The 111,920-nt window shown below is 68.4% G+C and carries 106 protein-coding genes (1 of these 106 running past the window's edge); 78 read left to right on the top strand and 28 right to left on the bottom strand.

Annotated features, from left to right (window positions below):
* From ACWV14_RS09870 to ACWV14_RS09840, 7 genes are all read left to right on the top strand, one after another.
* Positions 1 to 744, top strand: the 3' portion of a protein-coding gene (locus ACWV14_RS09870) for an S-(hydroxymethyl)glutathione dehydrogenase/class III alcohol dehydrogenase (protein ID WP_454907064.1). 363 nt of this gene lie to the left of the window's left edge; the window shows 744 of its 1,107 coding nt (coding positions 364-1,107); its start codon lies off the left edge, out of view; its stop codon occupies positions 742 to 744.
* 19 nt (positions 745 to 763) lie between these two features.
* Positions 764 to 1,684 (top strand): alpha/beta fold hydrolase, encoded by a 921-nt coding sequence (locus ACWV14_RS09865; RefSeq protein ID WP_454907066.1) that lies wholly within the window; start codon positions 764 to 766, stop codon positions 1,682 to 1,684.
* On the top strand, positions 1,681 to 2,559 hold the full coding sequence (gene fghA, locus ACWV14_RS09860; protein WP_454907067.1) for an S-formylglutathione hydrolase: 879 nt from the start codon (positions 1,681 to 1,683) through the stop codon (positions 2,557 to 2,559). Before ACWV14_RS09865 ends, fghA begins: the two co-directional genes overlap by 4 nt.
* Before the next feature lie 49 nt (positions 2,560 to 2,608).
* A complete protein-coding gene (locus ACWV14_RS09855; protein ID WP_454907069.1) occupies positions 2,609 to 3,103 on the top strand; it encodes a GNAT family N-acetyltransferase in 495 nt (164 codons plus the stop codon).
* Entirely contained in the window at positions 3,067 to 3,516 is a 450-nt protein-coding gene (locus ACWV14_RS09850) for a VOC family protein (RefSeq protein ID WP_454912710.1), read from the top strand. The genes ACWV14_RS09855 and ACWV14_RS09850 overlap by 37 nt, the downstream gene beginning before the upstream one ends.
* A 61-nt stretch (positions 3,517 to 3,577) precedes the next feature.
* Positions 3,578 to 4,006 carry a TfoX/Sxy family protein gene (locus tag ACWV14_RS09845; RefSeq protein WP_454907073.1) on the top strand — a complete coding sequence of 143 codons (429 nt, stop codon included), beginning with the start codon at positions 3,578 to 3,580 and terminating at the stop codon, positions 4,004 to 4,006.
* Positions 4,003 to 4,617, top strand: coding sequence for a 3'-5' exonuclease (locus tag ACWV14_RS09840; RefSeq protein ID WP_454907075.1), 615 nt, complete (start codon positions 4,003 to 4,005; stop codon positions 4,615 to 4,617). Before ACWV14_RS09845 ends, ACWV14_RS09840 begins: the two co-directional genes overlap by 4 nt.
* Positions 4,618 to 4,626: 9 nt before the next feature.
* Here the strand turns inward: ACWV14_RS09840 and ACWV14_RS09835 are convergent, their stop codons facing one another.
* Entirely contained in the window at positions 4,627 to 5,355 is a 729-nt protein-coding gene (locus tag ACWV14_RS09835; RefSeq protein WP_454907076.1) for an alpha/beta fold hydrolase, read from the bottom strand.
* Positions 5,356 to 5,500: 145 nt separating this feature from the next.
* On the opposite strand from ACWV14_RS09835, the gene ACWV14_RS09830 reads away from it, so the two are divergent.
* From ACWV14_RS09830 to arsH, 4 genes are read left to right on the top strand one after another with little or no spacing between them, the layout of a single operon-like run.
* Entirely contained in the window at positions 5,501 to 5,824 is a 324-nt protein-coding gene (locus ACWV14_RS09830; protein WP_454907078.1) for an ArsR/SmtB family transcription factor, read from the top strand.
* A 7-nt stretch (positions 5,825 to 5,831) separates the two neighbouring features.
* Positions 5,832 to 7,124 carry an arsenic transporter gene (locus tag ACWV14_RS09825; protein WP_454907080.1) on the top strand — a complete coding sequence of 431 codons (1,293 nt, stop codon included), beginning with the start codon at positions 5,832 to 5,834 and terminating at the stop codon, positions 7,122 to 7,124.
* Positions 7,121 to 7,552, top strand: coding sequence for an arsenate reductase (glutaredoxin) (gene arsC, locus ACWV14_RS09820; protein WP_454907082.1), 432 nt, complete (start codon positions 7,121 to 7,123; stop codon positions 7,550 to 7,552). Before ACWV14_RS09825 ends, arsC begins: the two co-directional genes overlap by 4 nt.
* Entirely contained in the window at positions 7,521 to 8,255 is a 735-nt protein-coding gene (gene arsH, locus ACWV14_RS09815) for an arsenical resistance protein ArsH (RefSeq protein ID WP_454907084.1), read from the top strand. Before arsC ends, arsH begins: the two co-directional genes overlap by 32 nt.
* A gap of 19 nt (positions 8,256 to 8,274) precedes the next feature.
* On the opposite strand, the gene ACWV14_RS09810 is transcribed toward arsH, so the two are convergent.
* Entirely contained in the window at positions 8,275 to 9,240 is a 966-nt protein-coding gene (locus tag ACWV14_RS09810; RefSeq protein WP_454907086.1) for an AraC-like ligand-binding domain-containing protein, read from the bottom strand.
* 149 nt (positions 9,241 to 9,389) lie between these two features.
* Here ACWV14_RS09810 and gnd point away from each other — a divergent pair, with 149 nt between their 5' ends.
* From gnd to ACWV14_RS09760, 10 genes are all read left to right on the top strand, one after another.
* Positions 9,390 to 10,811, top strand: a complete 1,422-nt coding sequence (gene gnd / locus ACWV14_RS09805; protein WP_454907088.1) for a decarboxylating NADP(+)-dependent phosphogluconate dehydrogenase — start codon at positions 9,390 to 9,392, stop codon at positions 10,809 to 10,811.
* Positions 10,812 to 10,943: 132 nt separating this feature from the next.
* Positions 10,944 to 12,641 (top strand): DUF2138 family protein, encoded by a 1,698-nt coding sequence (locus ACWV14_RS09800; protein WP_454907090.1) that lies wholly within the window; start codon positions 10,944 to 10,946, stop codon positions 12,639 to 12,641.
* Between the two features lie 77 nt (positions 12,642 to 12,718).
* Positions 12,719 to 13,336 carry a DUF1175 family protein gene (locus ACWV14_RS09795; protein WP_454907836.1) on the top strand — a complete coding sequence of 206 codons (618 nt, stop codon included), beginning with the start codon at positions 12,719 to 12,721 and terminating at the stop codon, positions 13,334 to 13,336.
* The gene (locus tag ACWV14_RS09790; RefSeq protein ID WP_454912709.1) at positions 13,333 to 18,048 is read left to right on the top strand and encodes an MG2 domain-containing protein; all 4,716 of its coding nucleotides are present in this window, start codon (positions 13,333 to 13,335) and stop codon (positions 18,046 to 18,048) included. Before ACWV14_RS09795 ends, ACWV14_RS09790 begins: the two co-directional genes overlap by 4 nt.
* A gap of 4 nt (positions 18,049 to 18,052) precedes the next feature.
* The gene (locus ACWV14_RS09785; RefSeq protein WP_454907092.1) at positions 18,053 to 19,792 is read left to right on the top strand and encodes a DUF2300 domain-containing protein; all 1,740 of its coding nucleotides are present in this window, start codon (positions 18,053 to 18,055) and stop codon (positions 19,790 to 19,792) included.
* Positions 19,789 to 20,595, top strand: coding sequence for a YfaP family protein (locus ACWV14_RS09780; protein WP_454907094.1), 807 nt, complete (start codon positions 19,789 to 19,791; stop codon positions 20,593 to 20,595). Before ACWV14_RS09785 ends, ACWV14_RS09780 begins: the two co-directional genes overlap by 4 nt.
* Before the next feature lie 77 nt (positions 20,596 to 20,672).
* Complete coding sequence (locus ACWV14_RS09775) at positions 20,673 to 21,041, top strand: hypothetical protein (protein WP_454907096.1); 369 nt, start codon at positions 20,673 to 20,675, stop codon at positions 21,039 to 21,041.
* A 92-nt stretch (positions 21,042 to 21,133) separates the two neighbouring features.
* Entirely contained in the window at positions 21,134 to 24,346 is a 3,213-nt protein-coding gene (locus ACWV14_RS09770) for an efflux RND transporter permease subunit (RefSeq protein WP_454907098.1), read from the top strand.
* A 93-nt stretch (positions 24,347 to 24,439) separates the two neighbouring features.
* Positions 24,440 to 25,681, top strand: a complete 1,242-nt coding sequence (locus ACWV14_RS09765; protein ID WP_454907100.1) for an efflux RND transporter periplasmic adaptor subunit — start codon at positions 24,440 to 24,442, stop codon at positions 25,679 to 25,681.
* 41 nt (positions 25,682 to 25,722) lie between these two features.
* A complete protein-coding gene (locus ACWV14_RS09760) occupies positions 25,723 to 27,171 on the top strand; it encodes an efflux transporter outer membrane subunit (RefSeq protein WP_454907837.1) in 1,449 nt (482 codons plus the stop codon).
* An 18-nt stretch (positions 27,172 to 27,189) separates the two neighbouring features.
* On the opposite strand, the gene ACWV14_RS09755 is transcribed toward ACWV14_RS09760, so the two are convergent.
* The 6 genes from ACWV14_RS09755 to ACWV14_RS09730 all read right to left on the bottom strand — a co-directional run bounded on the left by ACWV14_RS09755 (position 27,190) and on the right by ACWV14_RS09730 (position 30,900).
* Positions 27,190 to 27,549 (bottom strand): hypothetical protein, encoded by a 360-nt coding sequence (locus tag ACWV14_RS09755; protein WP_454907102.1) that lies wholly within the window; start codon positions 27,547 to 27,549, stop codon positions 27,190 to 27,192.
* 94 nt (positions 27,550 to 27,643) lie between these two features.
* Positions 27,644 to 28,039 (bottom strand): roadblock/LC7 domain-containing protein, encoded by a 396-nt coding sequence (locus ACWV14_RS09750; RefSeq protein WP_454907104.1) that lies wholly within the window; start codon positions 28,037 to 28,039, stop codon positions 27,644 to 27,646.
* The gene (locus ACWV14_RS09745; RefSeq protein ID WP_454907106.1) at positions 28,036 to 28,578 is read right to left on the bottom strand and encodes a GTP-binding protein; all 543 of its coding nucleotides are present in this window, start codon (positions 28,576 to 28,578) and stop codon (positions 28,036 to 28,038) included. Before ACWV14_RS09745 ends, ACWV14_RS09750 begins: the two co-directional genes overlap by 4 nt.
* Before the next feature lie 5 nt (positions 28,579 to 28,583).
* Entirely contained in the window at positions 28,584 to 29,249 is a 666-nt protein-coding gene (locus ACWV14_RS09740) for a hypothetical protein (protein ID WP_454907108.1), read from the bottom strand.
* 27 nt (positions 29,250 to 29,276) lie between these two features.
* Positions 29,277 to 29,564 carry a type IV pilin protein gene (locus ACWV14_RS09735; RefSeq protein ID WP_454907110.1) on the bottom strand — a complete coding sequence of 96 codons (288 nt, stop codon included), beginning with the start codon at positions 29,562 to 29,564 and terminating at the stop codon, positions 29,277 to 29,279.
* A 403-nt stretch (positions 29,565 to 29,967) separates the two neighbouring features.
* Entirely contained in the window at positions 29,968 to 30,900 is a 933-nt protein-coding gene (locus ACWV14_RS09730; RefSeq protein ID WP_454907112.1) for a LysR substrate-binding domain-containing protein, read from the bottom strand.
* Between the two features lie 335 nt (positions 30,901 to 31,235).
* On the opposite strand from ACWV14_RS09730, the gene ACWV14_RS09725 reads away from it, so the two are divergent.
* Positions 31,236 to 31,769, top strand: a complete 534-nt coding sequence (locus ACWV14_RS09725) for a MarR family winged helix-turn-helix transcriptional regulator (RefSeq protein WP_454907114.1) — start codon at positions 31,236 to 31,238, stop codon at positions 31,767 to 31,769.
* 5 nt (positions 31,770 to 31,774) lie between these two features.
* On the opposite strand, the gene ACWV14_RS09720 is transcribed toward ACWV14_RS09725, so the two are convergent.
* A complete protein-coding gene (locus ACWV14_RS09720; protein ID WP_454907116.1) occupies positions 31,775 to 34,036 on the bottom strand; it encodes an aminotransferase class V-fold PLP-dependent enzyme in 2,262 nt (753 codons plus the stop codon).
* Between the two features lie 151 nt (positions 34,037 to 34,187).
* Here ACWV14_RS09720 and ACWV14_RS09715 point away from each other — a divergent pair, with 151 nt between their 5' ends.
* Positions 34,188 to 34,652, top strand: a complete 465-nt coding sequence (locus ACWV14_RS09715) for an Lrp/AsnC family transcriptional regulator (protein WP_454907118.1) — start codon at positions 34,188 to 34,190, stop codon at positions 34,650 to 34,652.
* A 28-nt stretch (positions 34,653 to 34,680) separates the two neighbouring features.
* On the opposite strand, the gene ACWV14_RS09710 is transcribed toward ACWV14_RS09715, so the two are convergent.
* Complete coding sequence (locus tag ACWV14_RS09710) at positions 34,681 to 35,775, bottom strand: PA0069 family radical SAM protein (protein ID WP_454907120.1); 1,095 nt, start codon at positions 35,773 to 35,775, stop codon at positions 34,681 to 34,683.
* 118 nt (positions 35,776 to 35,893) lie between these two features.
* Between ACWV14_RS09710 and ACWV14_RS09705 the strand changes: the two genes are divergently transcribed.
* The 6 genes from ACWV14_RS09705 to ACWV14_RS09680 all read left to right on the top strand — a co-directional run bounded on the left by ACWV14_RS09705 (position 35,894) and on the right by ACWV14_RS09680 (position 40,004).
* Positions 35,894 to 36,472, top strand: a complete 579-nt coding sequence (locus ACWV14_RS09705) for a GbsR/MarR family transcriptional regulator (protein ID WP_454907122.1) — start codon at positions 35,894 to 35,896, stop codon at positions 36,470 to 36,472.
* 62 nt (positions 36,473 to 36,534) lie between these two features.
* Positions 36,535 to 36,957, top strand: coding sequence for a thiol-disulfide oxidoreductase DCC family protein (locus tag ACWV14_RS09700; protein ID WP_454907124.1), 423 nt, complete (start codon positions 36,535 to 36,537; stop codon positions 36,955 to 36,957).
* 28 nt (positions 36,958 to 36,985) lie between these two features.
* The gene (locus ACWV14_RS09695; protein ID WP_454907126.1) at positions 36,986 to 37,933 is read left to right on the top strand and encodes an SAM-dependent methyltransferase; all 948 of its coding nucleotides are present in this window, start codon (positions 36,986 to 36,988) and stop codon (positions 37,931 to 37,933) included.
* A 37-nt stretch (positions 37,934 to 37,970) separates the two neighbouring features.
* The gene (locus ACWV14_RS09690; protein WP_454907128.1) at positions 37,971 to 39,011 is read left to right on the top strand and encodes an SRPBCC domain-containing protein; all 1,041 of its coding nucleotides are present in this window, start codon (positions 37,971 to 37,973) and stop codon (positions 39,009 to 39,011) included.
* Positions 39,012 to 39,016: 5 nt separating this feature from the next.
* Complete coding sequence (locus ACWV14_RS09685) at positions 39,017 to 39,649, top strand: DUF4166 domain-containing protein (RefSeq protein WP_454907130.1); 633 nt, start codon at positions 39,017 to 39,019, stop codon at positions 39,647 to 39,649.
* Positions 39,650 to 39,656: 7 nt separating this feature from the next.
* Entirely contained in the window at positions 39,657 to 40,004 is a 348-nt protein-coding gene (locus ACWV14_RS09680; RefSeq protein ID WP_454907132.1) for a DOPA 4,5-dioxygenase family protein, read from the top strand.
* A gap of 16 nt (positions 40,005 to 40,020) precedes the next feature.
* Here the strand turns inward: ACWV14_RS09680 and ACWV14_RS09675 are convergent, their stop codons facing one another.
* Positions 40,021 to 40,677 (bottom strand): glutathione S-transferase family protein, encoded by a 657-nt coding sequence (locus tag ACWV14_RS09675; RefSeq protein WP_081270274.1) that lies wholly within the window; start codon positions 40,675 to 40,677, stop codon positions 40,021 to 40,023.
* A gap of 81 nt (positions 40,678 to 40,758) precedes the next feature.
* On the opposite strand from ACWV14_RS09675, the gene ACWV14_RS09670 reads away from it, so the two are divergent.
* The 3 genes from ACWV14_RS09670 to ACWV14_RS09660 all read left to right on the top strand — a co-directional run bounded on the left by ACWV14_RS09670 (position 40,759) and on the right by ACWV14_RS09660 (position 43,858).
* Positions 40,759 to 41,979 carry a polyhydroxyalkanoate depolymerase gene (locus tag ACWV14_RS09670; RefSeq protein WP_454907134.1) on the top strand — a complete coding sequence of 407 codons (1,221 nt, stop codon included), beginning with the start codon at positions 40,759 to 40,761 and terminating at the stop codon, positions 41,977 to 41,979.
* 352 nt (positions 41,980 to 42,331) lie between these two features.
* Positions 42,332 to 43,225: a universal stress protein gene (locus tag ACWV14_RS09665; RefSeq protein ID WP_454907136.1), complete on the top strand. Its 894-nt coding sequence runs from the start codon at positions 42,332 to 42,334 to the stop codon at positions 43,223 to 43,225.
* Between the two features lie 417 nt (positions 43,226 to 43,642).
* Positions 43,643 to 43,858, top strand: a complete 216-nt coding sequence (locus tag ACWV14_RS09660; RefSeq protein WP_454907138.1) for a hypothetical protein — start codon at positions 43,643 to 43,645, stop codon at positions 43,856 to 43,858.
* A 5-nt stretch (positions 43,859 to 43,863) separates the two neighbouring features.
* Here ACWV14_RS09660 and ACWV14_RS09655 read toward each other — a convergent pair whose 3' ends face one another.
* On the bottom strand, positions 43,864 to 44,817 hold the full coding sequence (locus tag ACWV14_RS09655; RefSeq protein ID WP_454907140.1) for a LysR family transcriptional regulator: 954 nt from the start codon (positions 44,815 to 44,817) through the stop codon (positions 43,864 to 43,866).
* An 88-nt stretch (positions 44,818 to 44,905) separates the two neighbouring features.
* Between ACWV14_RS09655 and add the strand changes: the two genes are divergently transcribed.
* Positions 44,906 to 46,003 carry an adenosine deaminase gene (gene add, locus ACWV14_RS09650; RefSeq protein WP_454907142.1) on the top strand — a complete coding sequence of 366 codons (1,098 nt, stop codon included), beginning with the start codon at positions 44,906 to 44,908 and terminating at the stop codon, positions 46,001 to 46,003.
* Positions 46,004 to 46,011: 8 nt separating this feature from the next.
* On the top strand, positions 46,012 to 46,989 hold the full coding sequence (locus ACWV14_RS09645) for a Bug family tripartite tricarboxylate transporter substrate binding protein (protein ID WP_454907144.1): 978 nt from the start codon (positions 46,012 to 46,014) through the stop codon (positions 46,987 to 46,989).
* A gap of 136 nt (positions 46,990 to 47,125) precedes the next feature.
* On the opposite strand, the gene ACWV14_RS09640 is transcribed toward ACWV14_RS09645, so the two are convergent.
* Positions 47,126 to 47,578, bottom strand: coding sequence for a CBS domain-containing protein (locus ACWV14_RS09640; protein ID WP_454907146.1), 453 nt, complete (start codon positions 47,576 to 47,578; stop codon positions 47,126 to 47,128).
* Positions 47,579 to 47,753: 175 nt separating this feature from the next.
* Here ACWV14_RS09640 and ACWV14_RS09635 point away from each other — a divergent pair, with 175 nt between their 5' ends.
* On the top strand, positions 47,754 to 49,091 hold the full coding sequence (locus ACWV14_RS09635) for an O-acetylhomoserine aminocarboxypropyltransferase (RefSeq protein WP_454907148.1): 1,338 nt from the start codon (positions 47,754 to 47,756) through the stop codon (positions 49,089 to 49,091).
* Position 49,092: 1 nt separating this feature from the next.
* Positions 49,093 to 49,911: an alpha/beta fold hydrolase gene (locus ACWV14_RS09630; RefSeq protein WP_454907150.1), complete on the top strand. Its 819-nt coding sequence runs from the start codon at positions 49,093 to 49,095 to the stop codon at positions 49,909 to 49,911.
* A 26-nt stretch (positions 49,912 to 49,937) separates the two neighbouring features.
* On the opposite strand, the gene ACWV14_RS09625 is transcribed toward ACWV14_RS09630, so the two are convergent.
* The 3 genes from ACWV14_RS09625 to ACWV14_RS09615 form a co-directional block, all read right to left on the bottom strand.
* Positions 49,938 to 50,966 carry a Bug family tripartite tricarboxylate transporter substrate binding protein gene (locus ACWV14_RS09625; RefSeq protein ID WP_454907152.1) on the bottom strand — a complete coding sequence of 343 codons (1,029 nt, stop codon included), beginning with the start codon at positions 50,964 to 50,966 and terminating at the stop codon, positions 49,938 to 49,940.
* 124 nt (positions 50,967 to 51,090) lie between these two features.
* Positions 51,091 to 52,080: a Bug family tripartite tricarboxylate transporter substrate binding protein gene (locus ACWV14_RS09620; RefSeq protein WP_454907154.1), complete on the bottom strand. Its 990-nt coding sequence runs from the start codon at positions 52,078 to 52,080 to the stop codon at positions 51,091 to 51,093.
* An 8-nt stretch (positions 52,081 to 52,088) separates the two neighbouring features.
* Positions 52,089 to 53,516, bottom strand: coding sequence for a M20 family metallopeptidase (locus ACWV14_RS09615; RefSeq protein WP_454907156.1), 1,428 nt, complete (start codon positions 53,514 to 53,516; stop codon positions 52,089 to 52,091).
* A 116-nt stretch (positions 53,517 to 53,632) separates the two neighbouring features.
* Between ACWV14_RS09615 and ACWV14_RS09610 the strand changes: the two genes are divergently transcribed.
* Positions 53,633 to 54,583 carry a LysR family transcriptional regulator gene (locus tag ACWV14_RS09610; protein ID WP_422085693.1) on the top strand — a complete coding sequence of 317 codons (951 nt, stop codon included), beginning with the start codon at positions 53,633 to 53,635 and terminating at the stop codon, positions 54,581 to 54,583.
* A gap of 6 nt (positions 54,584 to 54,589) precedes the next feature.
* Here the strand turns inward: ACWV14_RS09610 and ACWV14_RS09605 are convergent, their stop codons facing one another.
* Positions 54,590 to 55,252 (bottom strand): NAD-dependent epimerase/dehydratase family protein, encoded by a 663-nt coding sequence (locus ACWV14_RS09605; RefSeq protein WP_454907158.1) that lies wholly within the window; start codon positions 55,250 to 55,252, stop codon positions 54,590 to 54,592.
* A gap of 14 nt (positions 55,253 to 55,266) precedes the next feature.
* Positions 55,267 to 55,650 (bottom strand): thioredoxin family protein, encoded by a 384-nt coding sequence (locus tag ACWV14_RS09600; protein WP_454907160.1) that lies wholly within the window; start codon positions 55,648 to 55,650, stop codon positions 55,267 to 55,269.
* A gap of 114 nt (positions 55,651 to 55,764) precedes the next feature.
* Here ACWV14_RS09600 and ACWV14_RS09595 point away from each other — a divergent pair, with 114 nt between their 5' ends.
* Positions 55,765 to 56,103, top strand: a complete 339-nt coding sequence (locus ACWV14_RS09595; protein ID WP_081270259.1) for an Mpo1-like protein — start codon at positions 55,765 to 55,767, stop codon at positions 56,101 to 56,103.
* Positions 56,104 to 56,108: 5 nt separating this feature from the next.
* Here ACWV14_RS09595 and ACWV14_RS09590 read toward each other — a convergent pair whose 3' ends face one another.
* Positions 56,109 to 57,320: a YihY family inner membrane protein gene (locus tag ACWV14_RS09590; protein ID WP_422085690.1), complete on the bottom strand. Its 1,212-nt coding sequence runs from the start codon at positions 57,318 to 57,320 to the stop codon at positions 56,109 to 56,111.
* A gap of 110 nt (positions 57,321 to 57,430) precedes the next feature.
* Between ACWV14_RS09590 and ACWV14_RS09585 the strand changes: the two genes are divergently transcribed.
* Positions 57,431 to 57,850: a DUF2069 domain-containing protein gene (locus ACWV14_RS09585; protein ID WP_409195953.1), complete on the top strand. Its 420-nt coding sequence runs from the start codon at positions 57,431 to 57,433 to the stop codon at positions 57,848 to 57,850.
* Positions 57,847 to 59,274 (top strand): FAD-binding oxidoreductase, encoded by a 1,428-nt coding sequence (locus ACWV14_RS09580; RefSeq protein WP_454907163.1) that lies wholly within the window; start codon positions 57,847 to 57,849, stop codon positions 59,272 to 59,274. The genes ACWV14_RS09585 and ACWV14_RS09580 overlap by 4 nt, the downstream gene beginning before the upstream one ends.
* Here the strand turns inward: ACWV14_RS09580 and ACWV14_RS09575 are convergent, their stop codons facing one another.
* From ACWV14_RS09575 to nthA, 3 genes are read right to left on the bottom strand one after another with little or no spacing between them, the layout of a single operon-like run.
* Positions 59,275 to 59,625, bottom strand: coding sequence for a nitrile hydratase accessory protein (locus ACWV14_RS09575; protein WP_422089155.1), 351 nt, complete (start codon positions 59,623 to 59,625; stop codon positions 59,275 to 59,277).
* 11 nt (positions 59,626 to 59,636) lie between these two features.
* Entirely contained in the window at positions 59,637 to 60,302 is a 666-nt protein-coding gene (gene nthB / locus ACWV14_RS09570; RefSeq protein ID WP_454907165.1) for a nitrile hydratase subunit beta, read from the bottom strand.
* Complete coding sequence (gene nthA, locus ACWV14_RS09565; RefSeq protein WP_454907167.1) at positions 60,299 to 60,928, bottom strand: nitrile hydratase subunit alpha; 630 nt, start codon at positions 60,926 to 60,928, stop codon at positions 60,299 to 60,301. Before nthA ends, nthB begins: the two co-directional genes overlap by 4 nt.
* A 36-nt stretch (positions 60,929 to 60,964) precedes the next feature.
* On the opposite strand from nthA, the gene ACWV14_RS09560 reads away from it, so the two are divergent.
* The 4 genes from ACWV14_RS09560 to ACWV14_RS09545 all read left to right on the top strand — a co-directional run bounded on the left by ACWV14_RS09560 (position 60,965) and on the right by ACWV14_RS09545 (position 63,857).
* The gene (locus ACWV14_RS09560) at positions 60,965 to 61,804 is read left to right on the top strand and encodes a thymidylate synthase (protein ID WP_454907169.1); all 840 of its coding nucleotides are present in this window, start codon (positions 60,965 to 60,967) and stop codon (positions 61,802 to 61,804) included.
* Between the two features lie 5 nt (positions 61,805 to 61,809).
* Positions 61,810 to 62,331, top strand: coding sequence for a dihydrofolate reductase (locus ACWV14_RS09555; protein WP_454907171.1), 522 nt, complete (start codon positions 61,810 to 61,812; stop codon positions 62,329 to 62,331).
* A complete protein-coding gene (locus ACWV14_RS09550) occupies positions 62,328 to 63,449 on the top strand; it encodes a phosphatidate phosphatase App1 family protein (RefSeq protein WP_454907173.1) in 1,122 nt (373 codons plus the stop codon). The genes ACWV14_RS09555 and ACWV14_RS09550 overlap by 4 nt, the downstream gene beginning before the upstream one ends.
* A gap of 168 nt (positions 63,450 to 63,617) precedes the next feature.
* Positions 63,618 to 63,857, top strand: a complete 240-nt coding sequence (locus ACWV14_RS09545; protein ID WP_007829428.1) for a hypothetical protein — start codon at positions 63,618 to 63,620, stop codon at positions 63,855 to 63,857.
* Here the strand turns inward: ACWV14_RS09545 and ACWV14_RS09540 are convergent.
* Both ACWV14_RS09540 and gdhA read right to left on the bottom strand, forming a co-directional pair.
* Entirely contained in the window at positions 63,844 to 64,197 is a 354-nt protein-coding gene (locus tag ACWV14_RS09540; RefSeq protein ID WP_454907175.1) for a hypothetical protein, read from the bottom strand. The two genes, ACWV14_RS09545 and ACWV14_RS09540, sit on opposite strands and share 14 nt — an antisense overlap.
* 16 nt (positions 64,198 to 64,213) lie before the next feature.
* Positions 64,214 to 65,557, bottom strand: coding sequence for an NADP-specific glutamate dehydrogenase (gene gdhA, locus ACWV14_RS09535; RefSeq protein ID WP_454907177.1), 1,344 nt, complete (start codon positions 65,555 to 65,557; stop codon positions 64,214 to 64,216).
* 515 nt (positions 65,558 to 66,072) lie between these two features.
* Here gdhA and tssB point away from each other — a divergent pair.
* From tssB to ACWV14_RS09405, 26 genes are all read left to right on the top strand, one after another.
* Entirely contained in the window at positions 66,073 to 66,645 is a 573-nt protein-coding gene (gene tssB / locus ACWV14_RS09530) for a type VI secretion system contractile sheath small subunit (protein ID WP_081270796.1), read from the top strand.
* A gap of 60 nt (positions 66,646 to 66,705) precedes the next feature.
* Positions 66,706 to 68,205, top strand: coding sequence for a type VI secretion system contractile sheath large subunit (gene tssC, locus ACWV14_RS09525; protein WP_422085680.1), 1,500 nt, complete (start codon positions 66,706 to 66,708; stop codon positions 68,203 to 68,205).
* 49 nt (positions 68,206 to 68,254) lie between these two features.
* On the top strand, positions 68,255 to 68,737 hold the full coding sequence (locus tag ACWV14_RS09520; protein ID WP_081270798.1) for an Hcp family type VI secretion system effector: 483 nt from the start codon (positions 68,255 to 68,257) through the stop codon (positions 68,735 to 68,737).
* Between the two features lie 29 nt (positions 68,738 to 68,766).
* On the top strand, positions 68,767 to 69,225 hold the full coding sequence (tssE, locus tag ACWV14_RS09515; protein WP_422085679.1) for a type VI secretion system baseplate subunit TssE: 459 nt from the start codon (positions 68,767 to 68,769) through the stop codon (positions 69,223 to 69,225).
* A 10-nt stretch (positions 69,226 to 69,235) separates the two neighbouring features.
* Positions 69,236 to 71,026: a type VI secretion system baseplate subunit TssF gene (gene tssF, locus ACWV14_RS09510; RefSeq protein ID WP_454907838.1), complete on the top strand. Its 1,791-nt coding sequence runs from the start codon at positions 69,236 to 69,238 to the stop codon at positions 71,024 to 71,026.
* Positions 70,990 to 72,027 (top strand): type VI secretion system baseplate subunit TssG, encoded by a 1,038-nt coding sequence (gene tssG / locus ACWV14_RS09505; RefSeq protein WP_454907180.1) that lies wholly within the window; start codon positions 70,990 to 70,992, stop codon positions 72,025 to 72,027. Before tssF ends, tssG begins: the two co-directional genes overlap by 37 nt.
* Before the next feature lie 14 nt (positions 72,028 to 72,041).
* Positions 72,042 to 74,774 carry a type VI secretion system ATPase TssH gene (gene tssH, locus ACWV14_RS09500; RefSeq protein WP_454907182.1) on the top strand — a complete coding sequence of 911 codons (2,733 nt, stop codon included), beginning with the start codon at positions 72,042 to 72,044 and terminating at the stop codon, positions 74,772 to 74,774.
* A gap of 3 nt (positions 74,775 to 74,777) precedes the next feature.
* Positions 74,778 to 76,724: a type VI secretion system Vgr family protein gene (locus tag ACWV14_RS09495; RefSeq protein WP_454907184.1), complete on the top strand. Its 1,947-nt coding sequence runs from the start codon at positions 74,778 to 74,780 to the stop codon at positions 76,722 to 76,724.
* A gap of 5 nt (positions 76,725 to 76,729) precedes the next feature.
* Positions 76,730 to 77,449 (top strand): toxin-antitoxin system YwqK family antitoxin, encoded by a 720-nt coding sequence (locus ACWV14_RS09490; RefSeq protein WP_454907186.1) that lies wholly within the window; start codon positions 76,730 to 76,732, stop codon positions 77,447 to 77,449.
* Between the two features lie 3 nt (positions 77,450 to 77,452).
* Positions 77,453 to 77,842 (top strand): DUF4280 domain-containing protein, encoded by a 390-nt coding sequence (locus ACWV14_RS09485; protein WP_454907188.1) that lies wholly within the window; start codon positions 77,453 to 77,455, stop codon positions 77,840 to 77,842.
* Positions 77,843 to 77,893: 51 nt separating this feature from the next.
* Positions 77,894 to 78,094 (top strand): hypothetical protein, encoded by a 201-nt coding sequence (locus ACWV14_RS09480; protein ID WP_454907190.1) that lies wholly within the window; start codon positions 77,894 to 77,896, stop codon positions 78,092 to 78,094.
* A 17-nt stretch (positions 78,095 to 78,111) separates the two neighbouring features.
* Positions 78,112 to 79,125, top strand: a complete 1,014-nt coding sequence (locus ACWV14_RS09475) for an ABC transporter substrate-binding protein (RefSeq protein WP_454907192.1) — start codon at positions 78,112 to 78,114, stop codon at positions 79,123 to 79,125.
* Positions 79,126 to 79,151: 26 nt separating this feature from the next.
* On the top strand, positions 79,152 to 80,426 hold the full coding sequence (locus tag ACWV14_RS09470) for a dicarboxylate/amino acid:cation symporter (protein ID WP_454907194.1): 1,275 nt from the start codon (positions 79,152 to 79,154) through the stop codon (positions 80,424 to 80,426).
* Positions 80,427 to 80,439: 13 nt separating this feature from the next.
* Positions 80,440 to 81,174 carry an aspartate/glutamate racemase family protein gene (locus tag ACWV14_RS09465; RefSeq protein WP_454907196.1) on the top strand — a complete coding sequence of 245 codons (735 nt, stop codon included), beginning with the start codon at positions 80,440 to 80,442 and terminating at the stop codon, positions 81,172 to 81,174.
* Positions 81,162 to 82,631 (top strand): dicarboxylate/amino acid:cation symporter, encoded by a 1,470-nt coding sequence (locus tag ACWV14_RS09460; RefSeq protein ID WP_454912707.1) that lies wholly within the window; start codon positions 81,162 to 81,164, stop codon positions 82,629 to 82,631. The genes ACWV14_RS09465 and ACWV14_RS09460 overlap by 13 nt, the downstream gene beginning before the upstream one ends.
* Complete coding sequence (locus ACWV14_RS09455; RefSeq protein WP_422085668.1) at positions 82,628 to 83,101, top strand: hypothetical protein; 474 nt, start codon at positions 82,628 to 82,630, stop codon at positions 83,099 to 83,101. Before ACWV14_RS09460 ends, ACWV14_RS09455 begins: the two co-directional genes overlap by 4 nt.
* Positions 83,102 to 83,121: 20 nt before the next feature.
* The gene (gene tssK, locus ACWV14_RS09450; protein WP_454907200.1) at positions 83,122 to 84,450 is read left to right on the top strand and encodes a type VI secretion system baseplate subunit TssK; all 1,329 of its coding nucleotides are present in this window, start codon (positions 83,122 to 83,124) and stop codon (positions 84,448 to 84,450) included.
* A 5-nt stretch (positions 84,451 to 84,455) separates the two neighbouring features.
* On the top strand, positions 84,456 to 85,217 hold the full coding sequence (locus ACWV14_RS09445) for a DotU family type IV/VI secretion system protein (RefSeq protein ID WP_454907202.1): 762 nt from the start codon (positions 84,456 to 84,458) through the stop codon (positions 85,215 to 85,217).
* A 40-nt stretch (positions 85,218 to 85,257) separates the two neighbouring features.
* Positions 85,258 to 89,343: a type VI secretion system protein gene (locus ACWV14_RS09440; protein ID WP_454907204.1), complete on the top strand. Its 4,086-nt coding sequence runs from the start codon at positions 85,258 to 85,260 to the stop codon at positions 89,341 to 89,343.
* On the top strand, positions 89,343 to 90,560 hold the full coding sequence (gene tssA, locus ACWV14_RS09435; RefSeq protein ID WP_454907206.1) for a type VI secretion system protein TssA: 1,218 nt from the start codon (positions 89,343 to 89,345) through the stop codon (positions 90,558 to 90,560). The genes ACWV14_RS09440 and tssA overlap by 1 nt, the downstream gene beginning before the upstream one ends.
* 14 nt (positions 90,561 to 90,574) lie before the next feature.
* Positions 90,575 to 92,056, top strand: coding sequence for a hypothetical protein (locus ACWV14_RS09430; RefSeq protein WP_454907208.1), 1,482 nt, complete (start codon positions 90,575 to 90,577; stop codon positions 92,054 to 92,056).
* Between the two features lie 154 nt (positions 92,057 to 92,210).
* Positions 92,211 to 92,483, top strand: coding sequence for a hypothetical protein (locus ACWV14_RS09425; RefSeq protein ID WP_454907210.1), 273 nt, complete (start codon positions 92,211 to 92,213; stop codon positions 92,481 to 92,483).
* Between the two features lie 171 nt (positions 92,484 to 92,654).
* Entirely contained in the window at positions 92,655 to 94,754 is a 2,100-nt protein-coding gene (locus ACWV14_RS09420; protein ID WP_454907839.1) for a TonB-dependent siderophore receptor, read from the top strand.
* A 9-nt stretch (positions 94,755 to 94,763) separates the two neighbouring features.
* Positions 94,764 to 95,180 carry a hypothetical protein gene (locus tag ACWV14_RS09415; protein ID WP_454907212.1) on the top strand — a complete coding sequence of 139 codons (417 nt, stop codon included), beginning with the start codon at positions 94,764 to 94,766 and terminating at the stop codon, positions 95,178 to 95,180.
* A gap of 180 nt (positions 95,181 to 95,360) precedes the next feature.
* Positions 95,361 to 95,663 (top strand): hypothetical protein, encoded by a 303-nt coding sequence (locus ACWV14_RS09410; protein WP_454907214.1) that lies wholly within the window; start codon positions 95,361 to 95,363, stop codon positions 95,661 to 95,663.
* A gap of 11 nt (positions 95,664 to 95,674) precedes the next feature.
* Complete coding sequence (locus tag ACWV14_RS09405; protein WP_454907216.1) at positions 95,675 to 96,355, top strand: LuxR C-terminal-related transcriptional regulator; 681 nt, start codon at positions 95,675 to 95,677, stop codon at positions 96,353 to 96,355.
* Here ACWV14_RS09405 and ACWV14_RS09400 read toward each other — a convergent pair.
* Together ACWV14_RS09400 and ACWV14_RS09395 are read right to left on the bottom strand one after the other, a co-directional pair.
* A complete protein-coding gene (locus ACWV14_RS09400) occupies positions 96,300 to 96,497 on the bottom strand; it encodes a hypothetical protein (RefSeq protein WP_454907218.1) in 198 nt (65 codons plus the stop codon). The two genes, ACWV14_RS09405 and ACWV14_RS09400, sit on opposite strands and share 56 nt — an antisense overlap.
* A gap of 108 nt (positions 96,498 to 96,605) precedes the next feature.
* The gene (locus ACWV14_RS09395) at positions 96,606 to 97,361 is read right to left on the bottom strand and encodes a response regulator (RefSeq protein WP_454907219.1); all 756 of its coding nucleotides are present in this window, start codon (positions 97,359 to 97,361) and stop codon (positions 96,606 to 96,608) included.
* Between the two features lie 207 nt (positions 97,362 to 97,568).
* On the opposite strand from ACWV14_RS09395, the gene ACWV14_RS09390 reads away from it, so the two are divergent.
* From ACWV14_RS09390 to ACWV14_RS09360, 7 genes are all read left to right on the top strand, one after another.
* The gene (locus ACWV14_RS09390; protein ID WP_454907220.1) at positions 97,569 to 99,857 is read left to right on the top strand and encodes an ATP-binding protein; all 2,289 of its coding nucleotides are present in this window, start codon (positions 97,569 to 97,571) and stop codon (positions 99,855 to 99,857) included.
* Between the two features lie 203 nt (positions 99,858 to 100,060).
* Positions 100,061 to 100,531 carry a type IV pilin protein gene (locus ACWV14_RS09385; protein WP_454907221.1) on the top strand — a complete coding sequence of 157 codons (471 nt, stop codon included), beginning with the start codon at positions 100,061 to 100,063 and terminating at the stop codon, positions 100,529 to 100,531.
* A gap of 2 nt (positions 100,532 to 100,533) precedes the next feature.
* Positions 100,534 to 101,130: a pilus assembly FimT family protein gene (locus tag ACWV14_RS09380; RefSeq protein ID WP_455240208.1), complete on the top strand. Its 597-nt coding sequence runs from the start codon at positions 100,534 to 100,536 to the stop codon at positions 101,128 to 101,130.
* A gap of 3 nt (positions 101,131 to 101,133) precedes the next feature.
* Positions 101,134 to 101,559, top strand: coding sequence for a type IV pilus modification protein PilV (gene pilV, locus ACWV14_RS09375; protein WP_454907223.1), 426 nt, complete (start codon positions 101,134 to 101,136; stop codon positions 101,557 to 101,559).
* The gene (locus tag ACWV14_RS09370; protein ID WP_454907224.1) at positions 101,556 to 102,749 is read left to right on the top strand and encodes a PilW family protein; all 1,194 of its coding nucleotides are present in this window, start codon (positions 101,556 to 101,558) and stop codon (positions 102,747 to 102,749) included. The genes pilV and ACWV14_RS09370 overlap by 4 nt, the downstream gene beginning before the upstream one ends.
* Positions 102,746 to 103,396 (top strand): hypothetical protein, encoded by a 651-nt coding sequence (locus ACWV14_RS09365; protein ID WP_454907225.1) that lies wholly within the window; start codon positions 102,746 to 102,748, stop codon positions 103,394 to 103,396. Before ACWV14_RS09370 ends, ACWV14_RS09365 begins: the two co-directional genes overlap by 4 nt.
* A gap of 5 nt (positions 103,397 to 103,401) precedes the next feature.
* Positions 103,402 to 107,181: a pilus assembly protein gene (locus ACWV14_RS09360; protein ID WP_454907226.1), complete on the top strand. Its 3,780-nt coding sequence runs from the start codon at positions 103,402 to 103,404 to the stop codon at positions 107,179 to 107,181.
* A 6-nt stretch (positions 107,182 to 107,187) separates the two neighbouring features.
* Here ACWV14_RS09360 and pilQ read toward each other — a convergent pair whose 3' ends face one another.
* On the bottom strand, positions 107,188 to 109,308 hold the full coding sequence (gene pilQ, locus ACWV14_RS09355; protein ID WP_454907227.1) for a type IV pilus secretin PilQ: 2,121 nt from the start codon (positions 109,306 to 109,308) through the stop codon (positions 107,188 to 107,190).
* 135 nt (positions 109,309 to 109,443) lie between these two features.
* Complete coding sequence (locus tag ACWV14_RS09350; RefSeq protein ID WP_454907228.1) at positions 109,444 to 110,604, bottom strand: porin; 1,161 nt, start codon at positions 110,602 to 110,604, stop codon at positions 109,444 to 109,446.
* Between the two features lie 305 nt (positions 110,605 to 110,909).
* Here ACWV14_RS09350 and ACWV14_RS09345 point away from each other — a divergent pair, with 305 nt between their 5' ends.
* The gene (locus tag ACWV14_RS09345) at positions 110,910 to 111,908 is read left to right on the top strand and encodes a hypothetical protein (protein WP_454907229.1); all 999 of its coding nucleotides are present in this window, start codon (positions 110,910 to 110,912) and stop codon (positions 111,906 to 111,908) included.
* Positions 111,909 to 111,920 lie beyond the last annotated feature (12 nt).

The following is a 111,920-nucleotide window of genomic DNA, read 5'->3' as shown; positions in this document are numbered from 1 at the left end:
ACCAGCCGCTTCAGCCTGGACGGCAAGCCCATCGCCCACTACATGGGCACCAGCACCTTCAGCAACTACACCGTGGCGCCCGAAATTTCGCTGGCCAAGATCCGCGAGGACGCGCCCTTCGACAAGGTCTGCTACATCGGCTGCGGCGTGACCACCGGCATCGGCGCGGTGATCTTCACGGCCAAGGTGGAGGCCGGCGCCAACGTGGTGGTGTTCGGCCTCGGCGGCATCGGCCTGAACGTCATCCAGGGCGCCAGGATGGTGGGCGCCGACAAGATCATCGGCATCGACCTGAACCCCGAGCGCGAAGCCATGGCCCGCAAGTTCGGCATGACGCATTTCCTGAATCCGAAGGACCACGAGAACATCGTCGATGCCATCGTGCAGCTGACCGACGGCGGCGCCGACTACAGCTTCGAGTGCATCGGCAACACCAAGGTGATGCGCCAGGCGCTGGAGTGCACGCACAAGGGCTGGGGCCGCAGCATCATCATCGGCGTGGCCGAGGCCGGCGCGGAGATCAGCACGCGGCCGTTCCAGCTGGTCACCGGCCGCAAGTGGGAAGGCTCGGCCTTCGGCGGCGCGCGCGGCCGCACCGACGTGCCGAAGATCGTCGACTGGTACATGGAAGGCAAGATCGACATCGACAGCCTCATCACCCACACCATGCCGCTGGAAGACATCAACAAGGGCTTCGACCTGATGAAGCGCGGCGAGTCGATCCGCGGCGTGGTTCTTTACTGACCTCCGGAAGGCGCCCGCCATGAACCGCATGGAACCCCTGCGCAAAGTCGAAGCGGGCGTCCTCGAAGTCGCTTACTTCGAGACCGGCCCCGCCGATGGCCCGCCGGTGCTGTTGATGCACGGCTTTCCGTACGACATCCACACCTACGCGGAAGTCGCGCCCATGCTGGCCGGCCAGGGCTGCCGCGCGATCGTGCCGTACCTGCGCGGCTACGGCGCCACGCGCTTTCTCAGTGACGCCACGCCGCGCTCGGGCGAGCAGGCGGCGCTCGGCGCCGACCTGCTCGCGCTGCTCGACGCGCTGAAGATCGAACGCGCGGTGCTGGCCGGCTACGACTGGGGCGGCCGTGCCGCCTGCGTGGTCGCGGCGCTGTGGCCGGAGCGCGTGGCGGGGCTGGTGTCCTTCAACAGCTACAACATCCAGAACATAGCGAAGGCGATGGAGCCCGACACGCCGGCCAACGAGCACAGCCTCTGGTACCAGTACTACTTCCACAGCGAGCGCGGCCGCGCGGGTCTCGAGAAAGACCGCAAAGCACTCACGAAGCTGCTGTGGAAGCTGTGGTCACCGACCTGGAAGTTCGACGACGCCACCTTCGAGCGCAGCGCCGCCGCATTCGACCACCCAGACTTCGTGGACGTGGTGATCCAGTCGTACCGCCACCGCTTCGGCCTCGTGCCGGGCGACCCGGCCTATGCCGACATCGAACGCCGGCTCGCGGCCCAGCCCGCGATCACCGTGCCGACCATCACCTTCGACGGCATCGATGACGGCGTGCGCCCACCCGCAGAAGCGTCGGCTCACGCGCACCGCTTCACCGGCCCGCGCTCGCACCGCCTCGTGCCCGGCGTGGGCCACAACATGCCGCAGGAGGCGCCGCGCACCTTTGCCGACGCCGTGCTCGAACTGGTCGCCGCGTTGCGCAAGAACACCCCATGACAGACAACACACCCAAGACCCTTTCCGAGCATCACGCATTCGGCGGCGTGCAGAGCTTCCACGAGCATCGCTCGCATGAAATCGGCCTGCCGATGCGCTTCTCGGTCTACCTGCCGCCGCAGGCCGCGAACGGGCCGGTACCCGCCCTGCTCTACCTCGCGGGCCTGACCTGCAACGAAGAGACCTTCGCGGTGAAGGCCGGCGCGCAGCGCATGGCCGCGAGCCTGGGCATTGCGCTGATCGCGCCCGACACCAGCCCGCGCGGCGCCGAGGTGGAGAGCCTTCCGGGCGCCAAGGACCACTGGGACTTCGGCATCGGCGCGGGCTTCTACCTCGACGCGCTCGCCGAGCCCTGGGCCACGCACTGGCGCATGGAAAGCTGGATCGTGCACGAGCTGCTGCCGCTGGTGGCCACGCACTTTGCCATCGACGGCCATCGCGTCGGCATCTTCGGCCACTCGATGGGCGGCCACGGCGCGCTCACGCTGGCGCTGCGGCATCCTGGGCGCTTCAAGTCGCTCTCGGCCTTCGCGCCGATCTGCGCGCCCACGCAGTGCCCGTGGGGCGAGAAGGCCTTCGCTGGTTACCTCGGCGCACCCGGCGACGACCGCGCCCAGTGGCTCGCGCACGACGCCAGCGCGCTCATGAAATCGCAGGTGGCCGTGCCTTATCCGCAAGGCATCCTGATCGACCAGGGCCTGAGCGACAAATTCCTCGTGGAGCAATTGCACCCCGAGGCGTTCGAGGCGGCCTGCTCCGCCGCCGGCCAGCCGCTCACACTGCGCCGCCACGCGGGCTACGACCACGGCTACTACTTCATCCAGACCTTCATGGCCGACCACATCGCGCACCACGCGCAGAGCCTGCACGCCTGAACGACGACGCAGGTCGACCGGGGCGGGCTCGCGCCGTATCATGAGCCGCATGTCCGCCGCCCAAATTCCCGCCTTCCACCTGCGGTCGCGCGAAGGCTCCGCTGAAGAGAACATGGTGCTGGCCGGCATCTGGCGCCGGGCCTGGACGGCGGCCAACCGCGGCGCCGCCGTCATAGAGCCCATCGGCCATTGGCTGCATCGCGTGCACACCGAGTTCGGCCCGCCCGCCGACGTGGTGCTGGCGGAACGCGAGGGCCAGGTGCTGGCGTTCATGGTGCTGCTGGAGCGGCGCGAGTACGTGGCACAGCTCTTCGTCGAGCCGCACCTGCGCAGCCAGGGCCTGGGCAAGGCGCTGCTGGACGAGGCCTGCGTGCGCATTCCCACCGGCTGGCGTCTGCACGTGGCAATGACCAACACCTCCGCGCAGCGCTTCTACGAGCGATATGGGCTGGCGCGCGGAACGGTCGACCGCCATCCGAGCAGCGGCCGCGAACGCATCGCCTACCATTGGTCGCCCTCCCGCCCGCCGTGGCGCGTGGGCTGATTCCGACCTTCTTCCTGCTCTCCATGCGCATCGATCACATCGCACTCTGGACCACCGATCTCGAACGCTGCAAGCGCTTCTATGTCGACTACTTCGGCGCCACCGCCGGCGCGGGGTATGTCAATCCGGCCAAGGGCTTCGCCTCGTGCTTCCTGAGCCTGGGCGACGGCGCGCGCATCGAGGCCATGACCTCCACCACGCTTTCCCCGGTGACGGCCGAAGCCGGCGCGCAGCGCATGGGCTGGACGCACCTGGCCATCAGCGTGGGCTCCGACGCGGCGGTCGACGCGCTCACGCAGCGCCTGAAGGCCGACGGCTACCCGCTGCTAGACGGACCGCGCCGCACCGGCGACGGCTACTACGAGAGCGTGGTGCTGGACCCTGACGGCAACCGCATAGAGATCACCTCATGAGCGCAGCGCCGGGCCGCCCCAAGCAAGCTCGCACCGCAGTGCGAAGCACGAAGGTTGTCGAATGAGCGAATTCGTCGACAGCCTGCACGAGGTGTTCGAGCGCCTGGGCCGCATCCGCACGCGCCGCATGTTCGGCGGCCACGGCATCTGGCACGAGGACCGCATGATCGCCCTCGTGGCCAACGACACGCTCTATCTCAAGGCTGACGCCGAGAGCGCGCCGCACTTCGACGCGCTGGACCTGCCGCCCTTCACCTACGAGCGCCAGGGCCAGTCGATGCCGATGTCGTACCGGCTGGCCCCGGCGGACCTGTTCGAGGACAGGCACGAAGCAGCGCTCTGGGGCCGGCGCGCCTACGAGGCGGCGTTGCGCTCGGGCCAGCCGCCGAAACAGAAGAAGCCGCCTGCGAAGAAGACCGCAGCGAAGAAAGCAACAGCGAAGAAAGCCGCAGTGAAGAAAAAGACGACAACGAAAGCAGCCTCCCGGTGAGCGAGCAACACAAACCGGCACTCCCGCCCCTGCCCGAGCGCGAACAGATCGCACTGCTCGAACCATTCGAAGGCCTCGGCCTGAAAGACATCGTGGTCGTCGCCACGCTGCAAGACGCGGAGCATGCGGCCAGCGCGCTGCTGGCCGCCGGCATCGCCGGATTCGACACGGAATCCAAGCCCACCTTCGCAAAGAACGAGGTGTCGGGCGGTCCGCACGTGGTGCAGTTCTCCACCCGCGACACGGCCTGGCTGTTCCAGCTGCACCGCACCGATTGCAACCCCGTGGTGGCCGCGCTCATCGCATCGACCGAGCTGCGCAAGGTCGGCTTTGGGCTTTCGGGCGACCTCACGCTGATCCGCAACCGCCTCGGCATCGAGCCGAAGGCGGTGTTCGACATCGACGACGAATTCCGCAGGCGCGGCTACCGCAAGTCGGTCGGCGTGAAGGCGGCGGTGGCGCTGGTGTTCAACCGCCGCTTCATCAAGTCGCGCAAGGCGACCACCTCGAACTGGGCCAACAGGCAGCTCACCGAGGCGCAGATCCGCTACGCCGCGAACGACGCCTATGCGTCGATCCGCGTGTACGACGCGCTCTTCGGCAGCCGCTGACCCGCGCGCTCAGTCGCGTCCCGCCTCGATGATGGCCTGCGCCAGCCGCGCCGGGTTGGAGAAGAACATCTCGTGGCTGCCGGGGCACTCCACCAGCCTGAACAGCCCCAGCCGCTCCGACAGGCGCGGATGCCACGGCAGGCCGTGCGGCATCGCCGTGTCCTGCAGGCAGTTGACGTAGGACTTGCCCAGCGCCAGTGCGGCAAGCGGCTGCTTGAGCCGGATCTTGTCGGTGAAGGTGCGGTACGGATGCGGGTTGAGCTTGGCGTAGGCGGCGGTGGCCGTTTCGAAGTCGGCGTCGTTGATGAAGGCTTCGCGCCAGATCTCGAACGGCAAGGTCACGGCGTTGCCGTTGGCTTCGGCGACGGCATCGAACATCGTCACGTAGTGCGGCGGCACCATGTCGTTGAGCGATTCGCCGTCGAGCGGCACGAAGGCGTTGATGTAGACCAGCCGCTTCAGCCGCGGCGCGATGCGGTCCGCCACGCCGGAAATCACCATCCCGCCGTAGCTGTGGCCCACCAGCCGCACCTGCGTGAGGTTCTTTTCCTCGATGTAGCGCACGGCCGAGGCGATGGCGTCTTCCAGGCCGGTGTTCGCGCGGTCGTCACCGGGGTTGTTGCCCGCCAGCGTGGGGCAATACACGGTGTGGCCGGCTGCGCGCAGACCATCGGCCACGGCTTCGATCTCGGCGCCGGTGTGCCATGCGCCGTGAACCAGAACATAGGTATCTGACATGGATGTCTCTTTCGTTGTTGCGACGGATGAGGACTTTAGAAACAGCGGCCGGCTTTGAATAGCCCATGCCTGCCAGCCGGATGGCCGATTCGCGCCAAGGCCAAGGGCGATTGCATCCATTCAATTATTCAACGATACTTGAAATATGGAAGAAAACGACGTTGTCCGCTCCCTCGCCGCCTTGGCACAGCCCGTTCGCCTGCGCGTGTTCCGCGCACTTGTGGTCGCCGGCCCTGCCGGCCTGACGCCCGGCGCACTGGCCGAATCGCTCGAGGTGCCCGGCACCAGCCTGTCGTTCCATCTCAAGGAACTGATGCATTCGGGGCTGGTGTCGCAGGAACGGCAAGGGCGCAACCTCGTCTACCGCGCCGCCTTCGAGCAGATGAACGCCCTGCTCGGCTACCTCGGCGAGAACTGCTGCCAGGGCGAGGCCTGCGCCGTCGAGGCTCCGTCGGCATGCGGCTGCTGAGGCAGGCATGCCGACCGCCGTCCTGATCTTCGTCTTCACGCTCGTGCTGGTCATCTGGCAACCGCGCGGCCTGGGCATCGGCTGGAGCGCATCGCTCGGCGCCGTCATCGCGCTGCTGCTCGGCGTGGTGCAGCTGTCCGACATTCCCGTTGTCTGGGGCATCGTGTGGAACGCGACCGCCACCTTCGTCGCGGTGATCGTCATCAGCCTGCTGCTCGACGAAGCGGGCTTCTTCGAATGGGCCGCCCTGCACGTGGCACGCTGGGGCGGCGGGCGCGGCAGGCTGCTGTTCGCGTTCGTCGTGCTGCTGGGCGCGGCGGTGTCGGCGCTGTTCGCCAACGACGGCGCCGCGCTGATCCTCACGCCCATCGTGATGGCGATGCTGGCCGCGCTCGGCTTCACGCCTGCGGCCACGCTCGCCTTCGTCATGGCGGCGGGCTTCATCGCCGACACCGCGAGCCTGCCGCTGATCGTGTCCAACCTCGTGAACATCGTCTCGGCCGACTTCTTCCGGATCGGCTTCGGCGCGTATGCCTCGGTCATGGTGCCGGTGAACATCGCGGCGGTGCTCGCGAGCCTGCTGGTGCTGATGCTGTACTTCCGCCGAGGCATTCCGGCGCGCTACGACGTGGCCCGGCTCAAGGCACCTGCCGATGCGATCCGCGACCCGGCGACCTTCCGCGCCGGCTGGGCGGTACTGGCGTTGCTGCTGGTCGGTTTCTTCGGGCTCGAACCGCTGGGCGTGCCGGTCAGCGCTGTGGCCGCCTTTGGCGCGGTGGTGCTGCTGGCGGTGGCCGGGCGCGGTCCGGTGATCGGCATCCGCGGGGTGCTGCGCGGCGCGCCCTGGCAGATCGTGGTGTTCTCGCTCGGCATGTACCTGGTGGTGTACGGGCTTCGCAACGCCGGGCTCACCGGGCAGATCGCGGCGCTGCTCGATGTGTTCGCGCAAGGCGGCGTCTGGGGCGCGGCGATGGGCACGGGCTTTCTGGCGGCGGTGCTGTCGTCGGTCATGAACAACATGCCCACGGTGCTGGTCGGAGCGCTTTCCATCGATGCATCGGCCGCGAGCGGCGCGGTGAAGGAAGCGATGGTCTACGCCAACGTGATCGGCTGCGACCTCGGCCCGAAGATCACGCCGATCGGCAGCCTCGCCACGCTGCTCTGGCTGCACGTGCTCGCAAAGAAGGGCACGCTGATCGGCTGGGGCGAGTATTTCCGGGTCGGCATCGTGCTGACCCTGCCGGTGCTGTTCGTCACCCTGGCGGCACTGGCGCTTCGACTGAGCATCGCACTGCCATGAACCACATCACGATCTATCACAACCCCGACTGCGGCACGTCCCGCAACGTGCTCGCGCTGATCCGCAACACGGGTGACGAGCCCATCGTCATCGAGTATTTGAAGAACCCGCCAGACCGCGTCACGCTGCAGCGGCTGATCGCGCAGATGGGCATGCCGGTGCGCGACCTGCTGCGCCGCAAGGGCACGCCCTGCGACGAGCTCGGCCTCGACGATCCGAAGTGGACCGACGAGCAACTGATCGGCTTCATGCTGGCGCACCCGATCCTCATCAACCGGCCGGTGGTGGTGACGCCGCTGGGCACGCGCCTTTGCCGGCCGTCGGAAGTGGTGCTCGACATCCTCCCGCGCCCGCAGCAGGGTGCGTTTTCCAAGGAAGATGGCGAGCCCGTCATCGATGCGGAAGGCCAGCGTGTCGCCCGTCCCTGACCTGCCCAACCTCGACCCGGAGGCCTTCCGCCTGCCCGGGCTGCACTCTCTGCTGCCCGCGCAGCGCGCCACGCATGCGCCGCGCATCCTGCTGCTCTACGGCTCGCTTCGCGAACGCTCCTACAGCCGGCTGCTGACCGAGGAAGCCGCGCGCCTGCTGAGCGCCATGGGCGCCGAGCCCCGCATCTACGACCCGCACGGCCTGCCCCCGCCGGACGGCGCGCCCGAAGACCACCCGAAGGTCAGCGAACTGCGCAGCCTCGCGCAGTGGGCCGAAGGCATGGTGTGGACATCGCCCGAGCGGCACGGCGCCATGACCGGCATCATGAAATCGCAGATCGACTGGATCCCGCTGTCCGTCGGTTCGGTACGGCCCACGCAGGGCAAGACGCTGGCTGTGATGGAGGTGTCGGGCGGTTCGCAGTCGTTCAACGCGGTGAACCAGTTGCGCGTGCTCGGGCGCTGGATGCGCATGCTCACGATCCCCAACCAGTCGTCGGTGGCCAAGGCCTTCATGGAGTTCGACGAGGCAGGCCGCATGAAGCCTTCGCCGTACTACGAGCGCGTGGTCGACGTGATGGAGGAGCTGGTCAAGTTCACGCTGCTCACGCGCGACTGTGCCGGCTACCTCGTCGACCGCTACAGCGAGAGGCGCGAAAGCGCGGAGGCTCTTTCAAAGCGAGTGAACCTGCGGGCCATCTGAACGCGCGGCGGCTGCCGGCTCAGCGCCGGCGCCGCAGTTCCCCCGGTGTGGCGCCCAGATGCGCACGGCACTGGCGCACGAAGTGCGACGCATCCGTCAGCCCCACGCGAAAGCCGATTTCCGCGATGCCCAGCCGGTCGAAGCGCGCATCGCCCAGCATGCGGCGCGCCGCCGCCATCCGGAAGCCCGCCAGCGCGCTGGCGAAGGTGATCGCGCCTTCACCGTTACCGACGCCGCAGGCCAGGCAGCGGTGCAGGCTGCGCTCCGAAATGCCCAGCCCGCGCGCCAAGCTTGCTGCGGTGAGGCCGGGCTCGGCATGCCGCTCGCGCGTGGCGTCGAGCACGCGGCGGCGCAGCGCCTCCCGGCTCTTGTCGGGCGCGCTCGCCGGCACCTGCCCGGTCGCCAGCGCCAGCAGGCCGCCGAGCTGGTCGCTCAGCAAGCCGGCAGGCAGCGGCGGCTGCACTGCAACCTCGGGCGTCAGCTGCCGCAGGAAGCCGCACAGCGCGCCGCCCCACCCGGCCTGCCCGTCGATGCGCCTCGCCACCTGGTCGCCGGCATCGGGTATCCATTCGTCGACCCAGGCGGTCGGCAATTCGAGCGAGAGAGTGTCGGCCGATTGCAGCAGGTGAAATTCGTAGCGCCGGCGCGAATCGACCAGCACCGCGTCGCCCGGCAGCAGCCGCGCGGAGCGGCCGTCCTGCACCGTCACCCAGGCCGAGTCGGTCTTGCAGAGCAGGTAGAAGTAGTTGTGACGGCTCTGGGCGATGGCGCGGCGGGTGCGGTAGACGTCCTGCGCGCTGCCACGCACCCGGTTCACGACGATGGGCCCGAGCGGCGCCGACTCCAGCGTGGCGCCGAAGCGCCCGGCCTCGGGGCTGGTCACGTCCATCTCGAGGAAGCCCTCGCACACCGCGCCCACCCAGTAGTCCAGCCGCTGCGCGGGCGGCACGGCGTCGGTCGACCAGCGGCAGATGGCATTGCTCATGCGCGCCAACATACCCAAGCCGTGCTCGCTTGCCAAGCGGGTATAGACCGCCTCCGACTGCGGCCCTTTCCCGACCCCGGCAAAATGGTTCTCGAACCAAACCCCGTGCGCGGAGCGCTCCGCCCGCGCACATGAATGAAAGTAGGGCCATGAGCAACAAAAGCGATTTCGGACTGATCGGCCTGGCAGTGATGGGCCAGAACCTCGTGCTGAACGTGGAAAGCCGCGGCTTCCAGGTCAGCGTATACAACCGCACCGAAGCCACCACCGAAGCCTTCATTGCCGCCAACCCAGGCAAGAAGCTGGTCGGCACCAAGACGCTCGAAGAGTTCGTCCAGAGCCTGGCCAAGCCCCGCAAGATCCAGATCATGGTCAAGGCCGGCGCACCGGTCGACCAGGTGATCGAGCAACTCATTCCGCTGCTCGACAAGGACGACATCGTCATCGACGGCGGCAACAGCCTCTACACCGACACCGAACGCCGCGACGCCTACCTGAGCAGCAAGGGCCTGCGTTTCATCGGCGCGGGTGTGTCGGGCGGCGAGGAAGGCGCGCGCAAGGGCCCGTCGATCATGCCGGGCGGCCCGCTTTCCACCTGGGAAGTGATGAAGCCGATCTTCGAGAGCATCGCGGCCAAGGTCGACGGCGAGCCGTGCGTCATTCACATCGGCCCCGGCGGCGCGGGCCACTACGTGAAGATGGTGCACAACGGCATCGAGTACGGCGACATGCAGCTCATCTGCGAGGCCTACAGCCTGTTCAAGGCGGCCGGCTTCAGCACCGACGAAATGGCCGCCATCTTCAACGAGTGGAACGACGGCGAGCTGCAGAGCTACCTGATCCAGATCACAGCCAAGGCGCTCGAACAGAAAGACCCGGAAACCGGCAAGCCGATCGTCGACCTGATCCTCGACAAGGCCGGCCAGAAGGGCACCGGCCAGTGGACGCTGATCAACGCGGCCGAGAACGCGGTGGTCATCAGCACCATCAACGCCGCCGTGGAAGCGCGCGTGCTGTCGTCGCAGAAGAAGGCGCGCGTGGCGGCCAGCAAGCTGCTGCAGGGGCCGAAGATCGAGCTTTCGCTCGAGAAGAAGGCGCTCGTGGCCAAGGTGCACGACGCGCTCTATGCCTCCAAGGTCATCAGCTACACGCAGGGCTTCGACCTCATCAAGACGATGGGCGACAAGAAGGAATGGAAGCTCGACCTGGGCGGCATCGCATCCATCTGGCGCGGCGGCTGCATCATCCGCGCGCGCTTCCTGAACCGCATCACCGACGCCTTCCGCACCGACCCGGCGCTGGGCAACCTGATGCTCGACCCGTTCTTCAAGGACCTGCTCAATCGCACGCAGCAGAGCTGGCGCGAAGTGGTGGCGCTGGCGGTGAGCAACGGCATTCCGGTGCCGGCCTTCAGCGCATCGCTGGCCTACTACGACAGCTATCGCACCGAGCGCCTGCCGGCCAACCTGCTGCAGGCACAGCGCGACTTCTTCGGCGCCCATACCTACGAGCGCATCGACAAGCCCGAAGGCCAGTTCTTCCACACCGACTGGCCCGAAGTCATCGGCTGAACGCGCGCCATTGACCGCGGGGAGTCGCTTCACGCCGACTTCTCCCGGACTTCATGGGACGCCCCATGGACCTGCCAGAATCAAAGCCATGCGCTGCCGTGAGCAGCGCTGCTTTCATGCCGGGAGGGACTCATGGACCGAAGAAGAAAATGGTTTGCAGCGGGCATCGCCGCAATCGTGCTGGTGGGTGCGGGCGTGGCCATCGTCAAGATGCGGCGGCCGCATTTCGACGGCGACATCAACGCCCTGGCCGTGGACTTGTCGAAGCCATTCGCCTACGTCTCCACCCCCGCGCTCTCGCGCCTGCCGCGCGACATCGTGCAGTCGCCCGTGGTGCGTGACGTCCTCACTGAAGATTTCGCCTTCTATTACGAAGACCAGGAAGACCGGCTGAGCCTGCGCGGCGCGATCAAGCGCATTGCGTACGAGCGCGAAACCACCTGGACCGACCAGCTTCTGGCCACCGCCCTGGACGAGCCGGCCGAAATGGCCTGGTGGCCCGATGCCAAGGGCGCCCCCCGCTACTGGGCAATGACCATGACGCGCGGCGCAGTCGCCACGGCGCTGCAGGGCATGGCAAGCATTGCCGCCAAGGATTCGCAACTGAGCATCGTCGGCACGCTGCGGGCCAACGGCAGCGACGTCAATGCCTATGCGCTGGTGCTGTCGCCGCGCCGCACGCTGGTGCTGCTGTCGCAGGGCAACCGCGTGGTGGTGCTGAGCGATCCGGGCCTGCTGTTCAACGGCGAGGGCCAGGCCAGCGCATCGGCCCTGGAGGTAGTCGAGGGCCTGCTGTCGGGTGATGCCCGCGCGCAATCGGCCTGGCGCCGCGGCTTCGGCCTGGGGGAGCAGGATGCGGCCGGCAACTCGGCGATCGTGGCCGATGCGCGGCTGCTGTCCTTCGGCTATCAGCACTTCTTTCCGGGCGTGCAGGCCGTGCGCTTCGATGTGGCGCAGAACGGCGCCACGCTGCGCACGGCCGTGCGCGTGAAAACCGCAGGCACCTTGCCGGCCGCGCCCGGCGACCGCGAGCTGTGGTCGGCCCTGCCGGCCAACCCCGCGGCCTGCACGATGCTGCCCGTCGAGTGGACGCAGATGGAGCAGCTGATGGCGGACGCACCGCCGCCGGCATCGGCCACCGAAGGGAACAAGGCCGCCTCGCCGCCGGATGCCGCGGCAATGAAAGCCCTGGTCGCGCAATTCGAAGGCCCCGCCGCCATCTGCTGGTACGCACGCTCGCAGTTGCACACGCCGCTTTTCGTCGCACAGCTGAAGGCTTCTGCCGACCCCAAGACCGATGCAGCGCTTGCCAGCCTCGCGAGCTGGGTGATCTCCAGCAGTGCCGAGAGCACAGACGAAGCCGCAGCGAAGCCCGGCGTCGCCAAGTGGCAAAGCAAGGTGAAGGGACCGTGGGGTCCATATGCCAACGGCGACGACAAGGCCTACAAGCCCACCCTGGCGCGGCAGGGTCGCTGGATCGCCTTTTCGCCCGACGACAAGCTGGTGGAACTGGCGCTGAACACGCAGGCCAAGCGATACCCCGGCGTGGCCGACACGCTGCCGCCAGCGGGCGGCACGACGCTGGTGGTCGGCGCACCCGCGCAGATTGCCGACCTGCTGCAGCGCGAAGCCATGGCCGTGTTGCCCGCCGACCAGGAAATCCTGCGGCAGGCGGCGCGCCAGCACCTGGTGCCGCGCCTCGATGCACTGCGCAAGCTGCCACCGGCACGGGCCGTGGCGCAAGGCGCTGGCGACGGAAACGGCTGGGTGCCCGTCGAGTGGCAAGCGATGTCGGCGCCGTCTGCGTCATCGACGAAGCAACCCAAGTGAACCCCGCTTCCAATACGGCCGGCATCAGCCGCCGGACGGCGCTCGGCCGGGGCGCGGCGCTTGCCATTGCCTCCGCCATGCCCGCACTGCCCGCCATATCGGCAACGGCAGCAGCAGCCAGCACAGAAGCCCCGACGCTGGACCGCGAACAGTCCTCGCGCCTGCGCGACTGGATGACCCTGCTGATCCACGAACAGATCGAGCGCGGCCCCACGCCGCGCTGGACACACCGCGACTGCGCGGGGCTGGTGCGCTTCTCGGTGGCCGAGTCGCTGCGCGAGCATGACGTGGCCTGGCGCCGCGCCAACGGCCTGCTCGCGCGCCGCCTGCCGCCCGACATCGACCCGGCCGCCGCGGCCCCGCTTCGCAACACCTGGCGGCGCGCCGACGGCACGCGCGATGCCTACGTCGGCGCGCTCGATCTGGTGCAGGAAAACACGCGCTTCGTCTCGCGCCAGCTACAGCAGGCGCTGCTCGGCGACATGCTGTTCTACGACCAGGGCGACGAGCAGCACCTGATGGTGTGGATGGGCAACTACATCGCTTATCACACCGGCCGTGTGCTGCCGGGCGACAACGGCCTGCGCGCCGTGCGCGCCACCCAGCTGCTCGGCTGGAGCGACACGCGCTGGCGCCCCGCCGACGACAACCCCAATTTCGCCGGTGTCTACCGGCTGGCCTTTCTCGCACGATGACCATGCACACACCAGTCCAGTCCCTGTGGCGGCGCCTTTTTCCGCTGGCACTCGCGGTTGCCACCGCATGGGCCGCGATGCAGCCGCTTGCGGCGGGCGCGGCCGCCGACCCGCAACCCCAGCCGCTGGAAAACAGCCGCACGCCCTACACCGGCGAGCCCTTCTTCCTGCTTTCCGACGCCACCTTCGCCAGCGACCAGACCGCCCTCGTGCGCCTGGAAGTGAACCAGCCCTCCGCGCTGGAACAGGTGGGCGGCGTGGACGTGCTGGTCTACCGCATTCCTGACGCCCTGCCCTTCCTGCAGAAGCAGAAGAACCTGCACCGCGTGCAGGTGGGCGCGCGCGCCGCCGACGAAGGCCTGGCCAACACGCTGACCCACCTGTGGGACAGCTGGGTGGTCAAGTCGCGCCTGGCATGGCAGCAGATGTTCTCGTCCAGCGCGCGCCGCGCCGTCACGCAGCAGGCGCCCGAACTCAAGACACCCGCCAAGCTGACGCAGCCCTCGGTCTTCGAGGAGCCCCGGCAGTTCCGCCCGATCCCCGGCCTGCCGGTGGTGGAGCGATTTCGCTATCCGGTGCACAAGGCCAAGGCCATCGGCCTGCCCAAGGGCGTGAAGCTCGAAGGCTCCAGCAGCGAATTCATCACCGCCTCGGACGGCAATGTGTTCGTGCCCGTGGGCAAGCGCGCTCCCGGGCTCTATCTGGTGGAAGCCATCAGCGGCCAGTTCCGCGCGACCACGCTGCTGTTCGTGTCGGACACCGTGGCCATCACCAAGGTCTCGGGCGACCAGATGCTGGTGTGGGCGGCGCAGCGCGCGGCGGGTGCGCCGGTGCCCGGCACCAAGGTGGTGTGGACCGACGGCGTCGGCGTGCTCAAGAGCGGCGAGGCCGACGGCCAGGGCCTGGTGAAGCTGGACCGCAAGTCGCCCGAGCAGACCTACGTGTTCGGCCAGGACCCCGCGGGCGGTGTCTTCATTTCCGAAAATTTCTACTACGACAGCGAGATCTACAACGCCAAGGTCTACACCGTGACCGATCGCCCGCTGTACCGCCCGGGCGACTGGGTGAACGTGAAGGTGAGCGGGCGCGAGTTCCGCAGCGCGCGCGAATCCGTGGCGCTCAAAGACGCCGACCTGGCGCTCGCGGTGCTCGATCCGGCCGGCCAGCTGGTGCATGCGCAGAAACTGGCCTTCTCCGGCGCCAAGGGCGCGGACGCACGCTTCCCGCTGCCCGACAACGCCGTGGCCGGCGGCTACGAACTGCGCCTGGCCATGGGCGGCGACACCTACACTGCGGCCTTCCGCGTGGCCGACTACCAGAAGCCGCACTTCGACATCGTGCTGCTGCCCGAGAAGGCCGACTTCAAGACCGGCGAGCCGGTCGGCGGCAAGCTGCAGCTGAACTACCCCGACGGCAAGCCGGTGGCGCATGCGCGCATCAGCCTCACGGCGCGCTCGCAGAAGCTCGCCATGGTGAACGGCGAGCTCGACTACGCCGGCCAGTTCCCGGTGAAGCTGCAGCAGGCCGAGCTGGAGACCGACGGCGACGGCATCGCCAAGTTCTCGCTGCCCGCGGCCACCGAAACCAGCCGCTACCTGCTGACCGCATTGGCCACCGACGGCGCGGCCTACCGCGTTCGCACTTCGCGCGAAATCCTGGTGGAGCGCGGCGCGGCTTCGTTCCGCCTCGCGGCCGACCGCCAGTTCTCGCAGCCGGGCCAGGCCGTGGCCTTCAAGTTCGCGGCCAGCCAGCGCGCCGGCACCACGACGGCAGCGACGGTGGCGGATACGCAAGCGGTGCAAGCACGCCCCGCCACTTGGCAATGGGTGCGCCTGGAAGACCGCTCCAGGCAGTCCGGCCCCATGCCTTCGGGCGACACGCTGTCGCTCAACTTTCCGCAGCCCGGCAGCTACACCGTCTCGCTGCTCGACGACAAGGGCCGCATCGTCGGCGGGGCCAGCCATTGGGTCAGCGGCGACGGCGTGAAGGCGCCCGCCGGCAGCGTCGGCATGGTGCTCGACCGCGCGAGCTACCGCGCGGGCGACACGGCCCAGGTACTGGTGAGCTTTCCCGAGCCGGTGGACAACGCCCTGCTGACGCTGGAGCGCGACCGCGTCGAGGCCACCGCGCTGATGGGCCGGGGCGCGGACTGGATCAAGAGCGAGCGCGTGGCCCCCACGCAGTGGAAGTTCACGCTGCCCGTGCGCGACGTCATGAGCCCCAACGTGACGCTGTCGGTGGCCTACGTGAAGAACGGCGACTACGTGTTCCAGAACCAGGGGATCATGGTCGAGCAGGAGCGCATCGTGCTGGCCTTCACGCCCGACAAGGCGGTGTACGAGCCCGGCGAGACGGTCACCATCGACGTCAGCGCCAGGCTGGCCGGCAAGCCCGTGGCGACCGACCTCGCGGTGGGCGTGGTCGATGAAATGATCTACGTGCTGCAGCCCGAGATCGCCCCGGCCATCGGCGACTTCTTCTACCACCCGCGCCGCAACAACGTGCGCACCAGCGCCAGCCTGTCCTTCATCGGCTACGACCTCGCCACCAGCAAGCTGGGCACGCTGCCGGGCGCGCGCCAGGTGAACGACCGCGCGGTGAAGGTGCTGGAGCGGCCGCGCCGCGACAACATCGACACCGCCGCCTGGGAGCCGCGCCTCGCGACCGATGCCTCGGGCCACACCCGCTTCAGCTTCACCATGCCTGACTCGCTCACGCGCTGGCGCATCACCGGCCGCGCCATGAGCGCGGACGGCGCGGTCGGCCAGCAGGTGAGCTGGGTGCGCTCAGACAAGGCCTTCTACGCCAAGTGGACCAGCCCCGACTGGCAGCGCCAGGGCGACAAGGCGCAGGCCTCGCTCGCCCTCTTCAACCAGACCGGGCGCGAAGCCAAGGTCGAATGGACCGCCAGCGGCGCGGGCGTGGAGCGCAAGGACACGGTCACAGTGCGCCCGGGCGTCAACTTCATCGCACTGCCGCTGGCCGCCGGCGAGGCGGACAAGTCCGGCGCGGTCAGCGTCACGCTGCGCCAGGACGCCCGCGTGGTCGACAAGCTCGACGTGCCGGTGCGCCGTGTCCCGGTGGCCTGGCGCGCACCGCGCGGCAAGTCGATCGACCTTGCCTCTGGCAGCACGGCGCTGGCCCTGCCGGCCGATGCGTCGCGCGTGCGCGTTTCGCTGGCGCAGGATGCCGCGGCCGGCGCCTTCAGCCAGCAAGTGGACGAGCTGATCGCCAACCCCTACGGTGGCGTCGAACAGACCGCCAGCCGCATGCTGCCGCTTTCGATCGCGCTGCAGTCGCTTTCGCCGGCGCAGCAGCCGCTGGCACCGGCGCTGACGCAGCGCCTGGCCACCGCGCGGCTGTCGCTCGCGCAGATGGCGGGTCCGCAAGCCCAGTTCGGCTGGTGGGGCCGCAGCATGCCCGCCGATGCCTTCCTCACCACCTATGCCTACTACGCCGACTGGCGCGCCACCCAGGTGCTGCGCGTGACGCTGCCGGCCTCGAACTGGCAGCGCCTGCTCGATGTCTATGCGAAGGAAGGCCAGAAGCTGCCGCCGCTGCAGCGCGCGCTGGCGCTCTCCTGGATGCAGGAGATGGGCTTGCCCGTGGGCTCGATGGCTGGTGGCCTGGCCGAGCAACTGGCAGCCCAGTCGGCCAGCGAAGCCGCGCAGCGGGCGCAACGCCGCGGCAGCCTCGTCATGGTGGACGGCGCCGCGCCCGACACCCGCGACATGGCACTGGTGCTGGCGGTGCAGACCGCCGGACCCGCGGTCGCCAGCGCCAAGGCCCGCGCCGCCGCCGACGAAGCCGCCGCGCGCCTGGCCGGCGTCGATACGCCGCTGGTGCAGGCGCTGCTGATGGCCACGCAGCGCGCCGGTGCCGACAAGGCCGCCGCGGTGCTGGGCGAGGTGCGCGCCGATGCGCCCTCCATCGACCGCGCGCAGACGCTGCTGTGGCTGCAGCGCGCCATGGGCGGCAACAGGCTCGCGGCCAGCGAAGGCACACCCGCCCTGGCCTCGCCCTGGGTGCGCGCCACCGACGGCGGAGGCACCAGCTGGCGCCTGCCCCCGGACACCGCGGCGCCCGCCACGCTCGACCTGCCTGCCGGGCAGAAGGCGGCCTGGGCCTTCGTGAGCTACGAGAGCAACGAAACGCAGGCGCCCGCGCTCGATGCCAAGGTCGAGCGCACGCTCTGGCGCGTGGTCACCGAGCCGCGTCCTGCGCCGCAAGCGCCAGCAGCAGCCACGCCGGGCCAGCCCGCAGCGGCGCCGAGCGCGCCCGTCTCCACGGTCGACGACGGCCGCATCACGGTGAAGCTCGAAGCCGTGAAGCCCGGCACGCCGCTGGACACCAACGCGCTCTACCTCGACCAGCTCACCGTGACGGCGCCGAAGGCCATGCGCTGGAGCCTCGTCGAAGCCGCCCTGCCGCCAGGCGCTGCCGTGGAAGAAAGCACCTGGGGCATCGACATGGCCGACAGCGCGGGCAAGCTGCAGCCGATGGAACGCGCGCAGAGCCAGGCCACCGCGCAGGGCTATGCCGTGCCGGTGGAGTCGCTGGTGGCCGGCACGCCGCTGACCGTCCGCCACCTGGTTCGCTTCTCGCAGCGCGGCACCTTCAAGCTGCCGCCCGCACGGCTGTTCCGCATGTACGAGCCCGAGGCCAAGGCCTTCGAGGACGGCGGGCGCTGGGCCAGCGTCGAGGTGCGCTGACATCATGAAAGCGGCCGGGGTGCTATCGCGACTGAAGGTGTACGGCGCCGGCGCGTTCGCATGCGCGGTCGCGCTGGCCCTGCCGGCCTTACCGGCCTCCCCGGCATTTGCGGCCCCGCCTTCGACGGCGTCGCCGCGCCTGGCCTGGCTCACGGACGAAGGCATGGTCGCGGTCGAACGCACTCCGCGAGGCACCGTGCCCGTGCCGCAAGAAACCAGTGCGTTGCAGACGCCGCTGGGCAGCACATGGAAGCTCTTCGTCTACAGCTACCTGAGCATCAACGCCACGCAGGAACCGGTCTACCGCTGCGCCAGCATGCAACGCCGCACCGACGACGAGTACTGCTGCGATCCGGGCGGCAGCATCGGCCGCGAGCAGGCACTGGCCCAGTCCTGCGGCCCCTACTTCGACCCCGCGCGCGTCGGCGTCAATGCCGCCGACTGGACGCGCTTCTGGCGCGACAACGACGCCCCCGCCTGGCTGCAGCGGCTGGACGCCATGAAGCCGGAGACGCGCGTGCCCGTGTCCGACCTGCTGTCCGCGCTGCGCCAGATTCCCGCGCCGGCCCGAACGGCCGCGCGCCAGGCCCTGCAGCCCGTTACCGTGCGCGATGACGAGGTGCTTGCCGCGCTGGGCGGCGGCCCGCGCTTCAAGACCTGGTCATGGCGGGAAGGCACGCAGCCCGTGGGCGGCGCGGCCGGCTGGCTGGCAGACGGCACCCCGTTCTGGTTCGGCGACACCGGCACCAGCCGCAGCGCGTTGCGCGCCCAGGCGAAATGGATGGCCGGGCAATGGGCAGCGCACGGCCTGGCATCTCCTGTGCCGGACGCGGCGGCCCTAGCCGCGCAGCCTTGCGTCGCCGTCGACTTCTTCCAGCGCTACCCCATTGCCAGCGTGCAGCGCGCGCTCCCGGGCAACACTGCCGCCGCGCCGGCCGGCCCGTTGCGCGGGCGCTATCGCATCGCCTTCCAGAACGGCTCGCAGTTGGTGATGGAAGCCGTGCCGGCCCAGGTGCTGCGCTACGGCTCGGACAGCCCGCGCATCGCCGCGCGCCTGCCGCTGGAGGACTACGTGGCGCGCGTGGTCGACCGTGAAGGCGACGCGCGCGAAACCGAAGCCGCCCGCGCGCTCGCGGTGGCGGCGCGCAGCTACGTGCTGCAGAACGCCAGCGAGACCGAAGGCTGCCGCCAGATCGCCGACGACAGCCGCACGCAGCGCGTCGGCCCGAATCCGCCGACCGCCGCGGCGCGCGCCGTGGCCGCCTTCACCGAAGGCCTGGTGATCGACGGCCAGGCGGTCAACTATCACAGCAACCGGGCCTCGCCAGGCGTCATGTCGTGGCAGGCCGCGGTCGCTGCCGGGCGCGAGGGCCAGCCCTTCGGCGCCATCCTGCGTACCGCTTACCCGCGCGGCGCGCTGGCGCCGTTCCGGGCCGAGACCGACTGCACGCCGGTGCCCGAAGCCCAGCAATGGCTGGCCGACCGCCAGCGCCGCTGGCGCCAGGTGCTGCGCGCCCAGGCTGGTTTCCAGCCGGTCGACGACACGCTGCGCGTGTGCCTGCTCGCCATGGGCGTTCCGCATTCCGATCAACGGCGCCTGGTGATCCGGGTGCGCGAGTGGCACAGCCGCGAGGGCCGCGTCACGCTCATCCACGAATACCTGCACCTGGCCTTCCGCGACCATCCCCACGGGCAGGACGAAACCTTCATCGAACGGCTTGCGCAGCAACTGGCAGACTCATGAAAACCTCTTCACTGGCGCAGCGCGCCGCCTTCGCCGCCATCGGCTTTCTCGCAGCGCTTGCCGGCCTGCCGGCGCAAGCCCAAACGGTGCTCGACACACCGCGCGGCGGCTGGCGCAACGCCCCGGCACAGCAGCAGGACTTCGTGCAGGAAGTGCACTACCCGGCAAGCAGCGTCAACGCCAACGGCCGCTCCGAGGCTTCGCTGATCCGCGGCCGCATCGCCGCCACGCCCAAGACGAACGACCCGAAGGGCACGGCCCCGCGCACACCCGCGCGCCTCATCGTGGACGGCATCGCCATTCCGCTGCTGACCGACGAGAAGGGCAACTTCGCGCGGCCGTGGTCCTTCGGCTCCGGCAGCCACGGCGTGGAAGTGCGCTCGCCCAACGGCGAAGTCGCGCGGTCGCAGTTCTACGAGACGCAGGCCAACCGCGTGCCCGTCAAGCTGCGCATCGTGCTGAGCTGGGACAGCGACAACACCGACCTCGACCTGCACGTGGTGTCGCCCGACGGCCAGCATGTGTTCTACGGCGCGCGCGTGGCCCCCAACGGCGGCGCGCTGGACGTGGACGTGACCACCGGCTTCGGCCCCGAGATCTTCGCCACGCCCAGCCCGGTGCAAGGGGCCTATCACGTGTTCGTCAACTACTTCGGCGCCGGCGAGCAGCGCGACGCGGTGATCACCGCGCAAGTGACGATCCTGCAGGACGAAGGCACGCCCAAGGAAAAGCAGCAGGTCTTCCGGGTGCCGATGCGCAAACCCGGCGAACTGACGCTGGTGCATTCGTTCCTGGTGCCCTGAAGCCTCCTGAAGCCCCCTGAGGCAAAGGCAGGGCATGTCTCGTTGACCTGCCGTGGGGTGCGTGGCAAAACGCACCCATGGCAACGCGGGCGCCCCACGGCTACCCCGCCCGTCTGGCCGAAGACTGGCGGCTCGCCGACGGCACGCCGGTGCGCATCCGCCCGATCCGTGCCAAAGGCCTCGCCATGCACTCGGCCTTCGTGGCGGGCCTGTCGAACGAAACCGGCTACCGCCGCCTGCTGTCGCCGCGCAAGCCCCAGCCGGACGAACTCTGGCGCATGACCCACATCGACTACGACCGCGAGCTGGCGCTCATCGCGACCACCGTGGTCGACGGCGCCGAGCAGCAGATGGGCGTGGCGCGCTACGTGCGCGGCGACACACCCGAGACGGCGCACGTCGCCGAATTCGCCGTGGTCAGCGCCGGCAACGTAGCCATTTGGTAAAGCGCGACAGCCGGCCCGACTGGGCCAGCAAACTTAAATCTACTTCCTTATGATGCGAAACCTTTTTCCGTCGGAAGCAGAGAGCCCCCTCCATGGTCCAGCTTGCGTTGCGTCGTCCGTACACCTTCATCGTCATGGCGATGCTGATCGTGCTGGCCACGCCCTTTGTCCTGGCGCGCATGGCCACCGACATCTTTCCGGAAATCAATATTCCGGTGGTCAGCGTCATCTGGAACTACACCGGCCTGCCGGCGCAGGAAATGGGGCAGCGCATCTCGGGCCAGGTCGAGCGGGGCCTGACCACCACTGTGAGCGACATCGAGCACATCGAGTCGCAGTCGCTGGCGGGCGTATCGATCATCAAGGTGTTCTTCCAGCCCACGGCCAACATCGAGATGGCGATCTCGCAGGTGGTGGCCTCGATGCAGGCGCAGGTGCGGCAGCTGCCGCCGGGCATCACGCCGCCGCTGGTCATCAAGTATTCGGCTTCCAGCGTGCCGGTGATCCAGCTGGCGCTGTCGAGCCCCACGCGCTCTGAAAACTCCCTGTTCGACGCCACCGTCAACCAGCTGCGCCCGCAGCTCATCACGGTGCCGGGCGCGGCCATTCCCTTTCCCTACGGCGGCAAGAACCGGCTGATCTCGGTCGACCTCGACACCCAGGCGCTGCAGGCGCGAGGCCTCTCGCCGGCCGACGTGGTGAACGCGGTGAACACGCAGAACCTGATCCTGCCCTCGGGCACGGCCAAGTTCGGCGCCACCGAATACAACGTGAAGATGAACGGCTCGCCCGACGCCATCGCGGGCCTGAACGACCTGCCGATCCGCACGGTGAACGGCGCCACCACCTACCTGCGCGACGTGGCCTATGTGCGCGACGGCTTCTCGCCGCAGACCAACGTGGTGCGCCAGGACGGCGTGCGCGGCGTGCTGCTGTCGGTGCTGAAGAACGGCGGAGCCTCCACGCTGGACATCGTGTCGAACATCCGCGCCATGCTGCCCATCGCCGCGCAGACGATGCCTGAAGACATCAAGATCACGCCGCTGTTCGACCAGTCCGTGTTCGTCAAGGCCGCCGTGAAGGGCGTGGTGTTCGAAGCCATCCTGGCCGCCGCACTCACCGCCGCGATGGTGCTGCTGTTCCTGGGCAACTGGCGCAGCACGCTGATCATCGGGCTGACGATTCCGCTGTCGATCCTGGCGTCCATCCTGGTGCTGTATTCGCTGGGCGAAACGCTCAACCTCATGACCCTGGGCGGGCTGGCGCTGTCGGTCGGCATCCTGGTCGACCAGGCGATCGTGACCATCGAGAACATCGAGCGACACCTGCACATGGGCACGCCGCTGAAGGAGGCCATCGAGGTCGGCGCGGGCGAGATCGGCTCGGCGGCCTTCGTCTCCACGCTGTGCATCTGCATCGTGTTCGTGCCGATGTTCTTCCTCTCGGGCGTGGCGCGCTTCCTGTTCGTGCCGCTGGCGGAAGCCGTGGTGTTTGCCATGCTGGCCTCGTACCTGCTGTCGCGCACGCTGGTGCCGACGCTGGTGATGCTGCTGATGGGCGGCTCGCACGGCCCGCAGCAACAGCCGGCCGGAGGCGCAAGGCAGAGCGTGCTGCAGCGCCTGTACCGCGCCTTCGACCAGCGCTTCGAGCGCGTGCGCCGTGCCTACACGCTGGTGCTGTCGGCGGTGCTCTCAAAACGCGCCGGCTTCATCGGCTTGTTCCTCGGCTTCTGCCTGCTGTCGTGCCTGCTCTACCCGGCGCTGGGCCGCGACTTCTTCCCGACCGTCGATGCCGGCCAGATCCGCCTGCACCTGCGCGCGCCAACCGGCACCCGCATCGAAGAAACCGCACGCCTCACCGACCAGGTCGAAGCCGCCATCCGCGAGCTGGTGCCGCCCGACCAGCTCGAAACCATCCTGGACAACCTCGGCATTCCCAACAGCGGCATCAACCTGTCGTACAGCAACGCCGGCACCATCGGCACCTTCGACGGCGAGCTGCTGCTGTCGCTGAAAGAGGGCCACAAGCCGACCGAACAGCACGTGTCGCTGCTGCGGGCCGAGCTGCCCAAGCGCTTTCCGGGCATCGAGTTCTTCTTCCAGCCGGCGGACATCGTCACGCAGATCCTAAACTTCGGCCTGCCAGCGGCCATCGACGTGCAGTTCAGCGGCAACGACATGGCCGGCAATGCGGCGCGCGCGGCCGAACTGACCAAGGCGATCCGGCAGATTCCCGGTGCGGTCGATGCCCACGTACACCAGCGGCTCGACGGCCCAGCGCTGAGCCTGCAGATGGACCGCACGCGGCTGCAGCAATACGGCCTGACCGCCTCGAACGTGGGGCAGAACGTGCTCATCGCGCTGTCGGGCAGCTCGCAGACGGCGCCCGCCTTCTGGCTGAACCCGGCCAACGGCGTGGTCTACAGCATCGCGGTGCAGACGCCGCAGTACACGGTCGATTCGCTCGATTCGCTGCTCAACATTCCGGTGGGCGCCAGCGGCGGCGCGGGCGGGCCCGGCTCGCAGCAGTTGCTGGGCAACCTCGTGAGCACGCAGGCCGACCGGCAGCCGGCCGTGATGTCGCGCTACAACATCGCGCCGGTGATCGACGTGTACGTGAGCGTGCAGGGCACCGACCTGGCCAGCGTGGCCTCCAAGGTGCAGAAGCTGGTCGACGAGATGCGGCCCAAGCTCTCGCGCGGCAGCCGGGTCGACATCCGCGGGCAGGTGCAGACCATGCAGTCGTCGTTCATCGGGCTGGGCGTGGGGCTGGCGATGGCCATCGTGCTGGTGTACCTGCTGATCGTGGTCACCTTCCAGTCCTGGCTGGACGCGGCCATCATCATCACCGCGCTGCCGGCCGCGCTGGCGGGCATCGCGTGGATGCTGTTCATCACCGGCACCACGCTGAGCGTGCCGGCGCTCACGGGCGCGATCATGACCATGGGCGTGGCAACGGCCAACTCGATCCTGCTGGTGTCGTTTGCGCGCGAGCGGCTGCACGCGGGCATTCCGCCGCTGTCGGCCGCGCTGGAAGCTGGCGCCACCCGCATCCGGCCGGTGCTGATGACGGCGCTGGCAATGATCATCGGCATGATCCCGATGGCGCTGGGCCTGGGCGAAGGCGCCGAGCAGAACGCGCCGCTGGGCCGCGCGGTGATCGGTGGCCTGGTCTTTGCCACGGTGTCGACATTGTTTTTCGTACCCGCCGTGTTCGCGGGGGTGCACAGTCGGCTTGCTCGCCGCAAGGCGGCGCGTGAAGCACAGCATCAACCGCCAGCGGGCGCAGCGCCCCAGGAGAACTAAAGCCTTGACCCCCACGCTCATTCACTTCGTGTATTCGCTGCCCCCCGAGGGGGCCGCAGCTCGCCTTGGGAGCGGCCCGGCGCCGAGCTGGTCATGACGGAGCAACGCCACGCGGCATTGACCATCCATCCCACCGGCGACAGCGACGGCGAACTGCTGCGCCGCCGGCAGATCGTGCGGCGCACGCGCTGGCTGGTGCTGATCGTTCTCGTGCTGCTGGGGCTAGGCGCGGCGCGCACCGTGTTCGTGCGCATCGCCAACGCCCGCGCGCTCGAAGCGGGCACGACCGAGCGCGCGAAGCAGTACGTGCAGACCGCCCTGCCCCGCGTGCCCACCGCCGGCCAGACGCTGTCGCTGCCGGGCACGCTGCAGGGCTTCGTGCAGTCGCCCATCTCGGCGCGCGCCAGCGGCTACCTCAAGCGCTGGACCAAGGACATCGGCAGCCGCGTCGAGAAGGGCGAGCTGCTCGCCGAAATCGAGACGCCCGAAATCGACCAGCAGCTGTCGCAGGCCGTGGCCGCGCGCGCACAGGCCGCCTCAGGCCTGGAACTGGCGCGCAGCACCGCCGACCGCTGGGAGGCGCTGCGCAAGAAGGACGTGGTCTCGCAGCAGGAGCTGGACGAACGCCGCAGCGCAGTGGCGCAGGCCACCTCCAACGTGGCTGCAGCCGACGCCAACGTGCAGCGGCTGAAGCAGACCGAGGGCTTCAAGCGCGTGGTGGCGCCGTTCGCGGGCGTGATCATGCGGCGCAACGTGGACGTGGGCGACCTCATCGACGCGGGCGCGGGCGGCGGTGCCGGTCGCGCGCTTTTCCTGCTGGCGCAGACCGATCCGCTGCGCGTGTACATCAACGTGCCGCAGGCCTACGCCCAGTTGGTGAAGACCGGCCAGCCCGTGGTGGTGACGCAGGCCGAGCTGCGCGGCCAGACCTTCAAAGGCCAGGTGGCGCGCACCGCCGGCTCCATCGACACGACCACGCGGATGATGCAGGTCGAGGTGTCGCTGCCCAACAGCGACGGCGCGCTGCTGCCGGGCGCCTACGTGCAGGTGTCGCTGCCGCTGGCCGCGAGCCGCACGCTCTCGGTGCCGTCGAACGCGCTGCTGTTCCGCGCCGAGGGCACGCGCATCGCGGTGGTCGATGCACAAGGCCGCGTCAACCTGCGCGCCGTGACGCTGGGCCGCAACTATGGCGAGAACGTCGAGGTGATCGACGGCCTCGAGAAAACCGACCGCATGGTGCTGAACCCGTCCGATTCGCTGGCCGAAGGCGACGTGGTGGCGGTGGCGCCCGAAGCGCCGCCGGCAAAGGCTCCGACGCCGAAGGCCCCGGCGTGACGCCGCCGCGCCTGTCCGCTCCGCTCGCGCTGCTGGCCGCCATGCTGCTGGCGGGCTGCGCGGTCGGCCCCGACTACAAGACGCCGGACACGCCGCTGCCCGTCAGCTGGAAGCTCGAAGAACCCTGGCGCGTGAGCACGCCGAGCGATGCAGCCGACAAGGGTCCATGGTGGCGCCGCTTCGACGACCCGCAGCTCGACGCGCTGCAGCAGCAGGCGCTGGCCGGCAGTCCCACGCTGGCCATCGCCAATGCGCGGCTGGCGCAGGCACGCGCCACGCTCGCGGCCAATGCGGCCGGCCAGTATCCGCAGGTCGGCCTCGGCACCCGCGCCTCGCGCCTGAGGATCTCGGCGAACCGCCCGCTCACCAACTACTCGACGCCCAATTCGACGACCGTGCAGAACGACTTCGCGCTGTCGCTCAACGCGAGCTACGAAGTCGACCTGGCCGGCCGCGTGCAGCGCACGGTAGAGGGTGCCAAGGCGTCGGCGGAGCAATCGGCCGCCGACCTGCAGAACACCCGGCTGCTGCTCAGCGCCGACGTGGCCAGCAGCTACTTCAACCTGCGCTCGACCGACGTCGAACTCGATGTGCTCACCCGCTCCATCGCGCTGCAGCGCCGCGCGCTCGAACTGGTGACGGCGCGCCACGACCTGGGCGCGGTGTCGGGCCTGGACGTGGCGCAGCAGCAGGCGCTGCTGGAGACCACGCTGACGCAAGTCGACGTGCTGAGAAAGCAGCGTTCGCAGTACGAGCATGCGCTGGCCACGCTCACCGGCACGCCGGCGCCCAGCTTCTCGCTGCCGGTGGACCTGCGCGAGATCAGGCCGCCGGCCGTGCCGCTGGGCGTGCCCTCCGAGATCCTGCAGCGCCGGCCCGACGTGGCCTCGGCCGAACGCGCGATGGCCGCCGCCAATGCGCAGATCGGCGTCGCCACCGCGGCCTTCTACCCGAGCATCTTCATCTCGCCCACCGTGGGCGTGGACAGCCGGATGATCGAGACGCTGTTCAACGGCCCGAGCCTGCTGTGGTCGGTGGGCGTGTCGGCCACGCAGGTGCTGTTCGACGGCGGGCGCATCCGTGCCAACGTTGATTTCGCGAAGGCCGGCTACGACGTCACCGTGGGCAACTACCACCGCACCGTGCTGACCGCGATGCAGGAAGTGGAAGACGGCATCACCGGCCTTTCCGCGCTCGACAGCGCGACCGCACAGGCGCAGGCCGCCGTGACGGCCGCGCGCCGCGTGCTGGACATGGCCACCAGCCGTTATGAAGGCGGCGCGTCGACCTACCTCGACGTGATCACCGCCCAGCAGTCGCTGCTGACGGTGGAACGCCAGGCCGCGCAGCTGCGGGGACAGCGGCTGCTGACCGCGGTGTTCCTGGTGAAGGCGCTGGGTGGAGACTGGTGCGGCGCGGATGAGCCCGGCAGGGCCCCGGCATCGTCGTGCCCCGCCGTCGGCACCGACCGCACTGCAAGGGCTGGCTGAGCGGCGAAGCGCTCTTCTTCAGAATTCCAGCACCTGGTCCACGTCCTGCGTCTTGCGGCGCGCCAGGGCGAGGTTGGCGCGCTGCTTGTCGAGCACGACGTAGAGAAAGACCCCCTCCTTCGATGCCGAGGGGCGGATGATGTGGTACTGCTTGCCGAGCGTGATCAGCACGTCCTCGATCACGTCGCTCAGGCCCAGCGCGCGCATGGTCTTGAGCTTGGCGCGCACGACTTCCGTGTTGCCGGCGGCGGCGATTTCCATGTCCACCCCCGATCCCGCGGCGCCGAGGATCATGCCGCTGCCCGAGTCGACGACGGCAGCGCACATGGCGCCGTCGATGGTGAGGATGTCGTCGAGCGTCTGCTTGATGGATGCCAAGTTTTCTCCAGTCGAATGGTTGGAAGGGTTGCTGCGTACCGCAAGGAAGCCCGCGCGCCACGCAAACACGCGCGGGAAGATCTGCTCCGTTGCGCTATGCCTCGGCGAGGGCCCTGGCAAGCTGGGCGGCGCGGTAGGCCACCAGCGCCGGGACGGCGCTGTCGCGGGCCAGCACGTTGATGACGAGTTCGGCGTCGCGGCGGTGCACGCTCTGGAACACCGCGAAGCCCGAATCCGTCAGCACCAGCACGCTCTCGCGGCGGCCGAGGCGGGCCTCGTCGCAGACGACGCCGCCTATCGCCACGATGGAGCTGCCCATGGCCGCCAAGCGGGCCGGGTCGGCATCGCCGGTGGTCGCGCAAGCCACGTCGAAGCCGTCCAGCGTGGCAACCACGGCGGCCGTCACGCCCGTCAGCTCGTCGACCAGCTTTTGCACTTCGCGCTGCGCGTGCGCCGTGGCCGTCCTGGACAAACCGTGTGTGGAACTCACCCTGTCTCCCCCCGCATGTCGGCTTCGAGTTGCATCAGCAGCGTGTCGATCAGCAGGACCACGTCGGCCCTGTTTCGCACGTCCACGCCAAGAATCGGAATCACCCGGCCCGTGGCCGTGAGTCGTTCCGCATAGTCGTCGAGGGTCGGCACGGGGTGTGTCTGCAATCGCCCCACGCCGACGACGCAAGGCAGCGTCCACAGGGCTCCGGCAAAGCCCTGCATGTAGGTCGACAGGTCGTCCAGCGGGTCGGGGCGCGAGTTGTCCGTCAGGACGATCAGGCCCAGTGCCTTCCTGGCGAGGATCTTCCAGAGAAAGTCGAAGCGGGCCTGCCCCGGCGTGCCGAACAGCCGGACGCGGTCGCCGTTGTCCAGCGTGAGCTGGCCGAAGTCGAGGCCCACCGTGGTGAATTGCTTGTCGATCGACGTGTCGGAGTTGGGCACGTCGGTCATGACCGGCGCGATTTCGCTCACGCGCCCGATGGCTGTCGTCTTTCCGGCGCCGACGCTGCCCGTGATGAGGATCTTGTACTCCTTCATGGCACTCAAAGGCCCAGCCGGCGACGGATGCCGTTGATGAGGCTTCGGGCGAAGTCGCCGCGCATCGCCGCCTCGCGCAGCGGCACCGGAGGCAGCATGGGCGGCTCCACGTGCAGCTCCAGCACGCCGGCTTTCTTCAGCGCATGCAGGAACGAAACGCACTGGGCGAACGGAAGCTGGCTGATGTCTGCCAGCTCGCTCGCACTCAATGCCCGCCGCGCCAGCAGGCTCGCCATGCGGATGTTGTCGAGGTCGTTGTGCAGCAGCATGGCCGGCGGCCAGCGCCGCAGCATGAACCGCTCGGCATCGGAAACCTCGACCTCCAGGGCAGTCTGCTCGTCCAGCGTGAGGCCGCCGGGCTGCGTCTCGCGCAGGGCATGCTCGATGCTCCTGAGCCAACCCTGCAGCCTGTCGGCGCGTATGGGCCGCTCCATCGTGCCGGGCTGCCCGTCGCCCGAATTCATGCGCGTGAGCTTGAGCACGGCAGCGGCCATGCCGGCCACCGTGGAGTGTTCATGCTCCACGGCCGGGCCGTCGACCAGCAGCGCGTCATACGGCGGCGCGTCTACCAACTGCCAGCCAAAGCCGCCATCGTTCGCGGACAGCCTGACGATCGTGCGGATCACGATGACTTCGGCAACGGGCAACTTGTAGACACCGAGTCTCAGCATCGCCATCTCCGGTCCCGGGCGCCCATGTCAGTTCACGCCCGGTAGTTCGCGCCAGTCGGGCAGGCGCGGCAAGCTCGGCAAGCGGGGCAAGAGGCTGCTCGCCAGGTCGGCGTTGGCCTGATGAAGGCGCTCCACGTCGGCGCGCATGGCCGCCCGGCCATCTGCGCCGTCGACGAACCGCCCGTTCAGGACGTAGTCCTTGCAGTTGGGCAACGCACCCGCCGCGACGACGGCCATGAAAGCCATGAAGACCATGACCTCGACCAGCGTGAAGCCGGCGCAGCGGCGCACGCGCCCCTCGCCTTCCAGTTGCATCGCTGCGCTCCTAGACCGTGTCCGCATCCGCTTTCCTTCCTGTAGCCAAGAAACCATCCATTCCCGAAGATCGGGGAAATGATGAAAATGAATGAATTGGTTCCGCGTTTGAAAAACTCGTCCAATTCAGGGCAATCCGGGAGCCACTTCTTTCGAAGCAGAATTGGATTGCCGAAACGCGTGTCCATCGAAAGACCGCATGTGACAATTGTTCACGGCCTTTGTCGCTTTCCGCTAGCGCACAGGATGAGATTCAGCCGATCAACTTTCGATGCAATCGAAGCTGCCCCGGCAGGCAATGCGCACCAAAACAAGGCGAATTGCCCCAACGTGGCTCATGCAGTGCAAGCTGCCGAATTGCAACGCTTCATTGGCCAATTGGAGGGATGAATTGCCGTGCGACCTACGTCCCGGGCATCTGCTCGACCGAGGGCGGCGTCCACTCCCGCAGGCTGAGCTTTTCCACCGCCATGTCGACGAACGCAGAGACGGCCAGCGGCCGCTGCTGGCGGCTGGGATAGACGACGCTCAGGCCCCGCCCCGCCCGCATGTACCTGGGCAGCACCGGCACCAGGCGCCCCGCGGCCACCTCTGCGGCTGTCAGGATCGTCGGCAGCGCCACGATGCCCAGGCCGGCGCAGGCCGCCTCGCGCAGGGCCACCTGGACATTGCTGGTGAAGCGCCCGCGCACACGCACCTCTTGTTCCACGCCGTCGGGGCCCTGCAGGCGCCAGACGGCGGAGTTGCCGGTGTCCGGGGGCTGCGTCACGCATTCGTGCCCGGCAAGTTCGCTCAGGTCGCAGGGCGTGCCGCGCGCGGCCAGGTAGGCCGGGCTGGCCAGAAGCCCGCCATAGCTGGCGAAGATCCTGCGCGCCACATAGCTGGAATCTTCCAGGGGGCCGATGCGGAACGCCACGTCGATGCGGTCGGCGATGAGGTCGGCCGGGAGGTCGCTGAGCACGAAGTCGAGCTGCACCAGCGGATGCCCGGCCAGGAAGGCGGACACCCAGCCCATGTCGAAGTATTCGAAGAAGCTCGCCGAGGCGGCCACGCGTATCGCGCCGCTCGGCTCCTGGCTGCCCGCGACATGCGATTGCCCCGCCTCGATCAGTTCCTCGACCGCCGGGCCGCAGCGCTCGTGAAAGGTCTGGCCCGCGCTTGTCAGCGTGAGCTTGCGGGTCGAGCGCTGCATCAGCCGCGTGCCCAGGCGCGCCTCGAGCTGCTGGATGCGCCGGCTCACGGTGGCAGACGGCATGCGCAGATGCCTGGCCGCCTCGGCAAAGCTGCCCAGGCGTGCCACCTGGACAAACATGGCGACTTCGTTCAAATCGAGCACAGGGTTCTTCCTTGATTGAGTGATTGGCTGCAATCCATTCATTGCTTCCATCAATTTCATTATTGCTATCGCTCGATCATCAATTTGCAATCGGTCCGACTGAAATTGCCGATTCAAATCGCCCGAATTCCGGAAAAATCAGAATTCAAACTGAGCAGAAGCTGACATATTGGAATTGGCGGAAATCCGGACAGAAAATCCGCAAACCGCTCCGCCGCTGCGGCAATATCCATCGCTGCAATTGTTTATAGGCAGCAATCAATAGTTGATCTAATCCATCACCCACCGCGGAGGTGGGTCAGCCCTCTCACTTTTATTCGGTTCCGATTCCCACCATGCAAGCCTTTCCCGATGCGGCCGCGTTGCGAGCGCCGCGCTCCCTGGACGATCTGCTTCTGTACCGGCTGTCCCGCGCCGTGCGCGCCGGCAGCGGCATGGCCACCCGCCTCGTCGAGGGCGGCTTCGGCATCACGCATCGCGAGTGGGGAATGATCGGCATGCTCGCGCAGATCGGCGAGATCACCTCTTCGGCATTCGCCGAGCGTCTGCACCTCGACCGCGTGCGCACCTCGCGCGGCCTGCGCAGCCTTTCAGAGAAAAAACTGGTGGAGCGGCGGCGCGACCCCGAGGACGGCCGCGAAGTGCACGTGCGGCTGAGCGCCACCGGCCGCGAGTTGTGCGACGCCCTGTTTCCGAGGATCGCCCGGCTCAACATGGATCTGCTCGACGGCATCGACGCCGAGCACCTCGACATCTTTCTCGAATGCCTGCGCCGGCTCGAGCAGCGCGGCAAGGAACTGAGCGCGATGGGCGTGGTTCAGGAAAAAGCCGACCGCCGCTCGGGCGGCACGCGCCACAGGTGGCGTTGACCTGTTCAGTGCATCAGCGCGCCCGGCTGCGCGACGGCGCCCGCAGCGGACCACAGCGCGAGGCCACCCGCCAGGCTCCATGCCTGCGCATGCCCGAGGCGACGCAGGGCCTTGGCCGCCTGCGCACTGCGATTGCCGCTTCGGCAGTAGAACAGCACCGGCGCACCGGCCGGCAGCGCCAGCCAGCCGGGCAGCGCATTGAGCAGCCCTGACAGCGGCACCGCCTCGCGGTGGGTGCCGGTTCCGAAGGGCGACGATTCGCTCACGCGCTGCTCGTAGGGCTCGCGCACATCCACCACAACCAGGCCCGGATGTTCGAGCAGCAGCCGTTGCGCTTGCGTGGCGTTCATCTCGTGGCTCGCGCCGGCGCAGCCGCTGTCGATCCGCGCGCCGCAGGCAAGGGTCTGGTATTCGGTCAGCGCGAGGTCTTTCTCCATTTCGGCCTTCGCCGAAGCGAAGCGTTCCGCATCGATGTCGCCGCACAGCACCTGCGCAAGCAGCGGCTGGGCCGTGCATTCGCGGGCCAGGGTGCTCGCGAAGCGGTCTTCGTAGTCGTGCGCCGGAAGCAGCAGCGTGCGGGGGCCTGCGGCCTGCTCCAGCTTCTTCAGCGAAGGGCCGAATGCCAGCGGCGCACTTTGCGCGAAATCGCTTCGCCCCAGGGCGCCGGGCATCACCGTGTCGCCGACGAATGCCAGGCGGATTTTCAGCTGCTCGTCGTGCAGCAGGTAGGCGGTCGAGTCGGCGGTGTGCCCCGGGGTTGCCAGCCGGGTCAGCATCTGCGCGCCCAGGCAGACGGCATCGACGCCCAGGGGCCAGCCGAGCGCATCGACCTCGCCTTGCTGAAGAAGGCGTTCCGGCAGTGCGGCGCGAAGTTCGCCAACCGAGGAAACATGGTCGCCATGGCTGTGCGTGTCGAGCACGGCGGCCAGCGTGTAGTCCTGACAGCGAAGCAGTTGCGCGATGCGGCCGGTCAACTCGGGCAGCGGATCGATGACGACACAGCGCCGGCTATCCGCATCGGCCAGGAGGTAGCAGCACGCACCGCCGACCACGAAGCGGGTCAGGCCGTCGAGCGCGTCGCCCGGGCGGGAGGTGTCGGCAGCGGTGTTCAGGCAGCTTGCGCGCAGCGAAGCGCCACAGGAGCCGATCCGTTCGCAGGCTTCGTCGATGAAGGCCGCGTCGCTGGCCGGCCCGAACGACAGGCGCACGGCCGAGGCCGCCTGCCAGGCGGGCAACCCCATGGCTTGCAGCACATGGCTCGGCAGCGCCTTCGATGCGCCGCAGGCCGAGCCACCGCTCACCCGCACGTCGGCCGCGTCGAACAGGTCCTGCAGGAGCTTCGAATCCAGGCCGGGCACCGAGAAATTGAGGGTCGTCGGCAAGCTCAGTTCGAAGGGCGCGTTGAACACCACCCCGGGGAACGCATTCTTCAGCGCGGCGGCGATGCGGTCGCGGTACGCCTCCAGCGTGCGGCCGTCCCGGAAGGTCTGGCCGTCCTCGAGCGCTTCCAGCACCGTGCCGAGCGCGGCGATGCCGGACATGTTCTCTGTTCCCGAGCGCAGCGCGCCCTCCTGGCCGCCGCCAGCCATCAGCGGCGTGAACGGCGCGCCGGCGCGCACATACAGCAGGCCGATGCCCTTGGGGGCATAGAGCTTGTGCCCCGAGAACGGCGCGTAGTCGATGCGGTGGGCCTCGAGCCGGAGCTCGAGCTTGCCCAATGCCTGCACGCTGTCCACCATCCACAGGGCCGGGCTCCCGTCGAGCGCCTGGGCGATGCCTTCCAGGTCGCTGACGACGCCGGTCTCGTTGTTGGCGGCCATGGTGCAGACCAGCCCGGCCCGGCCGGCATGCGCGCGCAGCCACTGCAGGTCATGGCGGCCATCACGGCCGACCGGGATGGGCTGCACGCGCAGGTTCAGGCCCAGCAATTTGTTCCAGTGCCTGATCGCTTCCGGCACCGCCTTGTGCTCCGTCGCGCCGTACAGCAGGCAGTCGACGTCCTCGCGGCCGCGCAGCGAGCTCAACGCCGACAGCACCGCAGTCTGGATGCCCTCGGTGGCGCCGCTGAGAAAGAGCAGGTCGCCCGTGGGAGCGCCCAGCAGGCGCCGCGCGCGGGAGCGCACCGAATCCATCAGCGCGCGCGCCTTCAGCCCGGTGCTGTGGACGCTGCTGGGGTTGCCGAAGTCTTCGGCCATGGCTGCAAGTGCCGCGGCCCGTGCGCGAGGCAGCACGGGCGTGGTGGCGTTGGCGTCGAGGTAGATGTCCATTCAGGTGATTCCGGGGAGAAGCGTTGCAGGCGTTGCGGGCGACGGCGCCGCGCACCTGGGGGAGTCTGCCGGCCGGGGGTGAGCAGCGGCTTGCGTTTTGTGCTGCCCATGTCGATAAGATTGGAATCCAATACTCTTTCAAAGAGATTTGATGAAACTGGATTCCATAGATATCAAGATTCTTGATCTCCTGCAGCAAGACGCCGAGCTGCAGGTAGCCCAGATCGCCGAGCAGGTGGGCCTGTCCGCCACGCCATGCTGGAGGCGCATCCAGCGGCTGAAGGAGGCGGGCGTCATCACGCGCTCGGTGGCTCTGCTCGACCCGCGCAAGGTCAACGTGGCGGTGACGGTCTTCGTGTCGGTACGGACCAGCACGCACTCCCAGGAGTGGTTCGATCGCTTCACGGCCACGGTCCATGCCATTCCGGAAGTGGTCGAGTTCTACCGGATGAGCGGCGACGTGGACTACCTGCTGCGCGTGGTGGTGCCGGACATCGCCGCCTACGACGCTGTCTACAAGCGACTGATCTCGGGCACGAACCTGCACGACGTCAGCTCCGGCTTCGCCATGCAGGAACTGAAGCAGACCACGGCACTGCCGCTGGGCTACGTGTAGAGGATTCGCGAAGCAGCCCCGCCGCCGTTCAGAACAGGCTGCCCTGCCCCGCGGCACCAGGTGGCCGGAACGCCGTGATGTCCAGCGGAATGCGCTCGCGGTTGTAGCCCAGGCGGTTCGTTGCCTTCTCGAAGCGCTGGTGGATCAGGTCGGCCCACAGGCCCGAGCCCTTCATGCGCGTGGCGAAGTCGGCGTCGTAGTCCTTGCCGCCGCGCATCTCGTGGATGCGCGCCATGATGCGGTCGGCGCGTTGGGGGTAGTGCAGCGCCAGCCATTCCTTGAAGAGCGGCGCCACCTCCCACGGCAGCCTCACCACCGTGTAGAAGGCGCTGCGCGCGCCGGCCTCCCATGCGGCCTCGAGCACCTGTTCCATGTCCTCGGTCACGAAGGGAATCTGCGGCGCCACGCTCACGCCCACCGGCACGCCCGCCTCGGTCAGCGTGCGGATGGTGCGCAGCCGGCGGTGCGGCGCGGCGGCGCGCGGCTCCAGCTTGCGGGCGAGTTCGCCGTCGAGCGTGGTCACGGTCACGTACACGGCCGCGAGATGGTCGGCTGCCATCGGCGCGATCACGTCGAGGTCGCGCTCGATGGCGCTCGACTTGGTGACCAGCGCGAACGGATGCCGCGCTTCCTGCAGCAGTTCGATGACCGAGCGGGTGAGCCTCAAGTCGCGTTCGATGGGCTGGTAGCAGTCGGTGGCGGTGCCGATGGCGATGTAGCTGGGCCGGTAGCTCTTGCGCCCGAGTTCCGTACGCAGCATGTCGGCGATGTTTCGCTTGGCGATCAGCTTGGTCTCGAAGTCGAGGCCGGGCGACAGGTTGAGGTAGCTGTGCGTGGGCCGGGCGAAGCAGTAGATGCATCCGTGCTCGCATCCGCGGTAGGGGTTGAGCGAGCGGTCGAAGTAGATGTCGGGCGAGTCGTTCTCGTTGAGCGCCGACTTGACGTCTTCGAAGCGCACCTCGGTGGCGATGGGCTCAAGCTCCTCGGCCTCGGCCACGCCCTCTTCGAGCGTGCCCCAGCCGTCGTCGAAGGCATTGCGCTCGTCCTTGGAGAAACGATGCGCGAGCTGCGTGGCCGCGCCGCGGCCCTTGATGGCGTGAATGGGGATGCGGGCTGCTGGCATGGCTGGTCCTCGGCTGCAATTACTGTGTATTTGTACAGTATTTCACCGTTTCCTCAGGACCGCCTGCTTTTTACATTTCTCTCTTGACAGAAATTTCGTAAATCCTAAACTCGGCGCCATGGAACTCACAGACATTCAACGCAAGTTCGTCCTGCACTGGGGCGAAATGGGGTCCATGTGGGGCGTCAACCGCACCGTCTCGCAAATCCACGCCCTGCTCTTCGCCCACGGCAAGCCGATGCATGCCGAGGAACTGTCCGAAACGCTCGGCGTCGCGCGCTCCAACGTCAGCAACAGCCTGAAGGAGTTGCAGGCCTGGAACCTCGTGCGCGTCACCCACACGCTGGGCGACCGCCGCGACTACTTCGAGACTAGCGTCGACGTGTGGGAGCTGTTTCGCACCGTGGTGCGCGAGCGCAAGGAACGCGAGTTCGACCCGACCATCCGCGTGCTGCGAGAACTGGTCTCGAGCCCCGATTTCCAGAAGGAGCCGCCCGATGCGCAGGACCGCATCCGCTCCACCATGGACCTCATGAACAAGCTCGCCACCTGGGCCGACGAAATGCTGCGGCTGTCGCCCGGCACGCTCGACAAGGTGCTCACGCTGGGCGCCAGCGTGCAGAAGTTCGTGCGCGGCGACAAAGGCGGCAAGGACGAAGATCCCGATGCCCATCACGCCAGCCTGCCGATGATCTGAGCCCTCTCTTTTTTTGCCCATTTGTTTCTGTTTTGACAGAAATATCGAGAACAAAGGATGCCATGAGCCGAGCCGCCCTCCCCGTCTATCCGCTGACCGTGTACTTCGACGCAAGCTGCGCCATCTGCTCGGCCGAAATGGGCAACCTGGGGGCGCACGACACGGCGGGCCGGCTGCGCTTCGTCGATTGCTCGCCGGCCTCGTTCAGCGACGGGCCGGCACCGCGCGACGCGCTGATGGCCGCGATCCACGTGGTCGACGCAACGGGCCGGGTGCTGGTCGGCGTGCCGGCCATCCGCGCAAGCCGGGCGGCGGTGGGCCTGCCCAGCGGCGGCGGCCTGCTCGACCTGCCATTGGTCGCGCCGCTGGCCGACCGCGCCTACGCCCTGCTGGCGCGCAACCGCTACCGCATTCCGCGCTGGCTGGCGACACGGCTGGCGGGGCGCATCGCGCCTTCCTGCAACGACGGCAACTGCCGCCTCTGAAGAAAAAACACCACGCGAGGGAATAGCCATGCCTACCGTTTTCCAGCCCGACTTCCGCCTGCCGCTCGAAGCGCCCGCACAGGCATCGGCCGGTGCCCCAATCACCACCGAAGACACCCAGGTCTACTTCACCGAAGTCGCGTTCGACTACAGCGCCTGGAGCCCCAGCTACAACATGCACTTCGGCTTCTGGCGCGCCGGGCTGAACCCGTTTCGGCGCGAAGGCATGCTGGTCGAGATGAACCGCGTGGTCGGCCGCGCGCTGCGGCTTGCCGATGCGCAACCCGGCACAACGCCCCGCCGCTGCGTGATCGACATGGGCTGCGGCGCCGGCGCCACCGCGCGCACGCTGGTGGGCGACAACCCGTCGCTGTACGCAGTCACCGTGACCAACGTGGCAGTGCAGAACAGCATCGCCGCCAGGCTCGATGCCGCGGCGGGCGTGGCCGACCGCATGGCCCACGTGGAGGCCGACTACACCCGCACCGGCCTGCCCGCCGCGCAGGCCGACGGCGCCTGGGCCCTGGAAAGCGCCTGCTACGCCGACGGCACCGCCAAGGCCGACTTCATCCGCGAGGCCGCGCGCCTGCTCAAGCCCGGCGCGCGGCTGGCAGTGGCCGACGGCTTCCTGCTGCGCCGCAAGCCCGGCCGCGCGGCCGGCTGGCTGCACCGCCTGTGGGCCGACAGCTGGGCCGTGCCCACGCTGGCCGTGCGAGACGACTTCATCGCCGCCCTGCGCGACAACGGCTTCGAGGACATCGAGTGCAGGTCGCTGCGCTGGCGTGTCGCGCCCAGCGCGCTGCACATTCCGGTGCTGGCCACGCGCTTCACCCTGGCCGAACTCTGGAAGGCGCGCGGCAAGCTCGGCCCGTGGCGGCGCAAGCACATCGTGGCCAGCTACTGCGCGCTGGCGCTGGGCATGTTCTGGCGCGACTTCGACTACTGCATGGTCACGGCCACGCGCAGTGCCGGCTGAGCGAACACGAGAAAAAACAACCAGCAGAAAGCTCCGCATGCAAGACAACAACCAGGAAAGCCGGCTCGCCGAACTCGCACCCGACGAACTGCCGCCCCAGTCCCGAGGCGCCATGCCCTTCGCGTGGTTCTGGCCGATGCTGGCGGGCGCGGCCATCGCGCTGGTGCTTCGCATCGTTTTCAGCGGCGGGCCGGGCCAGCGCTTCTCGCCGATGCTCGGCTCCTTCGTGTACTTCGTGCCCGCGCTGTGCGGCGCCGTCACCGTGTACATGGCCGAGCGCATCGAGCGCCGCAGCTGGGGCTACTACCTCTGGGCGCCGTGGGTGGCGACCGCGCTCTTCGTCGCCGGCACGCTGGCGGTGTTCATCGAGGGGCTGATCTGCGCCATCGTCATCGTGCCGCTGTTCGCGGTGATGGGCAGCGTCGGCGGACTGGCGATGGGCATCGTGTGCCGCATCACCAACTGGCCGAAGCAGGCCATCTACAGCTTCGCAATGCTGCCGCTGGTGCTAGGCGCCATCGAGCCGCAGTTGCCCAACCCGGACCGGCTGTCGAACACATCGCGCACGCTCTTCATCGCCGCGCCCGCCGAACGCGTGTGGCACGAGCTGAACGCCGCGCGCGACATCCGCCCCGCAGAAGTCGGCGACGCCTGGGCCTACCGCATCGGCGTGCCGATGCCGGTGTCGGGCGTCACGGTCGACACGCCCGAGGGCCGCGTGCGCCAGGTGCAGTGGCAGAAGAACGTGCACTTCGAGGAAGTCATCACCGAGTGGCAGCCCGACCGCCTGCTGAAGTGGCGCTTCCGCTTCTCGCCCGACTCCTTCCCGGCCGGGGCGCTCGACGATCACGTGATGATCGGCGGCCAGTACTTCGACCTGCGCGACGCTACCTACACGCTGACGCCGCGCGACGGCGGCACCGAGCTGCGCGTTGCGGTGTCGTGGCGCATGAGCACCAGCTTCAACTGGTATGCGGACCGCGTCATGCACCTGCTGCTGGCCGACGCCTCGGAAAACATCCTGCGCTTCTACAAGGCACGCGCCGAAGCCACGGCCGGCGCGGCGGCGGCCGGATGACGACGATGCCGCCCACCGCACCGGTCTTCCAGCAGGCGCTCGGCCCCGCCTGGGAGCGGCTCGGCGACGTCATCCGCCGCCACTACACGATGGCGCCGTTTTCCGACGACCACGTATGCGTGCGCGGCTCCATGAGCGAGGTCTGGCACGCCCCCTGGGCCGCACTGCTGATGCCCTTCGGCCGGCTGTTCGGCGCGCTGGTGCCGCACCAGGGCAAGGACGTGCCGATCGAGGTGCACTACCGCTGCCGCCCCGACAACGCCACGCTCCACTGGGACCGCGTCTTCCGCTTTCCGGGCAGGCCGCCCTTTCATTTCCGATCGCACATGGAGCACGACGCGCGCCGGGGCAGCGAGGTGATCGAGTACGTGCGCTTCGGCATCGGCATGCGGCTGGCCGTGAGCGCGGAAGAAGGCGCGGTGGTGTTCCGCGACCGGGGCTACATCTGGCGCGTGGCGGGGCTGCGCATTCCGCTGCCGCTCGGGCTCATCCTGGGCACTGCCTACGTGGAAGAGCGGCCCGACCCGCAGGACGCCGACCGCTTCACCATGAAGATGCTGCTGCGCCACCGCTGGTTCGGCGACGTGTTCCGCTACAGCGGGCGTTTTCACCTGGACCCGCGCGTGGGTCCACAATGAGCGCACCATGCCACGCCGCCCCGAAAACCTCTACGCCCAGTACCACGCCCACGTCTACTTCGGACCCGACACGCTGGCGCAGGCCCGCAGTCTCTGCGAGCGCGCCGGCCACGAACTGATGGTGGTGGTCGGCCGGATGCACGAGCGGCTGGTGGGCCCGCATCCGCACTGGAGCTGCCAGCTCGCCTTCGACGCCGCCGAGTTCGACCAGGTCATCGGCTGGCTCGAAGCCAACCGCAACGGGCTCGACGTGTTCGTGCACGGCGTGACCGGCGACGACTTCGCGGACCACACGGCGCATGCCATGTGGCTGGGCGAGGAAAGCGCGCTCGACCTGCGGATGTTCCGGCACTAGGCAGGGGTGCCGCCGGTCAGAACTCCGCGTCGAGCTCGTCGATTTCTTCGGGCTCCTGTTTTGCCGCGGCCACCCATTCCTTCATGGCCGGCAGCTCCATCACCCGCTTGCAGTAGGCAGCGCACGCGCTGTCCAGCGCCACGTCGTAGCTCAGGAAGCGCGTGACCACCGGCGCGTACATCGCGTCGGCCATGCCCGGCTGCTTGCCGAAAAGGAAAGGGCCGCCATAGGCCTTGAAGCATTCGCGCCAGATGGCGACGATGCGGTCGATGTCGGCCTGCGCGCGCGACCACACCTTGAAGTTCTTGAAATGGGCCTTGATGTTCATCGGCAGCGCGCCGCGCATCGACGAAAAGCCCGAATGCATCTCGCCGCAGATGGCGCGGCAGTGGGCGCGGGCTGCGATGTCGTCGGGCAGCAGGCCGGCCTTGGGCTTGATCTCGTTGAGGTATTCGCCGATGGCCAGCGTGTCCCACACCTTCACGCCGCCGTGCTGCAGCGAGGGCACCAGCATCGACGAAGACAGCAGCAGCATCTCGGCCTTCATGGCCGGGTCGTCGGGCGGAATGACCTTCTCGCTGAAGTCCAGCCCGGCCAGCCTGCACATCAGCCAGCCGCGCAGCGACCACGCGCCGTAGTTCTTGCTGCTGATGGTGAGAACGGGTTTGGCCATCTTGAAGCTCCTTGGGCGTTGCTGCATTGCGTGCAAGCGCCATGCCATACGGCTGGCCCGCAACTTGCCTGCACCGAAGCCATGCTGTACCGGGCCTACCAGAACCAAGCCGACATGCTGTCGCCCGCCAGGCTCGCCGCGCAGTACCTGGGCCAGGCACTGTGGAAAGACGGCACCGAGCGCACCATGTTGCGGCGCATGGCCGCGCAGTTCGAGGTGTTCTCGCGCATGCGGCTGACCCACACGCGGCCGCCCTACGGCATTGCCAGCGTGCCGGTCGACGGCGCCGAAGTGGCCGTGCACGAGGAAAAAACCCTGGTCTCGCCCTTCGGCACCCTGCTGCACTTCAGGAAAGACACCGAAGCGGTGCACCCGCCCGTGCTCCTGGTCGCACCACTCTCGGGCCATTTCGCGACCCTGCTGCGCGAAACCGTGCGCACGCTGCTGCGCGACCACGACGTGTACCTGACAGACTGGCACAACGCGCGCGACGTGCCGCTCTGGGAGGGCCGCTTCGGCCTGGACGACTACACGCTGCAGCTCATGCGCTTCCTGGAGGCCGTGGGCCCGGGCGTGCACATGGTGGCGGTCTGCCAGCCCTGCGTGGCCGCGCTGGCCGCCACCGCGCTGATGGCCGAGGACGACAACCCCGCCACGCCGCGCAGCCTCACGCTGATGGCCGGCCCGGTCGACTGCCGCATCAACCCGACCACGGTCAACAAGCTCGCGACCGACCGGCCGATCGACTGGTTCCGGCGCAACCTCATCAGCCATGTACCGTGGCCGCACGCGGGCGCCATGCGGCGCGTGTACCCGGGCTTCCTGCAGCTGTCGGCCTTCATGAGCATGAACCCGGAGCGCCACAAGAAGCAGTTCCAGGACATGTACACCCACCTGGTAGAAGGCGACATCGACAAGGCCCGCACCATCGGCAACTTCTACGACGAGTACCTGGCCGTGAACGACCTGCCGGCCGAGTTCTACCTGGAGACGGTGGAGCGCGTGTTCCAGACCTACGACCTGCCGCGCGGCAAGCTCACCGTGGGCGAGCGCACGGTGAACCCCGCCGCCATCCGCCGCACCGCGCTGCTGACGGTGGAAGGCGAGCGCGACGACATCTGCGCCGTGGGCCAGACGGTGGCGGCGCAAGACCTATGCACCGGCATCCGCCCCTACCTCAAGGCACATCACCTGCAGGCTGGCGTGGGGCACTACGGCGTGTTCAGCGGCAGCAAGTGGAACGCGCAGATCTACCCGCGCGTGCGCGAAACCATCCACGCGGCGGCCGAGCTGAACGGCTGAGGGGCATCGCGCCAATCCGGCAAAGGGCGTGAGGCCATTGTTTGCCCTTGCGCGCGGGGCTTCCTACACTCGGGCCCCATGCAACGCCAGGCTTTCATCCGCAGCACGCCGCGCGCAGTCTTCACTGCGCGCACGGCTGCAGGGTCGCATCCGACCCTCGCAGATCTCTGAGCCCGGCGGTCAGCCTCCCTCCCCTTTCTTCAGCACCTTTCATCGACCGCCGGGCCCAAGCCCCGCGCGGTAGCGCGCCCGCACGGGCACGCCGCGCTTTCCCCAGCTGATTCTCCTGCTCGCTGCCAGCCGCTTCGCCGTGGCCTGCGGCTGGCTTTGTCATGCGGAAAGAACACTGACGATGAACATCCAATCGATCCTGGCGGTGACGGACCTGTCGGCGCACGGCCTGCGCACGGTGGTGCGCGCGGCCTCCATCGCGGCGGCGCACGGCGCGCTGCTGAAGATCATGTACGCGCCGGCCGCCTTCGCCGGCCCGGCGGATGCCGATGCGGCCAGCGGCCTGGGCGCCGTGTGCCTGGAGGTGGCCGAGCGCTTCGGCATCCTCGTCAAGAAGATCGACGACACGCGCGGGCGCCTCGACGGCGCCGCGCGCGAGGCGCAGTGGTGCGACCTCGTGGTGATAGGCGACGAGCCCGACCGCTCGCTCGCGGCCTTCTTCCACGGCCAACCGGCCGAACAGCTGGTGCGGGCGACGCGGCGGCCGGTGCTGGTGGCGCGGCTCGATGCGCGGGCAGGCGGCTATGGCCGCATCCTCGTCGCCGTCGATCTCATGGAGGAGTCGCGTCCCCTGGTCGACCTGGCCTGCGCCTTCGACGGCCAGGCCGACATCGAGCTGTTCCACGCCTTCACGCCCATGCACGAAGGCAAGCTGCGCTACGCGGACGTGTCAACGCACGTGATCGACGCCTACCGCCACGCCTGCGCCCGCCATGCGCGCGAACGCATGCTGTGGCTGTCCGATGCGTCGATCGCACGCCGCAATCGCGTGGTGTCGTCGATAGGGCGCGGCGACCCTGCGCGGCAGGCTGCCGTGCAGCAGCAGTACTCGAAGGCCGATCTGCTGGTGGTGGGCAAGCGCAGGCGCTGCGCGTTGATGGATTTTCTTTTCGGCAGCGTGGCACTGCGCGTGCTGCGCTGGTCCACGGGCGACGTGCTGGTGGTGCCGCACTGCGCGCTTGCGGCCCGCCAGGGCCAGCGCCCCGCGGCGCTGGCGCAGCGGGGTGCGGCATGACGCCGGCACTGACATTCCTTCCGATGCTGCCGGTCTGGTGGCGCTTCAGGCCGGCCGAGCTGCGCATCGACGTCGATCCGCGCAAGGCCAAGCCCGTCGACACGCTGGCACCGGTGCACGAACGCATGCGCGCGATGGGCGACCGCCTGCGCGACATGCCGCAGCTCGTGCTCGGCGACCCCGGCCTGCGCGCACGCTTTCGCGAGGCCGACGGCGAGCTGTACGTCTACATCGAGGACACGCGCCGCGACAGCCTGGTCGGCTACACCGTGTTCAACCGGCTGATCGAGCTGAACCGCAGGGCCGACCGCCACATCCGCGCGCCGCATTCGCAGTACGACCCGACCTACCAGCGGCGCGGGCTGGCCTCCGCCGTGTACCGCTGGGCGCTGGGCGCTGGGCCGGGGCATCTGCCTCATGAGCGGCGCGCGGCAGTCGCCGGGCGCGCATGCGCTCTGGCAGAGCCTGTCGCGCCACTGCGAGGCAGGCTTTGCCGACTTGCGCAACAAGCAGCTGAGCTACCTCGGCCGCGAGGTCGAGCGCGCCACGCTCGCCGAGCTGCACACGCGCATGTTCCTGCTCGGCGAGGGCTGGACGCTGGAGCGCTTCCGGCGCGAGACGCAGATGGCCTGAAGCGCTCAGCGCCGCGCGCGCGGCGCCTTGCTCACGCGCCGCACGGTCGCCTCGCCGGCCTGCGGAAGCCTGTCGCGCAGGAACGCTATCAGCTCCTGCGCCACCACGTTGCGCATCGGCCCCGGCAGGTAGGCCAGCACCACGCGGCGCTCGACGCGCGGCTTCAGCAGCGGCACCACGGCCAGTTCGGGGTCGCGCAGCGAAGAGGTGTACAGGCGCGGCATCAGCCCCAGCGCCTGCCCGCTGCGCACCAGCGCATAGAGCGTCTCCGAATAGCTCACGCGGTAGGGCTCCGCGCCCTGCGCGAACTGCGCGCGAGCAGGGTTGCCCAGCGCGGGCATGCTGCCGCTTTCGAACAGCACCAGCCGCTCCTTGCCGATGGCCTCCCAGTTCGCGTCGCCGGCTGCCGCCAGCGCATGGTCGCGCCGCACCACCAGCACCAGCGGGTCGCGGAACAGGTCGATGCAGGTCAGGCCGCCCGGTGGCTCGGTGATGGCGGCCACCGCCATGTCGATCTGCCCGCTGCGCAACTCGGCCAGCAGCGTGTTCGACGGTGCGTCGCGCCAGGCAAGCTCCACCTCGCGCTGGCCGCTCTGCAGGAACTCGCTGGCCGCGGCCGCCACGCGCGCGCTGGCCGAGGGAATGACGCCCACGCGCACGAAGGCCCGGCCGCGCTGCACCGTGCTCTCGATGTCGCGCAGCGCCACATCGAAGGTGTTGACCAGGAAATCGGTGCGCGCCAGCACCTCGGCGCCCACGGGCGTGAGTTCCAGCCGGTGGGTGGAGCGGGTCAGCAGCTCGGCGCCCAGCAGTTTTTCCATCTGCTTGATGGCGTTGCTCAGGGCCGGCTGCGTGATGGAAAGCCGCTTGGCCGCGCGGCCGAACTGGCCTTCTTCCACCAGCACCGAGAAGAACTGCAGCTGGCGCAGCGTGAGCGCACGCAGGGGCAAGGTGGCCATGGACGCATCCTCGGTTATTGATTCAGTGAATCAAATTATAGAAATTCAAAATTTTCTTTATGAGGAGGCAATTACTAGACTGGTCAGCATGACCAGCCCCACCCCCGTCCCCTTCACGCTGGAATCGATGCTGCGGGCCATGCCCAAGGCCGAGCTGCACTGCCACCTGTTCGGCACGGTGCGCCACGAGACCTTCAAGCAGCTCAACCTGCGTGCCGGCGCGCCGCTGGCGGCCGACGAGATCGAGGGCTTCTACACGCGCGGAGAAAAGCCGGTCGGCGTGCTGCGCGTGCTGCGCGCGCTCGACGCCCAGCTGGTGCGCAGCGCTGGCGACCTCTACCAGCTCACGCTCGAATACCTGCAGGACGCGGCCTCGCACAACGTGCGCTATGCCGAGTTCTTCTGGAACCCCACCGGCACGGTGCATGAATCGGGCATTGCCTATCCGATGGCGCAGGCGGCCATCGTGCGCGCCATCCACGACGCGCAGCAGGATTTCGGCATCACCGGCCGCCTCATCGCCGCCATCGACCGCGAAGCCAGCCCGCAGGCCGCGGTGGAAATGGTGGAGTGGGTCAAGGCGCACCGCTGCGACGAGGTGATCGGCATCGGCATCGACTACCGCGAGAACGACCGCCCGCCCGAGCTGTTCACCCAGGCCTATGCCGACGCGAAGAAAGCCGGCCTCAAGACCACCGCGCATGCGGGCGAGTTCGGCATGCCCTGGACCAACGTGCGCACCGCGCTCGACGTGCTGCAGGTCGACCGCATCGATCACGGCTACACGGTGGTCGACCAGCCCGACTACGCGCGCCAGTGCGCCGAGCGCGGCGTGATCTTCACCGTGGTGCCCACCAACTCCTACTACCTGCGCACGCTGCCGCCGGAGCGCTGGGCGCTGGACCATCCGATCCGCAAGATGCCCGGCCTGGGCCTGCGCATACACCCCAACACCGACGACCCGACGCTGCACAAGGTCACGCCCACGCAGACCTGGCTGATGATGGTGCGCGACTTCGGCTTCGGCCTGGACGACCTGCGCGGCTTCATGCACAACGGCCTGGACGGCGCATGGATCGACGACACGCAGCGCCGCGAATGGCGCACGCAGTGGAGCGATGCGTTCGACACGCTGCGCGCCCGCCTGGCCGACGAGCCCACCCCTTCCCAAGATCACCAAGGATGACCCCCGCCATGAACACGCCCCGCCGCCTGCTCCTTGCCGCCACGCTCTGCGCGGCGCTCCCCACCGTGGCCCTCGCGCAGGCCTGGCCCACGGCCAAGCCCATCACGCTGATCGTTCCCTACACCGCCGGCGGCAGCGTGGACGTGAACGCCCGGCTCGTCGCCCAGCGGCTCGGCGAGCGGCTCAAGCAGTCGGTGATCATCGAGAACCTGAGCGGCGCGGGCGGCGCCATCGGCGTGGCCAAGGCGGTGAACGCCACGCCCGACGGCTACACGCTGGTGGTGGGCCCCGACAGCGCCATCGCCATCGGCAAGCTGGTCAACCCGACCGCTTTCCGCTTCGACCCGCTCAAAGACCTGGCGCCGGTCGGCCTGCTCAACACCGCGCCGATGGTGCTGGTGGCGCGGCCCGGCCTGGAGGTCCAGACTTTCTCCGACTTCGTGAAGCTCGCGAAGGCCAAGCCCGGCAAATACAACTACGCGACCTCGGGCGTGGGCACGGTGCTGCAGCTGGCCATGGAGCTGCTGAAGGAACGCAGCGGCATCTTCGTCACCCACGTGCCCTACCGCGGCGGCGCGCAGATTGCCACCGACGTGATCGGCGACCAGGTCGACCTGGCCATGCTGGTGAGCACCAGCGCCATCCCGCACGTGAACGGCAAGCGCCTGAAGGCACTCGGCATCACCAGCAGCAAGCGGCTGCCCACGCTGCCCAATGTGCCTACCTTCGACGAGATGCCCGGCCTCAAGGGCTTCGACATGGTGAGCTGGACCGGCATCTTCGCGCCCGCGAAAACGCCGCCGGCGGTGGTCGCGCAGATCAACCACGAACTCAATGCGGTGCTGCAGGAAGAAGGCGTTCGCAGCAAGCTGATGGAGCAGGGCGCGCTGCCGGGCAGCGGCACGGCCGAGTCGTTCGGAAAGTTCGTGCAGGCCGAGTACGCGCGCAACCAGAAGATCGTGCAGACCGCCAACATCAAGGAATAGGGGCTCGCCCCCAGGCTGCGCGGCACTTCGTGTCCGCTTCGCCTACCCCCTGCCGGGGGCAACACCCGAGGCCCGGCGAAGCCGGTTCCTCGGTGTTCTTGCATGGCACCGGCGTTGCGCCCGGCACCCGAATGAATCAGCCGGCCTTTTCGTCTTCCGCCGGCCAGTCGCGGATGTAGGCCTTGAGCATCTTGTTCTCGAAGTTCTGGCTGTCCACCACGGCCTTGGCCACGTCGTAGAAGCTGATCACGCCCATCAGCATGCGCTTGTCCATGACGGGCATGTAGCGCGCGTGGCGCTCCAGCATGATGCGGCGGATTTCGTCGAGGTCGGTTTCCAGGGTGCAGGTGACGGGGGCGTCGTCCATGGCCTTGCGGACCAGCGTGGTGCCGACCTGGCCGCCGTTGTTGACGATGGCGACGATCACTTCCCGGAAGGTGAGCATGCCGACCAGGTCGCCGTGCTCCATGACCACCAGCGAACCGATGTCCTTTTCCGCCATGGTGTTGGCGGCGTCTGCCAGCGGGTCGTCTGGCGTGATGGTGAAGAGCGTGTTGCCCTTGACGCGAAGGATGTCGCTGACTTTCATCGTGTGCTCCTCTCGGGACTCAATCTCGGCTATCTCTGGTGTATCTGGGCGGGCCTGCCGTTTTTGAATATAGCCCACAATCGACGCCGACCTGAGCGCCCATGTCGCGGACGCATGAATTGCAGACGTAACGGGGCATTGCCAGGAGACAACGCTCAGACACAGAAAGGCCTTCATGCCCGGTTATTCCGACCCCGGTTTCGACACCCTCGCGCTGCACGCCGGCGCCTCGCCCGACCCCGCCACCGGCGCGCGGGCCGTGCCGATCCACCTCACCACCTCCTTCGTCTTCGAGTCGAGCGACCACGCCGCCGCGCTGTTCAACCTGGAGCGCGCCGGCCACGTCTATTCGCGCATCAGCAACCCGACCAACGCGGTGCTGGAGCAACGCGTGTCGGCGCTCGAAGGCGGCATCGGCGCCATCGCCACGGCCAGCGGACAGGCCGCGCTGCACCTGTCGGTGGCCACGCTGATGGGCGCGGGCTCGCACATCGTGGCCAGCACGGCGCTGTACGGCGGCTCGCAGAACCTGCTGCACTACACGATGCGCCGCTTCGGCATCGAGACCACCTTCGTCAAGCCCGGCGACCTCGACGGCTGGCGCAACGCCGTGCGGCCCGAGACCAAGCTGTTCTTCGGCGAAACCGTGGGCAACCCCGGGCTCGACGTGCTCGACATTCCGGCGGTGAGCGACATCGCCCACGAAGCCGGCGTGCCGTTGCTGGTCGACTCCACGCTCACCTCGCCCTACCTCATCAAGCCCTTCGACTGGGGCGCCGACCTGGTCTACCACTCGGCCACCAAGTTCCTGTCGGGCCACGGCACCGTGATCGGCGGCGTGGTGGTCGACGGCGGCAGCTTCGACTGGGAGAAGGCATCACGAAGCGCTGCCGATGGCAGCGCGGGCAAGTTCGCCGAGCTGACGCAGGCCTACGACGGCTTCCACAACATGGTGTTCAGCGAGGAAAGCACCGTCGGCGCCTTCCTGCTGCGCGCGCGCCGCGAAGGCCTGCGCGACTTCGGCGCGTCGATGAGCCCGCACACGGCCTGGCTCATCCTGCAGGGCATCGAGACGCTGCCGCTGCGCATGGAGCGCCACATCGACAACACGCAGAAGGTGGTCGAATTCCTGGCCGCGCACCCGTTCGTGTCGCGCGTGGGACACCCGCTGATCGAGTCGCACCCGAGCCACGCGCTCGCGCAGAAGCTGCTGCGCCACGGCGCGCGCGGCGCCGGCGCGGTGTTCAGCTTCGACATCAAGGGCAGCCGCGCGCAGGGCAAGGCCTTCATCGAGGCACTCAAGCTGTTCAGCCACCTGGCCAACGTGGGCGACTGCCGCAGCCTGGTGATCCACCCGGCCAGCACCACCCACTTCCGCATGACCGACGAGGCGCTGGCCGGCGCGGGCATCTCGCAAGGCACGATCCGCCTGTCGATCGGCCTGGAGGACCCGGCCGACCTGATCGACGACCTCAAGCGCGCGCTGAAGGCGGCGGAAAAGGCGGGTGCCTGACATGAACTACATCGTCAACGGCCACGGCACCTACTGCTACACCGGCGGCAAGCCGCTCGACCCGGCCAAGCCCACGGCCGTGTTCATCCACGGCGTGCTGAACGACCACAGCGTTTGGATCCTGCAGACCCGCTGGTTCGCCAACCACGGCTGGAACGTGCTGGCGGTCGACCTGCCCGGCCATTGCAAGAGCGAGGGCCCGCCGCCCGCCAGCGTGGAAGAGGCGGCGCAGTTCGTCATCGCCCTGCTCGACGCGGCGGGCGTGGAGAAAGCCGCGCTGGTCGGCCACAGCTTCGGCTCGCTGATTGCGCTGGAGACCGCGGCGCGCGCGCCCGGGCGCGTGTCGCACCTGGCGATGGTGGGCACGGCCTACCCGATGACGGTGTCGCCCGCGCTGCTCGACGGCGCGCTCAACGACCCGCAGCGCGCCATCGCGATGGTCAACACCTTCTCGCATGCGCTGCTGGCGCCGCCGCCCTCCTCGCTCGGCCCGGGCACCTGGCTCTACGGCAGCTCGCGCGCGCTGATGCGCCGCGTGCTCGCGAGCAACCGCGAGGCCAACGTGTTCCACATCGGCTTCAAGGCCTGCAACGACTACGCCAACGGCGAAGCGGCGATGGAAAAGGTGCAATGCCCGGTGCTGTTCCTGCTCGGCGACGCCGACCAGATGACGCCGCCGCGCGCCACCAAGGCGCTGGTGGGCAAGGCCCGCAACGCCAAGGTGGTGACGGTGCACGCAGGCCATGCGCTCATGAGCGAGGCACCCGACGCGGCGCTGTTCGCGCTGCGCGACTTCCTGAACGCGGCGCCTGCCGCCTGAAGCCGCAGCACTGGTGGCTCAGTCCATCAGTCCAGCGAGATGCCCGCGCGGTCGGCCTGCACGCGGTAGCGCGAGATTTCGCTGGCAGCCTCCTTGCGGAAGGCCTCCGGGCCGACCGCCACGGGCTCCATGCCCTGCGTGCGCAGGCTCGCCTGCAGGGCCGCGTCGTCCACGGCCTGCGTGACCGCCCGGGAAAGCGCGTCGAGCACCGGCGCCGGCGTGCGCGCCGGGGCGGCCAGCCCGAACCAGGCTTCGAACGTGGCATCGGGCAAACCTTGCTCCGCCAGGGTGCGCACCCCGGGCAGCGCACCGGAGCGTCCGGCGCCGAACACAGCCAGCGCACGCAGCCGGCCCGCATTCACGAGCGGCGCCACCGCGCCTGCCACCTCGATGCCCAGGTCGACTTCGCCGGCGCTCAGGGCCACGGCAAGCTGGCCCGTGTTGCGGTACGGCACGGCCTGCAGCCGGATGCCAGCAGCCGCTGCGAGCATCTCGCCCGCCAGGTGCGGGCCCGACCCCGGGCCGAAGGTGCCATAGCGAATGCGCCCCGGGTGGGCCTTGGCCGCCGCGATGAGCTCGGGCAGCGAATGCCAGGGCGTGTCCTTGCCCACCACGAGCGCGAGCGAGCTGCGCGCGACGATGGCGATGGGCGCCAGGTCGCGCGTCGGGTCGTAAGGCAGCTTCTTGCGCAGCGCCGGGTTGATGCTGAAGCTGGTCGAGCCCGACAGCAGCAGCGTGTGGCCGTCAGGCACCGAACGCACGACGTACTGGGTGCCGATGACGGTGGCCGCGCCAGGCCTGTTGTCGATGAAGACCGGCTGGCCCAGTTGCTCGGACAGCGGGCGCGCGAAGGCACGGGCCACGATGTCGCTGCCGCCGCCGGCCGTGAACGGCACCACCATGCGGATCGGCCTTTGCGGCCAGTCGCCCTTGGCGGCCGTTTGCGCATGGGCGCCCGACACCGCGGCCAGGCACAGAAGCACGCCCCGCCCCCACCGTCGAAGGACGTGCAGGGCGCGAAAGACGCCAGGGGTGCGGGACGAAAGCTGAGTCATGGGATCTGCATCGGGCCGGGCGAGCGGCCCGGCCTGTCGCCACAAAGGCAACCACAGATTTCCAGTTTGCCCCATGCCATCCATCCGTGCAGCCCGAGGGGCTGAGTTCGCGCCACTGTCCTACCTACTCGGCGGCAATGCCCGCGCGGTGCGCCAGCGCACGGTAGCGCGATATCTCGCCCTCCATCTGCGTGCGGAAGGCGGCCGAGCCGACGGCCACCGGCTCCATGCCCTGCGCGCGCAACTGTGCCTGCAGCGAGGCATTGGCCATGGTGGCCGTGACCGCGCGGGCCAGCTTGTCGATCACCGGTGCCGGGGTGCGCGCCGGCGCGGCAAAGCCGTACCAGGCATCGAAGGTGGCATCGGGCAGGCCCTGCTCGGCGAGCGTGCGCACCTCGGGCAGCATGCTGGAGCGCGTGGCCCCCACGATGCCCAGCGCACGCAGCTTGCCAGAGCGCACATGCGGCGCCACGGCCGCCACGGTGTCGATGCCCACTTCGATTTCGCCGCCGATCACGGCCATCGAACTCTGGCTGCTGCCCTTGTATGGAATGTCCTGCAGCTGGATGCCGGCCGCCAGCGCGAACAACTCGCCCGCGAGATGCGGCCCCGAGCCCGAGCCGAAGGTGGCGTAGCGGATGCTCTTGGGCTTGGCCTTGGCTGCCGCAATGAGCTCCGGCACCGAATGCCACGGCGTGCCCTTGCCCACCACCAGCACCAGCGGCGTGCGCGCCACGATGGCGATGGGCGCCAGGTCGCGCACCGGGTCGTACGGCAGCTTCGCGCGCAGCGCCGGGTTCACGCTGTAGCTGGTCGAGCCCGAGAGCAGCAGCGTGTAGCCGTCGGGCGCGGCCTTGGCGACCGCGTCGGTTCCGATGATGGTGGAGGCGCCGGGCCGGTTGTCGACCACGATGGGCTGCCCGAGCCGCTCCGACAGCGCCTGCCCCATCGCACGCGCCACGAGGTCGGTGCCGCCGCCCGGCGGGAAGGGTACGACGAGCTTGATGGGGCGGTCGGGCCAGGCGTCCTGGGCGAACACGGGCGCGTGGGTGCCCAGCGCGGCGGAAGCGGAAAGCAGCAGGCCGAAGCGGCGGCGTGAGATGGCGAGATCCATGGTGCGTATCAGGAAAAGGAAGAAGCGGATTGCGGAAGCCGGCCGGCGGCCCAGGGCGCGAGCCCCGGCTCGCCCAGGTCCCAGTACAGGCCGGCCATGATCTGCAGGCCTTCGCGGGCCAGCGGCGCGAGCAGGTGCTCGTTGGGCGCGTGCTGCGCGCAGGCGGGGTACGAATGTGGCACCCACAGCGTCGGCAGGCCCAGCAGGTCGGCGAACACGTCGTTGGGCAGCGAGCCCGCGAGGTTGGGCAGCAGGTCCAGGCGATGCCCGCTGCTGCGCTCGATGGACTGCCGGGCCCAGCCGACCCACGGGTTTTCCACGTCGAGCCGCGTGGCCGCGCCGGTCAGCGTAATCGCCACCTCGACCTGCTCGAACCCGTGCGCATCGAGGTGCGCGCGCACGATCTGCCGCAGGTCCTGCCAGGGCGTGCCGACCACGAAACGCAACTGGCAATGCGCCACGGCCTCGGAAGGAATCGCGTTGACCGGCCGCGTGGCGGAGCCGGCGCCGAGCGCCAGCACCTCGATGGTGTTCCAGGCCACCAGCCGTTCGGCCGGGCTCAGGCCGGGCTCGCCCCAGCCCTCGTCGACGGCGGGGTCGTCCGCGCCGCCGCCGATGGCGATGTCGGCCAGCGCATCGCGCACCGCCTGCGTGACCGGCGGCGGGCGCAGGGCCTCGACGAGGATGCGGCCGCGCACATCCACCAGCGATGCCACCGCATGGCTGAGCACGGTGCCAGGGTTGACCAGCACGCCGCCCCAGTTGCCCGAGTGGTAGCCGCGCGGCCGGGCGCGCAGCCGCAGGCTGAAGTTGACCGCGCCGCGCGAACCCAGGAACAACGTGGGCCGCATGGCGCTCACGCGCGGGCCGTCGCTCGCAATGAACAGGTCGGCGCGCAGCTTGTCGCGTTCACGCGCGCACACCGCGTGCAGGCCGGGAGAAGCGGCCTCCTCGCCCATCTCGACGAGCCACGTCATGTTGTAGCCGAGGCGCCCGCCGCGGGCCTCGAGCGCGGCCGCGAGGCCACCCAGGTTGATGCTGTGCTGGCCCTTGTTGTCGGCCGTGCCGCGTCCGTACCAGCGCTCGCCGCGCACCGTGAGCGCCCACGGTGCGAGGCCCTCTTCCCACTGCGCGTCCTGCCCGCTGACCACGTCGCCGTGGCCGTAGGTCATGACCGTGGGCAGGGACGCGTCCTCGATGCGCCGCGCGATGAGAAAAGGCCCCCCGCCGGGCACCGGGTTGGCGACGACCTCGCAGGCGAAGCCGAGCGCCGCGAGCGGCGGAATCATCTCTTCGCGCAGGTAGGCCTCGAGCGCGGGCGTGGCGGCGCCGGTGTCGCTTTCGGTGCGAAAGGCGACGCGGCGCTGGAGGTCGGCGAAGAAGCCGCCGCCGTCGAAATAGGCTGTGGCAGCGGCCAGGCTGTCGGTGCGTTGCATGAAGGGTGTCCTTGTCCTTGCGTGGGATGGAGCAAGTACAAGGCCTGAAGGCCGATGCTTCCAGCATCGTTTTGGCAAGCTACCATTGCCTTCAAGGCAATACCCATCATGCGCACATGACCCTTCCGCTTCTCAGCATCCCGATGCGGCACTTCCTCGAAGTGGCGCGCAGCGGTTCGGTCAACCAGGCGGCGGCGCGGCTCTACGTTGCGTCTTCAGCGGTGAGCAGGCAGATCGCCAAGCTCGAAGACAGCCTGGGCACGCCGCTGTTCGAGCGGCATGCGCGCGGCATGGCGCTCACGGCGGCAGGCGAGCGGCTGGCGGCGCACCTGCGCAATGCGCAGCTCGACATCGAACAGGTGGTCGAGCAGGTGCGCGACCTCGGCGGCCAGGGGGCGCGGCGCATCCGCATGGCGTGCACCGAGGGCTTCGCTGGGCACTTCATGCCGCTGGTGATGCGCAGCTTCGAGCAGGCGCACCCGGGCTGCCAGCTCGAACTGCACGTGGGCTCGCCCGATGGCGTGAGCGCGCTGCTGGCGCGCGGCGAGACCGACATCGCCGTCAAATACGTGGTGGCGCCGGAACCCGGCCTGGCGATCGCGCACACGGCCACCGCGCCGGTGTACGCAGTGCTGCGGCCCGACCATCCCCTGGCACGGCAGCGCGTGGTGTCGGTGGCCGACGCGGTGCGCTACCCGCTGGCGGTGGGAGACAAGGGCGTCACCGCGCGCCAGCTGTTCGACCAGGCATGCAGCCTGCAGGGGCTGCGCTACCACGCGATCTTCGTGAGCAATTTCTCGTCGGTGCTGCTGCCGCTGCTGCGCACGCCCGACGTGATGCTGTCGGGCCACCTCACGGTGATGCACCTGATCGACGCGGGCACCGTGGTGGCGCGGCCGTTCGCGGAAGCGCCGCTGCAGCAGCGGCAGTTGCAGGTGCTGGCGCTCGAAGGCCGCACCTTGCCGCCGCTGGCGCAGGAATTCGTCGGGCACCTGGTGGCTGCGATCGCCAGCGCGGGCCGGCGCAAGCTCGGACGGGCACGCGCGGGCGCCGCCAGGCCGGCCTGAGAAGGCTCAGCCCAGCGCGTTGATGTCGGCCGGGTCGAGCACCACCTTGGGCGCGCCGTTGCGCGCCACCGCCAGCATCGCGCGGCCGACCTTCTCGGTGGTCGTCACCCGGTTCGGCCAGAGCCGGTAGGCCAGGCCGAGCACCGGGCCGAGCACGCGGATGGCGCCGTCGTAGAGCGGCGTCTTCGAGCGCACGCCGTGCAGCGGCTGGATCATGCCGGGGCGGAACATGTAGGCCGCCTTGAACGGCAGGCGCAGCAAGGCGTTCTCGGTCGCGCCCTTCACGCGAGCCCACATGCTGCTGCCGCGCTCGCTGCTGTCGGTGCCGGCGCCGGTCACGTAGGTGAAGGTCATGCCGGGGTTCAGCCTGGCGAGCACGGTGGCGGCGGCCAGCGTCAGGTCGTAAGTGATGCGCTTGTACTCCGGCTCCTTCATGCCGACCGACGACACGCCCAGGCAGAAGAAGCAGGCATCGAAGCCCTGCAGCTGCGGCTCGATGGCGCTGTAGTCGTACATGTCCTTGTGCACCAGGTCGCGCAGCTTCGGGTGCTGCTGCCCGGTGGCGCTGCGGCCCACTGCCACCACGCTTTCGACGTCGGGCGCAAGCAGGCACTCGCGCAGCACGCCCTGCCCCACCATGCCGGTGGCGCCGAAGATCAGGATTTTCATGGGCAGGGTTCCGGTCAGACCGTGAAGACGGCGGGCTTCTTGTTCAGCACCGCGAGCAGCAGGTCGACGTCCAGGCTCGAGGGCTTGGGCGGCTGCAGCGCGGAGAGCATGCGCGAGAGCGTTTCGGCGTGCGGCAGCAGCGGGCCCAGGAAGCGGGTGCCATCTTCACCGGCCACCAGCAGGGTCGGGAAGGTCTCCACGTCGAAGGCATCGGCGATGTCGGCGTGGTCTTCGATGTCGACCCACGCAAAGCGGAACTCCGGGTGCGCCCGCGCCACCTGCTGGAGCAGCGGCCGGTAGTCGCGGCAGGTGCCGCACCATTCGGCGCACAGGCACACGACCCACGGCGCATCGCTGGCGGGCTCGGCGGATTCTGGGGTGCTTGGAAGGGCGCTCAAGGCTGATGCGTCGAAGGTGTGATCGGAAGGCCGGGGTGGTGCGGCCGGAAGGTCGTGGCTATTATGGACAAAGCCCTCCCTTACCGGGTTTCAGGGTCACAGGAGACTCGCACGATGAACACCACGACTGCCACGGGATCTGCCGTCGATCCGCGCCAATTCAAGAGCTTCGCGCAGTTCTACCCCTTCTACCTGACCGAGCACGCCAACCTCACCTGCCGCCGATTGCACTTCGCGGGCTCGACGATCTCGCTGCTGTGCCTGGTGGCGCTGGTGGTCACGCTCAACCCGCTGTGGCTGCTGGCCGGGCTGGTGGCGGGCTACGGCTTCGCATGGGTCGGGCACTTCGGCTTCGAGAAGAACAAACCTGCCTCGTTCAAGCGGCCGCTCTATTCGTTCATGGGCGACTGGGCGATGTACCGCGACATCTGGCTGGGCCGGGTAAAGATCTAGCCCTACTAGATCAGGAGCACGTCGCCCAGCCTCAGGGAGCGCAGCGGGCCCTTCTGCCAGAGGTCTTCGAGCGGCTCGGCCCGGGGCATCAGCAGTTCCTTCAGCAGCGGCTCGATGGGGGTCGAGGGGTCGGCAAGAAGCACGTAGCGCGGATCTTCGTTGGCGGGCTCTTCAGCGAGCGGCGCGATCCAGTCGAGCGCCACCAGTGTCTCGAGCACCGGCGCGAGTTGCAGCGAGTCGACCCGCATGCGCGTCACCAGTTCGGCCGCGCCCATGCCCTTGGCCGGCGTGGCGCGCGCGCGGGCCAGGTGCTGCAGCGATTCCATGGCCAGCTGCAGCGGCCAGCCGGCGGTGCCGCCGCGCCGCGCCACGCCCGTCAGCAGGCTGGGCAAATAGGCCGCGATGACCGCGCCCAGCAGCACGATCACCCAGGCCACGTAGATCCACACCAGCAGAATCGGGAAGGTGGCGAAGGCGCCGTACAGCACCGAATAAGTCGGCACCAGGCTCAGGTAGTAGCCCAGCACGCGCTTGGCGATCTCGATGGCCGCCGCCACGAAGATGCCGCCGGCCCACGCATGCGACCAGCGCACGTTGGTGTTGGGCACGTAGTGGTAGAGCGAGGCCATGCCGGCCGCGAGCAGCATGAACTCGAGGCTGTCGAACGCCAGCTTGACCATGGTGCCGCCCACCACGTCGCGCGAGGCCGAGAACACATAGGACGTGGTCGACAGGCTCACCGCCAGAATCAGCGGCCCCAGCGTGATGGTGGCCCAGTAGATCAGCACCCGCTGCGCGAACGGGCGCGGCGAGCGCACGCGCCAGATGTTGTTGAGCGTCTTGTCGATGGTGAGGATCAGCGCGATGGCAGTGATCAGCAGCACGATCAGGCCCGCGATGCCCAGTCCGCTGGCCTTGCTCGCGAACTGGTTGAGGTAGCCGAGCACCTGGCGCGCGATGTTGTCCGGGATCAGGCTCTCGATCAGCCAGCGCTGCAGGCGGCCCTGCATCTTGGCGAACATCGGGAACACGGTGAACAGCGCCAGCGCAACCGTGAAGAACGGCACCATCGCGATGGTGGTGGTGAAGGTGAGGCTGCTGGCCGTGAGGCCGAGCTTGTCTTCGCGGAAACGCTCGCCCAACACTGCCGCGGTGTTGCGCCACGGAAAACGCGAAAGATCCCTCCAAAGCTGCCGACGATTCATGGCCGGTATCATAGGAGTTGAACTCTCCCCCCAGTCTCCGCGCACTTCGTGTCGCTGCGCCAACCCCCTCACCGGGGGCGATACCAGCGGCCCGGCAAAGCCGGTTCCGCGGTATCCCGCCAATGAATGCCAACTTGCCGCTCCCGCCCTCCTCCGTTCGCGCGACCCGCTGGGCCGCCGTGGGCAGCCTCGTCGGCCTCATCGTGCTGGGCCTGGCCTGGGAGCTGTGGCTGGCGCCGTTGCGCCCCGGTGGCTCGCTGCTGGCGCTGAAGGTGCTGCCGCTGGTCATTCCGCTCGCGGGCCTGTGGAAGAACCGCATGTACACCTACCGCTGGGTCAGCCTGATGATCTGGCTTTATTTCACCGAGGGCGTGGTGCGCGCATGGAGCGACACCAACGGCGTGGGCCAGGTGCTCGCGCTGGTCGAGGTACTGCTGTGCCTCGTGCTCTTCGCGGCCTGCGCATGGCATGTGCGGCTGCGCCTGCGCCACGCCAAGGCCCTTGCCGCCACCGCGCGCCCACTGGAGGCTTCCACCCAATGACTTCTTCTTCCAACCTGATCGAACAATTGCGCGCCATCGTCGGCGCCCAGCACGTGCTCAACGAAGGCGACCTCACCGCCTACGAACAGGACTGGCGCAAGCGCGCACGCGGCAAGTCGCTGGCCGTGGTGCGCCCGGCCAACACGCAGCAGGTGGCCGACGTGGTCAAGGCCTGTGCGGCCGCCGGTGCGGCCATCGTGCCGCAGGGCGGCAACACCGGCCTGGCGGTCGGCTCCATCCCCGACGACAGCGGCACCCAGGTGGTGCTGAGCCTGCAGCGCCTGAACGCCATCCGCACCATCGACGCCGCCAACCTCACCATGACGGTGGAGGCCGGCTGCATCCTGCAGACCCTGCAGGAAACCGCCGAGAAGGCCGGCTTCCTGTTCCCGCTGAGCCTGGCCGCGGAGGGCAGCTGCACCATCGGCGGCAACCTGGCCACCAATGCCGGCGGCACCCAGGTGGTCCGCTACGGCAATACGCGCGAACTTTGCCTGGGGCTGGAAGTGGTCACGCCCCAGGGCGAGATCTGGGAGGGCACCAGCGGCCTGCGCAAGGACAACACCGGCTACGACCTGCGCGACTTGTTCGTCGGCAGCGAGGGCACGCTGGGCATCATCACCGCCGCGACTATGAAGCTGTATCCGCTGCCGGCTGCGCAGCTCACGGCCTGGGCGGCGGTGCCTTCGCTGGACCATGCGGTCACGCTGCTGGGCCTGGCGCACAAGCACCTGGGCCCGGGCCTGACCGGTTTCGAGGTGATGGGCAAGTTCGCGCTGAGCCTGGTCGACAAGCACATGCCGCAGCTGCGCGTGCCCTTCATCAAGGACGAGGCGGTGCCGTACTGCGTGCTGCTGGAAAATTCCGACAGCGAATCCGAAGACCACGCCCGCGCGCGCTTCGAGGCGCTGCTGGAAACCGCCTTCGAGGACGGCTGCGTCACCGACGCGGTGGTAGCCGAGAACCTGGCACAGGCCCACCAGCTGTGGCACATCCGCGAGAGCATTCCGCTGGCGCAGGCCGAGGAAGGGTTGAACATCAAGCACGACATCTCGATCCCCGTGTCGCGCATTCCGGCTTTCGTGGAAGAGACCGATGCGTTGCTGAAGCGGGAGATCGAGGGCGTGCGCCTCGTGAACTTCGGGCACCTGGGCGACGGCAACCTGCACTACAACGTGCAGGCGCCGGAGAACATCGACACCAAGGCGTTCCTGAAGAACGAGGAAGAGCGCATCAACACGCTGGTGTACGACGCGGTGGAGAAGTTCGGCGGCTCGTTCTCGGCCGAGCACGGTGTTGGCTCATTGAAGGTCGACAAGCTGGAGAAGCACAAGTCGCCAGTGGCGCTGGAGATGATGCGTGCGATCAAGCGCGGGCTCGATCCCAAGAACACGCTCAACCCCGGCCGCGTGATCCGGGTCTAGTCAGGAAAAATCCTCGCCGCGCAGTTCGATGGGCTGCCCGTGCGGCGTGCGCTCCGCCGCGTGATCCCACGCATGGCGGTAGCGCGCAAGTTCGTCGCCGGAGCTGGCACCCTTGTGCGCGACCAGATGCTCCAGCGCGGCGAGCCAGTGGCGGTAGTAGGTTTCGCCGGTGTCCGGGTCACCCGCGGCCTGCGCAGCTGAAATCTGCGCGGCCAATGCCTCGGCCCATTCGGGCCAGGTGAACAGGCCGCCTTCATGCAAAGCCAGGGTCATTGCAAAGGCCTGCGCCTCCCAGGGCGCGCTGAACACCGGGCCGTCGGCGTCGCGAGGCATGCCGGGCGCCAGCGGCATGTTGCCGCCCTTCACGCGACCGCCTCCAGGTAGCTTTCCCACGCATCGACGGACACCGAGAGGTTCTGGCGCGGGGCCTCGTCGCCCCAAAGTTCGGCTTCGTCGAAAGCCACGGTGTACAGCCACTGCGGTTGCTCTCCCAGGCCCTGCGCATTGGCGTCGGCGAAGACGTGCGCGCCATGCAGATGCGCGATCACGCCCTGCTTGCCCTGCACGTAGCCGGGCAGCCGCGTGTGATGGTCGACCTTGCCCATGCGCATGCGCACCGGCTGGCCGATTGCAAAGCGCGCCGGTCCCGCCGCGGGCCGTTCGGTCGCCGAGCCCCTGGCCAGGACGGCCGGCACGTTCGCCGCCTGCAGCACACGGGCGACGGGCGCCGCCGCATGGCGCATCTCGCCGGTCGCGATCTCGTCCGGAAAAATCTGCCCGCGCTGCAGCATCAACTGTTCGAGCGCGCCAAGCCATATCTGGTAGTAGCTCAGGTCGCGGTAGTCGGGCAAGGTCTCGCGCACGGCGCGGCTCGCATCGATGTTCCAAGATCCTGTGGCGCCCATGGCAAGCGTGAGCGCCAGCGCGCGCGGCTCCCATGCCGCGTGGAACAACTCGCCTTCGGGCTCGGGCGTCACCGGCCCGAAGCCCGGCAGCCCACCCAGGTCGGCCCTGGTGACGTAGCTCATGCGGCGTGCTCCTGCCTGGCAGGCGGCTCGACCAGCCGCGTGCCGATCATCGAATCGCGCGAGACCAGCGCGGCCAGTTCATCCTCGCCGAGCCCGTCGGTGCCCGGCGGTCGCTGCGGAATCACGAGGTAGCGCACCTCGGCAGTCGAATCCCAGACGCGGATGCGTGTGCTGCCGGGCAGCGTCACGCCGAAGTCGGCGAGCACGCCGCGCGGGTCCTTGACGACCCGCGAGCGATACGGCGCGCTCTTGTACCAGGTGGGCGGCAGGCCCAGCACCGGCCACGGGTAGCAGCTGCACAGCGTGCAGACCACCATGTGATGCAGTTCGTCGGTGTTCTCGACCGCGACCATGTGCTCGCCCTGCCGGCCCGTGTAGCCGAGCGAGGCGATGGCCGCGGTGGCGTCGGCCAGCAGCCATTCGCGAAAGTCCGGATCGACCCAGGCCCGCGCCACCACGCGCGCGCCGTTGCGCGGGCCGATGCGGGTCTGGTAGGTGTCGATCAGCGCATCGAGCGCGGCGGGGTCGATGTAGCCCTTTTGCGCCAGCACGCTTTCGAGCGCGCGCACGCGCAGGTCCATCTCGCCGAGTTCGCTGTGTTCGTGGGAGTGGTCATGACCGGTCATCGGCCAATGCTAGCGCCGCCCCGTAAAATTCCCAACATGACCTCGCCTACCCGCCCCGTCCGCTCCCAGTACGAAGATTTCATGCGACACGTGGACACCCACGGCGTGTTCAAGAGCGACCGCACGGGCACCGGCACCAAGAGCGTGTTCGGCCACCAGATGCGCTTCGACCTGAACGAGGGCTTCCCGCTGGTCACCACCAAGAAGGTGCACCTGAAGTCCATCATCCAGGAACTGCTGTGGTTCCTGACCGGCTCGAGCAACAACAACTGGCTCAAGGAACGCGGCGTGACCATCTGGGACGAATGGGCGCGCGAAGACGGCGACCTGGGCCCGGTGTACGGCGTGCAATGGCGCAGCTGGCCCACGCCCGACGGCGGCCACATCGACCAGATCGCCGACGTCATCAAGACGCTGAAGACCAACCCCGATTCGCGCCGCATCATCGTGAGCGCATGGAACGTGGCCGAACTGTCGAAGATGGCGCTCATGCCCTGCCACGCGTTCTTCCAGTTCTACGTGGCGCCCCCGCAGGCCGAAGGCGAGCGCGGCAAGCTCAGCTGCCAGCTCTACCAGCGCAGCGCAGACATCTTCCTGGGCGTGCCATTCAACATCGCGAGCTACGCGCTGCTCACGCACATGGTGGCGCAGCAGTGCGACCTCGACGTGGGCGACTTCATCTGGACCGGCGGCGACTGCCACATCTACAGCAACCACGCCGAGCAGGTGGCGCTGCAACTGAGCCGCGCGCCCTACCCGTACCCGACGCTGCACATCAAGCGCAAGCCTGATTCGATCTTCGACTACCAGTACGAGGACTTCGAGGTGCTGGACTACCAGCACCACGCAGCCATCAAGGCGCCTGTGGCGGTGTGAACGGCATGGGCAAGCCGCGCATCAACCTCATCTTCGCGCGCGCCGCCAACGGCGTGATCGGCGCGAACAACACCATCCCCTGGCACCTGCCCGAGGACATGGCGCACTTCAAGCAGCAGACAGCGGGCGCGCCCGTGATCATGGGCCGCAAGACCTGGGACTCGCTGCCGCCGCGCTTCCGGCCGCTGCCGGGCCGGCAGAACATCGTGGTGACGCGGCAGGCCGACTGGCGCGCCGACGGCGCCCTGCAGGCGGGCAGCCTGCGCGATGCATTCGCGCTCTGCGAGGCCTCCTCGCCCGCCGAGGTTTGGGTCATCGGCGGCGCGCAGATCTATGCCGAGGCCGAGCCTCTGGCGCAACGCGCGGTCGTCACCGAGCTTGCGCGCGACTACGAAGGCGACGCCCACGCGCCCGTGCTAGATGCGGCCGCATGGCGCGAGACACAGCGCGAATCGCAGGTCTCCGCCAAGGAAGGCATCGCATTCGACTTCGTCACCTACGAACGCGCCACCACCAGCAATACATGAGCGACGGCGCCTCGCATCCGACGACAGCCACGCCGGACTTGCGGCGCCGGTCGTTGATGGCAGGCGCGGTCCTCCTGGCCGGCCTCGCCCCGCTGCAGACCCTGCAGGCCGCGGAGCCGCTGGAGCCCGACGAAGAAGCGCTCTTCATGAACGGCACGGCGCGCCCCACCGCCGACGGCCGGCTCGAGGTCGACATCCATGCATGGATCTTCGAGCGCGAGCACCGCTGGGGCCTGGACTCCGCACTCGCCCGCTACCTCGGCCTGAGCCTGCGCAAGCTCTCGCCGGCGGCCAGGCTGCGGTTCAGCCAGCGCACCGCGCTGTTCCACGCGGAGTCGGAAGAAGACAAGGTCATCGACGTCGTCTTCGACGGCAGCCCCACGCGCGTCACCATGCCGGCTTCGGGCAAGGACGGGCGCAGCAACCTGCGCATCGTGATCGACGCACCGCGCGAGGCGCGCGAGTGGCTGCGCTTCCACGGCGTGACCGGGCCGGGCGAACTGCTGCACCGATTCCGGGGCGAAGCACTGGTGGTGCCGGCAGAAGGCGTGTCGGTCATCTCGGACATCGACGACACCATCAAGCGCACGCAGGTGCGCGAGCGGCGCGAGATGCTGCTCAACACCTTCGCACGGCGCTTCGAGGCCGCGCCGCGCATGGCCGACTGGTATCGCGCGCTGGCGCAGAAGCCCGACACGCGCTTTCACTATCTCTCGGCAAGCCCGATACAGCTTTACCCGGCGCTCTCGGATTTCATCCGCAGCGCCGGCTTTCCCGTGGGCAGCATGCATCTGCGCGAGAGCACGACATGGCGCACGCTGGTTCCCGGCGACGAGGATTCGCGCGCGCACAAGCTCGGCACCATCGAGCGGCTGCTGGCCGAGTTTCCGCAGCGCCGCTTCGTGCTGGTGGGCGACTCGGGCGAGGCCGACCCCGAGATCTATGCGCAGGTTTTTCGCGCGCACCAGGCACGCATCGACAGCATCGTGATCCGCGACGTGACCGGCGAAGGCCGCACCAGCGAGCGCTACCGCGCGACCTTCGACGGCATCGATCCTGCGCGCTGGCATCTGGTGATGCCCGACACCACGACGTGGCCCGCACAGGCGCCGAACTGACGACCGGTTGCAGGCCGGAAACAAACTGGCACCTTCGTCGCACACCCCGAAACAAAGGAACACTTCGGTACACGCGATGAAAGGCATGCGCGGCGCAGGGTTTAGACAACGCTAATTGTTTGTGCGCAAAATGTGCCGTCAACGCCTCAACCCAAAAGGAGACGGCTCATGTCCATGGAATTTCTTCGGGTTATCGCCGAGCAGAAATTGCCATACGTCATCCACACGCCCGCGGACATCGACAGGTTGCGCGTGCTGCGTGCGGCCGAACTGGTAACTGCCTTCATCCCCCCGTCGGACCGCGCACCCGATGCGCGCGCCATCCGTCAGCTGGCCCAAGTGGAATCGATCACCGCCAAGGGCAAGCTGGCACTCAACAAAGCCACGTCGGCATTCATCGAGCTCTGAGCAGGAGGCGCTCCAGCGTCTTGGCGATGGCCTGTGGCTTGTCTGCAGCACCCTCCGCGAATTCGCAGCTCTGCGCCTGCACGCGCTCCGGCCCATGCGGGCCGGGCATGTAGAACAGGCGCTCGCAATCGCAGCGCAGCCGGCCCCTCAGGGCCTTGGTGCGGGTGTTGCGCACTTCCGCAACCCAGCATGAATCGGCGCAGCCGCAGGAGCGGTACTCGAGCACTTCGCCGCGTGTTCGCCAGGGCAGTTCGTAGCTGCCCGTGCCCCCGGAGGCATGAACGCCCGGGGCGAACGCGGCCCCAAGAACGGCACAGACAAGCAGCAACTTCCGACGCATGGCCGGCAGGGTAGCGTCAGACCACGCCCTGCGCCAGCATCGCGTCGGCCACGCGCACGAAGCCGGCGATGTTCGCGCCGTCGACGTAGCTCACGCTCCCGTCCTTGCGCGCGCCGTAGTGCAGGCACGACTCGTGGATGCCCTGCATGATCTGCAGCAGGCGGGCGTCGACCTCGTCGCGCGTCCATGACAGGCGCGCGGCGTTCTGGCTCATCTCCAGCCCCGAGGTCGCCACGCCGCCGGCGTTGCTCGCCTTGCCCGGCGCGTACAGCACGCCGTGGCCTTCGAACACCTTCACCGCGTCCATGGTCGAGGGCATGTTGGCGCCTTCGGCCACGCAGACCACGCCGTTCTTCACGAGCACGCGTGCGTCTTCCTCGTTGAGTTCGTTCTGCGTGGCGCTCGGCAGCGCGACGTCGACCGGCACGTGCCACGGCGTGGCGCCTGCTACGAAGCGCGCGCCGGTGCGCTGCGCATAGTCGCTGACGCGGCCGTAGAGGTGGTTCTTGACGTCCATCAGCACTGCGAGCTTCTCGGGCGTGAAGCCGTCCTCGTCGACCACGGTGCCGCTCGAATCCGACACCGTCACCACCTTGGCGCCCAGCGCCATCGCCTTTTCGATGGTGTACTGCGCGACGTTGCCGGCACCCGAGACGCTCACCCGCATGCCCTCGAAGCCGCGGCCCTTGCGCTTGAGCATTTCCTGCGCGAAGTAGACGTTGCCGTAGCCGGTGGCCTCGGGGCGGATCAGCGAGCCGCCGAAGCTCAGGCCCTTGCCGGTGAAGACGCAGTCGGCGCGGTTGGTGAGCTTCTTGACCATGCCGGCCATGAAGCCGACCTCGCGGCCGCCCACGCCCACGTCGCCTGCCGGCACGTCGGTGTCGGAGCCGATGTGGCGGAACAGTTCGCTCACGAATGCCTGGCAGAAGCGCATCACCTCGCCCTGGCTCTTGCCCTTGGGGTCGAAGTCGGCGCCGCCCTTGCCGCCGCCCATGGGCAGCGTGGTCAGCGCGTTCTTGAAGGTCTGCTCGAAGGCCAGGAACTTGAGGATCGACAGGTTCACCGACGGGTGGAAGCGCAGGCCGCCCTTGTACGGGCCGATGGCCAGGCTGTGCTGGATGCGGAAGCCCCGGTTGACCTGCACCTCGCCGTGGTCGTCGACCCAGGACACGCGGAACATCACCACCCGCTCGGGTTCGACCAGCCGCTCCAGCAGGCTGTGGGCGGTGTACTTCGGGTGCTGCTCGATGTAGGGCCAGAGGCTTTCCATGACCTCGGTCACGGCTTGCAGGTACTCGGGCTGTCCGGGGTTGCGTTGGGCGACATGTGCCAGGAAACCCCCGACGGATGCGTGCTTCATTCCAGTCCTTCTCTTTTCAAATTGGTGCATAACCTTATGCGAATCTTGCATTTTGCATGATTCATGAACCAATTCGAGGCTCAAAACCCCTTTCAGGTGCACGCGAAATGCCTCCCAGGCCAATTTCCGCCCCAAAAGAGGTCGCCGACCAGCTTCACGCCATTTCCTCCCGCGCGCGATAGCGCCGCTTCCATGTGGCTGTCATTGGACTTTGGTCCGATGCGCCGCACGCCCCGGCGGCCTAGCATTTGGTCACTTATTTATGTGACAAAGCTCTCATATATGTAACTTTTCCAGCACTACATCCTTGTTTTTATTGAGCTTTGTCTCTCTGAAACAGGCTACCTCCCTAATTCTGGGGATTGTTAGTAAATATCTCGATTTGTATCTTCCGTTCGTCTTTGATGCATGCCGGGACGGTAACGGCAACGGACAGCGCGCCGCCGAACGGGGCGAAGGGCGCCGAAAACTTCAACGTGTGTTCCTGTCAATTCAACCTTTTCTGAGAGCGAAAAATGTCGAATAGCTTGCAAAAATGGGTCGGCCGCAATCGCCCGCCGCGCGTCCAGATCACCTATGACGTCGAGATCGGCGACGCCGTCGAAAAGAAGGAGCTGCCGCTGGTCGTGGGCCTGCTGGCCGACCTGTCGGGCCAGCCGGTGCAGCCCCTGCCGAAGCTCAAGGAGCGCCGCTTCGTCGAAGTCGACCGCGACAACTTCGACGAAGTGCTCGGCAACATCTCGCCCCGCCTCGACCTGTCGGTGCCCGACACCATGAAGGGCGACGGCAACCTGAAGATCGAACTGAACTTCAAGGAATTCGGCGACTTCCACCCCGAAGCCATCGTGAGCCAGGTGCCCCGCCTGGCCAAGCTGCTCGAAGCCCGCCAGCAACTGCGCGACCTGCTGGCCAAGCTCGACGGCAACGACGAACTCGACGACCTGCTCGAGAACGTGCTGAAGAACACCGAAGACCTCAAGGCCGTCCAGAGCCAGGCCAAGGCCGAAGCCGCTCCCGCCGCAGCAGCCCCGCAGGCAGCCGCAGCGGAAACCCAAACGTCCCCCGAAGCCGAAGCACCGGCTGCGTGATCAACCACGCCGGCCGCAGCCCCGCGGGCGCGAACCGGCAATTCTTGAATGGTGATAGAGATGGCCAACAAATCCAAAGCCGCCGAAGCCGGCAGCGCAGCGACCACCGTCACGACCAGTGACATGAGCCTGCTCGACAAGATCGTCTACGAGGGCAAGATGACGACCGAGCCTTCGCAGGGCGCCTACGCGAAGAAGCTGATCGGTCAGCTCGCCTCGCAGATCCTCGACGAAGGCATGAAGACCAGCCCCGACAAGGGCGTGGTCACGCTGATCAACGAGCGCGTCGCGGAAATCGACCGCCTGCTGACCGACCAGCTCAACGCGATCCTGCACGCCCCCGAGTTCCAGGCCCTCGAAGGCTCCTGGCGCGGCCTGCGCGACATGGTGTTCGGCACCGAGACCGGCAGCAACCTGAAGCTGCGCCTGCTCAACGTGAGCAAGAAGGACCTGCTGAAGGACCTGGAGACCGCCGTCGACCACGACACCAGCGTGCTCTTCAAGAAGATCTACGAAGAGGAATACGGCACCTACGGCGGCCACCCCTACTCGCTGCTGATCGGCGACTACTACTTCGGCCGCCACCCGCAGGACATCGCCCTGCTGGAGCGCGTCTCCCGCGTGGCCGCCGCCGCGCACGCACCCTTCATCGCCGCCGCCGCGCCCGCGCTGTTCGACTTCAAGTCGTTCACCGAACTCGGCATTCCGCGCGACCTGTCCAAGACCTTCGAGAGCGCCGAGCTCGCCTCGTGGCGCAGCTTCCGCGAATCGGAAGACTCGCGCTACGTGTCGCTGGTGCTGCCCAGCTACGCGGCCCGCCTGCCCTACGGCGCCAAGACCAACCCCGTCGAGAACTTCAACTACGAAGAAGACGTGGACGGCAGCGACCACGGCAAGTACCTGTGGGCCAACGCGGCCTACCAGCTGGGCCTTCGCATCACGCAGGCGCACTCGCTGTACGGCTGGACCACGGCCATCCGCGGCGTCGAAGGCGGCGGCAAGGTCGACGGCATGGTGGCCCACGCCTACAAGACGGACGAAGGCGACATCGCCCTGAAGCCGCCGACGGAAGTGACCATCACCGACCGCCGCGAGAAGGAACTGAGCGACCTCGGCTTCATCGCCATCGTCAATTCCAAGGGTTCGAACACCGCCGCCTTCTTCGGCGGCCAGACCGTGAACAAGCCCAAGGTGTATGACAAGGACGCGGCCAACGCCAATGCGGCCGTCTCGGCCCGCCTGCCCTACATCCTGGCCGCCTCGCGTTTCGCGCATTACCTGAAGGTGATCGTGCGCGACAAGATCGGCAGCTTCCAGACGCAGGCCGACATGCAGAAGCACCTGAACAACTGGGTGGCCAACTACGTGCTGGTGAGCCCCTCGGCGCCGCAGGCCATGAAGGCCAAGTACCCGCTGAGCCAGGCCCGCGTGGACGTGACCGAAGTGCCGGGCAAGCCGGGCTCGTACCGCGCCATCGCCTTCCTGAAGCCGCACTTCCAGCTCGAGGAGCTCTCCGCCTCGATCCGCCTGGTGGCCGACCTGCCGGCCGCGGCCGCCTGACCAACCCGACATCCACGTCTACCTACAGACAGACTGAAAGAGCTTTCAAATGCCTATCTACCTCAAGATGCCCGGCGTTACCGGACAGACCCAGATCGAGGGCCACAAGGACGAAATGGAAGTCCAGAGCTTCCAGTTCGGCGCCGGCCTCGCCGTGACCTCGGGCACCTCCAACCAGGAGCGCACCGCGGGCAAGCCCAGCTTCTCCGAAATCACGGTGACCCGCACCACCGACTCCGCCACGCCCCAGCTGATGCAGAAGCTCGCCGGCGGCGAGGTGTTCGCAGGCGACACCATCATCACCTTCCCGCGCGAAGACAAGAGCGGCCTGCTGCCCCTGATGGTCGTGACCCTGACCGACGTGATCCTCAGCGGCTTCTCGGTGTCCAGCGGCGGCGACCTGCCGCAGGAAAGCATCTCGCTGAACTACGCGGCCATCAAGGTCGAATACACCAAGCAGAAGGAAGAAGGCGGCCAGGAAGGCGTCGCACCGTTCGGCTGGGATCTGTCGAAGAACACCGCGGTCGCGTGACGGCCCGACGCTGACGTCCGGCGCCCACCGTGTCCGAACTTGTCAAAGGGGGCGTCCTGCCCCTGTTCGACCGGCTGGCGTCGGCGCTGCCCGAGCACGCCCATGGTGTTCATCTGGAGACGATGGAGTCCGTGCAGGACTCCATCGGCCGTGAGCTGCGCCAGCTGTTCAACACGCGCTCGCCACTGTCGGTTGCCGACTACGCGCAGGGCAGCGGCACGGTGCTGGAGTACGGCATTCCCGATTTCTCCTCGCTCAGCGCGCAGAACGCCGCCGACCTGCAGCAGCTGGCCGCCGTGCTGCGCCAGGCGGTGCAGCGCTACGAGCCGCGCCTGTCTGACGTGAGCGTGCAGCTGAGCGCCACGCCCAACCGGCATGAAGTCGCGCGGGTGCGCATCGGTGCGCAGGCGCGCGCCGGGCTCGCGCTGCGCCGCGTCGACTTCGAAATGCTGCTCGGCACGCCGGACAGCCTGATGAAAGTCGCCTGACGTGTCCGACATCCAGCACAGCGACCTGCTGCAGTACTACAAGCGCGAACTGTCCTATTTGCGGGGACAGGGGGCGGACTTCGCCCAGCGCTACCCCAAGGTCGCCTCCCGGCTCTCGCTGCACGGCGGCGAATCGCTGGACCCGCATACCGAGCGGCTGATCGAATCGGTCGCCTTTCTTTCCGCGCGCGTGCACCGCGACCTCGACCAGGAATTTCCCGACGTCGCCTATGCGCTGCTCGACAACCTCTGTCCGTCGCTGGTGCAGCCGCTGCCCTCGATGTCGGTGGCGCAGTTCGCGCTCGACCCGGCACAGGGCAAGGTGACGTCCGGCTTTCCCGTGCCGCGCCACACCATGCTGCATGCGCGCACCGCGCATGCGCACTCTTCGCACGCGCCGGGCCAGGCCCCGCAATCGCGCGAATGCCGCTTCCGCACCGCCTGGGACACCGTGCTGTGGCCGCTGCGCATCGTGCATGCCGCCATCGACACCGACGCCGTGCTGCGCCTCACGCTCGAATGCGAGGCCGGCACCGACTTCTCCGAACTCGAGATCGACAACCTGCGCATCCACCTGCAGGGCGACTGGATGCTCACCATGCCGCTGTACGACGCGCTGGTGTCGGGCGTGAAGTCGGTCGGCGTGATGCCCGAAGGCGGCGCGCTGCGGATGCTGCCGCCCGACGCCTGGCGCGAGGTCGGCTTCGCCGAAGGCGAAGAGGTGCTGCCGCAGCCCTCCAACGCGCAGCCCGCCTACGGCCTGCTGCAGGAGTACTTCGCGTTTCCGCGCAAGTTCCATTTCTTCGACCTGCATCACCTGCGCTCGCGCCTGGGCCGCGGGCAGCGCTGCGACCTCGTGTTCCAGCTCGACCGGCCCACGCGCGCGCTGCGGCATCTGGACGCCGAGAACTTCCAGCTCGGCTGCACGCCCATCGTCAACCTGTTCCCGCGCGTGAGCGAACCGCTGGTGATGGACCAGCGCCACTACGAATACATGCTGGTGCCCGACCGCCAGCGCGACGCGACCACCGAGGTGCATTCCATCATCTCGGTGATCGCCTCCGACCCGGACGCAGACAAGCCGGTGAACGTGCCGGGCTTCGCCGCGCTCGGCCATGTGGACGGCGCGCAGGGCGCCGTGTTCTGGGCCGCGCGGCGCGAGCCCTGCCTGCGCCAGAACATTCCCGGCACCGACGTCTTCCTGTCTTTCGTCGACCAGGGCAAGACGCACAGCCGGCCCGCGCAGCCCGTGGTCTACGCGCACCTGCTGTGCACCAACCGCCGGCTGGCCGAGCAGGTGCCGGTGGGCGCGCGGCTGGTGGCCGAAGGACCGTCGCAGCCCACCAGCGTGCGCTGCCTGTACGAGCCCACCGCGCAGCGCGACCCGCCGCTGGGCAGCGAGACGCTGTGGCGGCTGGTGTCGCTGCTCACGCTCAACCACCAGTCGCTGGTGGACGGCTCCACCGGCCGCAAGCAGCTGCGCGAAATGCTTTCGCTGTTCGCCTCCGACAGCCGGCGCGACCACGCCCAGATTCTCGGCATTGCCGGGCTCTCGGCGCGCGGCGTCACCGCCCACGTGGGCACCGAGGCCTGGCGCGGCTACTGCCGCGGCACGCAAGTCACGCTCGAATTCGAGGACGACGCCTTCGTCGGCGGCTCCCCTCTCATGATGTCGGCCGTGCTCGCGCGGTTCTTCGCCATGTACACCTCGATGAACTCCTTCGTGCGCCTCGTGGTGCGCGACGGCGACGAGGTGCGCAAGCAATGGGCGCCGATGACGGGCCGGCAGGTCGTGCTGTGATCGAAGAACTCAGCGCCCGCCCGCAGGACTTCAACCTGTTCCAGGCCATCAGCCTGCTCGAGCGCGCCGCGCCCGACGCAGTGCCCGTGGGCCGCTCGCAGGGCCCGCGCGAACGCGAGGCAGTGCGGCTGCATGCCTTCGTCACGCTGGCCTTCGAGGCCAGCGACGTGCGCGAGGTCGACACCGACGCGCCGACCGGCGAGCCCTTCTCGCTCACCACGCCCGCGCTCTCGCTGGGCGGCAGCGGCGGCCCGCTGCCGATGCCCGTCACCGAGATGCTGCTGGAGCGCCGGCAGCGGCGCGACCATGCGACGGCCGACTTTCTCGACATCTTCAACCACCGCTTCCTGGCCTTCCTGTACCGCAGTCGCCGCAAGCACCATGTGGCGCTCAATCCGCAGTCGCCCTCCGGCTCGACGCTGGCGTCCACGCTGGATGCCGCCAGCGCGCTCGGCCTGCGCTCCGGCGTGCGCGCGCCCGACGGCTCGGCCCTGTGGCTGCGCCATGCCGGCCTGCTGGGCGGCGCGCCGCGCGGCATGACCGCGCTGCTGGCGCTGCTGCGCGATCGCCTCGGCGTGCAGGTGCAGGGCACGCAGTTCCGCGGCCGCTGGCTGGCGCTGGAGCCCGATGCATCGGCGCGGCTGGACATGCGCACGCCGCTGGGCGGCGGCACGGTGCTCGGCAAGCGCGTGTGGGACCAGGGCGCCGGCATTCGCCTCACCTTCAGCAACCTGAGCCAGCAGCGCCTGCGCGACCTGCTGCCCCGGGGCGCCGACCATGCGCTCGCCAAATGGCTGGTGCGCCGCTTCATCCCGCAGGACCTGAAGGTAGAGATGGAGCTGCAACTCGCGCCCGCCGAATCGCGCAGCAGCGTGCTCGGCGCCGCGAACCCGATGCGGCTGGGCTGGACCTCGTGGGTTGCCAGCCCTTCTTTCCGGGGCGCGCTGCCCCCCGTTCAACACACCCTGACCAGCGACGCCGGCGACGCGCCCGGCGCCTGAGCCTCATATTCCTCATGGACATCGACATCCGCACCCTGCTCGGCCGGCTCAACCCGGAATGCAAGCGCGCCATGGAACAGGCGGCCGAGCTGTGCGTGCAGCAGACGCACTACAACGTCGACCTCGAACACCTGCTGCTGAAGCTGGTGGACAACGACGCGCCCGACCTGCGGCTGGTGTTCGGCCGCTTCGGCATCCGGCCCGACACCGTGCAGGCCCAGCTGCAGAAATCGCTCGACACCTTCAAGCGCGGCAACGGCCGCACGCCCAGCCTGGCGCCCGACTTCGCGCCGCTGTTCCAGGAAGCCTGGCTCATGAGCTCGATGCTGCTGGGCCAGCAGCACATCCGCTCGGGCACGCTGATGCTGGCGCTGCTGGAGGTGGACCGCCTGCGCGGGCGCCTCGTCGACGCCGCGCCGGCGCTGCTGCAGATTCCGCGCGGCGCGCTGCGCGACGAACTCGCGGGCCTGCTGCAGTCCTCGCCGGAAGACGCGGCAGCCTCGGCATTGAACGCCGCGCCGACAGCTTCGGCGCTCGCACCGAACCAGCCGGCCGCGCCATCGCTCGCGGATGCGGGCGCGGCGCCGCTGCAGATGCCCACCGCGCGACGCGGCAACTCGGCGACGCCCTCGCTCGACCAGTACACGGTCGACATGACGCAGCTTGCGCGCGACGGCGCGATCGACCCCATTCGCGGCCGCGACGGCGAGATCCGCCAGATCATCGACGTGCTGCTGCGCCGCCGCCAGAACAACCCCATCCTCACCGGCGAGGCCGGCGTCGGCAAGACGGCCGTGGTCGAAGGCTTCGCGCAGCGCGTGGTGCAGGGCGACGTGCCGCCCGCGCTGCGCCAGGTGTCGGTGCGCTCGCTCGACTTGGCGCTGCTGCAGGCCGGCGCGGGGGTGAAAGGCGAGTTCGAGAACCGGCTCAAGTCGGTCATCGCAGAGGTCAAGGCCTCGCCCACGCCGGTGATTCTGTTCATCGACGAGGCGCACCAGCTCATCGGCGCGGGCGGCGCCGAAGGCCAGGGCGACGCGGCCAACCTGCTCAAGCCTGCGCTCGCGCGCGGCGAACTGCGCACCATCGCCGCCACCACCTGGGCCGAGTACAAGAAATACGTGGAGCGCGACCCTGCGCTGGCACGGCGCTTCCAGGTGGTGAAGGTCGAGGAGCCGAGCGAGGAAGTGGCCATCGACATGCTGCGCGGCATGGTCGAGACACTGGAGAAGCACCACGGCGTGGAGATCGTCGACGACGCGGTGCGCGAGGCCGTCAAGCTCTCGCACCGCTACATCACCGGACGCCAGCTGCCCGACAAGGCCATCAGCGTGCTCGACACCGCCTGCGCGCGCGTGGCCATCGGGCAGAACGGGCTGCCGGCCGAGCTCGAATCCGCCGCGCGCGACATCGCCTCGGGCGAGAGCGAACTGCGCGTGCTGCGCCACGAAGCCGCCACCGGCGGAGACCATCAGGACGCCATCGCCACGCTCACCGCGCGGCTCGACACGCTGCGCCAGAAGCACAAGCGCCTGTCCGACAAGGTCGATGAAGAGAAGCACGCGGTGATGGAAATCGTCGCGCTGCGCCGCAAGATCGCCGACAGCCTGCGCGACGACGCGCCGCCGCCCGACGAGGAGAACGACCCCGCGCTACTCACCGCCGCGCTGCGCCGCCTCGAAAAGGGCCTGGAAGCGTTGCAGAGCGACGAGCCCATGGTGCCCGTGTGCGTCGACGGCGTGATGGTGGCCGAAGTCATCTCCGGCTGGACCGGCATTCCGGTCGGCAAGATGATGACCGACGAGCTGCACACGGTGCTCAACCTGAAGGAAAAGCTGGCCGAGCGCGTGGTCGGACAAGACGATGCGCTCGACGCCATCGCGCGGCGCGTGCGCACCTTCCGCGCCGACCTCGACGACCCGGGCAAGCCCGTGGGCGTGTTCATGCTGGTGGGGCCCAGCGGTGTGGGCAAGACAGAGACCGCCTTCGCGCTGGCCGACCTGCTGTACGGCGGCGAGCGCAACGTCATCACCGTGAACATGTCGGAGTTCCAGGAGGCGCACACCGTCTCCAGCCTCAAGGGCGCGCCGCCAGGCTACGTGGGCTACGGGCGCGGCGGCGTGCTGACCGAGGCCGTGCGCCGACGCCCCTACAGCGTGGTGCTGCTCGACGAAATGGAGAAGGCCCACCCCGACGTGCTGGAGCTGTTCTTCCAGGTGTTCGACAAGGGCACCATGGAAGACGGCGAAGGCGTGCAGATCGACTTCAAGAACACGCTGATCCTGCTGACTTCCAACGCCGCGCAGGACGTGATCACGCAGGCTTCGCAAGGCGGCCGCAGGCCCGACCCCGAGGAGCTGGTGGAGCGGCTGCGCCCCGAGCTGCTCAAGCAGTTCAGCCCCGCATTCCTCGGCCGGCTGGCGCTGGTGCCCTACCACCACCTGGGCGACGAGCAGATCCGCTCGATCGTGAACCTCAAGCTCGGCAAGCTGGCACGGCGCTTCGCGCTGAACCACCACGCCGCCTTCACCTGGGACGCGCAGGTGGAAGACGCCATTACCGCGCGCTGCACCGAGGTGGACAGCGGCGCTCGCAACATCGACCACATCCTGGCCCATGCGGTGCTGCCCGAGCTGTCGCGCCAGGTGCTTGAACGCATCTCGATGGCCGCTGCGTTCACCGCCGTGCACATGGGCGCGGACGGCGGCGGCGCCTTCGCCTTCAGCTTCGAGCCGGCAACGCTGAGCTGACAGATGAACATGCGCGAAGGCTTCACCCAGCACGCCGCGTTCCTCACGGTGAAGACCGTGCTCGGGCCGGACGACCTGCTGCTCGACACCTTCCAGGCCACCGAGGGGATGTCGCGGCTGTTCGCCTGCTCGCTCACCATGCGTTCGCCCTTGAGCACGCTGCAGGGCGCCGACCTGATCGGCACCTCGGCCACTGTGGCGATGCAGCGGCCCGGGAAAGAAATGCGCTTCTTCAACGGCATCGTCTCGCGCTTCTCGTACCTGGGCAGCCACGGAGATTTCGCGACCTACTCGCTCGAGCTCGTGCCGCGCATGTGGCTGCTCACGCTGGGCCGCGACCGCGTGATCTACCAGAACCTGAGCACGGTGGAGATCATGGAGAAGGTGTTCACCGAATTCAACGTGGCCTACAGCTCGCAGCTAGGCGGCACCTATGCCAAGCGCGAGTATTGCGTGCGCTACGACGAGACGGCCTTCGACTTCGTCTCCCGCCTGATGGAGGAAGAAGGCATCTTCTATTTCTTCACCTTCGCGGACGGCGAGCACAAGCTCGTGCTGGCCGACAGCAAGGTGGCGTACGCGCCCTGCCCCCACGCCGACACCCTCCTGCTGCGCAGCGGCGCGGAAGGCCTGGCCCACACCCACACAGTGACCCGCTTCGAGTCCGACGCCCGGCTGGTCACCAAGTCCCAGGCGGTGGACGACTACGACTTCCTCACGCCCGACACCAGCCTGCGGGTGCAGCAGGACGGCAAGGCCGGGCAGGGCCTCGACTACGAATACCCCTCGCGCGTGGCGGCCGCCGCCGGCGCTGCGCGCGCGCGCATCCGCCTGGAAGCGCGCCAGGCCGGCAGCCAGTCGGGCCGCGGCGACAGCCGTTGCCACTACCTGACGCCGGGCACCACCTTCACGCTGCAGGAGCATCCGCGCGCGGACTTCAACGTGGAGCACGTGGTGTACAGCGTGCAGCACCATGCCGAACGCGAGCACTACAGCAACAGCTTCGAGACACTGCCGCCCGACCTGCCGTTCCGCCCGCAGCGCCTCACGCCGCGGCCGGTGGTGGCGGGCAACCACACGGCGCAGGTGGTGGGCCCCCCCGGCGAAGAAATCTGGACCGACGAACACGGGCGCATCAAGGTGCAGTTTCCGTGGGACCAGCTGGGCAAGAAGGACGACAAGAGTTCGTGCTGGATCCGCGTCTCGCAGATGTGGGCCGGCAAGGGCTGGGGCGCCCTCTTCCTGCCGCGCATCGGGCAGGAGGTGATCGTGAGCTATGTCGACGGCGACCCCGACCGGCCGCTGGTCTCGGGCAGCGTCTACAACGGCACGAATCCCACGCCGGTAAGCCTGCCGGGCATGTCGACGCAAAGCACCATCCGCTCGCGCTCGACCAAGAACGGCGAAGCCGGCAACGAGATGCGCTTCGAGGACAAGAAGGACTCCGAACAGTTCTACCTGCATGCGCAGAAAGACATGCTGGCGGAAATCGAGAACGACCTGACCACCACGGTGATGGCCGGCAACGAGCTCCACACAGTCACCAAGGGCAATCGCACCGTCAAGGTCGACACGGGCAACGAGACCCACTCGGTCAAGGGCACGCGCGCACTGGAAGTCACCGGCAACGAGACGCACGACAACAAGGCCAACTTCACGCAGACGGTCACGGGCAACTACGAGCTCAAGGTCACCGGCAACCTGGTGATCGACGTGACGGGCACGCTGCTGATCAAGTCGGCCCAGACGCTGGACCTGAAGGCCGGCACCGACCTGGGCGCCAATGCGGGCGTGAACTTCAAGGCCGAAGCCGGCGTGGCGCTGTCGGCCAAGGGCGGGGCCTCGCTGTCGAACGAGGCGCCGTCGATCAGCAGCAAGGCATCGGGCATGAACGCCGTCGAAGGCGGCGGCATGGTCACGCTCAAGGGCGGGCTGGTGAAGATCAATTGAACGCCATGGCCATTCCTTCTTCCTCGTCTCTGCCATCCGCACCCGATGCGGTCGTGCGCGAGGCCCTGGACGATGCGGGCCGCACGGTGGTGCGCGCTTCCTTCCTGGGCGACGTGCCGCACGGTCCGATGCAGGTGTTCTCGGCACCGGGCAAGCCGGCAATGGATGCCGCCTACCAGGCCGGCCTTCCGCACGGCGCCATGCGCCTGTTCGACGAGCGCGGCCAGCTGCTGCAGGAAACCCAGCGCGTGGGCGGCGTGGCCGAAGGCGTGACGCGCGGCTACTACCCCAGCGGCAAGCTGATGCAGACGCAGACGCACGTGCGCGGCGCGCTGCATGGCGAGGCCGTGTCCCATGCCGAGTCGGGCGACGTCACCGCGCGGTTGCGCTACGTGGCCGGCCGGCTCGACGGCGAGGCCCGCTACTTCCACGAAGGCCGCATGGTGCGGCGCGAGAACTACCGCGCCGGCCTGCTCGACGGCGAAGTGCTCGACTACATGCCGGGCGGCGGCGTGGCGCAGTCGTCCACCTACGTGGCCAACGTGCTGCACGGACCGCTGCGGCGCTTCTGGCCCAACGGCCAGCTGATGGAAGAAATCGCCTACCGCCAGGGCAAGCCCTGGGGCAGCCCGCGCCGCTTCGACGACGCCGGCCGCGAGATGGTGGCCACCACCGCGCCACCGGGCTTCATGAAGAGCCTGGAAAAACTCGTGAGGGGGAGCTGAGCCATGGGAATGCATGTGTGCATGGGCGCCACGCTGCAGTGCAGCTTCGGTGCCGCGCCTTCCTCCCTCTGCGTGCTGCCGGTGGCCGGCGTGGTCACCAGCAGCGTGCCAGCGGCCACCATCATGGACAACAAGCCCTTCGTCAACATCCTGCCCTTCGGCACCTGCAACAGCATGGCGAACCCGATGGTGGCGGCCGCCACGGCCGCCGCGCTCGGCGCCTTCACGCCGATGCCCTGCATTCCGGTGCCCGCCGCGCCGTGGGCGCCGGGCTCGCCCACGGTGCTGCTGGGCAACATGCCCGCCCTGCAGGACAGCTCCAAGCTCGCCTGCAACTGGGGCGGCGTGATCCAGGTCGTCGTGCCGGGGCAATTCACTTCCATGGTTCCCTGAACCGGTCACCGCCTATCTCTGCCCCACCCCATGTCGCAATACGTTTTCACGATGAGCTCCCGCATGGTCGCCATCACGGCAGCCTGCCTGGTTCTGCTGTGCGTCCTCCTGTTCCTGATGGGCATCGAGATCGGCAAGCTGCTGGCGCCTCCGCCCGCTTCCGCTCCCGCTGCTGCCGCCGTCGCGGCGCCCGCGCCACTGCCTTCTTCCTCGCCTTCGCCCGCGCCGGCTCCCGCCGCCCCCACCCAATGACCAAAGTGATTCCAAGCATGTCGAACAACACACGACAACTCATGGGCATGCACGTTGCGCTGCGGCGCCTTGCCCTTCCCGCCTTGCTGGCGTTCGCCGGGCTCTGCGCGAGCAGCGCCGCCGGTGCCGCGGGCGAGCGCCCCGTGGCGCAGGGCGTGCTCACCGCTGCGGCCGCCGCAGCGCCGGTGGTGGCGCTCGCCGCGCCAGCCGCCGCGGCGCCCGCAGCCGACGCGCCATCCGCGCCCCCTGCACCGGTGCTCACCAACGGCCTCGTGCGCGTGCCCGACGGCCGGCTGCTGGCACCCGACATCGCGCGCATCGTGATGCGCGGCGAACTGGTGGTCGCCATGCTCAAGGTCGACACGCCGCCGTTCTTCTTCTTCGACGACAGCGGCCAGTGGACCGGGCTGGAAGTGGGGCTGGCGCAGTCGCTGGCCAAGGAGCTGGGCGTCAAGCTGCGCTTCAACCGCGACGCCGGCACCTTCAACGCGGTGGTCGACCTGCTGGCCAACGGCCAGGCCGACCTGGCCATCAGCAAGCTCTCTCGCACGCTCGCGCGCACGCAGACCATCGCCTTCAGCGACGCGTATCTCACGCTGAACCACTCGCTCATCCTGAACCGCGTGAAGTTCGCGCAGCTCTCGCGCGGGCGGCCGCTTCCGGAGGTCATCCGCAACTTCGACGGCAGCATCGGCGTGATCGCGAAGTCGTCCTTCGCGGACTACGCGCGCACCAACTTCCCGCACGCCAAGGTTCAGGAATTCGCGACCTGGAACGAGGTGCTCGCAGCTTTGCACAAGGGCGAGATCGTGAGCGCGTACCGCGACGAGTTCGAGGTCAAGCGCGTGCTCAAGGCCGACCCCACCGTGTCGCTGGTGCTGCGCACCGTCACGCTGAAGGACCTGGAAGACACGCTGGGCATCGGCGTGGCCGTGACCGACACCACGCTGCTGGCCTACGTCAACCAGTTCCTCGCCCAGCGCACCGAAAAGCTGGACATCCAGAAAGTGCTGCAGGCGCTCGACCGCTGAGCCGCCGCAACGCACGCACACCCATCATGAATTCCTCCAAGTTCTACGCCTTCGTCCTCAACCCCTGGGTCGTGATCATCAGCCTGGGCGCCGGCGTCGCCTTCGGCATGCTCGCACCCGCGCTGGCAACCACGCTGGGCTTCGTGGGCGACATCTACGTCGACCTGCTGAAGATGATCACGCTGCCCTTCATGGTCTCGGCCGTGATCTTCAGCCTGCAGCGGCTGTTCCGCGACGGCGGCACCGCCAGCCTGCTGGGCCGCGTGGCGCTGGTGTTCCTGGCGTTCTCGGCCTTCGTGGCCATTGCCGGCGCGGCCACGCTGCTGATTCTTCGCCCCGGCGAGAACCTGCCGAGCACCACCATGCAGACCTTCGGCCAGATCGTCGGCGGCGACCTGAGCGCCAGCGACACGGCCATGAACCTGCGCGGCGTCGACGAAGTGAAGAAGACCGCCAGCTTCGCCGACCTGCTGGTGAGCCTGGTGCCGGCCAACATCTTCTCGGCGCTGGCCAACGGCGACACGCTGAAGACGCTGGTGTTCGCGCTGCTGTTCGGCCTGGCGGTGGGGCATGTGCCCACGCGCATCTCCGACGGCCTGACGCAGGCGCTGGAGACGGTCTACCACGCCTGCCAGACGCTGATGCGCTGGCTGAGCTTTCCGCTGCCGGTGGTGCTGTTCTGCATGAGCGCGGCGCAGCTGGGCAAGACGGGCATAGAGCCGCTGCGTGCGATGGGCGCCTTCGTGGTGGCCTTCCTGGTGGTGTCGGTGCTGCTGCTGGCGGTGGCCGCGGTGATCATCTGGAAGCGCTCCAACGGCACACTGGGGCAGACGCTCAATGCGCTTCGCGGCCCCTTCGCGCTGGCGCTGGCCACGCGCAGCAGCGCCACCTGCATGCCGATCATGATCGAGAGCCTGGTCACGCGGCTGGGCTTCGCGCGCTCGCGGGTGGAGCTGCTGGTGCCGCTCACGGTGTCGCTGCTGCGCATCGGGCCGGTCGTGTACTACGTGTGCGCCACGCTCTTCATCGCGCAGATCTACGGGCGCTCGCTGTCTCCGGTGGAAATCGGCATCGTGCTCACCTCGTCGGTGCTCGCGGGCTTTGCCTCGGCGGGCATGACGGGGCTGGTGACGGTGTCGCTCATCGGCATGACCTGCACCTACCTGGGCCTGCCCTTCGAGGCGGCGTTCATCCTGTTCTTGGCAGTGGACCCGGTGTGCGACATGCTGCGCACGCTGGTGCTGGTCATCGGCAACACCGCGGCCGTGGCGGTGGTGTGCCCACGGCCGTTGAAGATCTAGGGAACACGCGCTCATGTCACGCATCGGCGTTCTCGGCGGCATGGGTCCATCGGCCACGGTGGACTTCATGGAAAAGATCATCCAGCTCACGCCCGCCACGCGCGACCAGGAGCACCTGCCGGTGATCGTGGCCAACCTGCCGCACGTGCCCGACCGCTCCAGCGCCATTTTGGGCACCGGGCCCGACCCGCTGGCCGCGCTGCTCGCGGGCATCGACGTGCTCAACAGCATCGGCGTGGGCGTGGTCGCGATTCCCTGCAACTCGTCGCACCACTGGTATGCGCAGATGGTGGCGCACAGCCGGGCGCCGGTGATCCACATCGCGCAGTCGTGCGTGGCCGCCATCGCCACGACGCCAGCCGGCCGGGCGGTGCGGGTGGCGGTGCTCGCCACGCGCGGCGCGCTGGCCTCGGGCTTCTACCAGGAGGCGCTGCGCGAGCGCGGCATCGACTTCCTCGTGCCCGATGCCGCGACCGGCCAGGACCATGTGGACGCCTGCATCCGCGCCGTGAAGGCCGGCGACGTGCAGGCCGGCGCGGCCGCCTTCGAGCTTGCGCTGCAAGCACTGGCCGCCACCGGTGCCACGGCTGTGATCATGGGCTGCACCGAGCTGCCCATCGCAGCCCATGCCGCGCATGCCGCCGAGCACAGCGCCCTCACGCTGATCGACAGCTCGCTGGAGCTGGCCCGCGCCACGGTCGCCTTCGCGCTCGACAAGGGATGGAACAAGCCGACATGGGTTTCCTGACGCGCATGTCCCACAGCCTGCTCGCCCTGCTGCTGTGCATGGCGGCAGGCGGCGTCGCGGGCATCTACGCGCCCGCGCTGGGCGACGTGGCGTACACGGCGGCGCAGGTGTACCTGTCGATCGTGAGCATGGCGGCCATTCCGCTGCTGGTGGTGGCCACCTTCTTCGGCCTGCGCCAGACCATGGGGCTGCCCTTTCCGGGGCGGCGCATCGCGATGATCGCGGGCCTGGCGCTGCTGCTGGTGGCAAGCTGCGCGGGCACGGGCCTGGCGCTGGGCTGGGTCAACTCGCCTGGCGCGCATCTCGACGCCGACCTGCGCGAGCACCTCGGCGAACTGGTGCAGAAGGCCGGCGACGGCGGCGACATGGAAATGCGGCTGTACGACAGCGGCGTGCAGGCCACGCCGGTGGAGCGCCCGCGCGCCACGCTGCTGCCCGACAACTTCTTCCGAGTGCTGGTGGAGGGACGCTCGCTGGGCATCCTGTCGTGCGCGCTGCTGTTCGGCCTGGCCTTCGCGGCGCTGGCGCGCACGCAGCACAACGCGCTCAACCACATGTTCGAGGGCATCTACCGCACGCTCGAACTCATCATCGCGCGCGCCAACATCCTGCTGCCGGTGGTGACCTTCGGCATGTCGGCGCATGTGTTCTCGCAGACCGACGCAGTAACGATCCGCGCCATGAGCGGCTTCCTGCTGCACTTCGTGGTGCTGGTGGCGCTGCTGGGCATGGCCGCCATCGCGGTGATCCACCGGCGCGGCAACCAGCCGCTGGTCGAGGTGCTGCAGCACCTGAAGACGCCGATGCTGGTGAGCCTGGTGTCGTCGAGCACCACCGCCAGCATTCCGCACACCATCGAGGCGATGAGCGCGCGCCTGGGCTTCAGCCGCGGCATCGTGGAGCTGGTGGTGCCCACCGCCTCGGTGTTCCTGCGCGCGGGCTCGGCGCTCTACTACGTGCTGCTGGCGCTGTTCGTGGCCAATCTGTACGACCGCACGCTGAGCGCGGCCGACATCGGAATGATCGGCACCGGCGCCACGGTGGCGGCCTTTGCTTCGGCCGGCAACAACAGCCTGACCAACGTGGGCTACGCGGGCATCGTCCTGTCGCTGCTGCAGTTGCCCATCGAGGCCGCACTGGCGCTGTTCCTGGCCATCGACCTGATCTGCGAAGGCCCGCGCAACCTGCTCACGCTGCTGGCCAGCTGCGCGCTCATCGCCATCGTGTCGGCCGGCCTGCCGTCTGAGCGCGTGGCCGCGCCCGCCGCCCACGCGGCGCCCGCGCAGCCGCTGCGCTTCGTGCTCACGCGCGGCAACGTCTATCTGCTGGCCGGCTGCAGCGTGCTGGCTTCCCTGCTGATCTTGCTGATGGGCATTGCCGTGGGTGCGCGGCAGGCCGTCCAGCCCTCCGCCGCGTACGCGACTTCCGCCGCGGCGAACCCTGGAATTTCGCGATGAACCGGACTTCGACTCTTTTCAGATGGATCGCCGCCGCGCTGCTGCTCGCGCAGCTGGCCGCATGCGGCAGCCTCTTTCCCAAGGGCACGCGCGTGGACTGGAGCGAGCTCACGCTGTCTGCCGCGCCCAACGCCAACCAGAACAGCCCGGTGGCGGTCGACGTGGTGATGGTGCTGGACGAAGCCATGCTCGCCCGCGTCACCGAACTCACCGCCGCCAAGTGGTTCGGCGCGCGCGCCGACCTGCAGAAGACCTTCCCGCAGAGCCTGTCGTACCTCTCCTGGGAGCTGGTGCCGGGCCAGACGATTCGCGTGCCTGCCAGCGCCATCGGCTCGCCGCGCGTGGCGGCCGTGCTCGTCTTCGCGAACTACACCACGCCCGGCGCCAACCGCGTGCGGGTGGAAGACCTCAAGGGCGCCGTCATCGCCCGCTTCGACATCCAAAGCTTCGACGTGTCGACCACGCGTTGAGCAACCCGGACCTTTCAACAGTGAACACCGTCCCCATCACCGACCGCGTCGAGTGGCATGAAGGCATGCTGCTGTCGCCGCAGCACTTCCAGCAGTTCTCCGCGCGCATGGATTCCCTCGTGGCCTGGCAGACGCTGGCCGCAGCGCCCTTCAGCTGGGGCGTGCGCCGGCTGGTGTTCGACCACGGCCTGCTGCCCGCCGGCATGCTGCGCGTGCTCGCGCTCGAAGCCATCCTGCCGGACGGCACCGCCGTGCAGTACTCGGCCGCCGAGGCCGAACACGGCGTGCTCGAGCTTTCGCTCGCGCCGCACCAGGAGCAGTTGGCCAACGAGCCGCTCGACATCTACCTCACGCTGCCCGTGACCGCCCCCGCGCGGCACCGCTCCGCGACCGTGCGCTTTCGCTCGGTGGCCGGCGCGCCGGTGGAAGACGCCGTGTCCGACGCCGAGCCCGCGAACATTCCGCGCATGCTGCCGCGCCTGGCGCTGAGCGCGGGCGCTGTGCCGCCCGGCACGCACGTGCACCTGCGGCTGGGCCAGGTCTTCAAGGACAACGAGGTGGTGAAGCTCGGCGACGCGCAGCCGCCGCTGTTGGAAGTGGCGCGCGACAACCCGCTGTGGACGGCGGCGTCCGGCCTGCTGGGCCAGTTGCGCGGCAAGGCCGCCTTCGTGGCGAAGCAGACGGCCGTGCCTTCCTCGCGCGTGGACGACAGGCTCGCGCACCTCGAGCTGAAAGACCGGCTGCGCAGCCTGCTGTCGGGCCTGCCACATGCCGAGGCGGTGCTGCGCACGCCGCACCTGCATCCGCTGCCGATGTACTGGTCGCTGTGCGCGCTGCTGGCCTCGCTGAGCCTGCTGCGGCCCGGCGGACTGCCGCCGGTGCCGATGGACTACGACCATGCGAACCCTTCGCTCGTGTTCCAGCCGCTGCTGCTGGCGCTGCGCGACGCGGTGTCCGAAGTGAGCCAGGAGTACCGCGAGCACAAGTTCGATTTCCGCCACGGCGCCTTCGAGACCACGCTGCAGCCGCAATGGCTGTCGGGTGCGCGCATCGTGGTCGGCCTGCGCGGCCAGTCCGACAAGGACCTGCTGGCCTGGATGGACAGCGCCATCGTCGGCTCGCAGTCGGCCTATCCGTCGCTGCGCGAGCGCCGCGTGCTGGGCGCGGTGCGCCGCTCCATCGAGTCGGCCGACGAACTGGGCCTGCGCCCCGGCTCGGGCTACCTGCTCTATGCCATCCAGACCAGCGCGGCGCTGACCGTGCCCGGCGAACTGCTGGTGATTGCCAATGCCAACGAAGGCGCCACCGCGCAGCCTCCGCAGGAAGTCGTGCTGTTCATCAAGGACTGACCACAATGGCACGCACCCTTCCCGACCTTGCGGTCGACGACCACATCACCAAGCAGTTCCGCGCCTTCTACGACGAGATCGTGAAAGCCCGCGACCGCACCGCCGATTCGCGCGAGACCGACCCCGACCTGGTGGCGCAGTCGCTGGCCCGCCACCTGGAAAACCTGCTGGAGCTTCAGTCGCTCGAATCGCGCCGCGACAGCACCCGCTTCGAGCTGGAGAACGTGGCAGACGCGCGCTACCTGAAGGCCGCGCTGGCCGACGAGATCCTGCTGCACACGCCGTGGATCGGCCGCGAGCGCTGGACCGCGCACCTGCTGGAGTCTTCCCTCTTCCGCACCAACATCGCGGGCGACCTGGTGTTCAGCCGCATCGAAGAACTGCTGTCGGGCCGCGAGCCCTCCAAGCGAGACATCGCGCGGCTGTATCTGTTTGCGCTGGCGCTGGGCTTCCAGGGCAAGTACCGCGGCAGCAGCGAGGAAGCGCGGCTGCTCGGCTACCGCGAGGAGCTGTTCCAGTTCGTCTACCAGCGGCCGGCCGATTTCTCGGGCCGCGACCGCGTGGTGTCGGAGCGGGCCTATGCCAGCACGCTCTCGCACATCGCGCCGCGCAAGCTGCCCACGCTGAGCCGCTGGACGGTGCTGTTCCTGCTGAGCGCCGCCACGCTGCTGGCGGTGTCGGAGCTGCTGTGGCTGTGGCAGTCGTGGCCGGTGCGGCAGGTGCTGCAGCCGGGCGCGGTCGATGCATCGGGGGCCTACCAGCGATGAACGACATGCGCCCATCAACGAGCCCCAGGAGGTCGTCGCCATGCTGACGGACCAGCTCTTTCTCATTTCCATCGCGGTGCTGACGCTGGTGGTGCTGCTCGTGCTCGGCATGGTGCTGTACTTTGCCGCGCGCCGCTCGCACGCCAAGCCGTCGAGCGACCCGAAGGTCGCGCGCATCCGCTTCGACTCGCTGCGCAGTTCGTTCCGTCAGGCGGTGGAGTTGATCGAAGGCAACATCGCCTCGCGCGCCGACCGCTACGGCATCCCATGGATCATGCTGCTCAACGAGGGCGACGACCACCGCCAGCTGCCCATCGAGCAGTCGGGCGTGGCCAGCGCGCTGAGCACCGAGTCGGCCTCGGCCGCGGCCACGCAGGGCATCTCGTGGCACTTCTTCGACCGCGGCGTGGTCATCGACATCCAGGGCGCCTACCTCGGCTCGCCCGACGACGACGATGCCTCCGAGAAGCCATGGGACGAGTTCCTGGGCATGTGCCGGGCCTACCGGCCGCAGCGGCCGTTCGACTCGGTGGTCATCACCATTCCGGCGGCGCTGCTGCTGGACGACAGCACCGACGGGCGGCTCGAACTCTCCAAGCGCGCCAAGCTCGCGCACCGCCGCCTGTGGCTTGCGCAGAACCGCTTCGCGATGCGCTTCGCGGTGTATGTGCTGATCACCGGCGCCGAGCAGCTCGAAGGCTTCAGCGCCTTCGCGCGCGCGCTGCCAGAGCCGCTGCGCGCAAGCATGCTGGGCTGGTCGTCGCCCTACGACCTGTCGACCACCTACCAGCCGGGCTGGGTCGATGAGGCCGTGGGCACCGTGGTGCGTTCGGTGTCCGACGTGTCGGCCGAACTCTTCGCCACCGACACAGCGCCGCAGGGCGCCGGCCCGCAGTTGCTGCTGCCTTCGCGCATCGAGGCGCTGCGCGGCCAGCTGCAGCTGTACGTCGACGAGCTGATGCGCCCGAGCGCCTATCACGAGCCCTTCTTCTTCCGCGGCATCTACCTGACCGGCGACGCCGGCGAATCGGCGCAGGCCGTCGCGGCCATCGACGCCGAGCACGACGCCTACGGCCGCAAGGACCTGGAGCCCATCGGCGGCGACCTGATCGCGCAGCTGATGCGCCAGCCGGCGTTCCTGCGCGACCTGTTCGAGAAGAAGATCTTTCTCGAATACGGCCTCACCCGGCCGTCGCGCACGCAGACCCTGGCGCGCCCGGTGCTGCACCGCGCGCTGCGCTGGACGGCGGTGATCTTCCTCGGCGGCTGGGGCATCGGCCTGGTGGTGGCCACATGGCAGCTGCACCGGCACAACAGCACGCTGGTGTCGGCGCTCTCGCAGCTGCAGCACGACGCGCAATACCGCATGCGCGCCCAGCAGCGCGGCGAAGCCATTCCCACCGCCTGGTACCGCAACAAGGCGCTGTCGCTGCTGGCCATGAACGAGCGGCTGCGCACCGACGGCACCTACTCGTTCTTCATGCCGGGCTCGTGGCGGCCCTTCGACGACCTGAACGAGCGGGTGATCGAGCGCATCGAACGCGAGTTCGGCGACATCGCGGTGAGCACGCTGCGGCGCGAGCTGATGGCCCGCGTGAGCCAGCTCAGCGGCGTGGAGCAGGACGAGGCGACCGGAGAATTCATCGTCGGCGCGAGCTGCGGCCTGCCGCCGAGCTTCAAGACCATCGGTGACGCGCCGCGCAAGAACGGCCTGCTGGTGGAAGACCAGCCCGAGTTCGGCGCGCTGCAGCGCTACCTGGGTTCGGCCGAGCAGCTCGACGCCGCGCTGCAGGCGGTGGAACGACTGCGCCAGCCATCGACCGGCAACGCCGAAGACCTGCGCGTGGCCGTGCGCTACGCGCTGGGCGCCGAACTGCCCGCCGACCTGAGCCGCAACCTGCGCTACTTCCGCCAGGCGGCCGAAGGCAATGCACTGTCGATTCCGCTGGTGCCGGTGCAGGCCGCGCTGCGCTGCGCGCTCGACAAGGGCACGGCGCAGCTCGACGCGCGGCTGTTCGCGAACAACGAGCTGCTGGTGTCGGAGCAAACGCTGGCGCGGCTGATGCCTTCGCTCGCCGGCAACGGCACCTTCGCGCGCACCACGGCCAGCTACCGCGAAGTGATCGGCGCCATCAAGGACCAGGAAGACCTGGTGGCATCGGGCAAGGGCGGCTGGATGCGCCAGCCGGTGCTGGTGCTGGGCGCCTCCTACGACCGCACCATCGCGCGCATCGAACAGAACCGGCTGCTGGGGCAGGAGTCTGCCGACGCGGTGCGCGGCCATGCGCAAGACGCCTTCCAGAAATTCCGCGCCGAGTTCAACCTGCGCTTCGGCGGCGCGCAGCCCGGCCTGGTGTGGCAGGACAAGGACGGCCGCTTCGTGCTGGCGCCCGAACGCATCGCGCTGCGCGACGCGCTCACCGCGCTGCTCGCACAGCCCTTCATGGCCGCCGCGCGCGACCGCGAGCTGCCGGGCGCGGGCCTGCGCGCAACGGCCGCATGGGACCTGCCGCGCCTCGACCAGGCGCTGGCGGTTGGCGACATCCGCAAGCGCTACATGGCCGAGGGCATGACGGCCTTCCCGCCGACGGTGCGGCCGGCCGTCGAGAGCGCGCTGAACGCGCACTTCGCGCAACTGGTGGTCGACCAGGTGGCCGAGGCCGCGACCGGCGCCAATGACGGCATGCGCCCCACGTCGACCGCGCTGATGGCCACCGACACGCAGGCCGTCGCCTACGAAGCCTCGCGCCAGCGGCTCGCCAAGATCCAGGCGCTGCTGTACGAGCTGGGTGCCGGCCCGCGCGCCGAAGACCTGCGCGCGCTGGTGTCGCGCGACGCGCTGCAACGCCTCGAAGCCGTGGACGAGGCGTTCAACCAGTCGGAGCTGTACGCCATGCGCGGACGCGACTTCCAGGGCTGGCGCGGCGAACGCGGGCCGATGCTGGTGGCCTTCGGCGTGTCGGACACCGGCTCGCTCGCGGCCTACCTGGGCCAGCAGTTCAACCGCACCGAAACGCTGGGCAAGCTGGCCGACGGCTACATCGCGGCGCTCGACGGCGCGGGTGCGGGCTCGGTGCTCGCGCAGCGCTGGCAGGCCATCAACCGCGACCTGGAGCGCTACCGGCTGAAGAACCCGAACAGCAGCCTGCTGCTGCTCGAGCAGTTCCTGGGCACCACCGGCGCCGAGATCGACCGCGAGACCTGCGCAGCCAAGCTGGCCGGCAAGGCGCCGGCGGCGCGCATCGGCGACTACTTTGCCGACCGCCACCAGCAGATCTACAGCGCCCTGCTCGCGCGCTGCTACGAGCTGCAGTACGGCGACCAGCAGGAGCTGTGGACGCAGTTCTCCACGCGCTTCAACCGCTCGCTGGCGGGACGGCATCCTTTCGGCGCGGCCACCACCGCGCGCGCCTTCGACCTGGCCGACCCGGCGGACGTGAACGACCTGTCGCGCGCATTCGATCCGCTGGCGCGCGCGCTGAAGGAAAGCCGCGTGGACGGCGCCGTGCGCACCACGGCCATGCCGGGGGCTGCGGCGCGCCGCTTCGCCGAGCAGTTCAGCCGTGCGCGCGACTTCCTGCTGCCGCTGTTCCCCACCGACGAGGGCGGCGCGCCGGGCTACGACCTGAGCGTGGACTTCCGGGTCAACACCATGGCCGAGATCGAGGGCAACAAGATCATCGACTGGTCCTTCGAGGTCGGCGACCAGGTGCTCAAGCAGCGCGATCCGCCGCGCACGCTGCGCTGGGAATACGGCATGCCGGTGGCGCTGGTGCTGCGCATCGCGAAGGACTCGCCCGTGGTCGCGCGCGCCGATCCGCAGCAGCCCGCGCTGCTGACCGACGGACAGAGCGTGAGCTTCCGCTTTGCCGACCCGTGGGCGCTGCTCACGCTGGCGCAGCGCCAGCGCGAAGGCGATTCGCTGCAGCGCCCGGACGGCCGCTCGCAACTGCTGAAGTTCGAGTTCCCGCTGGTGGCCCAGTCGGCCGGCGACACCGCCCAGACGCCTGCCGGCGGACGCGCGCGCGTGTTCCTGCGCGTCGCGGCCAGCCCCGCCGGCAAGAAGAACGCCCTGATATGGCCCGCCGCCTTCCCGGCACGCGCGCCCGAATGGAACACGCCCTGATGGCTGCCCTGCTCTCCCCCCTGGACACCGAAGCCGCCACCGACGGCTTCGCCCCTGACCTTGCGGCATTTCTTGCGCCGCTGGACATGGACACCACCGAAGGCCCCGCCGGGCCGTCGCTGCGCTACGACCCCGTGTACGCCCGCATCCGCGAGGCACGCACCGAAGAAGACGCCAGCCTGCCGATGGGCGAATGGACCCGCCCGCTCAAGAAGGCCGACTGGCGCGCGGCCGAGATGCTGTGCACCGAGCTGCTGCAACGCCGCAGCAAGGACCTGCAGGTGGCCGCATGGCTCACCGAGGCATGGCTGCATCGGCACGGGATCGACGGGCTGATCGCCGGCGCGCGGCTGCTCGAAGGGCTGGTGCGGGAGTTCTGGGAAGGCGTGCATCCGCGCATCGGGGACGACGGGGATGCGGACATGCGGGCGGCGGCGTTCGTGTGGGCCAACGACACGCTGGCGCAGGTGCTGCTGATGCGCGTGCCGCTGCTCGCGTGGCCCGACTTTTCTCCGCCCTTCATCAACCTCGGCGACTGGCAGCGCGCGCTGACAACCGAGTTCGGCTCCGGGGCGGGCGCTTCGTCGGGCAATGCCAAGGCCAAGGGGAACGCCAAGGAAGTGGCCGAAGAGCCCAGCGCGCAGACGGTGTCACGCCAGGACATCCTCGATCGCGCCATGCGCGAGCTGCATGCGCTTGCCGCGCTCGACGACCGGGTGGCGCTGGCGGCCGAGGCCTGGCGCGACCTCACGGCGCTGCTCGACGAACGAATGGGCATCGATGCACCCAGCCTGTCGAAGGTGGCGGAGATGTTGGCGCGCATGCGGCAGGCGCTGCGCAGCCTGCTGCAGGAGCGCGATCCGCGCGACCAGCCGGAGCCCGTTGCCTTGCCGCCACCGCCCGCCTACGTATTGGAAGACGACATGAGCGAAACACCTCTCACCATCTCGCCCCCGCACATCGCCGTTGTTTCCGCACCGCTACCGCAAGCCGCGGCGAACGGGCGCATCGGCAGCCGCGCGGAGGCCTACCAGTTGCTGGAGCTGGCAGCCGAATACCTGCTGCGCGAGGAGCCGCACAGCCCCACGCCTTATCTCGTCAATCGCGCTGTGGCGTGGGGGCGCATGCCGCTGCCGCAGTTGATGCAGGAAGTGCTGCGCGAGGACGGGGACCTGAATCGGTTCTTTTCGATCATTGGCGTGCGGCCGGACGCCTGAACGGAGCTTTGACCATGCCTCGTTATCTCAAACGCACGGGCAAAAACCTGTATGTCGACGGATTGCACCTGCTCTCTCTCTGCGAAAGACTGACGAAGGATGCCGTACTGCCGGGCGCCCCCGCGGGCGGTGGGACGCCAGCGGCCCCATACACCATGGCCACTGCCGGTGCCTGGGTCGCACGCTGGCGCCAGTCGACGCGAGAGGGCATGGTCTATTACAAGATGGCAGGCCGGCTCGTAAGCAAGAACCACAAGGTGTACATGGGGGATGTGGGGCCTGCTTACCTGCAGTCCACAAGCATTTTGGAGAGCTCGCTCAAGGCGTTTCGATCAAGATATGGCAGATTGCCCAAGCTCAATCTGAACTACCGTTATGCAATCACTGCAATCTCGGTAATCAAGGCTTCGCTCGGGCTCAGCCATGCGGCGTGGCAGAACTTGCGGATCGAAAAGACGGGCACGCCTCCTGCGAACTGGACCGCGTCCGTCCTGAGCGCACACCTGGTAGACATGGCGAAAGTCTCGGGTGCTGCGTCGAACGATCCCAACGACTACATCGACGAGAAGGACAGGTTGCTGCTCCAGGAATGGGCTGCCAAGAACGCGATCCACGACCCTCAATATCAGTTGCTGGCACAACGAGTGGTGGACCCCGGCCTCATCTACGCCAAGAGTGCCGAAAGCGTCTATGGGGGCACTCGGCCGGCCCCCTGGAATGAAATACGCCACTCCCCTTTGCTTGCCAAAGCGGTCCGCTCGCTCATGAAGGGAGAGTCTCCGTCGCTGACAACCGGCACAGGCGGATACGACAAGGACTACGCACGCAAGCAATTGCTGCTGCCGGTGATGACCATGGCCATCTTCCACGCGGAGCCGGCAAGAAATCCGCGAGCATGGCCGATCAACCTGATGATCCTTGACCTTGCAGAGGCCAGCACGGCGCGTTTCACGTGGGACGCGATCCTGTGGCATCCGTTGGCGATTCCGCAAGCGGCCACGACGGGCGCGGGCCGTGCTCTGGCCACGCCTATGAACGGTCCGCGGGGACAGCACGCTCGCGCAGTGCCAATCGTGGGGCGTCAGCCAACGGCACAGGAGAAGATTGAACATGCACTCGCCGAGCGCGCCATCGTGCCTATTACTAACACGCTGAAGCTGCATCTCGTTGGCGGACTGATTCCGGCGGGCCCAACCGACGGTGGACGAATAGGCGGACGACCGCTCTGGTCGCAGAACAAGTTTGCCGCGACCCAGCCTTTCGACTTCATCCATCAGAAGGAAATCGATGTGTTGTTGCCGTGGTTGCTGAGATTTCCCGAAATCGCGACCCATTGGGGCATTCATGACCCGACGGCACCGGACGCCACCATCGTCCAGCCAGCGGATGTGCTGCGACGCCAGGTTGCAGGTGATCCCGCAACGACCACAGGCTTGATCAACATCGCGGCCCGCTTGCAGACCCGGATCGGCACCCTGGACTACATGCAGCCCTAGTCGGCCCGTCCGGATACCGGCACGGCAGTACCTGTCGATGCTCAAGCCGCTGCGCGACGACCTGCGCCAGATGATCGACACCAGCAGCGGCCAACGGCCCATTTTTCTACCAGATCCCTGCCGATCATCGGGGCTTCCAATTTCCGGCCCCACCATGTCCCAGCCTCCCAAAGCCACCTACTTCGACGACCTGCATGCCCCGCAGGTGTTCGCGGACGAAGTCTCGGGCTACTGGGTCAATGCGGGCTGCGTCCACATCACACTGGATGCCAGCCGCGTCGACCACAGTTCCGACCGTTGCTCCGTCAACCGCGCCGCGGTGCTGCGGCTCACGCTGCCGATCCCCATCGCGCAGGTGCTGGCCGTCAGCCTCTACGACTTTCTGAAGCAGCGCGAACTCGCCCCGGCACCGGGCAGCGGGCACTGAGGGAAGAAGAGAAGAACCTCGGCGGGCCGTGGGGCCGGCGTCCCAGATTCCTACGAAATCGACCGCGAAGATGAGAGCCATTCTTATCTACACAGCGAGTCAACGTTGAACCCGAGACGCCAGAACGCCGCCGACGCCAGCCCTTCACTCACGTCCTTCCGGCGAGCCGCCCTGCTGGTGCTGTGGGCCGCCGCACATGGCGGCCGGGCCCATGCGCAGGATGCACAGGCCACCCAGTCCGGCGAAAGCGCCGCGCTGCCGACGGTGACCGTCACCGCCGACGCGCAGGACGACACACCGCAGCACCTGGGCGCCAAGGCCGGCGGCGGCGCACTCGGCAGCCGCTCGCAACTGGAGACCCCCTTCTCTACCACCGTGGTGCGCAGCGAGGACATCGCCGAGCGCCAGGTGTCCAAGCTGGGCGACGTGTTCGCTCTCGACGCCTCGGTCTCCGACAACAGCGGGGCCTACAGCAGCTGGGCCACCTACATCTCGGTGCGCGGCCTGCCGCTGGACTGGCAGAACGGCTACCGCATCAACGGCCAGCCCTTCCTGAGCTACGCCATCACACTGCCCTACGAGCAGTTCGAGCAGATCGAACTGCTCAAGGGCTCGTCGGGATTCATGTACGGCTTCGGCTCGCCGGGCGGCATCGTCAACTACGTGACCAGGAAGCCGACCGACCAGCCCGTGCGCAGCATCGAGGTCGGCTACAAGACCGCCGGCGTGTGGAGCGAACATGTCGACCTGGGCGGGCGCTTCGGCACCGACGACCGCTTCGGCTACCGGCTCAACGCCACGCACGAGGAAGGCAAGACCTACAACGACGGCAACGTGCGCCGCAATTCGGTGTCGCTCGGCCTCGACGCAAAGCTCACCGACAAGCTCACCTGGACCTTCGACTCGATCTACCAGAAGCGCCTGACCACCGGCCAGACTCCGTCGATCTACCTGGGCGGCTACACCGGCACAAGCCTGCCCGCGACCATCGGCGCGAACAACGCCAACCTCGTGGGCGCGGGGCAGCACCTCTCCACCGACTTCAACCTCTACTCGACCGGCCTGCAGTACCGGCTGTCGCCCGACTGGACCTTGAGCACCAGCTACAGCCACAGCAGCGCCACGCGCAGCCGCAACGAAGGCATCGCCTACCTGCAGGATGCGAGCGGCAACTATGACGACTACCGCTCCGACAGTGCCGAGGGCCATCGCTTCAACCAGTGGCAGGCCATGGCCACCGGCAAGCTGCGCACAGGCGGCTTCGAACACCAGGTAACGCTGGGCGCGTCGTGGCAGAAGCAGGTCAACTACTACAGCAGCAACGCCGTCTACCAGCTGATCGGCACCGGCAGCATCTTCCGCCAGGACACCAACGGCTACAGCAGCGTCACCGGCTTCACGCCCTACCGCAACAGCGACATCACGCAGCGCGCGCTGTTCGCGAGCGACACGCTGAAGCTGTCGGACAAGTGGTCGGTGCTCGCCGGCCTGCGCAGCACCACTTACGAGCAGAACGGCTACGACACCACGGGCGCGCAGACCTCGACCTACCGCAAGAGCGGCGTCGTCACGCCCACGCTGGCGCTGATGTTCAAGCCCGCGCCCGACACCACGCTCTACGGCAGCTATGTCGAGTCGCTGGAGCCGGGCAGCACGGTGAGCAGCATGTACGCCAACGGCGGCCAACTGCTCGATCCGCTGAAGAGCCGCCAGTACGAACTGGGCCTGAAGACCGAGCGCGACCGCTGGAGCGCCACGGCTGCGCTGTTCCGCATCGAGCGCGGCGCGGAATACGCCAACAGCGCCGACGTGCTGGTGCGGGACGGCCTGTCGGTCTACCAGGGCGTGGAGTTCGGCGCCTCCACGCGGCTGGGCTCGCAGTGGCAGCTCGGCGGCAGCCTGATGCTGCTCGACGCCTCCTATCGGCGCGGCAGCAGCTACAACGGCAACCGCGTCGCGGGCGCGCCGAAGATGATCGCCACCGCGCAGGTGGGGTACGACGTGGCGCAGGTACCGGGCCTCAAGCTGTCGGCCGACATGAAGTACACGGGCGGCACCATGCTCGATGCGTCGAACCAGCTCAGCCTGCCGGGCTACACCATCGCCAACATCGGCGCGAGCTACACCACGCGCATAGCCGGTCGCAACACCACCTTCCGCGCGGCGATCAACAACGTGACGAACCGGCGCTACTGGGAGTTCCAGTACGACAACTACATCAAGCCCGGCGACCCGCGCACCTTCAGCCTGAGCGCCAAGCTCGATTTCTAGGCACATCGCATGAACCTCCTCCTCCAACGAATGGCTCTGGCAACCGGTGCGCTGTGCATCGGCGTGGCCTGCGGCGCGGCGCACGCGGCATCGCAGGCACGCGTGGTGTCCAGGACCTGGCTTCCCGGCGGCAAGTACGCACTGGTCTACGAGTTCGAGGGGGCCGAGTACATGGCGGTCACGGCGGACCCGCCCGGCGCGTGGATCACCGTGGCGCAGCCGGAGCACGAGCCCGAGCCGGAGCCCGTTGCGCGAGCACCGGCGCTGCCGGCGCCCGAAGTCGCGCGCGCCCAGGCCTTTCCCGAGTCGTCGAGCTATGTCGGCGGCTTCTTCATCGACCCGCTCGCCGCCGCGCTGCGCGCCACCGGACTGGGCCTGCTGCTGAACGGCGACTGGCCGCACGGGCCGCCCCGCTTCAACCGCTGAAGCAGCGAGCACCCGATGCGCCCGATGCGCCCGCCGTCCAATTTTTCTCCCGTTTTGAAGCTCAACATGGCAGCCATGAACAGCCCATGGCATCGCGACACACACGGCGCCTCGCAAGCGCTCCGATTCGGCGGCCCGCTGCCCGCGGCAGCCGCGAACGGCCAACCACAAAGGCGCTCGATGCAAGCTCGATGGAACAGGAAGCCTTCCGCGCGCACCGCTCGCCAGGGCTGGCACGGGAGCGCATGGATGCCGCGGCTGGCGGGCCTGCTGGCGTTCGGCGCACTCGTCGCCGGCATGCTGGTGGCCGGCAGCGAAACCTGCACCGCGCAAGAGACCGACGAGGCGGGCAACTACGCCCGGTCGACCCTCGCGCCCATCATGGAATCGGGGACAAGCACGGCGTCCGCGCGCAAGCATGCCGGCACCTGCAGGCATGCGCGCAAGGCGGGCCACCTCGCGCATCCGAAGCCGGCGCTCTGAGCATCTCGCGCATGCTCCGGCCTGTGCCCTTCTTCAGTGCGTTGCTCGTGGAAGCCGACCCCGCAGTCGCCCGGCGCATGCTGCGCATCCTCGGCGCGATCGCGCCGGGCCGGCATGCGCCGCACGCGTCCACGCCGGAGGAAGCCAACTACCTGCTGGCAGCCTTCTCGTTCGAGCTGGTGTTCGTCGACATGCAGCTTCATCCGCAGGGCGAGGGCGCACGGCTGATCGCGCGGATACGTGCGGCACAACCTCGCGCCCAGGTCGTCGCGATGTCGGACATGGACAACCGGGACCTGGTGCGCCGCGCTTTCGCCGCGGGCGCGACGGGCTATCTGCTGAGCGATGCGCAAGACGCGGAGATCGCTTGTGCGCTGCGCGCGCTGGAAAGCGGTGGCGTGGCGCTGGACCCGCGCGTGGCGCGCCGCGTGCTCGACATGCTGGCCGTGTCGATGCGGCGCGGTGCCGGTGCCCGTCCCGATGCAGCGGAACCTCCGCGCAGGCTGAGGCCGCGCGAGCTGCAGCTCCTGCGCCTGATTGCCGACGGACTGAGCAACAGGCAGATCGCCGACGCGCTGGAGGTGTCGATCCACACCGTGGAGTTCCACGCGCGCAACGCGTATCGCAAGCTAGAGGTCAAGTCCCGGACCCAGGCAATCCTCGAAGCGTCGCGCCACGGTCTTCTGGGCTGAGGCGCTGCTGCTGCAGCGCCGTGAATGTGAGGGAGGCAAGTTGCCTGGCGTCCCACACCAGGAACATCACCATCAGCGCCGCGTCGCCCACGGCCAGCGCGACAAGGGTGCGCCAGTCCAGAAGCCAGTCGAGGAAGGTCATGGATCGATAGAGGTGGTGAATGCGAGGCCTCCAGCTTGCGGCCGGCGCATTGCCCACGGATTTCAGCGTATTGCGGCTTCTTTGCCGCGCAAGCCGGACGGCGAGGGCTCAGGCCCCGGGCGCGCGCATGACGGCGGGCACGAACATGTAGCCCTCGTTGCGCACGGTGCGGATCAGGTCGGCACGCGCTTCGCCGGAGGCGAGCTTGCGGCGCAGGCGGCTGATCTGCACGTCGATCGCGCGGTCGTACGAATCGCTTTCCGCGCCCAGGGCGTACTGCACCAGCTGGTCGCGCGTGAGCACGCGGCGCGGATGCTCCACCAGCGCGCGAAGCAGGCGGAACTCGCCGTCGGACAGGTCCACGGGCTGGTCCTTCGGGTCGTGCAGCAGGCGGGTTTCGAGGTCGATGCGCCAGCCTGCGAAGTACAGCAGCGTGGCGGGTGCATCGTCCGCCGCGTGCTGCACGGGCGCAGCCGCCTGGCCGGGAGAAGACTTGGCCGCGCGCCGCAGCACGGTACGGATGCGCGCCAGCAGCTCGCGCGGGTTGCAGGGCTTGGCCAGGTAGTCTTCGGCGCCGATCTCCAGGCCCACGATGCGGTCGATGTCGGTGCCCACGGCCGACAGCATGATGACCGGCGGCCCGCCGATGCGCTGCAGCTCGCGCAGCGCGCTCAGGCCGTCTTCGCCGGGCATCATCACGTCGAGCACGATGAGCGCGTAGTCGGCCTGTGCAAGGCGTTCGCGCATCTCCGCCGGATGGCCGGCCCCGTCGACCTGGAAGCCATGCTTTTCCAGGAAGGACGCCACCAGGCTGCGGATGCCGGCGTCGTCGTCGACGATGAGGATGCGGGTGGACAGGTTCACGTTACGGCGGATCGGGTAGCGGATCATAGGCCGGGCGACACGCCGGTCCGAAGCCCGCGTACGTTGAAATGAATTGAAATACGCCGAAATCCGGCCGCAACATGCACTGCCCAGACTCGCCACTGAAAGCCGGGAGCAAAAGATGGACAAGCAGATACCGAGCCACAGCGGCGTGACATCGCTTGCCGTCCGTGCCAGCATCGCTCCATGAACTCCCAAGGTACCGCGCGCCGCTGGCCGGGTCCGCCGCTGGCCCTTCAGATCACCGGCCTGCTGCTCGCAGGCCTGGTGGTGGCGCAGATCGTGACGCTGGCACTCACCGTGCTGCTGCCGCCCGAGCCACAGCGCCAGTGGGAGCTGGGCGACATCGCGCGCGTGCTCTCGGGCCGTACCGCCGAAGGCCGCAATGCAAGCCTGCTGCAGCGCTCGCTGCAGGCAGGCGCGCCCGAGCCCAAGGGCCAGGGCTGGCTCACATCCGAACGCTCGCGCCGCGACCTCGCGCAACTGCTGGAACGCGACGAGAGCGAGGTGCGGCTCTACTTCTTCACGCCGCTGCCCTTTGCCGGCACGACCGGGCCGGTGGCCGATTCAGGCAAGGCGTCGCAGCAAGGCATCCGCCAGGCATCGGCCGTGCCCACCGGCAGTGGCTTCCTGCGGGTACAGATGAGCGGCCCTGGTGGCATGTCGCGAATGCCTTCGGGCCCGGCAGGAGGACCGGCATTCCCCGCGAGCCCGGGTAACCCGGGGAGCCCGGGGAGCCCGGGCGGCATGGGCGGCTGGAACGGAAGCATCGGCACCAGCCGGGACCCGGGAACCAACCAGGGCGGGTTTCCGCAGCAACAGCAACAACAGCAGTCGCAGCCCCAGCAGATACCAGGCAATGCGATCGGCGGCACCAGCGCAACGGCTCCGGACACCGGACCGGCCAGCCAGCGCCTTCTCGCTCCCGCGGCCGGGAGTTCTCCAGGCGACATCACGACAGCAGCACCCCCGAGCGCCGCAGTCGCAGCGCCGCCCGCCGTCCCGGCTGCGCCGAATACCCTGGCCGCGCCGCGCATCACCACCACGGCACCGGACGCGCAGCCGCCCTCCGCGCCCTCGATGCCCTCCACGCCCCCGACAGCCAACGCTCCCGCGTTGCCCGCCGCGCCCCGGCTCTCACTCCCCGCGGCGCCGGTCCAGCCCGCCCCTCCCGCCTTTCATTCGGCACCTTTGGCTCCAACCATTCCGTTCGCCATCGAAAGCCCCCCGGCACGCCTGGCCCCGACAACAACGACCGAAGCGCCCGCGGCCCCTGCCGCACGCACACCCGCCACGCCATCGCAGCCCACCGCGCGTGCACCGGCATCCGAGGCTCCGGCCACGGCAGCGACACCGCCGCGCGCAGCCACGGAATCAACACGTCCGCCGCCCAGCGCCAGCACGCCGGAGGCAAAGCCATCCGTCGAGACCACCGCCGACGTCGAACGCCCCGCCACACGCGGCCTCTTCGGCCTCGCGCCTGCGCCGTTTGTCGAAGGCGACTTCATCGCCGCCGTCTACACGCGCGAAGGCAGCTGGGTGGTGGTGCAGCCGGTGCCCGAATCCTTTCCGAATGCGTGGCAGCGCCGCGTGCTGCTGTGGTTCCTGATCGCCTCCGCCATCGTCGCGCCGGCGGGCTGGCTGTTCTCTCGCCGGCTGGTGCGGCCGATTGCCGGCTTTGCGCGTGCCGCCGACCAACTGGGGCGCGACCCGGCCGCCCCCGTGCTGGCCCTCGAAGGCCCCGCCGAGATCGGCCGCGCGGCGCAGGCCTTCAACCGCATGCAGGCGCGGCTGCGCAGCTTCGTCGACGACCGCACGGTGATGATCGGCGCCATCAGCCACGACCTGCGCACACCGCTCACGCGGCTGCGCTTCCGCATCGAGGACGTGCCCGACGAAGTGCGCGCCGGCATGCTGGAAGACGTCGAGGAAATGGAGCTGATGATCGGGTCGGTGCTCAGCTTCATCCGCGACGCCTCGGTGGTCAGCGCACGCGAGCGCATGGACTTCTCGAGCCTGGTCGAAGACGTGGTCGAGCAGGCCGTGTTCGTCGGCAAGGACGTGCTGCTGCTGCAGCGCACCGAGCACGCGCAGGTGGAGGTCGACGTGATCGGCATGCGCCGCGTGCTCGACAACCTCATCGAGAACGCCGTCAAGTACGGCAATCAGGCACGCGTGCGCCTGTTCATCGACGGCCCCGACGTGGTGGTGGAGATCAGCGACCGCGGACCGGGCCTGCCGCCCGATGAGCTGGAGCGCGTCTTCAAGCCCTTCTATCGCACGCCGCAGGCCCGCTCCTCTCGCGCCGCGGGCAGCGGCCTGGGCCTCGCCGTATGCCGGTCGATCGCGCGCGCGCACGGCGGCGACGTGGTGCTGAAGTCGGGCTCGCACGGGCTGCTGGCGCATGTCCGTGTGCCGCTGGCGCTGGAAGCGGAAGCCAAGCCTGCTGCGCTGCAGGCGACGGCCGCGCACTGACACCGCGCCCGGGAACCGCCACACGTCAAACCTGGGCGTGGCGCAAGACGACGGTCTCGCGACAGGCATATCCATTCCGATACGCATCGTCTGCCTCGCGCTCGCGCTGATGGTGCATGCATCGACCAGATTTTTCCCAGATCGCATGGTCGACTCCGCACACGGGAAGTTTCCGTTTTCAGCACACGAGGAGAAGAACCATCATGACGCGGCTGCCCAGAAAGCCAAGGCCATCGCGCGCGCGCGGTTTCACGTTGATCGAACTCATGGTGACCGTGGCCATCGTCGCCATCCTCGCCGCCATCGCATATCCCTCGTACACCGACTACGTGCTGCGCGGCCGCATCGTCGACGCCACCAGCGGACTGTCGGTCATGCGCGCGAACATGGAGCGCTACTTCCAGGACAACCGCACCTACCTGTCGACGGGCAGCTTCACGTCGCCCTGCCTGGTGTCCTCCACGCTGCGCATGGTGGGAACCTTCACGCTGTCGTGCGACGGCACCTTCGGCGCGGTGACCGCCACCGGCTACACGCTGGTGGCCACCGGCAGCGGCAGCACTGCAGGCTTCGTCTTCACCGTCGACCAGTCCAACAACCGCGCGACCGTGGGCGTGCCGACCGGCTGGACGACCTGCAGCAGCGACTGGGTGACGAAGCGGGGAGGATGCTGATGATGAGGCGCATCGGGCCGTCAGGCGGGTTCACGCTGATCGAGCTTGCGGTGACGCTGGTAGTGATGGCCGTGCTGATGGCGCTGGCGATGCCTTCGGTCTTCGCGTGGATCGCCAACACCCGCGTTCGCACGGTGAGCGACACGCTGCAGAACGGCCTGCGCCAGGCACAGGCCGAGGCGGTGCGCCGCAGCCGCACCGCGGTGTTCTCGCTGACCAACGACACCGCGCCCAAGACCAGCCTCACGGCCGCGGCCAACGGCGCCAACTGGTCGATCAACTTCGTCGCCTCCTCGACGCTCGACACCGCCGGCGTCGCGACTTTCGTCGAAGCCGGCGTGCTCACCAACGCCGGCACCGGCGTGAGCATCGCCGGCCCCGCCGCGATCTGCTTCAACCCGCTGGGCCGGCTGGTCGCCAACAGCAGCACCGGCGTCACCGGCGCCACATGCAGCCTGACCTCCGCCCCCACCTACAACATCACGATGAGCTCGGCCGACCGGCCGCTGCGCGTGGTCGTGAGCCTGGGCGGCCAGGTGCACCTGTGCGACCCGGCCAAGACGTTGTCGTCCAGCACGCCCGATGGCTGCCCGAGCTGAAGAATGAAAACCAGACGCCCTCCCCGTGCGCCGCAATCGGGCTTCGCGCTCATCGAAGTGCTGGTGTCCCTGCTGCTGTTCTCCTTCGGGCTGCTCGGCATGGCCGGGCTGCTGGTGCGCGCCGTCACCGTGTCGGTCGATGCGGAAGACCGCAACCGCGCCGCGCTGCTGGCCAACGAGATCGCGAGCACCATGTGGCTGAAGAATTCGATCGCGGTCGACACCGCCGCCTGGCAGACGCGCGTGAGCGACCTGAGCAACGGCGGGCTGCCCAACGCGACGCTGACGGTCGCGGCCGTCTCCGGCGCGACCAACAGCGCCGGTGCCGCCAACGCGGCCGACATCACGATCGCCTGGCGCGCCGTGACGCGCGATGCCGCCGCCGCCAACGCGGGCAGCCGGCTCGTCACGCGGGTGGTGCTGCCATGAGGCCTGTGCGGCCCATGCAGCAGCGCGGCGTCACGCTGATCGAGCTGATGGTGGCGATCGTCATCGGCCTGGTGATCACGCTGGCCGCCACCAACCTGCTGATCTTCAGCGAGTCGAGCAAGCGCACCACCACCGCCAACAACGACATGGGCCAGACCGGCGCCTATGCCGCCTACGTGCTGGACCGCGCGGTGCGCACCGCCGGCTCCGGCTTCACCCAGTCGTGGACGCTGGCCGGCGCCTTCGGCTGCCTGCTGAACGCCACGCTGCCGGCTTCGCCGAACCTGCCGCGCGGCTCGGCTTTTCCGGCGCCCTTTGCAACCGCTTTCCTTGGCGGCGCGAGCGGCAGTGCCAACCTGCGCGTGGCGCCAGTGCTGATCGGCAAGAACCAGTCCGACGCGGGCTCCGACGTGCTGGTGGTGATGGGCGGCACCGCTGCGTCGGGCGACGTGCCCCGGCTCATTCTTTCGAGCGGCAAGTCGGCCAACATCCTTCGGCTGGACAGCACCGTTGGGCTGGCCGAAGGCGACCTGGGCCTGGTGAGCGCCAGCGGCACCACCGACTGCCTGCTGGAGCAGGTGCATGCCAGCACGGCCTTCGCGGACAGCACCGCGAACGACGCGCTGCCGCTGGGCAGCACCTACTACACCGCGTCGGGGGCGTCGACCAGCCTGGCCACGCTGGCGGCCAGCGGCAGCGCGTACTTCACGCCACTGGGCAACGTCGGCGCGGGCAACACGCAGTTCCAGATGTTCGGCGTGGGCAGCAACAACACGCTCTACAGCTACGACCTGCTCATGGCCAACGGCACCGACGCCTCGCAGGCCATCGCCGACGGCGTGGCCGAGATGCACGCGCTGTACGGCCTGGACACCAACGCGGACGGCGTGCTCGACACCTGGGTGGACCCGGGCGCCACCGGCTACGACATCGCCACCATGATGAGCACGCCGGCCAAGGCGCGCCAGGTGGTCGCGGTGCGCATCGCGCTGGTGCTGCGCAGCGCGAACTACGAGAAGGAAAACACGAACGGCGAACTGCCCTCGCCCGCTTCGCTCACGCTGTTCGGCGATCTGGCCACGTCGCTGCAGCAGACCGTGAGTTTCAGCACGAGCGAGCGGCACTTCCGCCACCGCGTCGTCGAATCGACGATTCCCCTTCGCAACGTGCTGCTGCTCCCGACCTCATGACGTCCGATCTTTACCGCGCCCCGCGCCCATCTCCTGCACGGCGCCAGCGCGGCGTCGTGCTGCTGTTCTGCCTCATCCTGCTGGTGATCCTGCTGCTCGGCGGGGTGGCCGTGGTGCGCTCCATGCACACTTCGCTGACCAACGCCGGCAACCTCGCGTTCCGCCGCGACCTGGCCAGCCAGGGCGAGCAGGCCGCGTCCAACGTGCTGGTGGCCTTCAAGAGCGGCGCGCTGAAGACGGCCGCGCTCTCCGCGGCCAGCATTCCGTCGGCCAACTACAGCGCGGTCGAACTGGTCGCCAACACGCAGGGCATTCCGCTCGTGCTGCTGGCCAACGGCAGTTCGCCCAGCGGCGCCGACTTCACCGGCTCGACCTTCAGCCCCACCGCGGCGGACCTGCCGGGCGCGACCTCGGACATCACGATCCGCTACGTCATCGACCGCCTGTGCCGCGCCGCGGGCACCGCGACGACCAGCACCTGCGTCTATGCGCCGTCGAGCAGCACCGTCACCGGCGGCAGCAGCCAGTTGCCAGCAAGCCAGCGGCCGGCCTCCAGCATCTCGCCGGTGTACCGGCTGAGCGTGCGCGTGACCGGTGCCCGGTCGACGCAAGTGTTCCTCCAGACCTCCTTCACACGGCCCGAATGAAGCCAATGAAACGCCTCCGAGTCATCTGCCTTGCGCTCGCCGCCGCCACCCTGCTGCTGGGCGCAGGCCCCGTGCCCGCCGTGACACTGGCCGACCAGCCGGTGTTCGCCAGTGCAGACGTGCCGGGCAACCTGGCGCTCACGCTGTCGGTCGAATACCCGACCGCGATCAGCGTGGCCAACCTCGGCAACTACGCGGACAGCTCCACCTACCTGGGCTACTTCGATCCGCTCAAGTGCTACACGTACACGCTGAACACCACCACGCCGGCCAGCAGCTACTTCCAGCCGGCGGGCCTGGCGAGCGGCACCAATTCCCACTCCTGCTCCGGCAAGTGGAGCGGCAACTTCATGAACTGGGCGACGATGCAGACCATCGACCCGTTCCGCTGGGCGCTGACCGGCGGCTACCGCAGCGTGGACACGACGACGCAGACCATCCTCGAGAAGGCCTGGGGATCGAGCCAGGGTTCGCAAACCAACTTCCCGCTGCGCGGCACCGGGCAGGCCACGTCGACCGGCCACAACCTGGCGTCCTCGCTGATCTCGTCGGTGACGCCCCTGAGCTGGACCTCGTTCAACACCAGCATCTGGAAGCGCGGCAACACGATGGTGTTTTCCGGCACAGGCTCCAGCTACAGCAACACCGGTGTGAGCGGCAACGACTGGGTGAACGCCACCACGTCGAACAACGCTTCGAGCACCTATCGCGTGTATGTGCGCGTGAAGGTCTGCGATTCCAGCAGTTCGGCGGGCGGCGTGGAGTCCAACTGCGTGCTCTATCCCAACGGCCAGTACAAGCCCGAAGGGCTGATGCAGAGCTACGCCAACAAGATCCGCTACGGCGCCTTCTCCTACCTGAACGGCGGCGGCGACACCAACCAGGGCGCCGTGCTGCGCGCGCCGATGGGCTACATCGGACCGACCTACCCCACGCCGCTGTCGAGCACCGTCACCACCAACAGCAAGGCCGAGTGGAGTTCGACCACCGGCATCATGGTGACGAACCCCGACTCGGCCACAGCCACCGCGACCACCAGCACCAGCGGCGTGACCATCGGCAACAGCGGCGTGATGAACTACCTCAACAAGTTCGGCACCGCCTCCTCGTCGTACATGACCTACGACAACGTCAGCGAGCTTTACTACGCAGCCATTCGCTACTTCGAAAACCTCGGCAACGTGTCGACCTGGACCAGCTACATCACGCCGGCCACCACTTCCTCGTCCAGCACGCGGACCACGCTGCTCGACGGATTCCCTGCCGTCACCACCTGGACCGACCCGGTGCTCTACGCATGCCAGAAGAACTTCATCCTGGGCATCGGCGACACCAACACGCACTACGACTACAACGTGGGCGGCGGCACCCTGAGCGGCTCGCGCACCAAGCCGGCCGCGGTGAGCAGCGACACGCAGAACCAGGCGCGCACCTACACCAACAACCTGCTCACGCTCGAGGGCCTGAGTTCCAAGGTCGATGCCTGGTGGAACAGCTCCTACGCCACCTACTACATGGCGGGCCTGGCCTACCAGGCCCACACCAACGACATCCGCTCCGACCTGACCGGCACGCAGACCGTCTCGACCTACTGGATGGACGTGATGGAATACCAGACGGCGGCCGACAAGAACCCCTACTGGCTCGCCGCCAAGTACGGCGGCTTCACGGTGCCCTCGGGCTACGACCCGAGCCAGACCACCACCGCGCTCACGCGGAGCTGGTGGAACAGCAGCAGCGAGACCATCACGATGGGAACCGCCACCGAGTACAGGCCCGACAACTACTTCCTGGCCGGCAACGCGAACCAGATGGTCTCGGGCCTCACCAAGGCCTTCTCCGCCATCGCCACGGCCGTCAGTGCATACACAACGTCGCTCTCGCTGTCATCCGCGCAGGTGAGCGATTCGGGCAGCGCCTCGTACGCCGCGCAGTACGCGTCCAAGACCTGGAGCGGCGTGCTCACGGCCAGCAGCGTGACCATCGGCACCGACCTGAGCACCTCGTCGACCGTGATGTGGACCTCCACCGCCAAGCTCGCCACCCAGCTCGCCGGCACCGGCTGGAACACGGCGCGCCGCGTCGCGACCTGGGACGGCAGCAGCGGCCAGCCCTTTCGCTACGCCAGCCTCACGACCAGCCAGAAGGCCGCGCTCGTCACGTCCTACCGCGGCAGCGATGGGTCGGACTACCTGAACTACCTGCGCGGCGACCAGACGCAGGAAGTCGGCTCCACCACCAGCGGCAGCAGCCAGGCCTACCGGGCGCGCTCGGTGCTGCTGGGCGACATCGTGGGCTCCAAGGTGACGCCGGTGGCCGCGCCCAGCCTCACGTATTCCGACTCGATCAACCCCGGGTACGCGACCTTCAAGAGCACATGGTCGAGCCGGCCCACAGTGGTCTACGTGGGCGCCAACGACGGCATGCTGCATGCCTTCAACGGCACGCTGTCGGGCACCGACGCGGGCACGGAAATCTTCGCCTACGTGCCGAGCGCGCTGTTCCAGGGGCCGGGCGGCACGCCCAACACATCCGCCTCGGACGGCCTCACCGCCCTGGGCAACCCGAACTACACCCACCACTATTACGTCGATGCGACGCCGCTGAGCTTCGACGTCGACTTCAACTACGCGGGCGGCTCGCTCACCACGAGTTCCGCCGCCACCTCCGACTGGCGAACCATCCTCGTCGGCGGCCTCGGCAAGGGCGGCAAGAGCTTCTATGCGATCGACGTGACCAACCCGGCAGGCATGACTTCCGAATCGACGGTCGCGGGCAAGGTGCTGTGGGAGTTCACCGACTCCACCATGGGCTACAGCTACGGCGAGCCCCTGGTGATGAAGACCGCCAAGTACGGCTGGGTGGTGGTGCTGACCTCGGGCTACAACAACGGCGACGGCGACGGCTACGGCTACATCTATTTCGTCAACCCCAAGACCGGCGCTCTGCTGGAAAAGGTCAAGACAGGGAGCACCGCCGCCGGCCTCGCGCACGCCACCGCCTACGTGCGCGATTTCACCGACGGCACGGCCGACGCCATCTACGCCGGCGACCTCGACGGGCAGGTCTGGCGCTTCGACGTGACCGGCACGTCGACCTACAGCTCGCCCCTGCTGCTGGCCAAGCTGACGGACGCCAGCGGCAACGCCCAGCCCGTCACCACGCAGCCGCTGGTCGAGGTGCACCCGACCACCAGGAAGCGCTACGTAATGCTCGGCACCGGCCAGCTGCTGTCCTCGAGCGACGTCAACTCCACGGCCGCGCAGGACTTCTATGCACTGATCGACGGCACGGCCTCTGCCTTCAACACCTCGTCCTCGCTGCCCGCTGGCGTGAGCTTTCCGATCGCGCGCAGCAACCTCACTGCGCTGACCGACCTGAGCTCCAGCACGACCCTGGGCAGCAGCTCGATGGGCTGGTATGTCGACCTCGGCAGCGACAGCAGCAGCGGCATCGCCTGGCGCATGGTCACCAGCACGACCACCACCGGCGGCGTGGTGGCATTCGCCTCCACGCTCACCACGGCCGATGCATGCAGCCCCTCCGGCACCAGCCGGGTCTACTCCATCAACTTCGGCACGGGGCAATCGGCGCTGGAAAACAGTGCCGCCTACATCCCGGAGTCGTATGCGGTGACGGACCTGCGCTTTACCAGCAGCACCAACGGCGGCACCACGCTGTCGGTGGGCGGTACCACCGGCAGCATCGACAACCTGAAGGTATCTCTGTCGTCCAGCCTGAGCCTGCGGTTGCTCAACTGGCGTGAAGTGCCGGTGGTGCAATAACCCGGATCAACGCAGCGCGGTCCGGTCGGTAATCATCTTCGGCGTGATGAAGACCAGCAGTTCCGTCTTGTTGTAAGTGCGGCTGCGCGAACGGAACAGGGCGCCTACCACCGGGAGCTCGCCCAGCACCGGGACGCGCGACTCGTCGACGTTGTCCGTCAGCTCGAAGATCCCGCCGATCACGACCGTTCCTCCGTTCTCGACCAGCACCTCCGTCTGCACGTGCTTCGTATTGATCGCATAGCCCGCGCTCGTGGACTGCCCGACCGAGTCCTTGTTCACGTCCAGCGTCAGGATGACGTTGCCCTCCGGCGTGATCTGCGGCGTGACCTCGAGCTTCAGGTTGGCCTTGCGGAACGACACCGAAGTGGCGCCGCTGGATGTGGCCGACTGATAGGGCAGCTCCGTCCCCTGCTCGATCAGGGCCTTGGTCTGGTCCGCCGTCACCACGCGCGGACTGGCCACGACCTTGCCCTTGCCTTCGTCTTCCAGTGCGGAGATCTCCAGGTTGAGGATCTTCGACAGGCTGGAGTTGTACAGCGACACGGCAAAGGTGCCGACACTCGATCCGCTCGAACTGCTGGCGGGCAGGTTGACGAAGTTGCTGGTCGAGTTTCCGGAGAAGGAGGTGGTCCCGTCGCTCGATGTGGTCGGCTGGGTTCCGATGGAGCTGTTGCTGCCCTTCACCGAGCCGCCGAGCTTGACGCCCAGCGACTTGCTGAAGGTGTCCGATGCCTCGACGATCCGCGCCTCTATCAGCACCTGGCGTACCGAAACATCCAGCTTCTGGATCAGCTCGGCCACCTGCGCCAGGCGCGACGGAATGTCCGAAACGAAAAGCTGGTTGGTCCGCGGCTCGGCGATCACGCTGCCGCGCGAACTCAGGATGCGGGTCGTCGATCCGCCGGCTCCGCCGCTTGACGAGCCCGTGCCGGTGAGGCTCTGGGCGATCGCGGGCGCCTTGGCGTAGTTGAGCTGGAAGGACCGGGTCTGCACGGGCTCCAGGCTCTGGATCGCCGCCTGCGATTCGAATTTGAGCTTCTCCTTGGCGTTGAGCTCGTCTTCCGGCGCGATGCGCAGCACGCTGCCGTTCTTGCGCATGCCGAGGTTCTTCGCCTCCAGGATGATGTCGAGCGCCTGGTCCCAGGGCACGTCCTTCAGCCGCAGGGTGAGCGTTCCGACGACGGAGTCGGAAGTGACGATGTTGAGGTTGGTGAAGTCCGCAATCACCTGCAGCAGCGAGCGGATCTCGATGTTCTGGAAGTTCAGCGACAGCCTCTCGCCGTTGTAGCCTACGCCCGGCGTGAGCTTGCCGGGATTGTCCTTGCGGGGGCGCAGTTCCACCACGAACTGGCTGTTGCTCTGGTAGGCGCTGTGCTCCCATTCGCCGCGCGGCTCGATCAGCATGCGCACGCGGTCGCCGGCCTGCTGCATCTCCACCGTGCGCACAGGTGTGCCGAAGTCGGCCACGTCGAGCCGGCGGTTCAGGCCTTCGGGCAGCGAAGACTTGGTGAACTCGACCACCAGCCCCTTGCCCTGCTGGCGGATGTCCACGCCCACCTGGTCGTTGGGCAGCGTGACGATCACCCGGCCGGCCCCATCGGCGCCGAGTCGAAAGTCGAGGTCGCGCAGCGCCAGCATGTCGCGGTTGCGGTTCTCCGCAAACTCGAAAGGCACGGAGGCCGCTGTCGCGGCGCCCGCAACGGGCTGCAGCGACACCAGCAGCGACTTGCCCCTGGCCTCGGTCTTGTACGCGGTTGCCTGCTTCAGGTTCATGACGACGCGGGTGCGGTCACCCGCCTGCACCACGTTGACAGAGCGCAAATTGCCCTGGCTCACGTCGATGGCCGTGCGGCCCAGGATGCTGTCCATGTCCGGAAAGTCGAGCGCGATGCGCGCCGGAGACTGCACCGCGAATCCGGCGGGCGTGCCGACCAGCGGTTCGGAGAAATCGATACGAAGCACTTCCGCGCCAGCCTGCATGGAGCCGGTCACGGCTTCGATGCGGTTTCGCGGCTGCGCCTGCGGTTGTGACTGGGCCTGTGATGCGTCAAGCGATCCCAAGGCCAAGAGCAAGAAGACGCACGCGCGCAACCGGCGCGCGAACGCGGATATCTGTTTTTTCATTTGACTGCCTTGAAACTGCGGCTCCGCCTCCTCGCTGCCATGGGCTCCCTCATGAGCGCAGCGCGTGCCTCCGGCGCCGCGCAATGCATGCGCGGCGGCCTGCTGGCCGCGCTGCCCCCTTGCGTCGTCAGGCGATCAGAACGCGTGGCGGATGCCGAAGTCGTAGCCGGTCGACGAACGCGGCAGGCCCGAGAAGCCCACGCCGGTGCTGCCATAGCCCGTGGTGCTGGCCGACACCAGGCCGCCCGTGTAGTTCACGTCGTTGCGGTTGTTCACGCGCGCCACCGTCGCATACAGCGCCGTGCGCTTGGACAGGTTGTGCACGTAGCCGACCGCGAGCTTGCGTGCCAGCGGGTCCTCGCCCGTGACGCCCGCAACGCCTTCGTTGTAGCGAACCTGCGAGTACGCCACGCGGATCAGGCCGGCGCCCACCGGCACGGTCGCACCGATCAGGTAGCCGTTGTAGGTGTCGTGCGTGTCGGCCGCTGCCGAGTAGTCGAACTTGTTCTTAACGTTCGACAGCTCGCCGAACAGCTTGACCGGGCCGAAGTCGTACGAAGCGCCCAGGTTGATGGTCTGCACGCTGCGCTCCAGCGCGGTGGTGTCCACGACGCTGCTGCGGCCCACGCCCAGCGCGATGTCCAGCGGACCGTTGGCATAGCCGAAGCGCCCGCCCACGTAGCGGCCGGCGCTGCTGCTGGTCGCGGCCGTGGTGCTGGTGGCGCTGGTGCTGGTGTTCTCGGCGAAGCTGTACTGCACCTGGCCGTAGAAGCCGCCCAGGTTCGGCGGCAGGAAGTAGCCCACCGAGTTGCTGGCGCGCACGTAGTTGGCGTTGTTGATGGTGGTGTTGCCGCTGACGGTGCTGATCACGTTGGTGCCCGAACCGTTGGTGCCGAACGGATCGAACACGGTGTCGTTCCAGAAGGTGGGCGTGTAGTCGCGGCCCAGGCGCATTTCACCGAAGCCACCCGACAGGCTCACGGTGGAGCGGCGGTTGAAGGTGTTGATACCGGTGGCGCCGTCGTCGTTGGTGATGGGCGCTTCGAGCCAGAAGCTCGCGGCCAGGCCGCCGCCGAGGTCTTCGGTGCCGCGGAAGCCGATGCGGCTGGAGTTGTAGCCGGAGTTACCCAGGCTCCACTTGCTTTGCTTGTTCGACAGGCCCGTGACGGTGTCGCGCGCGGTGTTCGACTGGTAGGTCACGCCGGCGTCGACGACACCGAACAGCGTGACGGACGATTGGGCAGAGGCCAGGCCACAGACGGCCAGGGCAGCGAATGCCGTGAGGGATTTCTTCATTCAGGTTCTCCGGTTTCAGGTGTGATGCGGCCGCTCGGTATCGACCGGCTGTACGCATGGTTTCGTTCAAATCCGGAGGAAATTGGTAGATCCGTTTTCGGCCGCTTCGAGTGTTGTGTGCGCACATCAAACCCGCGCGAACGCAATGAGCAAAGGCTTTGCAGAGGTCCTTCAAATTTCTCCCAATTCGTTTGAAAAGATGCGCGCATGACGAAGCCGGAGACCCAAGGGTGAAGCCCGCAAGAACCTTGATGGCCGCGATGTGCGGTGCAATTTCCATCGCATGCGCGACCACGAGCATCGCGATGGTTCAATCGACATCGGTGCAGGCGGCGGGCATGTTCCTGGAGCACGGAACGCATGCACGCGCACCCGTGCCGCAAGCGGCCGCGCGGCCCTGGTGGTCAGGATTCGAGGACACCTCGCTGGACCGGCTCATGGCCGCATCGCAAGGCACCGCCGCGCCCGGCGTGGCCGCGGCCTACATCGCGCTCAAGGTGAAGACGCTGGAGCTCGGCTACCTGGAGAACACGCGCGCCGCCGCCGCAAGACAGGCCGTGCTCATCGGCACCAACCCGCCACGGCACGACGACTTCGCGAAAGAACTCGCTGCGCGCCAGGCCGACGCGGACACGACCATCGGCAAGCTGAAGGCGCAACGCGCGAGCTACATCTCTTATCTTGCGGCGCAGTGCCATATGCCGGAGAGCGCGCTGAGCGACTTGCTCGCCGATGCCTTGCAAGACACCGCGCTGCCCCGCTTCTCGGCCGAGGTGCCGCGCGGCCTGCCGATGGCGGTGCTGGCCCGCCGCAGCGACATCAACCTGGCCGCCGCGCTCTACGACGCGGACCCGGGCGCCATGCCCGACGGCGTGATCGACGCGAGCGGCGAAGCGCAAGACATCGACATGCCAGACAAGCCCCTCTACGCCAATGCGGTGATGCAGGCGCGCGACCAGGTCGCGGGTGCGCTGCGGCACCTGCAGATGCGGAGCGAGATTGCGAATACGGCTTACAGGCGCGTCGCGGATGCCAGGTCCGACTTCGAGTCGTCGAAGCGGCGACGCGACCGCGGCGAGATCTCCGAAGTGCAGCTCATGGAAGATTTCCAGGGCCTGCTGCTCGACCTGCATGTGCTGGCCGCCGCCAATGGCGAGCTGGCTCTGGCGTGGGTTGTTTTCATGGGAAGCATCGGCGGTGACGCGCCGATCGATGCGGTGGCAAACGCCCTGGACACAAGCACCACGCAATCGATGCAATTTCCGTTTCTGCACAAAGTCTCCCGAAAGTTGCGCAATCCTTGAAGTTCGAAGGAG

It is taken from the genome of Variovorax durovernensis, from assembly GCF_977011995.1.
The sequence above is the reverse complement of the archived record's forward strand: the minus strand, read 5'-3'. Positions and strand labels throughout refer to the sequence as shown.

What these genes read in the sequence shown, in the direction of transcription:
- ACWV14_RS09575 (WP_422089155.1), bottom strand. Translation starts at nt 59,625, where the DNA reads ATGCCGCTGGCGCCCGGCATGCCTCGCGACGCCGACGGCCCGGTGTTC.
- ACWV14_RS09655 (WP_454907140.1), bottom strand. Translation starts at nt 44,817, where the DNA reads ATGGCCACCTTGCCCCTGCGTGCGCTCACGCTGCGCCAGCTGCAGTTC.
- fghA (WP_454907067.1), top strand. Translation starts at nt 1,681, where the DNA reads ATGACAGACAACACACCCAAGACCCTTTCCGAGCATCACGCATTCGGC.
- ACWV14_RS09780 (WP_454907094.1), top strand. Translation starts at nt 19,789, where the DNA reads ATGAAAACCTCTTCACTGGCGCAGCGCGCCGCCTTCGCCGCCATCGGC.
- ACWV14_RS09440 (WP_454907204.1), top strand. Translation starts at nt 85,258, where the DNA reads ATGCTGACGGACCAGCTCTTTCTCATTTCCATCGCGGTGCTGACGCTG.
- ACWV14_RS09610 (WP_422085693.1), top strand. Translation starts at nt 53,633, where the DNA reads ATGACCCTTCCGCTTCTCAGCATCCCGATGCGGCACTTCCTCGAAGTG.
- ACWV14_RS09400 (WP_454907218.1), bottom strand. Translation starts at nt 96,497, where the DNA reads ATGACCTTCCTCGACTGGCTTCTGGACTGGCGCACCCTTGTCGCGCTG.
- ACWV14_RS09795 (WP_454907836.1), top strand. Translation starts at nt 12,719, where the DNA reads ATGCCCGCACTGCCCGCCATATCGGCAACGGCAGCAGCAGCCAGCACA.
- ACWV14_RS09540 (WP_454907175.1), bottom strand. Translation starts at nt 64,197, where the DNA reads ATGCGTCGGAAGTTGCTGCTTGTCTGTGCCGTTCTTGGGGCCGCGTTC.
- ACWV14_RS09455 (WP_422085668.1), top strand. Translation starts at nt 82,628, where the DNA reads ATGAACCGGACTTCGACTCTTTTCAGATGGATCGCCGCCGCGCTGCTG.
- ACWV14_RS09745 (WP_454907106.1), bottom strand. Translation starts at nt 28,578, where the DNA reads ATGAAGGAGTACAAGATCCTCATCACGGGCAGCGTCGGCGCCGGAAAG.
- ACWV14_RS09495 (WP_454907184.1), top strand. Translation starts at nt 74,778, where the DNA reads ATGAACATGCGCGAAGGCTTCACCCAGCACGCCGCGTTCCTCACGGTG.
- ACWV14_RS09370 (WP_454907224.1), top strand. Translation starts at nt 101,556, where the DNA reads ATGAGGCCTGTGCGGCCCATGCAGCAGCGCGGCGTCACGCTGATCGAG.
- ACWV14_RS09365 (WP_454907225.1), top strand. Translation starts at nt 102,746, where the DNA reads ATGACGTCCGATCTTTACCGCGCCCCGCGCCCATCTCCTGCACGGCGC.
- ACWV14_RS09725 (WP_454907114.1), top strand. Translation starts at nt 31,236, where the DNA reads ATGCAAGCCTTTCCCGATGCGGCCGCGTTGCGAGCGCCGCGCTCCCTG.
- arsH (WP_454907084.1), top strand. Translation starts at nt 7,521, where the DNA reads ATGCGGAAGGCCAGCGTGTCGCCCGTCCCTGACCTGCCCAACCTCGAC.
- ACWV14_RS09605 (WP_454907158.1), bottom strand. Translation starts at nt 55,252, where the DNA reads ATGAAAATCCTGATCTTCGGCGCCACCGGCATGGTGGGGCAGGGCGTG.
- ACWV14_RS09775 (WP_454907096.1), top strand. Translation starts at nt 20,673, where the DNA reads ATGGCAACGCGGGCGCCCCACGGCTACCCCGCCCGTCTGGCCGAAGAC.
- ACWV14_RS09410 (WP_454907214.1), top strand. Translation starts at nt 95,361, where the DNA reads ATGCAAGCTCGATGGAACAGGAAGCCTTCCGCGCGCACCGCTCGCCAG.
- ACWV14_RS09680 (WP_454907132.1), top strand. Translation starts at nt 39,657, where the DNA reads ATGCCACGCCGCCCCGAAAACCTCTACGCCCAGTACCACGCCCACGTC.
- nthA (WP_454907167.1), bottom strand. Translation starts at nt 60,928, where the DNA reads ATGACCGGTCATGACCACTCCCACGAACACAGCGAACTCGGCGAGATG.
- ACWV14_RS09835 (WP_454907076.1), bottom strand. Translation starts at nt 5,355, where the DNA reads ATGTCAGATACCTATGTTCTGGTTCACGGCGCATGGCACACCGGCGCC.
- ACWV14_RS09800 (WP_454907090.1), top strand. Translation starts at nt 10,944, where the DNA reads ATGGACCGAAGAAGAAAATGGTTTGCAGCGGGCATCGCCGCAATCGTG.
- ACWV14_RS09590 (WP_422085690.1), bottom strand. Translation starts at nt 57,320, where the DNA reads ATGATACCGGCCATGAATCGTCGGCAGCTTTGGAGGGATCTTTCGCGT.
- ACWV14_RS09735 (WP_454907110.1), bottom strand. Translation starts at nt 29,564, where the DNA reads ATGCAACTGGAAGGCGAGGGGCGCGTGCGCCGCTGCGCCGGCTTCACG.
- ACWV14_RS09480 (WP_454907190.1), top strand. Translation starts at nt 77,894, where the DNA reads ATGAGCTCCCGCATGGTCGCCATCACGGCAGCCTGCCTGGTTCTGCTG.
- ACWV14_RS09490 (WP_454907186.1), top strand. Translation starts at nt 76,730, where the DNA reads ATGGCCATTCCTTCTTCCTCGTCTCTGCCATCCGCACCCGATGCGGTC.
- ACWV14_RS09710 (WP_454907120.1), bottom strand. Translation starts at nt 35,775, where the DNA reads ATGCCAGCAGCCCGCATCCCCATTCACGCCATCAAGGGCCGCGGCGCG.
- ACWV14_RS09690 (WP_454907128.1), top strand. Translation starts at nt 37,971, where the DNA reads ATGCAAGACAACAACCAGGAAAGCCGGCTCGCCGAACTCGCACCCGAC.
- ACWV14_RS09520 (WP_081270798.1), top strand. Translation starts at nt 68,255, where the DNA reads ATGCCTATCTACCTCAAGATGCCCGGCGTTACCGGACAGACCCAGATC.
- tssB (WP_081270796.1), top strand. Translation starts at nt 66,073, where the DNA reads ATGTCGAATAGCTTGCAAAAATGGGTCGGCCGCAATCGCCCGCCGCGC.
- ACWV14_RS09445 (WP_454907202.1), top strand. Translation starts at nt 84,456, where the DNA reads ATGGCACGCACCCTTCCCGACCTTGCGGTCGACGACCACATCACCAAG.
- ACWV14_RS09635 (WP_454907148.1), top strand. Translation starts at nt 47,754, where the DNA reads ATGCCCGGTTATTCCGACCCCGGTTTCGACACCCTCGCGCTGCACGCC.
- pilQ (WP_454907227.1), bottom strand. Translation starts at nt 109,308, where the DNA reads ATGAAAAAACAGATATCCGCGTTCGCGCGCCGGTTGCGCGCGTGCGTC.
- tssC (WP_422085680.1), top strand. Translation starts at nt 66,706, where the DNA reads ATGGCCAACAAATCCAAAGCCGCCGAAGCCGGCAGCGCAGCGACCACC.
- ACWV14_RS09715 (WP_454907118.1), top strand. Translation starts at nt 34,188, where the DNA reads ATGAAACTGGATTCCATAGATATCAAGATTCTTGATCTCCTGCAGCAA.
- nthB (WP_454907165.1), bottom strand. Translation starts at nt 60,302, where the DNA reads ATGAGCTACGTCACCAGGGCCGACCTGGGTGGGCTGCCGGGCTTCGGG.
- ACWV14_RS09660 (WP_454907138.1), top strand. Translation starts at nt 43,643, where the DNA reads ATGAGCGGCGCGCGGCAGTCGCCGGGCGCGCATGCGCTCTGGCAGAGC.
- ACWV14_RS09645 (WP_454907144.1), top strand. Translation starts at nt 46,012, where the DNA reads ATGAACACGCCCCGCCGCCTGCTCCTTGCCGCCACGCTCTGCGCGGCG.
- ACWV14_RS09665 (WP_454907136.1), top strand. Translation starts at nt 42,332, where the DNA reads ATGAACATCCAATCGATCCTGGCGGTGACGGACCTGTCGGCGCACGGC.
- ACWV14_RS09425 (WP_454907210.1), top strand. Translation starts at nt 92,211, where the DNA reads ATGTCCCAGCCTCCCAAAGCCACCTACTTCGACGACCTGCATGCCCCG.
- ACWV14_RS09380 (WP_455240208.1), top strand. Translation starts at nt 100,534, where the DNA reads ATGAGGCGCATCGGGCCGTCAGGCGGGTTCACGCTGATCGAGCTTGCG.
- ACWV14_RS09865 (WP_454907066.1), top strand. Translation starts at nt 764, where the DNA reads ATGAACCGCATGGAACCCCTGCGCAAAGTCGAAGCGGGCGTCCTCGAA.
- ACWV14_RS09810 (WP_454907086.1), bottom strand. Translation starts at nt 9,240, where the DNA reads ATGAGCAATGCCATCTGCCGCTGGTCGACCGACGCCGTGCCGCCCGCG.
- ACWV14_RS09695 (WP_454907126.1), top strand. Translation starts at nt 36,986, where the DNA reads ATGCCTACCGTTTTCCAGCCCGACTTCCGCCTGCCGCTCGAAGCGCCC.
- ACWV14_RS09790 (WP_454912709.1), top strand. Translation starts at nt 13,333, where the DNA reads ATGACCATGCACACACCAGTCCAGTCCCTGTGGCGGCGCCTTTTTCCG.
- ACWV14_RS09475 (WP_454907192.1), top strand. Translation starts at nt 78,112, where the DNA reads ATGTCGAACAACACACGACAACTCATGGGCATGCACGTTGCGCTGCGG.
- ACWV14_RS09825 (WP_454907080.1), top strand. Translation starts at nt 5,832, where the DNA reads ATGCCGACCGCCGTCCTGATCTTCGTCTTCACGCTCGTGCTGGTCATC.
- tssG (WP_454907180.1), top strand. Translation starts at nt 70,990, where the DNA reads ATGGGCGCCGATGACGGGCCGGCAGGTCGTGCTGTGATCGAAGAACTC.
- ACWV14_RS09740 (WP_454907108.1), bottom strand. Translation starts at nt 29,249, where the DNA reads ATGCTGAGACTCGGTGTCTACAAGTTGCCCGTTGCCGAAGTCATCGTG.
- gdhA (WP_454907177.1), bottom strand. Translation starts at nt 65,557, where the DNA reads ATGAAGCACGCATCCGTCGGGGGTTTCCTGGCACATGTCGCCCAACGC.
- ACWV14_RS09845 (WP_454907073.1), top strand. Translation starts at nt 3,578, where the DNA reads ATGAGCGAATTCGTCGACAGCCTGCACGAGGTGTTCGAGCGCCTGGGC.
- ACWV14_RS09855 (WP_454907069.1), top strand. Translation starts at nt 2,609, where the DNA reads ATGTCCGCCGCCCAAATTCCCGCCTTCCACCTGCGGTCGCGCGAAGGC.
- gnd (WP_454907088.1), top strand. Translation starts at nt 9,390, where the DNA reads ATGAGCAACAAAAGCGATTTCGGACTGATCGGCCTGGCAGTGATGGGC.
- ACWV14_RS09390 (WP_454907220.1), top strand. Translation starts at nt 97,569, where the DNA reads ATGAACTCCCAAGGTACCGCGCGCCGCTGGCCGGGTCCGCCGCTGGCC.
- ACWV14_RS09625 (WP_454907152.1), bottom strand. Translation starts at nt 50,966, where the DNA reads ATGACTCAGCTTTCGTCCCGCACCCCTGGCGTCTTTCGCGCCCTGCAC.
- ACWV14_RS09720 (WP_454907116.1), bottom strand. Translation starts at nt 34,036, where the DNA reads ATGGACATCTACCTCGACGCCAACGCCACCACGCCCGTGCTGCCTCGC.
- ACWV14_RS09345 (WP_454907229.1), top strand. Translation starts at nt 110,910, where the DNA reads ATGGTTCAATCGACATCGGTGCAGGCGGCGGGCATGTTCCTGGAGCAC.
- ACWV14_RS09460 (WP_454912707.1), top strand. Translation starts at nt 81,162, where the DNA reads ATGGGTTTCCTGACGCGCATGTCCCACAGCCTGCTCGCCCTGCTGCTG.
- ACWV14_RS09385 (WP_454907221.1), top strand. Translation starts at nt 100,061, where the DNA reads ATGACGCGGCTGCCCAGAAAGCCAAGGCCATCGCGCGCGCGCGGTTTC.
- ACWV14_RS09430 (WP_454907208.1), top strand. Translation starts at nt 90,575, where the DNA reads ATGCCTCGTTATCTCAAACGCACGGGCAAAAACCTGTATGTCGACGGA.
- ACWV14_RS09585 (WP_409195953.1), top strand. Translation starts at nt 57,431, where the DNA reads ATGAATGCCAACTTGCCGCTCCCGCCCTCCTCCGTTCGCGCGACCCGC.
- ACWV14_RS09555 (WP_454907171.1), top strand. Translation starts at nt 61,810, where the DNA reads ATGGGCAAGCCGCGCATCAACCTCATCTTCGCGCGCGCCGCCAACGGC.
- ACWV14_RS09830 (WP_454907078.1), top strand. Translation starts at nt 5,501, where the DNA reads ATGGAAGAAAACGACGTTGTCCGCTCCCTCGCCGCCTTGGCACAGCCC.
- ACWV14_RS09545 (WP_007829428.1), top strand. Translation starts at nt 63,618, where the DNA reads ATGTCCATGGAATTTCTTCGGGTTATCGCCGAGCAGAAATTGCCATAC.
- ACWV14_RS09560 (WP_454907169.1), top strand. Translation starts at nt 60,965, where the DNA reads ATGACCTCGCCTACCCGCCCCGTCCGCTCCCAGTACGAAGATTTCATG.
- ACWV14_RS09785 (WP_454907092.1), top strand. Translation starts at nt 18,053, where the DNA reads ATGAAAGCGGCCGGGGTGCTATCGCGACTGAAGGTGTACGGCGCCGGC.
- ACWV14_RS09705 (WP_454907122.1), top strand. Translation starts at nt 35,894, where the DNA reads ATGGAACTCACAGACATTCAACGCAAGTTCGTCCTGCACTGGGGCGAA.
- tssH (WP_454907182.1), top strand. Translation starts at nt 72,042, where the DNA reads ATGGACATCGACATCCGCACCCTGCTCGGCCGGCTCAACCCGGAATGC.
- ACWV14_RS09580 (WP_454907163.1), top strand. Translation starts at nt 57,847, where the DNA reads ATGACTTCTTCTTCCAACCTGATCGAACAATTGCGCGCCATCGTCGGC.
- ACWV14_RS09700 (WP_454907124.1), top strand. Translation starts at nt 36,535, where the DNA reads ATGAGCCGAGCCGCCCTCCCCGTCTATCCGCTGACCGTGTACTTCGAC.
- ACWV14_RS09350 (WP_454907228.1), bottom strand. Translation starts at nt 110,604, where the DNA reads ATGAAGAAATCCCTCACGGCATTCGCTGCCCTGGCCGTCTGTGGCCTG.
- ACWV14_RS09465 (WP_454907196.1), top strand. Translation starts at nt 80,440, where the DNA reads ATGTCACGCATCGGCGTTCTCGGCGGCATGGGTCCATCGGCCACGGTG.
- ACWV14_RS09415 (WP_454907212.1), top strand. Translation starts at nt 94,764, where the DNA reads ATGAACCTCCTCCTCCAACGAATGGCTCTGGCAACCGGTGCGCTGTGC.
- ACWV14_RS09630 (WP_454907150.1), top strand. Translation starts at nt 49,093, where the DNA reads ATGAACTACATCGTCAACGGCCACGGCACCTACTGCTACACCGGCGGC.
- ACWV14_RS09470 (WP_454907194.1), top strand. Translation starts at nt 79,152, where the DNA reads ATGAATTCCTCCAAGTTCTACGCCTTCGTCCTCAACCCCTGGGTCGTG.
- pilV (WP_454907223.1), top strand. Translation starts at nt 101,134, where the DNA reads ATGAAAACCAGACGCCCTCCCCGTGCGCCGCAATCGGGCTTCGCGCTC.
- ACWV14_RS09485 (WP_454907188.1), top strand. Translation starts at nt 77,453, where the DNA reads ATGGGAATGCATGTGTGCATGGGCGCCACGCTGCAGTGCAGCTTCGGT.
- arsC (WP_454907082.1), top strand. Translation starts at nt 7,121, where the DNA reads ATGAACCACATCACGATCTATCACAACCCCGACTGCGGCACGTCCCGC.
- add (WP_454907142.1), top strand. Translation starts at nt 44,906, where the DNA reads ATGACCAGCCCCACCCCCGTCCCCTTCACGCTGGAATCGATGCTGCGG.
- ACWV14_RS09360 (WP_454907226.1), top strand. Translation starts at nt 103,402, where the DNA reads ATGAAACGCCTCCGAGTCATCTGCCTTGCGCTCGCCGCCGCCACCCTG.
- ACWV14_RS09670 (WP_454907134.1), top strand. Translation starts at nt 40,759, where the DNA reads ATGCTGTACCGGGCCTACCAGAACCAAGCCGACATGCTGTCGCCCGCC.
- ACWV14_RS09620 (WP_454907154.1), bottom strand. Translation starts at nt 52,080, where the DNA reads ATGGATCTCGCCATCTCACGCCGCCGCTTCGGCCTGCTGCTTTCCGCT.
- ACWV14_RS09685 (WP_454907130.1), top strand. Translation starts at nt 39,017, where the DNA reads ATGCCGCCCACCGCACCGGTCTTCCAGCAGGCGCTCGGCCCCGCCTGG.
- ACWV14_RS09770 (WP_454907098.1), top strand. Translation starts at nt 21,134, where the DNA reads ATGGTCCAGCTTGCGTTGCGTCGTCCGTACACCTTCATCGTCATGGCG.
- ACWV14_RS09550 (WP_454907173.1), top strand. Translation starts at nt 62,328, where the DNA reads ATGAGCGACGGCGCCTCGCATCCGACGACAGCCACGCCGGACTTGCGG.
- tssA (WP_454907206.1), top strand. Translation starts at nt 89,343, where the DNA reads ATGGCTGCCCTGCTCTCCCCCCTGGACACCGAAGCCGCCACCGACGGC.
- ACWV14_RS09640 (WP_454907146.1), bottom strand. Translation starts at nt 47,578, where the DNA reads ATGAAAGTCAGCGACATCCTTCGCGTCAAGGGCAACACGCTCTTCACC.
- ACWV14_RS09760 (WP_454907837.1), top strand. Translation starts at nt 25,723, where the DNA reads ATGCTGCTGGCGGGCTGCGCGGTCGGCCCCGACTACAAGACGCCGGAC.
- ACWV14_RS09675 (WP_081270274.1), bottom strand. Translation starts at nt 40,677, where the DNA reads ATGGCCAAACCCGTTCTCACCATCAGCAGCAAGAACTACGGCGCGTGG.
- ACWV14_RS09765 (WP_454907100.1), top strand. Translation starts at nt 24,440, where the DNA reads ATGACGGAGCAACGCCACGCGGCATTGACCATCCATCCCACCGGCGAC.
- ACWV14_RS09595 (WP_081270259.1), top strand. Translation starts at nt 55,765, where the DNA reads ATGAACACCACGACTGCCACGGGATCTGCCGTCGATCCGCGCCAATTC.
- ACWV14_RS09405 (WP_454907216.1), top strand. Translation starts at nt 95,675, where the DNA reads ATGCTCCGGCCTGTGCCCTTCTTCAGTGCGTTGCTCGTGGAAGCCGAC.
- ACWV14_RS09615 (WP_454907156.1), bottom strand. Translation starts at nt 53,516, where the DNA reads ATGCAACGCACCGACAGCCTGGCCGCTGCCACAGCCTATTTCGACGGC.